The following is a 115,343-nucleotide window of genomic DNA, read 5'->3' as shown; positions in this document are numbered from 1 at the left end:
ACCTTAACTGTGCGAACCAATCGAAGATTAGCACCACCCTTCAGTTCAAAGGGCAATGATTTTGGTGGTTGACTATTTCCAACAAGATGGCATTTATTTGCCAGTGAAGGCGTCCAAACGCTTATCTGAGAAACAGCAGAACTATTTTTTTCAATTACATATTTCATGATTAATTCCCCAAAATAGCTGGAAGATTGCCGCCACCAGCAACATCTGCGATAGCGAGGCCAATGTATGTGGCTCCGCTGGCGTTGAAGTCAGCGTTGTTCATACGTAGCTTTAAGCTATCGGCATTAAAATCAATCTGATGTGAGGCTGTTAACTCTGTAGTTGAATCATCCGCGCGAAGCTTAACATCCATTGGCTGTATCGTGTCGCGCTCGGTGTCATAGATCCACCAAGAACCACTACTATCAATGCGTTTAAACATCACCCATCTTGCTTTGAAGCCAAGATCAATGTTGGGACCGTTCGTAGACGATCCAGTGCCTTTGTAGCTGAATATCTTTGAGAGACCATCAACAGAACGGAAAAGGATATGCAAGTGACGCTGACCATTCCCGTTATTTCTACTGTTAATAGGTTGGAAAACTTCGGAAGTCGGATCTGCTCCAAGTAAAGTCCCTGTCACTTGTCCACTGCCGGTGTGTAATTTTAGCCAGCTATCAGACCCAATCCAGCCTGTCGTCATGATACCACTATGAACAACCCAATCCTGTGTTGTTTCTAAGTTTTTAGAGATAATAAGTTCAGGAACATCCCCTAAACCATGCCCAACTGTGCTTGTTGTCTGGCCATCTCCCACATGTTCAACGAGTGACATATAACCAGAACTGTCAGCAATCACTTGTGATGGAATTGTGCCGTCGTTATTGGTGACTTCTGTACCATCAAGCCCAAACAGCCAATCAACATAGTTATTACCCGCTCGGTTACTCTCATTTGATGTACCAAGTGTATAACCATTATCCTCAAATAACTTGAGCGTTTCGATATAATCACCCTCGGCATCATGTACATCCGGCCTGAGATATTTTCCAGCCCCTCGAAGAACGTCATAGAGACTGTGGCTATAGGCACCGTTTCGGGATTTGGTCCAAACAGCAGTGGGCTTCACAGCCGGATAGACTTTAGTTTCGATATGATCGGCGTACCGAAGAACTACATCAAACTTGTCACGCCCGTGGTATTGAGGAGTTTCGCGGTTGGAGCTTTTGAGTTCCTTAAAGCCATTTGGGGGTGTGTAGGTAAAAGGCTTCTGGCCGAAGTTAAAGACAATGTATGCAGACGTACTATAGTGGTAACTAGAAGGCACACAATCGGATGCCAGACCAGTCACTGTCGGACTTGTGCCAGCCGCAGGATCTCCCCCGCCGATCCATGTTCCTTCTTTACCGATCCAAGCATTACCTGTTGCAGGATCAAAAGCGATCATCACAGTTTGACCCGCAGTGATGTTTGTACCGAGAGCCGATTTAACACCACCTTTGCGCTGAGTGGAAGCTGACATCCATCTAAATGAATCAGAAGACTCACCGGGAACAATACCGATAGGACCTAAACCTATACCACCATTGTTATCTGCCGCAGAAGCTTCAAAAACCGCTTCACAGTAAATTTTATGCGAAGAGGTAAAACTCGCGTAGCTCCCTCTATTGTTGGCGGAACCATTCGTAGTAGAGCGTAGACCACCTCTGGATATATCAACGCCTGTTCCATAGGTCGCTATAGCACTCAAGATCGCATAAGGATCACCAGGCGTATCTGTTAACTGATCATCAGAGGTAATCCCCGTCAGGCTCCACGACACAAGATTACCCACAGTGGATTTGCCAAGATCACTAGCATCCTCAAACAATAACTGAGTGCCGTTAGGACCGTATTCGAGTTCAGGCGGATTAGGTTCTTTAAGCGGGCCGTAACCAGCTTTAGGGTATTTATAATCGGTCTGCCCGAAGTTCACTGATGCGCCGGGATTCAAGCTGTGTAAGTCTATATAATATCGGACATCACCAGAAGTTATTGAATGAACTGTAGGTAATTCTACCCCGTTAATTGCAAGGATTGCCGTTCTAGCATCCATATCAATATACATTGAGAACATGTCATGTGTAACATTGGCACCCCATTCTGGTGGGTCAATCGTTGTGCTGGCATTGTTGAAGGATTTTAGAGACGATCCACTAAATGTTATGCCAGTAAAATTACCAAATGTATTTGTGGTGAACCCACCTCTTGGGCTTGTATTTTCAGCCGGGCCGATACCAACTACGGCATTAAATGCGTCGGCCCCTAATCCAAATTCAATCAGATATCTACCTGTACTTGGTAAGACGTCAGAATGGATGGTATCCCAAGATGATGTTGAGCGTTCAACATACTTGCCCTCATCTAGGATCTTGGTTGTATTACTCGCCGAATCGTTTCTATAAAGCGAGATATATCGCTCTTGCTTATCTTCAGTCGTGAACTTCTTGGTCGTCGTGATGACGTTATTACCGAATGGCACATTTTGTGTTCGGTAGTTGATCATTTCTTGTGGCGTCAGAACTTCGCCGTCGAGAAGAACGAAATCGGAAACATTGGCTTCGACTAGTCCAGCCCCACCGTTATAACCACCAAGCTCTGTTATTGAGCCATTGTAATTAAAGAAAGTCTGATAGTTCGCAGTCGGTAATGTATTAGTAGTAAAGCTGTCAATTTCCTCATCATTGACTACCATCTTCATTGTTCGTGCTACACTATCAAAAGCAAAACCAATGAACATCCATTCAGTATCGCGGAACTTACGTGATGTATGAAGCGAACCGGTTGCTGCTGTCCCACCCCAACGTAGTGTATCGTCAGAGTGAAAATAGAGCGTAGACGCTGATCCTGCCGATACCAGATACTCTATAACCCCATGACGCACCCGACGTACGTTCATCATGATTGTAAATTGACGGCGATTGCCTGTGACTGTCGGGGTATAGGTCAGCTTCTTTCCGGCTGATAATGCAAGGGAGTTAGTAAGATCGTTTTTCCAGCCATCAGCTCCTGAATAAAGCGCTCTCATTCCAGCACCTCCAACGCGACACGGGCGATACCGTTTACTGTGGACATATGCATGATGGTGATCACGCCGTCACCCACGCCGAATGATCCCTTCACATAATCAAAACTGGACATATCCACCACTCCGGCGGTCGGACCATTGGTTAACCAGACATCGACAGCATTATTGTTGGCTTTGTCTGCGGTAATAACCCCGCTTCCATTATTGGTCATCGATGTCAGAAAAGTCTTGGTGAGATCAATCACCGGGTTGTCCGTCGTATTGCCATATGAATTCACGGTGGTCGGATAGCTCACCCCCAAAACACGAGATAAATTGGCTAAAAGAACCTGATCAGTCCCTGTCAAAACGGAAAAATCATGTGTATGCGCCTGACCACTGTCATTGGCCAGATTGATCAAATCCTGGACTGTTGACATCAAGGTGCTAAAGCCAACTGATGACATCACCAGCTTGCCGTTTTCGTCGTAATAAGGAACTTCATTGGGCACAGGGGCTGGGAACTGTAATTCATCACCCGAATAGGCAACCGGTAGCTTAATCGCCCGCCCAATCTGTACATCCTGTTCCTGATTTTGAATGGTCAGCAAATCAACAGCAGTCTCTATGACATCGGCTGGCATCCCATCTGATACAGCAAGATCAGTCTGCTGTTCCAACGGTGTCGCCCCAAGGATTGTGATCGTATCCCCGTTAACAGGTGCAGAGGAAAGCGTGATGGAACCACCATTTTCCGATCCCGCCCCACTGATTTGCGTTGGCGTTACAACGGTCTCAACCCCGCTTGTCGTCGTCACAACAACCTTGAGGTGGCTGTCGGCAAGAAACTTGAAAGGCACAGCAAAGGTTACCGTAGAGCCATCCCCTGTGTAAGAGGCCCTCCGCGGTGTCGCAGAAATAGTCATGTCAGATTTTCCCAATAAAAAAACCTCCGCTAAAAAGCAGAGGTTGAGACCTGTTTATCCAAGAACGATTATAGATGATGGGTTGGAGGTGAACAATTCATCTGGAAGCTATTTAATCGCAAAGAAACCATCTCTTGGGTTCCACCGATAATCCTCTAACGAAAAGTTTGATGATTGTTTCAAATCGGAAAATTGAATTTTATACGATGGGAAAAGATTGTTTCGAGCTTCATCATCTGTTCTGTCATCCGCTACCAAAAATGTATCAACATCTTTCGGTACACCCATCGAAATAAGATCTTTCTCTAATTTATCAGCTATATGTGTTGCAGCATTCTGATCCGATATTGATCCATTACTATGTCCCCAGTTTCCCCAATAATTTTTCTTAAACTGCCTTCTTTTTTGAGGCCCCCAAATTCCCTTATCATTCTTCTCAAAACCATTACTGGTATAATACATCTCGGGAGGATGCTTCATAAATTCCTTTGAGCCATTTACTATGCTCTGCCCCCAGTTTTTCACCATCTTTTCTTGAGCATATTCGTTAGGATGCCTGATATCTCCTGTCAAAAGATACTCTCTCTTCAAAAGACCATTTAATTCAACCTCCAATTCCTCTCTTAAGTAAAGTGGTATCTCTGCGAAATAAGGTTTAAAGAAGTCCGTCAAGTACCCATTGCCAGCACTAAACTCATACCCAGATAGAAGTGCACCAAATGGGTTATTTTCAACCATTTCCTCATATTTTTTAGTACGTGTTTGAATAAGTTTTTCATTAGCAGGATCAGCTAAAAATTTAGCTCTTTCCACTGCATCCTTAGGCTCTACACCTGCACCTATCATCGTACTAATCATTCTGAGTCTGCTTTGCTCAAAATCAGCAATATCCAGCGACACTTCAATTTCAAGATTTTCAAGTTTCGTATTTAAATCAGCCGCTCTTAAAATACGATCAGGATCGCCTGAATTAATGTCATCTATTGTTCTTTTTTTAACAGAACTCGGGAGGATACCAAGATTATTAACTAGTGCTGAAATTTCTTTATTTTGCTCTGACGCGGGTGCTGCTTTAAATAAAGGAGCCTCTTCATAGCTATTATAGTACATATCAACAGCTTGTTGGTTTTCCGGAGATGATTTATCCAAACGAAGATTTGTCGCCAAAGCATCTCTGATAAAATTACTATAATGCATACCATTTATCAGATTGTTGTCTGTCTTTCTTCCCTCAAGTCCCTCTTGATGAGCAATATCATTTATTGGAACTTTATGATTACCCAACTCCTCATATTCATTTAAACTTTCACCTCCACTACCACCAAAAACATCACGCCCCTCCCCACCGCGAATAACATCACCCTCACGTTCTGGCTGAACCATCTCACCATTCGCCGCCATGTCATTGGCTATTCTCTCGACATCAGTAGGTGTTGCGGGCTCTTCTTGTGTTCCATTATGTTCATCAACCCGCTCATCCAAGTTTATTCTAAAGTCGATAAAACTTTCTTTATCCTCTTGCTCTAAAACGCTTTTACCAGTTGCCGCTTTCCATGCTTGAAAAGCTACCCTATCTCGCATTTTAAAGTTGGCAGCATCTCTTGCATCAAGTTCACCTTCCTGCATTGCCACTGCTTGACCAATTTGATGAGGAGACATAAATTTAAAATAATCGGATAAATCCCGATCACCGAAATTTTCAGGGTCTGCTAATTGTAATTTTTTGACTTCATAAACGGCTCTCTTGCCCAAAGAATGATCGGGCCGGTATAACCCCAACTGCCTGTCAGATAATTCATCTACATAACGAATGAATGTCTCTCTATCCTCGTCTGACAAGTCCAGAGAAAGATCATTAACATCAATATTTCCTTTGTTTTCGACAAGATAGTTCCAGCCTGAATAACGCTGCCCCTTTATTCTCTCTCTTTGTTCTTTAGCCTGAAGGCGTCGTTGATTTTTCCAGAGAAGATTTGCTTCCTTGCCGATTAATTGATCGGGATAATATTCCAACGTTCTAAGTAAATGTTCTTCGGACAGCCCAGCAGCTGAAATATCATCCAGAAGTTTCGTGGCTTCATTGCGGACAATGCCTTTTGAGGCGATGGATTGAAAATATCCCTTATCTTCGTTGTTCACATATTCATCAATGTTGATCTCTGCCCCTGTTGCCGGGTCAACACCATCCAACAGTGATTGTAATGCGTCATAATTCCCTTGTTTCGCGTGTCCCTGAAGCGCAAAAGACAGAAAACTTCTACGTGCTTCTCTACTTTTTTCAACCGCAACCTCACGCCCTATTCCCGGCGCCAGATCATTGATGTTGCTATCAATAACGATAATGGCGTCGGTCAGAGTATCCGGATTAGTAACAACGCCGGAACCGTACTTTTCGATGTGACGATCTACAGTCGCATGAATTCTTTCTTTGAGAATTTGTTGTTTAGAAGCCCTTAGAGACTGCTGATCAAAACGAGCTTTTTCGTCAAACCGCTGACTAAAGGCGGCGACCTCATCTTCATTTCTGAAGTTCTGCCGCGCTAACATGCCAGCCTTTTGTTCCTCATAGGCCGTTTTGATTTCTTCATCAATTTTTGCTGGCGAACTGTCTGTAAAGCCAAGCTGCTCCCTTATTCCCTGATAAAGACCAGAAGTAAATTCGGACATTTCTTCATAAAGATCGATATCACGCAGCTTTTCCTGCATAAATTCAGATGCGTCTCTCAGATCAGATTTCACGCCTTCGATGAAGCCTTCATCTTTTGCGCTCTCCACACTATCAACATCAGTAATAGCGAGCTTTTGTTTACGCGCATTTTCTGCTTGTTTTTCCTTTTCGTCTTTTTCATGAATAGCTTTTGAAAGCTTGGAAAGACCACCCGTAACAGCACTAATCTTTTCATCTGGCAATTCAAATCGAGCTGTGGCCGGGGCTCTACTATCAGGGATATTTGGCATATTTGTGAACCTTCTAAGCTTGAGCCCAAAGAGTTTCAGGCAAAAAAATAACCCCGGTAAAAATGCCGGAGCCTTAAAACATGTGAACAGTATAAAAACAGGATAAAATTTAGGCGTTATGCCCGGAATCTAGCGTAGAACGTTACATCCCTTTTGATCGCAACAATTCATTGTTTGAAAAATTATTCAAAAAACCATGCACGTTGCCTTCGGCTTCACTCTCTGGGCTAGCGATTTGAGATTTATTGAAACCTTGCTGCATACGTTCCGACAAAACTACTTCATTATCAATGGCGTCCTCAGGATCTATTAAAAGAACAGGATTGGATAATGAATTTTTACCATCATTGCTTTCTACAGATACGGCTATATCTGGATTGGAAACACCAGACAGGCGGTCATTAAGTATTGATTGTTCTATTTTATCACCAATTATCTTTTTGTGTGATGGAACCATTCGTAAACTGTTACTTTTTTGGTATGACTCAATCCAATTCTTTATTCTTTTATCAGCAAAACCCCAAACATCTTTCGCATAATCTACATTCTGATCTTTAAAATAACCAGTGCCAATACCTACAGTACGAATATGGTAATTTCCATCTTTCACGACGATAGTACGCTGTACCAATCCGGGATCAAGAAGATGTAAGTTTGTTGTGTAGTTTGTCACAACATCCGGATTAGCCGAAGAATGCTTTACAAACCCAGGTCCAGCAAAATTTCCATACTTTGGTCCTAGCGGAGTTGCAAAGGTCGCCAAAGCTGACGAAACTACTTCATGATCAACATCTTTGGTTGAAATACCAAGATCATATAAAAAGCCATATTCATGATAATCATCATCGCTCTTTTTAATATCGATGATATCATCCCGGGCTGTATCAAAAAAATTATCCTGATCAATCGTGACAGGGCCATATTCATCCGTGAAAAAAGTAGCCGTGCCATCCTTATTTAACTGCCATTTGTCTGACATTCTCTTTGTTTCCTCTTTGATAAAATCGTAGGTAAACAGCTGCACCAATCAACGCTTCAACCAAATCCCTGAAAAAACCTTTCGCCCAGATTTCATACCCGCAAGCGGTTCGAACATTATCAACAATAGCCACGCAATCCCTCGTGCTGTATCCAAAGGTTGATGTACCTTCACGCGGATACATAAAATCAAAAAGGTTATAAACATCATATGAAATAAAGCAGATAATAAATAACAGATACGTCCAAATAATCCGTTTGACTTTACAGAAATTCAGAACCAATCCCCCCAGGAGAACAGGTAAATTTGACGGGATTTGATAGAGGATTAAATAAAGCGAAAACTTTATAATCAACTCAAGAGCTCTCTCCAGAAGCATATTTGTCTTTTGAGGGTTCGCTCCATCTATAGAAGTAAAGTCATAATAAATCTTATCAATAAATTCATATGTAAAGGTCAGAAGAAAAAGAACCAGTATAGAAATGATAAAGGCTTTCAGTACCCGTTTGAATTCTATTTCCTTAAAACGTGACTGAACAGCCGTAATAAACATTCAATAATCTCATTTTTATCAAATTCAGATAGCCAATTAACTCAAAAACTTAACCTTCATTCAACCATAGAATTATCGATCAGGGATTTAAATTTTCTCTTCAGGAGGAAAATTTCTCTGGGACGATAAAAGACATTCATAATCAAACAGACCAAGCTTAGATAAAACCTCAAGATGTCGAATTCCCTGAAATTCATCCCTAGTCATAAATATCCTGAATTGGGACTTGGTTTTTATTCCATTAAAAATATTCTCGTAATCCAGATAATGATAAAAATGTTCTGAATCGACTTGGCACACACTATAAATCAAGAATACAAGATGGGAATATTCAGGGTCTTGGTCTTCATTTCGAATTAAATAGTAATTTGCCCCATAATCCAACAGCTTAAAAAGCATCTGTAAACTTGTTAAAACATCTTGCTCCAGGTTCCGAGCGTCGTCATTTTCCCCTTGTTCGGATGCATTCTCAATGGAATTCCAGTAGTTAACTGCTTCTCCCAGATTGAGCATTGCAACTTGTAGAGCACTTCCATTGTTAATATTTACATCAGCACCATAATCAAGAAGCAAATCAAGAATTTCACTGTTGATATCAACGTCAACGCTTAAGGACAGAGAAGAATAGTTATATTTACCAAGCGTATCTGGATTATATCCCCCTTTCAGGAGGCATTTCACAGTAGATAACGCTTCCTGCCTGACCGCACTATGAAGCGGTTCATTACGCTCGATACCCGGACAGTCTTTCCAGCTCTCTGCATAAACAGGTTTTATTGCGCCAAGATAAAACCACAAACATAGGGACGTAATAACGACGATTGACCATTTCAAAAAGAAAACGACAACTCGATGACATATAGAATCTAGATCCATCTTCTCTCCCCGCCAGACACCAAGTTCCAGAGCCTACACCCCTTAAGAATATTCTACCATATGTAGTAAAAAATAACTCTTAAGATAAATACGATCCCGCATTGAGAAAACCACCGATCATAGCGTTGTTTCCAGCACGTTTATAAGCTTTGGCTTTCTGATTTCCGGCGTAGAGAATATTATCCACTTCCTGCGCCCCCAGCTTTTCAGTCTCTTCAATTAACAGGGCCGGGCTACCTTCAATTTTCAAACCCGCAGCGGCAAAATTGGCACGCTGTTGCCCCGCCAAACGTTGTGTATTGCGTCGACTAATCGCGGCCTCCTGCGCCGCAAACCGTCTTGCCATTTTAGCCTGTTTTTTTGCCCGTTTGCGTTCGGCAAAGCCGTTAAAAAGTGCCCCGCCAGCACCGAGTAAACCAGCAGTAGCCCCCAACCCGCCGATACCTGCCAGAGCACCAATAGCAGGGGCTGCACCTTTCAGTACATTACCGACTTTTTTAAATATCTTTTTGAACCATCCCATAGCTTTTCCCTTTATTTAATTGTTTATAAAATTGAAACCAGCTATCGTTACATGTAACCGACCGGTATCTACTTACACCTTCATGAGACACGTTAACTTATGTTTTTCATCGAAAATTTTGATAATGGGCCAACACATCAAAATACTTATAAAATACTGTAGCAATTACCCTTGGACATATAGATTAGTTTCTTTTTCACTAAGTATACTTTTCGCATTATGCCTATTTCTTTATTTTATATTTTTAACACCCAATGATCTTATACGAGCCGGGAAAGATTTCCGGCCTCCCGAATTACAAATGTACAGTCAATTCCGGGATATCGCCGTATCATTGCTGCTTTTCTTATTCTTGTTTATATCCCTCAAAATTACTTTATTAGGACCGTTTTACCTTAAGAATAAAAAAATATTCGATAAGGTAATACTCCAGTACAAATTGTGGACGAGCAGTATTATAAGAAATTACAGCTTCTTGAAGTATTCATTTATTGCAATAATAATTATTTGGACCTTAACGAGTAGCGCTTTTACAATTTGGCTTTTATTTAAAACCTACCCACCAACTCTGGGCCAACTAATTTTTGAAATTTATGGGATGTCAACGGCAGAACACTTTACTACACACATCAACCTTCTTTTTTATAGCATTTTGTTTATTGGCTTTGTCTCAATTTTCAGCCCTTTATTTTTAATCACTTATTACCGTTTCAAAACAAAGGGAGAATGCTGAAGTTTACCTTCCTGATAAAGCTTCATAATTATATCAGCAGTTTTTAAATTCTTATTCTTTTTATTCATTGCAGCATCTCGACCAACTCGATTGTTATAAAGATCTTGCAACTCACTTTCTCTATTATCGTCATCCAGCCCTATATAACCTAAAGGGAAAGAAGTTCTTTCATGTCCATCAGTTATTTCTTTTGCCACATCAACTCCATATTTCTTGACTAAAAGATAACTTCCCAACGCATGCCGTACAGCATCTTGTGCATCATCAAATCCTTTATAGGGTTTTCCTTCTTTATCTCTTGGCAACAACTGACGAGCAGCTTCTTCAGCTTCATTGATAATGTCCCTTGGATCACCATAGCGAATATATTACCTATATCTCCAGCCCCATCTTCTGGGTTATAATTTAGGAACCTGTAATATTGTTCTGCATTAACAGGCTCTGTTGTTGGGAGAGGAAGCGTTCCATATCTTCCGTTGTACAGCTCGTTTCCTCTTATGGGTCTTTCTTTGCTATCTTTATTTACCCCAGTAATATCTTTATTAAACTTATTTTCAAGAAACCCCATAATGTTACCCCTCTGACTGTACTTCTGTGATCAGTGATCGAATTGTTGCCGGTAGTGGTTGCCTTGCTCTGATAAAAATTTGTGCCTTGTCGCTAAAGCCGTTTTCCGGATCAATTTCCAAGTACCCGGTATAGAGGTCTGGAGATTGACCAAAGGGTGTCGATCCATCTCGGAAGATATGTGTTTGAGTGTCTTCCAGACTATCTCCGGCTTCGATTGTTCCTGTGTTCATGACATCAACGCCCATGGAAACAACACGCTTTTTCTTGCCTCTGCCTGTCCCATTTTGCAAAGCAACAATCGGGGACAAGGGCTGTACGACCGACTGGTAAGGCAACCCGGTCGTAATCTTTAAACCTGTACGGTTATTTTTAAGCGATACCTTGCCATCATTTGCCACCGTTGATCTCGGAGATACCTTGCCATCGTGCAGAATATCCACCTCTTCACCGACCAGATGATCAAAGCCGTTAATCGTGTTTGCCGCTTCCCCCTCATAGGTTCCGCCGCAATCTACAAAAAAGGCATCTTTTTTATCCAGGCCATCGTCAAACCCGGCTTCCATAAACTCGATATGGCGCACGATTTCTCCGTTGACTTTACGTTTAACCGACAACCATAGAACTTCCCGCTTTGCCTCATAGGTCACCGCCACGGTTTCAACTTCGCCCCAATCATGGTCATCGGTTGTTCCACCCAGTTTATGACGGTGAAACGCAACAACTTCCTGTGATTTTTCATAGGTCACTCCGACCAGTTGACCATCGTCCCGTACCATCCAGATAATGGAATCAGGGTCGTTGACCATGTCCATATCCTTGATCCCGGTTCCAGTTATATGCTGGGATAAAAAGGTTTGGTCAGGCGCAATAAAGCTGTCACGCTCAAACGAGAACACAAACTCATGTAATCGTTTTCTGTTCCGGCTCAAAAACAGTGCGACCTCTCCCTTCTGGATTGGTGGAATAGCTGCTGACCCTTCCGTTGTATGACGGCGATTGATAACCGACGTCACGGTCAAGGCTTCATTGGCAGAAGATCCACTCAGGGTTCTGGTTGCTCCGGATGTCCCCATCATCAAAGCACGCCCTTCGACCATCCATTGAATATGGTTGACCTGTCCAGCCTTGATTGTAGCCTTGAACGCATCATCGGCATTGGTACCTAAAGCAAAATTTTTCTCGTTGGATGTTTTCGACGTCCAGATCGTTTGCGGCTGATCCGGTGGTGAAGCAAAGATGGATCGTTGCTGATAGAAAGAACAACGCCTGGGGTAATTCCCCGCCTTCCATTCTGCTGGCTTTGACGTAAAGACAATATCCGCCAATGCCCAATCAGCATGATCGTTGCGTTTCAATTCTTTGGGTGGATGATCCTTGTGCACGATCCACAGGCTGTTTTCGGTCTGGGTAAAAACCAGATCGAACAACTCTTCTTCCTTGTACGGCGTGGTAATTTCATAAGGGGCATCATCTTTTTCGATTTGCCCGAAATCACGGTAAAACCGCATGTAAAGATCGCCAATTTCCAGAATGTAGGCGTCTTCTGTCGAATATTCGAACGAAATAAGACGGCATTGTTTATCCGCGTGTTTCGCCTTTGCGACAAAGCGTGTTCCCGGACGACGCGTCATACCGCCATGGGGCAGGACAATCCAGTTTTCACACAGGGCCAAGCCTGTCTGGTAAAGCTGGGTATCTTCCCGTCCGTGCAATCGGGGCGTAATCTCACCGCGAACAAAGCTGGCCTGAAGGGTTCTTGGTGGCATCAGTTTCGCGCCTCCACCCAAGACGACGGAACAATATTACTCACACCGTCTTCCATCATGTCGCTTGCTTTGGCCAGTGCCAGATCATTCCTGTAAAGACCAAGTGCCATATTCAGTTTGGTTTGAGATCCAGTTAGAACCTCTGCCAATCTCACGGCCAGTTGAGCCGCCACAACACGACGCAAGTCCGGTGGCATATCCGAAGGTTCTACTTCGCTACTGATATAACGATAATAAAGCGGCGCATCCTGATGACACAGGATATACCGTCCCTCCAATTGATAGGTCACAGGTAAGCCATTGGCTTCACCTGTCGTTGTTATTGGCAAAACCTGAATATCATCAACCGGGCGGCGGTATCGTTTCCATTCGCCAAAGGCAGACGCTTCCGCAGATACAGCCAACTTGACCCGACGGATCGCGCATGACCAGGGATAGGCACGCAAGACGGTCTCTACCGCTCTGGGATAGGCAATCTTGCACTGACGTGCTTCTTTGCTGCTGTCTTCCAGGCTAACAATGGATTTATCACCCAGGATTTGCAAAGCATCCCGACAGATTTCAACCTTGCTGCTCATCTGTTTTCCTGACCTCTAGTTGTGGAATAATACAAAAGCGGAAGACCCGTTTCCCGATCTCCCGCTTTCTCAAACATCAAAGAAACTCAATCTTTGATAACCTTAAACTCTTTCCATCCAACTGGATGAAAAGTGTTCGGCCTCTCTCAAGTCAAAGGTATCCCCTTCTTCTCTGAGCTGAGCGCCGTAATAGCCCAAAGCAATAGCGCGTACGTTCAGCGATTCAGCTTTCGGTACAGTACTGTTAGCATCGGAAATTCCTCCACCAGAAACATTCTCAGCAGACACAGCTTTGGATGAACCACGCGGCCCCTTTGCTAAAGCTCCTTTTGCTGATTTGGCCCGCAGTGCCATTAACTCTGAACTCCGGCCACAATTCCCGCAGAAATTTTGCCATTGGTCGGATTTGAACCCGACACCGTATAGCGTAGACGCATATAACGTTCATCCAGACCTTTGGGCAAAATGTGGAACGATGTCTGTTTCCCAGCCACAAGATCAGCCCGGACAATAGATTGGGAAAGAACTTCTCGCGGCGAAGAAAAGCTCGTTGTGTTATCCACTTCAATCGCAATTTTCAATGAGGTCAGATTATTGAAATCTTCTGTCACCTGAACATTCAATGGTACCGCAGTGCCATCACCGGGATTACTTGGCAGCGCTACAGATGCACCAACAACTGTTCCAGTTGTACCAAGATCAAGGATATTGGTCGACGCAGCAGTACTGGTAATTGCCTGCTGATCAGAGAAGGTGAGTTGCTTACTATGAATCATATTAAAATCTCTCTCTAAATTCGGCCTTTAAATTTGGTCCCTAAATTTGATAAGGGTTAAGCAGACAGAACGCGTGCTTCGGTATTGAGCAACGCATCGGTTTCACGAATTGGAATACCGCGATAGGTCAGCACTTCCTGACCTTCCAGTTCACTGTCTTTTAGGCGAACAAAGTTGTCCCCGGCCCCGGCATTGGTGGCCAGTGCGTCCAGAGCTTCAAGTACATCACGGTTACAGTAAATAACCTGACGACCACCTGCGGCATCGCCACGTCGGATACGGCTTTGCAGTTTGTAATAGGCTTTACGCATGAAATCATAAAGCTTCACATTACCGGCCTGCATCTGGGATACATCAATGTTGGCAACACGGGATACATAACGCCAATCCTTCACCGCCAGACCAAGATGCCATGTGAACTTTTCTTCCTTCACGTAATATGGATTATTGTTTTCATCCAAAACGCGTTGGCGGCCCATATCATCACGTTGCAAGCCAGCTTTAGTGCCTTGCGGATAAAGCAGATGACAGTGACGATCGCCCCAGGTTACGAACCAAATAGATGTATTATCCGACCCCGTACCACCAGCGTCGATCACCTGTTCACCGGCACCACCGCCACCAATCGTATTGAACCGGGAAGAAAGCCCTTTGAACTTTTCAGGGGTTGATGCCGTGTCATGATAAAACAGACCCGAAGCAGCTTCCTGATTCATTGATTCCATGAACGCCATGGCCTCGTTAAGGCGCACACCTGCTTCATTTTTTGACAAACTCAGGACACGCTCATCAATCGTTGCCAGTGCTTCCAGATAACCTGTTGTATCCGTTACCTGCTGTTGCTTGGCTTTAGATTGCGTAATGCCCTGATACAATGCCCCCCAGGAAACAGATGGCAAGCCAGTACGAATAGTGTGTAGGTGTTCAGATCCCTTGTTACATTCCATCGCAATCGCATCATCCAGAATAGGATTTTGCTGTTTCAGAAGCTCAATAATAGTTGCCGTGGAACCATTCGGGTCAGTTTGTTTATAAATATCGATAAGATCGACAAAGGTATTTCCAAGTGTAGCCATAATCAGCCTTCCTTAGTAGATGATGGGTAGAGAATTTCCGCAGCAGATTTGTTGCGTCTGGTTGCACCGGCACCGCCGGGGCTGCTGTCCTCTACCAGGGAGAGGCCAGCTTTATGAAAGGCGCGAATGACAACGGGGTCATTTAAGACCCCGGCTTCAGACAACACCCCCTCAAGTTCAGAACCACCCAATGCCTTCAAGGCACGATTAGCGGTTCTGACATTCACATCCATTTTGGATCCCCACTCATCGCTTAGCGTTTGTGTGGTTTCCTCAATTTGTTGGCTTAAATACTGTTCTTGTTCACGCTCCATGTTTTCCATGGATTGTGTCTTGGCCTGCAAATCCATATCGGCTAGCGCCTGTGCCTGTTCCGGTGAAAGACCCAACGCATGCGAGAGTTCACTAATAGCACCCGTGTAAGCTTTCCAATCTTCATCACTATGCTGAGAACTCAGTTCTTCTGGAACCTGTAACTCATAACCATCCGGCGTTTCTGGCACACCCAACGCCGCATAAAAAGCATCGACCTCTTCTTCACTGGCGCCCTCTGACGGCAGTTTGATATAACCGTCCTGCCCAGTCGCTTGATCGTCTGCCTGATCATTTGCCACTTCCTGACCATTTGAAAGATCATCACCTTCGTGCAGCCTCTCGTTTACGAAAGGTTCAGATTGCTCGATTGGCGCTGTGTGCCTCCCCCGATCATCACCTGTATTTTTTACATAAAAAGACCCGCTATCTTGCGATGCGGGTTGGTTTGGAGAAGGCTGCGAATAACCGGAGCTTTCAATCCCCGAAAACTCGTGACCGCTTGAACCGGGATCATCACTCATACTGTGTATCTTCCTCTTGTTGTAAATACGCCGCCTTTGCCAACTCTGCTCTCAAGTCAGAGCTGACAGAAGCTTTCCGTAAAATATCAAAAGCGACAGCGCGTTTTCCGTCATTGAATACTGACGGTCCATCCGGGGGCGTTGTTTCAAAAGCCTGCGCCTGATCAAGGATATCTGCCAAAACCATCTGACCATCAGATGATGCAAAAAGCCGGCTATAGGCCTCGACAAGTTCATGTTGTTTTTTAAGCGAAAAGGGCCAGACTTTGAGCATGATCAAGCCTCACCTTCAGCTATCAGGTTCGGGTCAGTATTACCTCCCGGATCAATTCCGGCAGCCCCAAGTGCTTCCATAATAGGCAAGGCTTTCCCCGCCGTATCAACATCCTGAGCTTGCTGCGCTGCCATTAGCTGCTGTTGCTCGGCCTCAATTTTGGCCTGTCGGCTTGCCTGTACCTCCTCCACAGGACGCATCAGATCCGCAGGCATACCATTAATATCGGCACGCGCTCTAATAATACGGTCGTGATCAAAATTATCCATGATTGTTGGGTCAAACTGTGCCTGTTGTGCCGCTGTTTCCAGCGTCCGTTGAATACCCACATCTTCTGCCGCACGACGTAACTTTGCCATCGGACTGGTAAATTTCAGGGTCAGGCTTTTATCTGTTAACACATCTGGTCGTGGCGGAAGATCTATAATCCCGTCTTCCGACTGACGTTCAAGGATCGCATTTTCACGCATCACCATAGACGCCAACATTTCTTCCTGCTTGGCAAATGGTGGGCCGATCAATTCGTTCTTTTCCTGCGCCCGCAAAGCAGCTTCATAAGCTGTCATATCAGGCTTGTTCACCAATATCTGCCAAAGATCACCATAGAAATTGGCACTGATATCCTGCTGCTTTTTAGCAATCAGTTGTTCGCCGATATCTGGCCGTGCCCCAGTCACAATAGGCTGAATTTTCAAACGCCCGTCATCTGTTACAAGGTCCGGATTAATCGCATTGGCACTAAGGTTAAGACGACGTTTGAGCTTTTGCACAGTTGCGAAGGCCGGTGACACCGCCTGTTCTGCTGCCGCAATCGTTGTTTTGTTCATGACATTAAGCTGCTTAATATCCGGCAACGCCATCATACCCGGCCCCCAACCATAGGCTTCACCGTCACTTTCAACAAACGATGACGCATGAATTGGGAATTCATAATAACCGGATTGCCGCAACACATGATGATGCCCTTTAAGGACATGAACAGACGGCCAGGGAAGAGCCGTTTGCGTATCTCCATTCAAGGTCGTGTCTATGGCATGGATAATTTCAAATTTTTCTTCCAGTAAATCTGGTTTGTCTAATCTTATCGTCAAAAACTCTGGCAGAGATTCCAGACCGAATTCATCTATAATCTGTCGTAAGGTAAGCTTATAAACCCGGTAAAAGGTATCCACTTGCCCCCATGCCGTTGTCGCCAGAAAGCATTCAATAATCGGAATCATGCGATAACGGATTGGTGGCAAATCTTCGCCACCCGGCCCTCTGGATAGGACCTCTTCTGTCATCAACACTTGGTTGCCGTAACAACCCAATGATCGAAACATGCGCTGCGTATTTGAAACAAAGCCGGATTTAGCCATATAGCGAACTGAAAAAAGCTTTTTTGTACGCTGTTCTGCCCAAGCCTGAATTTCATCGCTTTCCCGCAAATCATCATCAACAGGCTCCAACCCATGCCAGATTGATCCTCGTGGTATAAGCAAGCTTTCGATTGCTGCAGAAAAACGTGCCAAATCCTGCAAAGGCCGAGAGCTGAACATCTTTGACATGTCACCCCGTTTGCCCTCAAGAATAGATCCAAAAGGGTCAAGACGTTCAGCCGTTTCCATCCAGATCTTGTCAAACTTGGATCGTTCGTTTGCCAACGCGGCCTGACGATTAATTACCTTCTCAGCAAGCTCCATAAGATCTCCAGTTCACTATATTGGGTCCTGACATAACAAAACCCCTCGTACCAAATACGAGGGGTTCAAGACTTCCCAGTTATGATTTTATCTCTATAAAGCGACCAATCCGCAAATAGACTATGTCTGCCAGAGGACCTATTTATCCAAGAACGAATATACCGTTATCTCTAAGTACAAACAAAGTATAACGAAGAATATTTGTTACCTGATTTTATTATATTCAGGGCGATATAGATTTAAAGTCGCCAAGCCATGAATACGCCGCACGGGCGATGGGTTTAAGCTGCTATAGGGTGACAATAAAGGTTTTGGATTATTCACACTGGGGTACAAAACCTCTTCGGGCGAACGCCATTTTCCATACAAGCCTTGCGGTCTTTCTATGTTAGCTCTCACTAAAGACTTAGAAGAAGACCCTTGCCCTTCTCTATTTGACACACGCACCAAACTTCCAGAATTTGGTCGTCTGTCTTCTCTGAAGCTCTCACCATATTTTGTAACGATACTCATTTATGATTACCTCTTACATTTACTTTATAAATCAGCCGCTTTCAAAAGCTCTACGCAGTTACAATTCCAGCTTCAAAAACGAACAGCCTTACTATTCACTTTCCCTTAACGAACACGATTATATTCAGGCTGTAATAAATTTAACGTCGCCAAGCCACGAACCCGACGAACAGGCGACGGAGTTAAACTGATATAGGGTGACAATAGAGGCTTAGGGTCATTAACACTGGGATATAAAACCTGCTCAGGCGAACGCCATCCACTATAGCCTCCAAGAGCCTGAAAACTTCCGAGTGAAACGCCAGAAGATCTTGAGGAGCTATTATTTTCCCTGTTAGACGAAAGACTGTTCCGTAAAAATCCAGCATCTCTGTCTTTCGTGGGTTCATAATTACTAGATGAAAAACTAGCTAATCCCATTTATCTAACCCTCCCAAAATTTGCACGTCTGGCTTTTAGTGTTGATAGTTTTGGCGCCCTGCGTACTCTGGATTTTACAGGTATTACAGATGAATTTGAATCGTCTTCTATATAGGGATAGAGAATGTGTTCGGGTCGCCTGTTAAACACGTCAGTGAAATCACTTCTTCCGCCATCGCGCTGCAAGGAAGAATTTTGTTTCCCCCTATATCCTCGTTGAATCGCATCAGATCTATGGGAAGTGCTCTTCAAAGATTCTTTTGCTTTTTTAAAATCCGGTGACGTTACATCAGGTCCGACATTAAAACCTGACCATCCATCTTTTCGTGTTCCAAGGATATCATCTATACCCCATCCAAATTCATCAGCGACACCGTTTAACATGCTACCGAAACCTAGACCCTGAGCCACTCTTGATAGCGGACTAACCATGCTACCAAATTTAGCAACACTAGACAGAGCACTCCCAACGGGTCTTTTCCCCGTACTTCCGCGTAAAAGTTCATAACCAATTCCAAGTGCTGGATTAGCCATTGTTAACCCCAAACCGATCGCAGCACCGGGAATACCAGAAAAAGGGTTGAATCCCCAACTAGCCTTAGTACTCAGATTTCGAGGAGAAAAACTCGGTTTCACTTCATTAAAGCCAAAAGCACTGCCGATAAAATTACCAATATTCTCACTAGTCGTATTGCCTTCATTCATATAATCAGAAAGTCTCTGTTGATAAGCCTTGTGTGAAACAGATCCCAAATAATCATGATATCCTCTTCTATCCATATTCTGAGCAGCACGACCTGAGGACGTTTGTCTCCCTCCCCACTTGCGTTCATGCTTTGGATGTGCACCAGAACCTTCTTCTTCTACAGGAATCCCCGCGCCAAAATTCGCAACTCCTGGGTACTGTGGATCCAAAGTAGATTTTCGACGAACTTTCCTCTGTCGAGCAAGAGCAGAAGCTCTTTGCCCTGCCATCGCATTTTGCCAATCTCTTACATTAGAACGATGTGCTTCAGGTGATTGTGACCGCTCTTTACCAGGCGCAGGATCATTCCATGGATCAGAGTGCCTCCACCCCCCTCCCCCTGGATTATCGCTCGGGCCATTTCCACCGACGACATCACGTTCTTGTTCATTAGTCCCACCGGGACGGTCTGAGCCATACCCCATTTAAATCTCCATAGGTCATTAATTTATAAATTGCCAACTCCTTTCCCTACACAAAAAAAGCCCCACATCAGTGGAGCTTTCTCAATACAAGGCGTATTTTCCCATAGGGATATTACCTGTTAAATAAGCGAAACAAAAAGTATCATAGAAATAAACACTCGGAACTATGCCGTTTATTCCAAAGATGGTTTTTTATGACCTCAATACCAGCACAGGTAAAAATCATTTGAACCAAAAGTATTAACATTCTACCGTTACGAGAAATTGAACCTTACTTATCATTTTCTCATATGGTTAGATCTTAAAAATGCGCATAATTCTTTCGTTGGCTTTCCTTATGGTTTTGGTAGGATGTCAAACGACCTCCAATGCTAACCAGGACAAAGCCGCAACACAGACAAAATCTGACGATAACTATTCGCACCATCATCCTCTTCATATGGCAAAGAGCATAACCAACATCTTCGAACTGAAGCACGCGCTGACATCCGGTGAGTTTAAACACTACGATCAAAAAACACTTGATACTCTTGCGTTGGATAGAAAGTTGGTCGATATCCCCGGCAAAGCCGTCATCTATCGCTATAATTATCAGGACATCACAGACCCAGCAGAACGGCAAAAAGTCGCCAAGCTATTTGATGACTTAAAATCAAAACCCGGCGCCCCTCATTCACATATTGTATTTTTTGAAAAACTGAAAGATCGCATTCTCAACATGACACCCGAAGAGTCTTCCAAAACTGCCACTTGCATGGCCGATTACACCTGGAAAGACTTCCCTGATAATCAGAAAGAGACTTTTAACAAACTCGCATTGGGGATTGATACAACTTCGGAAGAAATACTTGATCTCGCATACACCCTGGTTGCAACAAAGCCTTCTGGAAAAATACCCAAATCAGTAAAATGTACTCTTGTACCTATGGGATTATATAGTGAACTGAAAACTCGTTTTAGATTGTATTAATCCCTACCAATTCACTGCACCTGACAGGATTAACTCATGCGCTTTCTTGCCTCGATATTTTTCATCTCTAGCTTGTTAATAACCAATGCATCTTATGCGCAATCAGTTGATGCTAAGGAACTTGAACGTCAAATGAGAAATGGCGAGTTCACAAAATACCCGCCAGAAATTTTAAACGAGCTAAAGCAAGTCACAGGATTGTTCGATCAACCTGGCAAGTCAATTGGCTATATGGCATGCATGAAGCAGGCAGATACCAACTTGACAAAAGATAGTATCGTTAATGAATTCAACCAATACATTGAGCATCCTCAGATCACCCAAAAACAAAAAAGCTTCATGAGGAAGGCGGTAAATAGGCTTATTAATCTAAAACCAGTAGAACAATCCAAAATGTGTGCCTGTAACACCAAAGACACTTGGGATAACCTCATGACATCAGGGCATCACATAGCCTTCAACAAAATGGCCCAAGGTATTCCTTTGCAAGCAGAAGACCAAAAAGCTCTTCAAACCAAAAGTTCACGCTTTCGCCCTATATCCGAACATGATCCCCTAAAATGCATGTTTGAACCTCTTGGGTTGTATAACGAATATCGGGACATCCTTTAAATCAGCTAGAGGTACAGATGGCAACAAAGTCAAAAAGCAAAAATTAATTAGAAATAACATTCCTTAAAGTCACAACTTTTTCACAGCAAAATATTGACGGCGAGTAAAAATCCATTCAAAATAAACACAACCATAAGGACACATATTCACGGTATATTCCTATGAAAAATAGTTTATTGGGCGCACTTATCGGTACAACTATTGCTCTGTTATTAAGCTGGTTTAGTATCAGTTTTATTGGCGGCACTTATGGAATAACGACGATAATTTTACTACTCGTCTGCTCTAGCATAGGCTATGCGTTGGGAAATATGCGCAGCTGATTATCACTAAAGATAACGCAGAAAGCGCTCACTTTGGCCACCCCTTTTTCTTAGTTTTGTTCATGGATAATCTGGTTGCCGTTTTTAAGCTAAACCACAGTTTGTCATGAATATTAACTTAAGCACTAAACACCAAACACCAAAACGCCGCGCCCCTCAAAAGGTTTGCGGCGCTCGGTACAATCAATCAGTCACAATAAACCTAATGAAATTAGGAAATTTTACAATCACTTTTTGAGAAATGATCACGCCATCGTATATTGACTTAATATACGCGCCTGATCACTATTCTCCAAAACACAACTAGATCCAATTAAATGAAGCGTCAATGCAGATTAATAACTCACGAATATCTGGAACAGTCGAATGATTTTCAAGCAAAGGCTGTTAGACCTGTTTTTACTTATACTCTTTCCGCATCTTTGTCTGTCCGTTTGGGTCAGTGAGCGTATCTCCCCAACAATCAGTACAATAATAACAATCCTATATGCAGGTGGAGTTTGCTACTTTCTCTTTATCAACCAACCAGATATTTACTATCAACTCACCCAATTCTGGCTTTTGATTATCACCGTATATGCTGCGTTACCTTGCCTGTTCTTTCTAGCGAGAAGCTTTGATCAATTTTAAAATATTTTCGCATTCCATATTCACAAAAATATCTAATCCCACCACAAACAGGTTTAACCTGTTACAATAAAAGAAAATAAATTAAGCAGTATAGGAGTTATAAACATGACAGAGATCATAGAAGGAGGATGTTTTTGTAAAGAAATCAGATATAAAATAACAGGCCCTGCTGTTTTACAATTATTGTGTTTTTGCCAGGACTGTTTAGCAATATCAGGGACAGATGGTTACGCCGGATACATGGTAAAGGAAACGGACTTTCAACTTACCTCTGGAACCCCGACAGTGCATACAAAAACATCAAAGGAAAATCGCAAAGTACACCGCCATTTCTGCGGTACTTGCGGATCAAATTTATGGGGACAAACAGAATTTGGTTTGATCTCTGTCGCCGCTGGCTCCCTTGATGCCCCTAACCTGTTCAAACCAACAAAAAAAGTATTTACCTCTCAAGCACCGATTTGGGCACGTATACCGGATCACCTTGAAAAGATGTAGGCGTTAAAATGTGTATTTATGTCTCACAAACAATTTTATCCCTCAAACTTTAACGACTGCGATAATAAATCACGATGATGGAAACAAGGACCAGGATTCCGCCCAGCAGAGCACTAAACATAGGGTAGAGGCCATCCATTTCATCAAACCGAGCCCGGCCAGCATCCGTGTATATCCCCCACATCCCAAATACGACACCAACAAGACCTACAAGAAAAATAACGAACCCCATTCTGCCCTCCGACTATAAATTGCACAAAGATTTATACCCTTAGTCGTCAGCATAATGTAAAAGGTTCATATAAAGATAACCGTTTCGGCTAACTGCATATTTCTCCCACAAAAAAAGCCCCATGTGTGAAAACATGAGGCTGACGGAATGATCCGTGGGAAATAATATCTGCAATCGTTATGAAATGCAATGGGGGTGAGATTTTTATGTTTCGTATTTAAATAAAAACCTAGGATGATCTTGAACTGAGCTCAGATATTCAATATCTAAAGAAAAGCCGTACTTATAAATTTCTGTCACTCGAAATTTAATATCATCACTTAAAGATGTTACGTGAACAGAAGGTATTTCTTTGAATTGCTTTTCAAAGAAAACCAAAATCCGATTCTCCCCTACTTGTAGTCTAATTTCTTTATTTATAGAACTTGGTAGTTTTGGGATTTGGCACAAAAATTCATCGAATATCTTTGAAGTAATGTTCTTATAATGACTTGTACTATCAGATTTAATTTCCTGAATTCGTGAAAAAGCTTCAATTAATTCAGGTATATCCATGTGAGGAAGGTGTATGCTATTAGCATCAGGTGAAGAGTTTGATGTAATTTTAAGTACACCTGCACGTACTACATTTTGATTTTCGGTTTCGACTTCGACAACAATCCGCCCTTGTTCACTTAAAACTACGTCAAAAATAGGAAAATCAAAACTTACTCGAAATGCTTTAACATCTACATCTTTAGGTATTTCTGGCATTTCACTAACAGGGAGATCCAAGCTGATCTTATCAGTTTTGCCTGGTATGGAAATATTTACTCTTACTGGGAGTTCTGGAGCATCAACACTCGAACCATAGCTAAGCTGTACCCATAATGTATTCAACTTTATTGGAAGACTGCCAGCTATTAAATCATTTCCATAACCACCAATGTATGTCTTCTTCCCATTGACTTCCGTCCGACAATCATCAAAAAATTTACACGTAGCAAAACTAGTCATTTTTTACTCAATCAAAAGAAACAGTCGAATAGTTAGATTGGTTCGACTTGGCGAATCTTACGTCCCTATTATCTAATTCAACAGAATTAGATTTAGTATTCTGTTCATTAATATACTTCGTTCCAACCCTATTGCTCTGACTGGATCGATCAGTATATTTAATCTCCAAATCCTTTCCCGATAGCCAAGCTATATCCGAAAGCGACTTGAGAGTGACATTGCTTTCACCCTTAAATCTGCGCGAAAGAACAGACTTATTAACACCAAGCTTTTTTGCTAAGTCTGAAATAGTTACGCCCTGAGATTTGAAATCTTCAATAATATTTGCCCATTCAAAATGAACCTTATTCAGTGATTTGATATAAGCTCCATCTCTTGGGTCAATCTTATATTTATAAGAGTTCATGGATACCTACCTTTGAACGAACACTATCTGGTTGATGTAATTTTAGCCCCTCCCTCACCTTAATAACTTTCTTAAGATAAGGTTTAAGACTTTTGCCTTTTGCTTCCCTTTTTAAAACTCCAGAAACAGCAATGAAAACACCTGGAATAAGAAACCACCCAAATATCCTTACATCCGTTATTCTCATTTCATACACATCATCGCCTTGAGGGTTGAGATTTTGGAAATCACTGACAAACTTAGCATTTATGTTTCCTACAAATTCGTCAAAGAAAGCAATGACTTGATACTTAGGAGATATAATGCCTCGATCTTTTTTCAAAGTTGTAAGTTCTCTATGATACCAATCTTCAAATTCATTAATGAGAAATAGTTTACGGCAGGGACATGCATTCTCATCTGTTAAAACCTCCCACTCATAAAATCTATCTTTTAGTATCTTCAAATTGCATTGTGTTGCCATATATGTCAACAATTCGTAAATTATTCAAGAATATTTTTCACATACACCTATACAATCAACGTTAGAAAATATTTTCAATCAACACAATCATAATTGTCAGTGTTTTTACCAAAGAAACAATTCATAAGAAAAAAATTATCCCTTAACCCCTCCCAAACGTAGGCCTGCGCACATTCAGCACAGACAACTGCGGCGCTCTCCTGACCTTGGATTTGCCTTGGCTCACACCTACGCCTAGCTGCGGCTTGTCTTCTTCCTGCTGTGGGTAGAGTGTTTGCTGGGCGCGGTCGAAGAGTGGTTTTTCAGATAGAAATCCGCTCCCTGCTCTATTCCCCTGCCCAACACCAGCACCAGCTCGTTGGCGGTTGTCTCCATTGGCGTCTGCACGTTGATCTACTTTTTCGGCGGATGTTGTGTGTGAGATTGCGCCTCCGAACCTCGACACAGCTTTACCAGCAAGCCCCCCAAGAAAACCGCTTCCCGTCAACCCCTTCACGGCCTGCCCGGCTGCATAGCCAACCGGATTAATATCCTCCTCGTATGCAAGCTCTCCTGCATTATTGATTGTTAGTCCAGCTTTTGCGAAATTTTGCCCAAGCCGCCCACTAAAAAAATTACCAACTGAATTGCCAAAACTGCGTTCGGGGGCGATATTCTCAGCGGTAGCCTTTTTCTCTTCAATGCTTAAGCCTTGAAGTATATGGTCAGGGACTTTCCTTCCATAGTCTTGTCCGCGACCTGAATACTTACCTATACCATTTGCTCGATTATAACGATCTGCATATTCCCGACGGGCTTCAGGGGATTGTACACCATTAGGGTGACTAAAAGTTTCATCATCTTCCGGGGCTGGTGTGGGCTGAAAGCCTCTTCTTTTCTTAGCTTTTGTTTTAGCTTTACTAAACCCCGGTTTGTTCTTGGTTGAGAACCCGCCACCGCGCGCACTCCAGTCTCTTTTGTTGTTATTCCCACCACGAGGGCTATCTCTATCCGGGTTCGAGCTTCCTCCTCCCCGTCCGCTTGCTGCGTCTGCATTGCCCTTTCCACTTGGTCCTGCTGCCATTTCTAAACTCCTTATAGTTGACTCTTCCTGATTCCACTCTCATCATAAGAGCAGATAACGGGGGTTGTTATGTTTGTTCGAATTAGTGTTTTGTTGCTGTCCGCATCTCTAGCTTCCTGCCAAACAGACCCATTCGTAGATATGGGGGCGACATTTGCATTTGATCAAAGCCTAGATGCAATTGATGCATCAATTGATATCATGAGCGCTAAGGCGCCGATCCAAGTCTGCTCTAGAGACGGAAGACACTGCCAAGCAATCACCCAAGAGCAAGCTGATCGAGTAACCCTAGTCAAAGCATGTAATCTATCAGATGAGAGCGATTGCTGGCATTACGCCAAGCCAAAAGACCCAAACACATAACAAAAAAGGCCCTGCGTCTGCAGAGCCTTTGGGCGAACTAGCCCGCGAGAATGATAAGAGATATTGAGTTAGAACGCAATGGGATACATATAAATTAGGGGATAATCATTATGAAGTTTCTGCTACTAGTAATGCTTCTTTTCGTATTTGGATGCGGCCAGAATAAGAACGCTAGTCCCCAAATTTATGATTCAAAACTGTTAAGCATAGTCACCTCAGAACCCCCACCAAACATTGTAAAAGTGCTATACGGAACTAATCGGAAAAGAGACCCACAATCCAATCTTAATAACGCTGATTATCTGGACGAAAGATCTAATACCTTTGATAGAAAAAACTCAATTGAGCTTGGATACAAGAACGTCCTCATCCCTCCGTCACATAAAAAAACTAAAATAGAAAGGAGATCTGTTAGTTCTTTTTTCTATCCTGATGAGTGTTTTTTTCAAATAATCAATTCTGGCAATTTAGACTATTCAGAGTTTAAAGCAGCGGTAAGAAACTCTAAAGGTGATGCCCTTTTCATATACATTCATGGTTATAATAATACTTTTGAAGACGCCATTTTCAGAGCCGCCCAATTGACAACTGACTTAGAATCAAAAGACTTAACCTTAACTCCTGTAATTTTTTCTTGGCCATCAGGGAGTACTACAAAAGGTTTCGATCTTCCGTCAGACTACTTACGAGCTTGGACGAATAAAGAATGGGCTAAAAAAGATCTCGCAGACTTTTTACTTTTAGCTACCGAGAATAAAAAATCCAAAAATGTTTTCATTCTAGCTCATAGTTTGGGAGCTGGATTATTAGGAGAAGCACTTGAGCAAATAAGAATACAAGAACCTAAAAAAAGTAAGCTTTTTAATCAAATTATTTTAGTAGGTGCGGATATCGATACTCAAACTTTCAAAAATGTAATTTCACCTCAATTTCAAACACTATCTAGAAAAACCACAATTTACGCTTCAAATAATGATAACCCTCTAAAAACATCAAAAAGCGTTCATGTTGGGCATCCCAGGCTAGGGGATAGCAGTGATTTAGAAAAACTAACATCTATTAATAACTTAAGGGGTATTGATGCCATTGAAGTAAATGGTGTTAAATTCAATCTGTTTGGCCACTCATATTATGCAGAAATGGAAAGTACACTCATAGACATAACTAGTGTCATGAGAGGTATAGACATCGAGAAAAGGACAGCTTCGTTGAGTAACGATAAAGGATTTTGGTCGCTACCAAAAGCGATTGAATCTAGTCGTTTTGAATGGCAAAGACGTAAAGACGCTGCCTTACGCAGATGTCCTCAATAAAATAGTTATAAAAAAGGCCCCGAAGGGCCTTAGCTTTAGATAACCGTATGCGCACTCCCACCCAACGAAGGCGGCGGCACACTGCTCACCTCTTCTTTCTCAAACAACTCACCAAGCTTGGCGATACCCTTGGCAGTCACCCTCACCTACTCATTGATCTTGGTTGAGCTAGTGCAAAATAAATTATATAAATTTCCTTCTAACCCTTGCCCTCTTCCTTCTTTGTTTGGGGGAATCCATCTTGATGCGGAAAGCGTTTGATAAAATCCTTAATCTAGCTGTCGTTTATATCTTCGGAGTGGCAGGGTTTGGGGTATCTGGTGTACTTGCCGCAGAGTTCTGTCAAAATATATTAAACACAGAAGTTGCTATCTTAGATATTAAATACCCTTATTTAGACTTTTGGGGAGGGTTGATCTTAGTCGTTTACTATCAGTTCAGCGGCTTTGATCACGGAGATCTTAGAATGGGGAGACTTTTAAGTACAGAACCCACGATAGGAAAAAGTCACGCAAGAGACTTTATAGAAAACATTCCCCTAGTGCTTTTTACTTGTATATTTTGGTTCGTAGCAATAACAATCTATCTAATAGTGGACGCTTACTAATTAGTGTAATGAGCCCCCCATGAATAAATCCCTCCCCATAGCGTACTTACTCTGGCTGTTCACTGGTGTCTTCGGTGGGCATCGGTGGTATTTGGGGCGTATGAAGACAGCTATGATCTACGTAAGTTGCTGCGTTATTAATCTTGGTATCTTCGTTTATATGATGTCATCGGTTCCATTTGGGCAAGAGTTTGAGGACATATCCCCCGCTCTAGACATGCACTTAGCAGAGTTAGCAACTTATATAGGGTTTATTTTTCTCTTTCAGGGGCTATTCCTTCTCGTAGATCTCTTTTGGGTCTTCTTTGCTGTCAAAAAAAATCGTAAAAAAACTTTCTCTACACAACAACAGGTTGAGGCGTTCGATTAGGCGCAACCTTGACTCATTCATCTGTGAAGCTCAGAATTTTACATTCAATAAGGAAGAGAATCATGGAACAACGCATCACATTAGACGCAGTCAAAAAAGCAATAGATGAATGTGACAATTTAGGCGAGACAACATTCTTGAAAAATTATGGGTTCGGTAGATCTACTCGTTATCTGCTTGAGTATGATAAGAATGATTATGCCTCAAAAGCAATATATGGAGTTGCTTATGGTCATGTGAATTTAAAAAAAGGAAAACCAACCCCACTCAAGTGGAACGAATTTAAAGGTGGGAAAAAGCTAGTGGTCCCCGAACTTGAAAGACTTAATCTAAAAATAAAAAAAATCTACCCCCCCGGCTCATAATCCGAGATAGCAACCTCCATATCGCCGTAGTCATCCTCTGACCACTTCACGATATCCTCGGCAAAGGTCAGCGCCAATGCATCTGCTACATCTGGTGAGTGCAATCCCCTCTTCTTCATGTCTTCCTTACGCTCAAGCTGCAGCCTGTTCTTGGCATCAAAGCCGTACTCAATAGCTGTGAGGTCGGTTTCAAGCTCCCGATCATCAGTGGGGATATCACCACCCTTGAGCCAATCGCGCATCTCGCCCCACATTTCAGCGCGTTTGTTCATGTAGGTCTTCTGGTCCTGCGCTCTGGCTCCGGCGTTCACATCAATACAGTCATGACCCAATTGCTTCATACGATCGACAACGCCGCCACCAACGCCCACGCCGTCCACCAACACACCATCAGGACGATATTGGCGTATGACTTCAACCACATGTCCGACCAGTGTCATCGTATCCACGCGGTACTTTTTGATTTCCAGCACCTTACGTCCCTGACGCACCAAAATTACCGATTGATCATCACCGAAACGGGCAACATCAACACCAATGACGATAGCATCTTGTGGTTGAGCCGAAAGTTGGCGATTTAGAGCCTCTTCGACAATAAGATTGCTGATAAACTGGGTTGAGCCTGCTCTTGGGAATACACCCCGGACACGCACGCGAACAAAGTCACTATCCTCACCATAGTCCTCAACCCATTGCTGCATCAGGTTCTGGTTGGTTCCGGTCACCGTCCGGCTGTCAATCTGTCTGGTTTTCCAGCGATGGCGCAACCGATTGAAACACTCAAAAAAGCGTCCGGAGTTTCGTGTAGGATTGCCAAAGACAAAGCGCATGGGTTCACCGTCGGTCAGGCCTCCGTCTGAAACCTCCCAGATTTTATCAGGCACGGCTGATGCCTCATCGAAGAGATAAAAGGGCGTCGAATTCGCGGCGTGCAATCCGGCAAAGCTTTCAGAGTTTTCCTCACGACAGGTTTGTGCATCGCACCGCCAACTTTCAGGGTGACGTTTATGCACCAGCGCCATGTTCCCCTTACTGGCGCTATAGTTGAACCAATGCCCCGTTAAACAGCGCTTATGCCATTTCCCCAATTCGGCCCAAGTCTTGGTGCGCAGTTGATCACTTGTATTGGATGTCACAACCCCCTTGGCAAAAGGGCGTGTCGACATAATAAAGAGAATAAGCCAGGCCGACATCGCTGATTTCCCAATACCATGGCCAGATGCCGTTGCCATATCCATGGGGGCAACAGGGTGAAGGCCGTCAAACCCGCGTTCTTTGATTTGCACGCCCAGATCTTCCAGATAGGCCAACTGCCAGTCGCGCGGGCCTTTAAAATCGACCAATTCGCCCTGTCCCCAGTCAAAGGCCCACAGCACAAACCCCAGCGGATCGGCATAGAACTGCGCACAATCCTCGGCAAGATCCAGATCAACCCCGTGGGTCATCAGATACCTCTATAATCAGATGGAAAAAATAGTAAAAATAACACTGACTTATTTAATCTACTTATTATTCAGTCGCTTACGCCCCCGCATCAGGCGATCAACCAGTTCATTTTCAATCGACATTTCAACCTTTTCCTTAAAGGCCTGAACCGACACATGTCGCCCGATAATCTCCAACGCTTTTCCCGCCCCCGTGTGCTGGAACTTGTATTCACCATCAGCATCCGCAACCGGGTTGCGCTGCATACAGCGTTCAAATAACTCCACAGCCCCCTTCAGGACATAATCAGCATCGACCTGTAATCGTTGGGATCGCGCAGTTTTTGCCTGTTCAATGGCATCTTGCACCAAGGGATTTTTCAGTGTTCGGCTGGCACTCTGCTTAACTGATTTAGGACTATACCCTGCCCGAAGGGCGGCTTGCGTCGCATTCAAATCAACCAGATATTCTTCAACAAACCTTTTTTGCCGTTCGGTAAGCTGCTGCTTTAGATCCGGATCACTCATTTTTCCTCCCACCAGATGTAAAACAGAATGGGATAGGGCACATGCGCCCCTAAAACGGGAATCACACCCACTTTCCCACCCCTATTTTATACCCGACAGGTAAGCCGAACAATTCATCTAAAACCGACCAACGAAATCCATTTACAAGAAAATCCCAATCCAACCCTCAACAAACAAACTTTTTCAAAAGAGAGGCTTTATCCCGAACCCCTCTTTACGGTAAAAGCATACTAGAGTTGAGTGACGGTAAAGGGTTTCAGATTGTCCACCATTATTATTACGGAAAAAACTTCGCAAAAGCGCGATGTTCAAGCGGCAATCGGCAGTAAATACGGGCAAATCCTTCCCGCAGAAGGGCACCTGTTAAGCTTGCAGGAACCGCAACAGATTCAAAGCAGCTGGGGGCGCTGGTCATTTGATTTACTCAAGCCCGATGATTTTTATCCAACTTGCCCAGCACCAGATGCGTCACCATCCGCAAAAAACAAACTCGAAGCCATTGCCAAGGCGCTAAAAACCGCCAAGCGTGTCATCATCGCAACCGACTGTGACCGCGAAGGCCAGCTTATTGGCGAAGAGATTTTACGACACTATAAATTCGCCGGACAGGTTCAGCGCGCCATGTTCACCGCGCAAGATGAAAAAACCCTGAGGCAAGCTTTCGACAACCTGGAACCCAATGACAAATACCATAATCTGGGTCAAGCCGCTGTTGTCCGCCAGCAAGCGGATCAGGTTTATAATCTATCCCTGACCCGCGCAGCCACTGTTGCCCTCAAACAGCCCGGACAATACGGCGCAATTGGTATCGGCCGTGTTAAGACACCGACCATGGCAATTGTCTGCATGCGCGAGTTAGAAATCCTTGATTTCACCCCTCAGGATTATTACCACCTTGTCGCAACGGCAAAGGCCGAAAGTGGCGAACTGGACCTTCGTCATGCCCCCAAGGACCGTATTCTGACCCCGGAAAAGGCAGAACAACTCCGCATAGCTGTTGAAGGCTATGAAGGTCCGCTCAAAACAGAAAAGAAAATCAAGAAAACGAAACCGCCGCGTCTTCTTGATTTGCCTGAATTGCAAAAAATATGTGCCCGCCGTTGGGGGTGGAGCGCCGACAAAACACTAAACATTGCTCAGGAACTATACGACGGGGAAGGTAAGAAAATTCAGACCTATCCCCGTGCTGAATCCCGGTATCTGGCAGAAAACCAGATAGACGACATCCGTGAAATTATTCAGGGACTGACCAAGCTTCCACAATACCAGGGGATCGATCTGTCATCCCCAGAAGTTCGCAAGGGAAAATCCGGCCACTTTTCTGATGCAGGTTTGAAGGGCGTATCTCACCACGCGATTGTTCCCAACAAAAACACGATGGACCGTGTAGAAGTCATCTATGCACGCCTGACCCAGGACGAACAGCGTATGTTCGATCTCGTTGCCAGCTCCTATCTCGCGATCCTGATGCCAGATTACGTCTATGAATCAACCAGCGTTTCAATGGAAGTTCCTGTAACCCTTCGTGATGAAGAGGCTGGGAAAGATAAAGAAACCCTTCTGGATTTCAAAGTGACGGGTAACATCCCCAAAGAACAGGGGTGGAAAGCTGTCTATACTGATGTCATGGAAAAAAAGGAAGATCACGCAGGTGAACTTCCGCCCATTCAGGACGGAGACATGGCTGTTCTCTCTCCTGTCACAACAGATACCAAGAAAACCAAAGCACCGCCACGTTACAACGAAGGGACTTTGATTGATGCCATGCAGAATGCCTGGCGGTTTGTCGAAAACAAGGATTTAAAGGAGCGTCTGAAAGAAGCCAAAGGCATCGGAACACCAGCGACACGCGCCGCCGTGATCACAGGGCTAAAACTGCAAAACTTTCTGGCCCAGAGCGGAAAACACATTATCCCAACAGACGCAGGCCTTACCCTTTATAAGACACTGAAAACCGCAGCCCCTGAACTGGTTGATCCCGGCGTCACTGCCATGTGGGAAATGAATCTGGATGATGTACTCGAGGGGAAACAGACCGCTCGACAGGTTTGGGACGATATCGGCAATGACACAGAACGCCTTATCGGTATTCTCAAGACCAATGCAGCCACTGCACCTAAAATCAATACAGGCGTGGCAATGCCGAAAAATGCGGGTAAAGGCAAGCCAACGGACAAGATGAAAGAAACGGCAAAGTCCGTTGCCCAAAACAAGGGATTAAAGCTTCCCAAGGACTATACGTCCGATTTTAACGTCTGTCGTGAATTTCTGGACGAGCACCTCGGCGGGAAAGGACCAAGTCCAGAGAAAATTCTCGAAAACCTTGAAAAGCAACTCTCTGACGGCATGATCAAAGGGCTAGGAGCAAAGGCCGCAAAGCAACTGGTTGAAAGCTTTGGCCCCGATGCGCTAAAGGTGATTTTGGAAACACCCGAAAAGCTTGCAACAGAAACATCCCTGCCAAAGGGGAAGGTTAAGCTTCTGGAAGAATGGTCCGAAGAAAGAAAGATCCTCTCTGAAATTGCTACTTTCCTGCACAATCACAGTGTTGATCCTGCCCGGTCCTACCGTCTTTTCGACATTTTCGGAAAAGACACAATATCGAAACTCAAAGACAATCCCTATTGTATCGTCCGGAATACAAAATCTATTCCCTTTGATGTTCCTGATAGCATAGCCCACAAACTTGGACGGGAAGCGCATTGTCTGGAGCGGGCTGGTGCCGCGTTGTATTACGCGCTTTCTCAGGCTGATGATATTCGGGAAAAAAACAATCTTCTGGCACTGCTGAATAAACGTCTGGAAATCCCGACCGATATTCTTGAGCTGGCGATGACGAAAGAAATCGAAGCCAAACACATACATAGCTACAAAGAAAAAGATGCGACAGGAAGCTCTCAAGAATTCTTGATCCTGAAACAGGACTGGCAAGCTAATACAAAAATCAAAAAGCGTTTAAGCACATTGTGCGAAGGCATTGTGCCCTGGGGAGAAATTGATACGACAAAAGCAATAGACTGGGTCGTCAACCGCGATAAAATTGATCTAACGGAATATCAAAAAAGCGCTGTTGCCAAGTTGTTGAAAACCAAACTCACCGTCATGGAAGGCGTTCCCGGAACAGGCAAAGAGGACATTGTCAAAGCCTTTGCCAAGATCGTTACAGCGAAAAATATATCAACAACAATTGCTGTTCCTTCTTCTACTCAGGTAAAGGGAGCCAGTTCTACACTGGATACAGACACAGTTTCAGTAACCAAGCTGCTTGAATACAATACAAAGAATAGAAGCTACAAACGTAACACAAGAAAACCATTGGATTGTCAGCTTCTGATTATCGATCAGGCAGATCTCTTGGATCATTCAACTCTACTGGCTGTACTTGACTCCTTGTCAGAGACCACAGCCCTGCTCTTGATAAAAAGTCACTTATCCATCACTTCAACTCGGCAAGATAGCTTGCTCTCCGGGACTGGCAGACCTCTAACCAGACTTCTTGAGACAGTTGATCACAGTGAACTGGTCCTTGATCAGTTATCGACAAAATTTCAAGATAACAAACTTGCTCAGAACACATTAAAACTCAGCATTGGCGAAAACATCAGCTACACCTCTGATACGCAAAGCCCCGGCAGTTTCTATTTTATTCCTGCCGAGAATGAGCAGGATACACAACGGAAACTGGTCGAAGTTATCAAGAACCGTTTACCCAAGAGCTTTAAATACAATCCCATAAAAGATATTCAGGTCATAAGCATGGCCAAACAAATGATTGGGCCACAAAACCTGACGTTTCAGCTTCAAAATCTGCTGAACGATCAACAGCATAGTCTCAACTTACAGAGGTTTGGTGTTCGATATAAAGTTGGCGATAAAGTTATTTTGCAAGAAAGTGATTGCGAAAAGGATCTAACCACAAGTGATATTGGTTTTATTAAGGATATCACCCGTGATGATATTCCTCAAACCAGTGACGAAAAGGGATATCTGGATGAGGGGCGGATAACGATCGAATTCGCTGGCAAGAATCATGACTTTGCGTTTGGAGAACTCGATGTCATAAGCCTCGCCTACGCGCTTCCTGTCAGCAAAAACCCAAATCAGCAATCCCCGGCAACAATCCTGATACTTCCGATGCAGGCCCCTGTTTCCCATACACAAGTAATGCTAGATACTGCATTCAGAAGCACTTTACTTCAGGGTTTATCAACGGCTTCAGAACGAGTTATTTTGATCGGACAATCGGGTTAAAACCTCAATCGCACCCACTATGTACGGGATAAAATTTAACCGCGCACTCTTTCAGAAGGAAAGATCAGCATGACCTCAGTTCCTTGTCCGGGTTCTGATTTTATTTCAATTGTTCCATTGTGAATTTCCATCATCCGTTTGGCCAATGGTAATCCAAGACCGGTCCCTTTTGTGTTATCGTCATAAGCACTTCTGACCATACCAAACGGGGTCAACGCAGTTTCAACCCCCTCTTCATCCATACCAATACCAGTGTCAACTATAACAAGGTGATAATCACCATTTTTCTCAAAGTTATCCCGGATACAGATCGTGCCACCTTTGGGGGTGAATTTCACGGCATTAACCAGCAAATTCATAATAATTTGCCTGACCAGCCTCTCGTCGGCAAAAAGCACCAATCGTTGGTGTTGAACATCATTACAAAGCTTGACGTTCTCTTCCTCTGCCTGCAGTTTGACCATCAACACAGCTTCGTTCAGGGCCGTTTCAAAAATAAACTCTCCCTCATTTACCTTGAAAGACCCAGCCTCAATCGCAGAAACGTCCAAAATGTCATTAATTATGTCCAATAGATGGGCACCGGACCTCTTAATATCCTGACAATACTCAATATATTTGTCATTTCCCAGTGGACCAAAAGCCTGCATTTTCATAATCTCGGAAAAACCGATTATTGCATTTAAAGGAGTCCGCAACTCATGGCTCATGGACGCCAGAAAATTATCTTTGGATTGACTGGCTGCTTCTGCTTGGCGTCTCAGGTTACTAAGTGTCTCAACCTGTTTTGAAACGGCTTTGAATATCAACCAGATCACCACAAGGAAAATCAAACCGCCCCATAAACTGATCATCGAAACGGTAATCCAAGTCCGGGATAAATTTTCATTGGATTTCACAACAGAGAGCTCATGTATATTGCGTGTTATGTTGACAAAAGATACCCAGTCCTGATCCAACGTAACGAGAATGCTATCTAACTCATCTTGGAGCTCTTTGTTCCGAACCTGTAAGCCCAAGTAATCCTGCATAACAGAATAAAGGCTGACATCAACATCTTTTTTTGGTGTGATTTTGCCAATATACTCTGCTCCAAGGAGCTTTGCTTTTAGTCCTAACAATTCATTATCTAAGTCATTATTTACATTAGTACCAAGGTTAATAGAACGCACAGCTCTTTCAAGACGTTCAAAACTTGGCCTTAGACGATTGTCTTTTATATCCGACAAACGGTCGTAATCTTTCTCTCCGGACAGAACCTCTACCAACCGCTGTAAATCCGCCAGCTCAGTTAAAAGGTTGCCAACATTTCTGCTTAATAAATCCTTGTGCTCGCTAATAATCTTATCAACAGCCTGTTTTGAGATTCCGCTCTTTTCCCGTTCTTCATATTCTTTCAGCGAAAGTACCATATCCAACCGTAGTTTCCCGATAACGGCATTAATGAGTACCTGGATCTTTGTTAGGTGTCCGCGAACATCATTAAGAGTTACATCACGGCTAATATTTTCAAAAATCCGATCGTTCCGTCCACGCCAGTCCGCTGATTTAAACAGAACTCCCAGAAGCTGTTTTGATTGTTCTTTAAGAGAATTTTTAAGTTGTTGGAGTTGCGTATTATTATTCACAGACAATCCATTGATAGCACCTTCTAACCCTCTTATAGCCTTGATACCTTCAATAGGTTTTGTCCGTTCAGAAGTTTCCAGCAAACGTTCTATTTCGAATATACCAGTTCTAATTTTCTCATTAATATTCAAAACATCTTCGTTAAAAATCTTTTCCCGCTCTATTAATGACCCCTTTTGTTCTTGTTGATTAACAACGCCCCATCCCAGGAAAAGATTAACCACAAGCGGAATAACAATGCTCAGGCCAATCAATGCCCACAGCATTCGTTTTATTCTTTTTACATGACTATCTTCGGTCATTAATACGCCTCAGGGAACCAATAATGATGGGATGTTTTTCCAATCAAAGGGAACGAATTCACCCTGCCTTAAAATGGTTGACCAAACCTTATGGCTTGCCTGATGGTTTTTCCGATCATAAAAAAGCTTGTGCCCCAACCCAATTTCAAATTCCCTCAAATTTTCAAGCGCATCAATAATACTTTCCCGACCAGGTTGACCGTCAACATCATGCATCGCCTTGATCAATATCTCCATGGCAATGTATCCCTCTAAACTACCAAAAGATGTTTTTCGACCACTGCCGTAGTTTTTCATATCATCGTGATAAGCACGCACAATTGGGACGGACAGATCTTCGGGATAAGGTACAACCTGAGTAACAATTACCCTTTTCATTTCACTGCCGAGCTCTTTGGCCAGTGGGGCACTCCCCACAAACGACACATTCAGGAAAAGGCTATTCAACCCTGCACTGCGGGCGAGTTTCATGAATTTGGCTGACGGGGCATAAGCTCCAACAATGATAATCGCTTTTGGTAGGGGATCAGCCAACAAAATATCCGCCAGCGCACTCTCAACAACCAGTGTGTTCCTTTCGTATCGGCTATGGACAATATCCGTTTCCAATTTTAAACCATGCTTTTTCAAAGCAGTGATACCACCGATATATCCAGCATCACCATAGCTGTCTCGTTGCGTAAAAAAAGCAATTTCATCTGGTTTCAATCCGCCTTCCTTAATCAAGGCATTTACCATCGCAGACGTTTCTTCTGCATAGCTTGCACGATAGTTGATAACATAGCGATCCGGGGGATTTTTTCTTAAAACACCAGCCCCAGTGTAGGGAGCAAAGAGAAGCGTTTTTTCTTCATTCACAATCGGAATAGCTGATATAGCTGTCGGGGTGCCTACATTTCCAATAACAGCCAAAACGTCTTCCTGATTAATAAGGTCTCGCATGTTCGGAATTGTGCGCTCTGGCTCATACCCATCATCCCAGGCAATCAATCTGATTTTGCGCCCCGCAATTCCTCCTGCGATATTTTCGCGTTCCAGGCGAATTTGTATACCAAGACGCATATTTTTACCAAGTTCAGCAGCGGGGCCAGATAAGGCGGTCGACATACCAAAAATCAGTTCGTTTTTCGCCTGTAATTTGATGTCATTAGACGTTTCTTGAGAGATCGTTGGCTTCGTTGTAAGAGCAATTAAACAACAAAATCCAATGAAGAATAGCTTTTTTGGTAAAGTTTCCTTGAAAGCACTTAAACCTTTAAGGGACATTAATAACGCCTTGTATTAATTAAAATAATTACCCATACCACCCTAAACAGAAAACCATCTTATCTTATCGCTATTTATAGGATGTTAATGAAACAACACCAAATCAATCATCATGGGTTGCGCATTAATGAATTAGAAATCCCTAGATTGTAATATTTGAGGCTACTATACTCATACCATCGCGACATTGCGAGGGACCAGCCATCCCAAAGGATAATCGGGGTACCTTAATGGACACAGGTGGCAAGAAAATAAGTCCAAAGAAAGTTCGTCTGCATCACGTACTTTTTGTAGGGTTTACTCTTATCTCAATCATACCTGTCTTCTTCCTAGCAGTATGGGTGCAAAAAACTGCCATCGAAAATGAATACTCGGCAACAGAAGACAAACATTTACTATTAGCAAAAAACCTGACGGGCGCATTAGATCGTTACGCTCAGGATGCCGAGCAAATTTTCCGGGTTTCCGCCCAATACCTTCAGACAAAAGAGTCCGTCGAACAAATTAGTGATCTAATGAAGATCGTTAATTTCAACCATATTTGCATAACTTATAAAACAGGGCGTGTATTCAGTATCAATACAGACAAGCAAGGGAAAACCACTATCAAAAACAATGGTCATCTTTCCCAAGAAATGCTGGCCAAGCTATCACTTGACATTGAACGTGCCAGGCTCTTACCTGATCATGTTTTCTTTTCCCCCGCCTTTCACAATTCCCAAGGAAAACCAACAATTTATCTAATAAAATCTGACCTCAACGGTTCTTTGGTTATCGGTGGACTTGATACTGATTATATTGTTGATATTGGAAAGAAAATCTCTTTCGGCGATCTTGGTCATGCTGCGATTGTGGATCATAAAGGACAGGTTCTTTCTCATCCCAATTCTCTATGGCAAAACGAAATAAAAGATATTTCCAATATCAAACCCGTTTCCCTTATGATGGCAGCCCAAACAGGTGTCACAACCTTTTATTCACCAGCAATGCAAGCAGATATGATCGCGGGCTTCACGTCTTTGCCCAAAATTGGTTGGGGTGTCATGATCCCTCAACCTTTATCAGAGCTGGAAGAACGCGCCAATGGCGTAAGGACAGCAGTTATTATTATTACATTTCTCGGTGTTTTGGCTGCGGCCATCGTTAGTTGGCTTTTAGCACGTTACCTCTCTCGACCAATGCAAGCAGTTGTTCATGTTGCAGGGGATGTTGCCTCTGGCAAGTTAAACGCAAGAGTACCTTCATTTCACACATTCGTTCTCAGAGAAGCCAATGATCTCGTCCACTCTTTTAATTCAATGGTCAACGAACTGGAGAAAATTGAACGCCGCCTAAGAACAAGCGAGGAAAGATTTAAGGAATTTGCCTCAACCGCATCTGATTGGCTTTGGGAAACTGATGACAAAGGCCAAATTGTTTGGGAATCAGCGAGAAAGAAACTGGGTTACCGGGGTCGAAAATTCACTGACATACAGGGAATGACCCGGCAAGAGCTGGCTGGCGATACCATGACATCTGAAGATTGGTATCTATATCAACAAGCGATTGATGATCGCGAAGAGATCAAAGATTTTCATTACAAATACCGAGGAGAAAATGGTAAAATTTATCACGCTCTGATTAATGGTATCCCTCTTTATGACGACTCAGGCAGGTACAAAGGCCATAGAGGATCAGCATCAGATATTACCAAACGCAAGAAAGCAGAACACGAATTAAAAAAAGCGCGCGACGAGGCAGAACGCGCCAATAAATCAAAATCCGATTTCCTAGCAAATATGAGCCATGACCTCAGAACTCCACTTACTGCCATCATTGGTTTTAGCGACATCATGCTTAACAGAACGTTTGGGAAACTAGGACATCCTAGGTATGAAGAATATGTCCGCGACATCCATAATAGCGGAACCCTGTTGATCAGCCTGATTAATGATATTCTTGACCTTTCAAAGATAGAAGCAGGCAAATATGAACTCGCTGAAGAGCCTTTAGAAATAAAAGAACTCATCGCGATATCATTTAAGCAGTTGGAGCTAATGGCCGAAAGTTCCCAACAGGATCTCAAGATGGAGGTACCACCCGAACTCCCCAATTTGAACGGCGATAAACGGGCAATAATACAAATCTTGAACAACCTTATATCCAATGCAATCAAATACTCGCCTGAAGAAGGAACTATTCTTGTACAGGCAACAACAGAGAAAGATAACGGCCTTGTTATTACAGTCGAGGATACAGGAATGGGAATGTCTGAGCAGGATCTGGAATGTGCGATGCAAGCTTTCGAACAAACAAGCCGTTTGCATCCCCGAAAGCATGAAGGAACAGGACTGGGTCTCTTCTTGTGTCATAGTTTTATGAAGCTTTTTGGCGGCAATCTCAAAGTTGACAGCACAATAGATGTCGGAACAAAGGTCACCCTATTATTTCCTCCGTCCAGAACAATACATTCTTCGAAGAAAAAGGCCCCTACATAAACGGACAAGCAATAAACTAGATAATACTTCTAACTGGAACCGATTGTTTTATAATAATTAATTGCACAGGAAGTTCAATATGGAAGAGCAGCTCAATATATTGCTCCTAGAAGACGAGCAGGAACAAAACCTTCTGGTTAAAAGTTGCCTGAAACAGGCTTTCCATGACAATCACCGTTATGACAAAGTCACCAGCCTTATTACAGGTGTTGAAAAGATAAAATTGGAAAATTACGATCTTGTTCTGTTGGATTACAAATCAACGGGTAAGGACGGTATAGAGTTTGTTAATCATGTGATTAATGAGCTCAAAATTATGGTTCCTATAATTTTTCTTTCTGACGAAAACAATCGCGAAGCCGATCTAAAGGCTATGGAATCAGGTGCTCAAGACTTTCTTTTAAAACAAGAACTAACGCCCTATTCCATCGAAATGGCTATCCGATATTCTCTCAAGCATAAAAAAGCCGAAGAGCATATTCAGTATCTAGCCTATCACGATGCTCTTACTGGCTTACCAAATAAAAATCTATTAATTGATCGACTTGAACGTACCTTGATCAGGTTCTCAAGACATCAACGCCACAGTGCTTTACTTTTTCTCGATTTGGACAGTTTTAAGATTATCAATGACTCCTTGGGACACTCTGTCGGTGATAATTTACTTATAGAAGTATCGAAACGCCTCAGCAGTATCTTAAAAGAGACTGCATCTGTGGCACGCCCCGGCGGCGATGAATTTATTATTCTTCTGCCGGAAATTTCGAAAAAGAAAGAAGATGCTGCTTTAAAAGCACAGCAGATCGCTGACGAAATCATTCATACACTAAGCCTACCATTTAAATTGGGGGACCACCTGTTACATATCGGTCTTTCTATTGGGGCTTCTCTGTTTTCAGGGAAAAATACCACCTGCGCAGATACCGTATTAAAACATGCCGACACAGCAATGTATGAAGCAAAAGCAGCTGGACGTAATACTATAAAGTTTTTCCAGGACGAAATGGAAAAGACAGTAAAATATAAGTTGGCTTTAGAAAATGACCTGCGCCAAGCTATACCAAAAAAACAGTTTGAACTTTATTACCAACCTCAAGTTTGTGTTAATTCAGGGAATGTCTTGGGGGCAGAAGCGCTTGTCAGATGGATACATCCAGAAAAAGGCCTAATCTCGCCACTTGATTTTATTCCGTCAGCAGAACAAAGCGGATTGATCCACCCCCTCGGTGCTCTTATCTTTAGGACTGCTTGCGAACAACTCCATAGTTTCCCGAAAATTCCCCGAATTTCTGTCAATATAAGTGCCAAGCAATTCCATGCACCAAATTTTGTAGAAACCATAGAACAGATCATCAAAGATACCAACATCAGCCCAGACAGACTTGAACTGGAACTGACCGAAAGCGCCATGTTGGCCGATATAGAAGAAACAGCATCCAAGATGAATGAACTAAAAAGCATGGGCTTTACGTTTGCTTTAGATGATTTTGGCACAGGCTATTCATCGCTAACTTATTTAAAGCAGCTTCCCTTTGATGTTCTGAAAATTGATCGCTCTTTTATTGCCAATATTATGGAAGATCCTGAACATGCCGGTATTGCAACCGCAGTTATTTCTCTTGGCAAAGCACTGGATCTTCATGTCGTTGGCGAAGGTGTTGAAACAGAAGACCACCTACATTTTCTAAAGCGCCAAGGAGCCCATTCTGCTCAGGGTTATTATATTAGCCGTCCCGTCCCTGCTGATCAGTTTATTGCATGGCACACCCAACGAATGACCGGGTAAAATATTAGGGTAAAATATTAAGGTAAAACATAACGATAGTATGTAACTAAACTTTCATCACGCCGATAATTGCATCATCGATTATATGATGCTATGACTGCACTCTTCAAAGCCTCTTTCCTCAAAATCATATTAGCTCAAAAATAATATTAGCCTCAAAATGATATTAGCCCCAAAATGATATTAGAAAGCAGTCAATGATTATCCCCAATCTCTTGGTAACTGACATAGAAAAATCCCTTAGCTTTTACAGAGACATCTTGGGAATGGAGCTTGTTGTTCTTGTTTCGCCTCAAAAAGATGTTTCTTTTGAAGGAAATGGTGCAGGTGCAGCTTTTGCGACACTGGAATGGAAAAACCAAAATAATAAAAACAACGAAGCCCAATCAGGCGGACAAATAATGCTTCAAACAGCGCAAAGTCTAGCCGATGAACTACCGATCTATAGTTCTGAAAACTCTCCAACCCCATCTGGAACAATCTATTTCCGTGGCTTATCGCCTGAAATTATCCTCAACAAAGTCCCTCAAAATATTATTGTAAAAGGCCCTTTGCAACAATGGTATGGCATGAATGAACTCTACCTTCGAGATCCAGACGGCTACATAATTTGCGTAGGCATCCCTATTGGAAACGCCCCTCAATAAGGCAAAACTCAACAAGTTTAAGATCAACAAAAAAAACATCCAGTGTGCAGATATTTCATATGACTAAACCTGTTCTTTTTATTCTAAAGATGCCGTTTGAAGATAAAGATCTTCCTTCAAAAAATAAAAGCGGCTGGTTTTGCACCCACTGTGCAATGATCGAAGGAGCACTTTCGATAAACCCTCATTGGCTTGATCATATTGAAGTTAGGCGCATTGATCATCCAAAACCAAGGATTGAAGTGATTGAGTATCTCGGCAAAGAAAATCAGTGGCTTCCGGTACTCATTATCGGTGATAAAAAAAGCCTGACCGACCCGAAAGAGATCACCGCATATCTGGCAAAACACTTTGGTGGGGCTGCTCCCCATCCTTAATTTAAATATTAATGATCAATATTGACGCCTTCTTTTCCTCGTGGCATAAATTTCTTGGCTTTATTTAAGCCTCCATGTTCGCGGAAAGGGCTGCGCCCAAAATTAAGTTTATGATCTATATAAACGATTTCCTAACCTGATTGGCGGACGCAGGTTGTTATTCAGAGGATAATCGTATGAATACCAAACCAGAATCAGATCTGGCGTCCCCGACGTTCCCCCGAACAATGTTCCATGGTTCTCTTAATTACGAGCAACAAAAAAAGCGCGCAAAAGAACTTTTAAAAGCATCCAAGAATCAAAATCAGACTGCTCGGGAAAAGGTCCAGGTAAAACTGAAACGTTTTCATCCCCGGTTTGCAAAAAAAGCCATAAATTCAAACGCGATAACACTTGCTGATTGTCAGTTGTGTATAGCCCGCGAAGCAGGTTTTCCATCATGGCTTCAATTAAAAGCGCATTGTGATCAGCTAAAGATAAAGCAAAACCAGATTAATTCAGGACATATTCCGGAACTTGATGACGTCAGTACTCTACATATACGCTGTGGATCTGATATCAAACACGGTTTAAAGATTGCCGGATTTAAGGGTGAGTTTCACGAATTCAGTGATCCTTTCTGCCAAGGCCCTATCCCTAAAGGCAACAGTCGCGAGCTTCTAAAGATAAGAGCCGATTTCATCTCTGATGCTTATGGCATTCCCTCGAAAGAAATTATCGCAAATCAAAAAATCGCCTATGAGAAACTGGATAAACTTTGGGATTATGAGCGGGTCGTTTTATGGTTCGAGCATGATAGCTACGATCAGCTTATTCTTGCCTTTTTGCTGAACCACCTTTCTTCACTTGTCTCTCGCCCCAAACTAGAGATTATTTGTGTAAATAGTGTACCGGGTGTGCCTGATTTTGTCGGACTTGGGCAACTCGCCCCTGAAATGTTAATATGGCTGTGGGAAAATCAGCGATCATCAATAACTGACGAACAACTCATGATGGGTGAAAGAATATGGGGTGCTTTAAAACAGGAAACGTCTCTGGATCTTGAAAAAATTATAGAAACCAGAACACCAGAACTTCCCCTCATGACCAATGCCTTAAAACGGCACTTAAAAGAGCTCCCCTCACATAAAAACGGTCTTGGCCTGACGCAGGAATTGACCCTTCGTATTCTGGCCGACAAAGGCCCCTTAAAAGGTAAAGAACTATTTGCAATCCTAATGCGGGAATACGAACCTCTCCCTTACCTAGGCGATTTGATGTACTGGTATGAGTTGAGCCAGCTCAAGAAATCAAAAATAGCCCTACTTCACACCGAAACAACACAAATACCTCAACCTTGGCCGGAACGATTGATTGGTATTACAGAAATTGGTCTAGATCTATTATCAGGAAAACTGAACTATCAGGACTTCATGCCCTCCACAAAATGGGTTGGAGGCATAAAAATCACGCCAAACTCCACTAAAAAGGCATAACATTTTACCTCTCTAATTAAAGCTGAAACCTCTGGCTATATTAGCCCCTTGTTAACAGATATCATTGTAAAAGAGGAATAACTATAGGTTTGATTGTCGCGAGAAGAGAGACCTTCTCTGAACCAATCTTTCTTATTAATCAATAAAAGTTACGATGAGGTTTCAGCTTTGCCACTTTCTGCTCGCATTACCAAAGGAAGTCACCAGTTTATCAAACTGGTCGTTGCCATATACGTTCTGCTTGCTTTTGCACTTAGCTTTAGCGTTATCACACAGGCCACAGCCCAATCATTAAAAAGAATTATTGTATTAGAAACCATGGCTGTTCCGGTTCTTCAAGATGCGACAAAGTGGTTCCGCCAGGGAATGAGTGACCTGGGTTATACCGAAGGGTCGAATGTTGAATATGTCATTCTCAATGCCGAAGGCAACATCGACAAAGCACACAGCTTGCTGGAAGCCGAGCTAAATAACCAAAAGCCCGACATGGTAATGTCTGTCGCAACACTGGCAACAAGGGCTACTCATAGCCTTCTCAAAGACAAAAAAATTCCCCAAGTATTTATTTTTGTCTCTTATCCTGATCAAGAAGGTTTTGTTAGTGCTGTTGGTCAAAAAACCGGTACCAATATGACCGGGAAAACACATATTGTCCCGCCAGCTGCCAAACTCGAAGTCGTCAAACAGGCATTAAAACCATTAACAGATAAATCTCCGCTGAGAATAGGGATCGTCAATTCCACCTATCCATCGGCTTTAAGTGAAACAGCTCAACTAATGGAAATTAACAAGCAAGTTAATGAATTGAGCTTTATTGATTTAAATTTTGAATACCAACCTGGTTCTGAAAACAGTGATGCCTTACGTGAGAGCGCATTAAAAATAATTGAAGGAAACCGCTCTGACTACGATGCTCTCTGGTTTGTTACAGGCCCCTTAGGGAATGATTCAGAGCTTTTTCAAATCTTGAACGAAAAAAATATCCCGGTGATCTTTGCCAACAACACAGCGGCAGTGAAATCCGGGGCCATGATCTCTATGGTATCCAATGCAGAAGTAAACGGCATTGCAGCAGCCGAAATGGTCAACCAAATCTTTAAAGGCACAAAAGCAGGCGATATTCCGGTTACACGCCCCAACAGTTATTTAGTCAGCATCAATGTGACAACAGCCACAGAATTGGGAACCGTTATTCCTTCTTCACTTTTAAAGCTCGCTGGCAAAAACATTTACCGATAGATACCTTGCATGAGATTATATCAAAAATATTTTTTAACCATGTTGCCAATCATTTTGATTTGTATTGGCTCTCTTGGTTTCTGGTCTTTCACCCACTCAAGAAATGCACTCTATGAAAGTGAAGAAGAAAATATGAACCTGCTTCTAAACGAAGCAGTGCATCATATCATTTCATCACGTCATGAATTGTTGGAACAAGCAGGCCTCACCGATATACCGGCATTCGTTCAATCCTATAAAGATGAAGTTTTCAAAGAACTGGACGATTTGGCTGCTGTCACAAACCGCCGGTATTTTATTATTTCCCAAGATGGAACCCCGATCTATTGCAGCGAGAGCAAAGATCCCAGTGTTCTTAAAGAATGGAGCGTGCTTGCCCTATCGCTCAAAGGACAAACCTTTGGATCTTTTCAAGTAAAAGATAATATCAATACGCTATATGCATCTTCCTCGTTTAATAAACCAAATTGGAACTGGGTCATTTTTGTGTCCCGCCCGGAAGCCGATGTTACACAACAGGTCTCGATCATTCAGCTTGTAACAATTGGCGTATCTCTTATTTCTATTCTTTTAATGGGTGGGTTACTCACTCTTATTACCCGCCGCCTTCTTATTCAACCCATTAATCACTTAAAAGAAGCTGCATCACAAATTTCCAAACAAGAACCGATTGATCATATTGATATCACATCCAATGATGAACTCGGTGATTTAGCTCGCGATATGGAGGGTATGTCCGAAGCAATTAAAAATAAAATCGAAGAAGTACAGGTTGCAAACAAAGCAAAATCAATGTTTTTGGCTCATATGAGCCATGAATTAAGATCACCTCTGAACTCTATTCTTGGTTATGCAGATCTTGCCCTTGGCAACAAAGATATTCAGGCCCTGCCCAAAGAAACACAGAACTACATCAAAACTATTTCCAGTTCAGGCAATCACTTAATGGATTTGATTGGTGATATTCTTGATTTCTCGAAAATCGAAGCCGGTGAACTTGTACTCGAAAAAAGTACCATGAGCTTAGCCGAGCTTATCGAAGAAACCAGTAGCATGATGGTTCTGGCCGCAAGGGAAAAAAATAACACCCTTGATGTCGTGCTCCCGGAAAATATTCACAGATGGGTCCTTGGCGATAGTGTCAGGTTGCGGCAAATCCTGATGAACTTCCTCTCAAATGCGGTGAAATTTACGACAAATGGCACCATCAAGCTAAGTATTACTCTAAAATCAGAAGATGAATTCACCCAAAAACTACGCTTTGAAGTGTCTGACGAAGGTATCGGTATTCCTGAATCTAAACAGACCTCTCTCTTCAATGCTTTTTCCCAAGCCGATGTATCAACAACCCGAAATTATGGCGGTACAGGTTTAGGTCTTGCGATTAATAAACAGCTTGTACTGGCTATGGATGGTCAAATCGGCGTTGATAGTGAAGTGGAAAAAGGTAGTACTTTCTGGTTCGAAGTTACACTGGACAAAGCTAAAGCACTCTACCAACCACAAGAAGAGATACCTGAACATGATTTGACAGATCTCAAGCTGCTGCTTGTAGAGGATATTAAAGTTAACCAGATCATGGCAAAAGCCCTACTTGAGAAAAGTGGACAAGCTGTGGATACAGCCGATAACGGCTTTGAAGCCATCGAAAAAGTAACAACCAATAATTATGATATCATCCTGATGGATATCCACATGCCAGAAATGGATGGCGTTGAAGCAACCAAGAAAATACGCTCTCTGACGGATACGACAAAATCGTCTATTCCCATCATTGCACTAACAGCTGATATCGAAGCCAGCAACCTAAAGGAATACATTGCGTGCGGTATGAACGCGACATGTTCAAAGCCCTTGAACATGGATGACCTGTTAAAAACCCTCAAACGCCTTGTTCATGAAAGATCAGCCAACGCAGCTTAGGAAACCTAAAACCCCAGAAACAACAAACCTCGTTGGTAAAAGCTTTAATCATGTGTTGAGTATAAACGAGAATGCTCTCTTTTCTGATATACATTCCCAGAAATAGAGAGCACTCAGAACATCTAAAAATACAACATTCCAATTACCTATAAAATCGCGGCGCTAATCCACATTCATCGCTCTTTTATTAGGACAAAGCTTTTCGAAGAGAAGCAAAATGTTCATCCCACCCCGCATCCAGCGACATGATCAAGTCCATAGCAGCTGCTTCCCCAGCTATGCCTTCAACTCCTTCGTGTTGGAGCGTTAACCTTGTCCCACAAAGAACTTCTTCCAATACCCAGGTGACTGTTGTCTGTGAATCGTTCAGTATAAAAGACCAAACCATTTTTTCAGGACCGTGCATTTCCAAAACACTGCCCCAACATACCTTTACCTTTTCACCATTGTCTCTGGTTAACATCAGTTCATAATCTTCACCCGCAGCCAAATCTGCTTTAGGCGGATGGAACCAAAGACCAATTTTGTCTCGCTCAGTTAGGAAAGACCAAACAGTTTCCCGGGTTGCGTTAAAGAAAACTGTTTTCGTGATTGTTGATGTTGTCATGATCTATATCTTTCCCTTAATTGATTTTCGCTTTGCTGCTTCAGCATCTTCCACAGCAGTTTTCAAAGCGCCCAGACGTTGATCCCAGAATTGGTTGAAATAACCGATCCAATCAGAAACGGCCGATAACCCCTGCGCTTCAAGTCGATTAATACGCTCGCGCCCTTGAACGTGAACCGAAATCAGTTGTCCCTCTTCCAGAATATTCAAATGTTTCTTTACCGCAGCCCGAGTTATCTCAAACCTATCGGTCACCTCACCGATGGTCATTTCCTGTCGGCTAAGATGCATCAAAATCTCACGCCGTGTCGGATCAGCAAGTGCCCTGAATGTTTCCTGTATATGCATTGTCGCACCTAACATAATACCTTATGGTATCATTTAATATAATACCTTTTAGTATCATGTCAAGAAAATTTATATGTGAAGTGAGATTAACTCGCTCTACCTCAGCCCGTAAAATTCAACAGGTTGGGTTTGCCCTCTGACAGTCGTCTCTCCGTGCAAGCATAAGTTTGGGGCAGTCAATTTTGTATGGGTATGTCCAGATACAAGAAGAGGTTGCCTCTTTTCTTTTGCCAAGGCTTCCAAACGGGCGGCAAGGTTCACTGCATCGCCATAAACAGTATAACTTTGTCGGCCACCACCGCCGACATTACCTGCAACAACAGATCCGGTATTAATGCCGATGCGAATAGACAATTTCTCCCCTGCAAAACCATCTTGTTCTACACGTTTCAACATTGCTTGCGCGGCATTTAAAGCATGTTCCGCATGCTTGGGATCTTCTAATGGTACATTAAAAATCGCAAGAATAGCATCCCCGTGGAAGGTCGCAACAATACCGTTATTTTCCATAATGATATCTGTCATTTCGTCAAAATAACGATTGAGAACATCAACTGTTTTTGCAGGTCCTAAACGCTCTGTCAGGCTGGTAAAGCCCACGACATCAGCAAAAAGAATAGTCGCCTCTCTTTCTAGCGGTGCCAAAAGCCCTTGATCGTTAATCATTGCTTCGACAATAGGTTCAGGTACAAACCGTCCGAATATCCCTGTGATAGATTGCCGATCTCGTTCTGCTGCCAATTTGTCTCTTAAGGTGTTTTGCGCTCTTTTCATCACGATTGCGATTAGCACCGATACGACCACCAGTATAATCGCTTCCTGAATACGGCTTCCCGTCGCACCAAATGCGGGGTCTAGAATAACACTTATCGCATCTTCTGCGGTCGGATTGGCGGGAACATCCCCCCAATCGAGAACACCACCATCCTGTTGCACGACCCAGGCATAGGCACTAAGCCATCCCGCAGCACCAATACCGCCAGCCCACAAAACAAGCCGTGGCGAAAAGCTAAAGGCCACAACGGCAACAATAATGAAATAGTAGGTTAGCAGTGGACTACGAAAAATCATTACCTGAGGTAAATCTGCGGTCTGGTAAAGCGGCTGTGTTGCAATTAAAATCGAGAGTATTGAAACATCAATGGCAACAAAGAGATACTTCACCCAGAACTTATCCCACCGTGTTCCAATTATCCAATGATGAACAAGCCCCAGAGAAATAAGAACCATAATAAGAATGCTAAATTTCAATGAAACACCCGGTAAGGCCAACCGAGACAAAACAAGCCAAATACCCAAAATCAACAAAGAAACTGACCGCCCGACAATAGCCAGCTTTAATCCGGCACTTTGAGCGTGATTAAACGTCTGATCCAAATCCGATACCAGATCGGGGGTATAACGGCTGCCTTTTGACACTCTTGATTTCCCTAATTCAAATCTGTTTAGTTACCCAGGAACAGTACATCCTCTTTTCACTATCTAGTCTAAGGCTAATTTTCCAGACAAAGGTAAGCATTTTATTTTCTATTTAAACTCAAAACCTACGAGCCATGCTTTTTCGTTGTCCATTTCCACAATAATCCCTAACTATTGAGAATATTAATACACACAACCAAACTGGCCCTTATGACTTCGCGTTTAAACATACCCTTTGATAACAGCTTTTCTGAACTGCCCGATCAATTTTACACACGGCAAGAACCTGTCCCCGTTAAGGCACCGAAGCTGATTAAAGTGAACAAAGACCTAGCAACACTGATGGGTATTGACCCTGCTGAGTTAGAAACAGATGCTGGTGTTCAGATGCTCGCGGGAAACAGCGTACCCGATGGTGCTTCTCCGCTGGCGATGGTGTATGCCGGGCATCAATTCGGCGGATGGTCACCGCGTCTGGGTGATGGGCGCGCTATTTTGTTGGGGGAAACCGTCGGGACTGATGGTATCCGCAGAGACATCCAACTAAAGGGATCAGGACGTACACCCTATTCCCGGGGTGGCGACGGACGCGCCTGGCTTGGTCCGGTTTTACGTGAATATATCGTCAGTGAAGCCATGGCAGCCTTGAACATTCCGGCGACACGTGCACTGGCCGCCGTTGAAACGGGCAACAAAGTCCTCCGCGAAGAAGGCCCTTTGCCCGGCGCCATTATCACACGGGTTGCCCAAAGCCATATCAGAGTCGGTACCTTTCAATATCACTATTCCCGTGGCGACAAAGACGCCCTGCGCACATTGGCAAACTATGTCATTGATCGTCATTATCCCGAAGCAAAACAAGCTCAAACCCCCTATCGCGCGCTTATTGAAATGGTGATGGACAGGCAAGCCAGATTGATTGCCAAATGGATGCAAGTTGGCTTTATTCACGGCGTCATGAACACGGATAATATGTCCATCGCGGGCGAAACCATCGACTTTGGCCCCTGTGCCTTTATGGATACTTATCATCCCGGCACTGTCTTTAGCTCAATTGATCACGCTGGCCGTTATGCTTGGGCCAAACAGCCCGGTATGGCACACTGGAATCTTTCACAATTTGCCCAATCCCTGCTCCCCATTTTGCACGAAGACGCACAAGTTGCCGTTGGCATTGGCCAGGAAACAATAGATGAATTTCAGGATATTTTTAGCGACTATTACTTCGAGGGTTTTGGCAAGAAATTCGGTCTTCTGACCTTACAAAATGGTGATCCAGATTTTATTGGCGACAGTCTCAAGCTCATGTCAGACAACGAAGTTGATTTCACTCTCTTCTTCCGTCATCTCACGGGCTTCGCCCGATCTAATTTAGGACTAGATGTAAACGACGAAAATCATAAAGAAAAGTTACTAGATCTATTCAAAGACCCGCAAGCCCTGACCAACTGGCTCCCGCAATGGCAAGCTCGACAAGATCAGGAAAAAACACCACCCAAAGAACGCCTCGAGATCATGCGCACATCAAACCCGATCTTCATCCCCCGAAACCATCAGGTCGAAGCCATGATCCAAGCTGCTGTTAGAGGAGACTATGCCCTCTTTGAACAGCTCCACAGTATCCTGTCAGCCCCCTTCGATGAACAACCTGAAAATGTTCTCTACGAACAGCCCCCCAAACCAGAAGAAATTGTCCATGCCACTTTTTGTGGGACATAAGCGCTTTTAATGATGTTCACCATCAACTGGATATATTTCCATTTCTAATCTTCCACGTTCCAAAACTTTCTTCACAACCATTTCCATATAAAACTTAATTCTATCAATCTCAGGAACTTTACCAAACCGTTCGGCAGTCATGGTGTCAGTCTCTAAATCAATAACCTCATACTCCATATAAAAATAATCTTCCCAAATTGTTACAGTTCCCATCCGATCTTTCGTTTCGAATTGTACAAGTGTCATCAAGCAGGGACAGTAACTAGGCTGAGATAATTGGAATTCAATATCAAGATACTCATCGATGATTTCCAGTTCATGGTTATACCGAGAGGAAATTATAATTTTACATCTGGGATATTTTTTCCTGAGGCTTTGGATCCAATCAACCACTCCCTCTCGAAACTTCAACATTTTAATTTTAGTCATCTATACGAAGTAACGAAGTTACTCACCAATAAAGCTCCAGGTATCCGCACCATCGAATTTGCGGACTTTAATACCTTCGATATCGCTACGGTCGAACAAACGTGCATTTACCGCCATTCGGGGTTCTGGGTATTTATCCGTCCCAATCCAGTGGGTGACACAGCCGCAGTTTTCACAGTGATGGAAGGCAATTGTTTCATCGCTATGTTTATAGGCTTTTGTTTCTCCGTTAGAATATTCAACCTTGATTTGATCCGGTGTTGAATAGGTCCAGAGCGCCCCGTAACGATGGCAGATCGAACAGTTACAGCTCAAAAGAAATTCCGGTTTTTCCTTGATCTTCAGGCGAACTGACTTGCAATGGCACGTTGCTTCCACTTGCTTTATCCCTGTTTTGATATGGTTATTCTGTATTTAGATAATTTGTTTGGTGCATTTTTATGCTTTGTTACAAGAAAGGTACTCAATTTTCGCAAGCAATTCACCCTGAAAATTAATATCCGCATTGCTCCAGAAGACCAGGGTAATTGCTTAACCTCTGTGTGCTTTACTTTCTCGGCTACACAACGTACAAGGACGCCAGCTTTTAAGTATTTATGGTGGACCTTTCTGATAGAGATAGAGGTTCCCATACATGTTACACCTGCCGCGCCTGTTCGTTAGCTATCCTTTTGATGGCCCTTGCCGCGCAGCCAGAAAATTGCCCAGAATATCCATATGGGATATTACGGCTTATTAATCAGAAAGATAAAAGATGTCCAACTCGGATAAGCCCGTCAACGACACTCCAGAAGAAGCCCCAAAAGAAAATAATCCAGTAGAAACCAATTCCTCGGAAACCATTTCCGAAGAAAACGATCCTGACGTTACAGCACAGGACCAGCAGTCCGAAACCCCGAATACGGATACGAATGCCGATAATAACGGTGATGTCACTGAGACTGAAACCAGTTCAAAGACAGAAACAAATACTGACACTGGTACTACTGACGAAGCCCCCGAACAGGCAGATCCTTTTGAAGGTGTTGCAGCACCACTCGCAAAAGCGCTCGCAAAAAAAGGCTATGCCAAACTAACACCTGTTCAAAAAGCCGTTCTAGATCCAGAGCTGGCGGATGCGGATGCCTTGGTTTCTGCGCAAACTGGTTCCGGTAAAACTGTTGCTTTCGGTATTGCGCTGGCTCCAACGTTGTTGGAAGGGCAAGACCATTTCAAACGCGCCGATGCCCCCTTTGCTCTTATCATTACTCCGACCCGCGAACTTGCATTGCAGGTAATGCGCGAGCTTGAGTGGCTCTATGGCGATACAGGTGCCCGAACAGCAACCTGTGTTGGCGGTATGGATATGCGCAATGAACGGCGTGCGCTGGAACGCGGTGCCCATATTGTTGTTGGCACACCCGGACGTCTTCGCGACCATATTGAACGCGGCTCCCTGAACATCAGTGCGCTGCGAGCTGTGGTTCTCGATGAAGCCGATGAAATGCTTGATCTTGGTTTCCGGGATGATCTGGAATACATGCTGGATACCACACCGAAAGAACGTCGTACTCTGATGTTCTCTGCCACTGTCCCACGCTCTATCGCCATGCTCGCCAAGCGTTATCAGCGAAATGCAGTGCGCATCAGCACCAAAGCCGAAGAAAAACAGCACAGCGATATCGAATATCGCGCCCTGACCGTTGCCCCTAACGACAAGGAAAATGCGATCATTAATCTGGTTCGTTATTATGAGCCGAAAAATGCGATTGTTTTCTGTGCGACCCGTGCAACGGTAAACCACATGACCAGTCGTTTTTCCAATCGCGGCTTTTCAGTGGTTGCCCTGTCCGGCGAGTTGAGCCAGAACCTTCGTAGCCATGCTATACAGGCGCTGCGTGATGGCCGGGCGCAAGTCTGTATTGCCACAGATGTTGCCGCGCGCGGTATCGACTTACCCGATCTGGAACTTGTAGTTCATGCCGACATTCCCAAAAGCCGTGAACCGCTGTTACACAGATCCGGCAGAACGGGTCGTGCGGGACGCAAGGGGGTTTCTGCTCTTATTGTACCTTTTAACTGGCGCAAGCGAACAGAACGTCTGTTGGAAAGTGCCAAGGTCCAAGCAACTTGGGCCAAGCCACCATCTGTTGAAGAGATTTTGCAGCGGGATCGCGAACGCTTCCTTGCCAATCCGACCCTGACCGAACCTGTTAAAGAAGAAGAACAGGCTTTCATCAAAGAGCTTATTGAAAAACATGGTGCTGAACAGATTGCGGCGGCCCTGATCCGAACACAAAGTGCCGGACGCCCTGCACCTGAAGAATTAATTGACCGTCCGGAAAGGCCATCACGAGAAAGAGATCGGGGCGGCAGAGATCGTGACAGAGATCGCGGACGTGATCGTGATGAAGATTACGAATACGGTAACGGTGGCAGACGCAACAACGCCCCCGGATCTCGTAAAGAACGGGTAGATTTCGAAGATGGCGTCTGGATTTCCATGACTGTCGGGCGCAAGCACACTGCCGATCCCAAATGGCTATTACCTATGGTTTGTCGCGCGGGCTGTATCACCAAAAAGGAAATTGGTGCCATCCGTATTCACATGGCTGAAACCCATGTAGAACTTACACCGAAAGGTGCCGAAAAATTCTTTGAGACCATTGGTGGCAGCAACCGGATTGAAAAAACCATTACCGTCAAACGCCTGGAAGGCGTTCCGGATCTGCCTGAAGATACCCTCGACGATAAAGACGGCCCAGGATACCACCGCCAGCCCAGAGAAAGCAAAAGAGGCGAAAGTAAAAAGCATAAACAAAAGCCGTTTCGGGATAATTTCAACCGAAGCGACCGCAGTAAAGAATACAGCCGCCGTGCAGCCGAAGGTAACGATTTCAAAGATCGTGATGATAAATCTGGCGACAGAAAACCCGAAGACCAGAAATTTGGGGATAAACCTTACGGCAAAAAGAAATTTGGTGACCGTAAGGCTGGTGAACGGGATTACGCAAAGAAAGATCACAATCCCAAAGCTAAAACCAAGTTCAAAGGCAAATTTGGCACCGATGGCAAGTTCCAAGGCCCTCAGGATGATAGCGGGAAAAAACCTTGGTTTGACGACAGCTCTGATAGCAAGCGTAGCGAAGGTGATAGCACCAAACGTGGCAAGAGTGACAAAAAGCCATTTGGCAAAAAACCTTTCCGCGATAACGCCAAAGGTCCAAAGTCAAGTGCAAAGCCCTTCAAGGGTAAATCAGGAAAACCAACAAGCGATAAAGCAGGTGCATCCACACTAAAACGGAAAAAAGCACCTAAAAAGGACTGATTATCTAAAGTCAGTCCCCCCACCTTTATCTGCTTAAATAATACAGGAGCTACAATTTTTATTGTGGCTCCTTTTCATTTTAATGTTTTCTCTCCATATTAAAACACAACCTATCATTAATAGACCATCTAAAAACAATACATTTAAGGGCACCCTTATTGACAAAGGAATTTAAGACGTGAGCATTCAAACTGGCCGCACAGCCATTCTCGTACCCATGGCAGAATCTGATTACCCGATCTGGCGCGACCACGGTATTAAAACCTACGCCGCAGACAAAGCACAATCAGGCTACAGCCCTGAAAATGCTTTGAAGCTATCAGAAGAGTCATACACAACAGGCTTACCAAAGGGATTAAACACGCCGGACAATTACATTTTCACAATTATGAATTCGTCGGAACAACCCGTTGGAACTCTTTGGTTTGCGGTAAAAGAGCATTACGGAAAAAAGACTGCATTTATCTATGACATTGAAATTAATTTGGCTGAACGTGGCAAAGGCTTAGGTAAAGCCACCATGCTCGCCCTGGAAGAAGAAGTGAAAAAACTCGGCATTAACAAAATTGGCCTACATGTTTTTGCCTTTAACAAAACCGCGCACGCGCTCTATGCCTCGCTTGGCTATAAAACCACCGATATCAACATGGAAAAAGCTATCTAGCAGGAGGAAAACCATTTAGTTGAAAGCTCATTATTTATCTCAATGGTTTTATCTCGAGAGATTCATCCAAGTAAATCTTCAAGTACTTCAAAAATTTTGGGGTTCTGTGATTGAGCCGCATTAAAACGGACATAATTATCCGCGGACTGTGTTATACTAAAAACGCTGCCAGGGGCCAGAATGATATCACGGGCCAAAGCACGTTGGGCCAGGTCAGCAGCATTCACCCCTTTGGGTAGTTCACACCAGAGAAACATGCCCCCACGCGGTTCAATCCAGGGTTTGATACCAAGTTTTGTCAAACGTGCAGCTGTCGTGCCCATTGTATCGGCTAACTTTGTTTTAAGCGCGTCAAGATGTTTGCGATAGCTGCCGTCTTTTAGAACCGACAGCACAAGCTCGGCAGAAAAATGTCCTGCCCCAAACGACGTGGCGATGCGCAGATCAACCAAACCATCTATCCAATCTGGTCGGGCAATAATATAACCACAACGTACAGAAGCCGAGAGCGTTTTAGAGAAACTACCGATATGAACAACTCGCTCTAACCCGTCAAAAGCTGCATAACGCGGGGCGTGTTCATGCTCCAGATCCGCAAAGATATCATCTTCGATAATTGTTAGATTGTGTTGTTCAGCAAGCTTTAGAACCCGGTGAGCAACAACAGGTGACAATGTTGCCCCGGTGGGGTTATGCAGACCAGAGTTGGTAATATAAAGCTTTGGTTTGTGCGCAATCAACGCTTGCTCGAACGCCGCAACATCAGGTCCGTTCGGGGTAAAGGGAACAGAGATAACGTTGACACGGTGCGCTCTTAAAAGCGCATGAAAGTTAAAATAACAGGGATCATCAACAATGACGCAATGCCCCGGTTCCAACAAAAAGCGACACAGTTGGTCAATTGCCTGAGTACCAGATCCCGTGAGGATTATTTGATCCGGGCTGGCGTCGATACCATACCCCCCTGCCCGTCTGGCCAGAAAGTGCCGTAGTTCTGACAACCCCAACGGCGACCCATATTCAGTCAAGATTGCATCATTTGCCCGTGACAAAGATCTCAGCGCCTTGCGAATAGCCACCTCTGGCATCCACGACGGTGGCATCCAGCCACAGCCCGGTTTCAAAAAATCTCCTCCGGCCTCAAGTGACTGACGCGATACCCACAAGGGATCAACTTCACGGTCGAGTTTTGGACCGATTTCCGCCAGTGACAAAGGTGCCAACTGTCCCGCCACATAAAACCCGGATCCCGGACGCGATATAATCGTCCCCTCGGCTGACAATCGATCATAGGCTTCAACAACGGTCGATTTGGAAACCTGCATATCTTCAGCAAAACGCCGGATAGAGGGTAACCTGGATCCGGGCGCAAGCGTACGTCCCGCGATCCGTTGCCTGATCGCCTCCATTGTCTGTTCAACCAGGGTCGTTTCTTCTGCCAACATCGTATCTGTACCTATTCTGTAACCAGTACAGTTTAATTAAACTGTACCTAACCGTATCTGGTACAGTTTTCTTTAGCAACCTACATAAGTATTGAGACCGGGTAACACCTTTATCACCTTCAATTCCATTTCGGCCCGGAATTCCGTACGGGCCAATAAATGACAGAAAGTTAGAATTATGAAGAACATAAACAAAGGCTGGATATACGGCTTTATCGGCATGACAATTTTCAGCGCTTCCCTGCCTGCAACACGTGCCGCAGTTGGTTCTTTCGATCCTGTCTTTCTGACATTGGCCCGGGGGTGCATTGCCGGGTTACTCGGCCTCACGCTTCTCTTTCTATTCAAAGAAAAACGCCCACAGACAAAAGACCTGCTTTCCCTCTTAATCGTGGCTCTTGGTGTTGTTATTGGTTTTCCACTTCTCACCGCCTATGCTCTGGAACATGTTACAGCCGCGCACTCGACAGTTTTTATTGGCTTGCTCCCCCTTGCCACAGCAATTTTTGGTGTTCTTCGGGGAAATGAAAAACCGCAGGCAGTATTCTGGTTATTTTCATTATTGGGATCGGCCTTGGTCGCTGGATACGCTCTTATTGAAAGCGCAGGATCATTCAGTCTCTGGGATCTGTTGATGTTTGCCGCAATTGTGCTCTGTGGACTTGGCTATGCCGAAGGCGCAAAACTATCTCGTCGATTGGGTGGGTGGCAGGTTATATCCTGGGCGCTTGTCCTCTCGCTCCCGCTAATGCTTCCAATTACTTTCTATACAATGCCTGACAATTTTGCAGATGTAACAACACCATCCTGGATAGGTTTGGCTTATGTTTCTCTCTTTAGCATGCTGATCGGCTTTATCTTCTGGTACCGGGGTTTGGCCGAAGGCGGTATCGCCTCTGTCGGTCAACTGCAACTGCTTCAGCCCTTTTTCAGCCTGATACTCGCTACCCTTCTTTTAAACGAAGCAGTGAATGCAACCATGATGACCGTAACTTTTGCTGTTGTTCTCTGCGTCGCCGGGGCGAAACGTTTTGGGCAGGGTAATACTCTGGCAAGCCAGATATCTAATAATCAGGTATCGACTGATCCGACAGCGTCCAATCTGGCAAATATCAATACAACAAAGTAGGATCCCAAATGTCTGCTTTTCAAGATATCCTCCCCCACCTCTCGACTATTACGGTTTCCTACATCGCTTACCTCGTCGCTACGATCAGCCCCGGGCCTGCTAATCTTGCTATTATGTCAACGTCCATGAGTGAAGGCCGTAAACCTGGTCTGCTTTTGGCTTCTGGTGTAATCATCGGGTCTTTGACATGGGGAATATTAACAGCAGTCGGCCTTTCCAGCCTTCTGTCTTCTTATGCATGGTTGATGACAGCGCTGCGCATTGTTGGTGGCTTGTATTTGTTATGGCTTGCTTATAAATCGCTCAAGTCCGCATTCGGATCCCAGGCACCAAAGGCTATGAAAACAGGTAACAATCGCAGTCACCTCCAATACTTCCTGCTTGGTCTCTGCATTCACCTGACAAACCCCAAATCCATTTTTGCCTGGATATCCATTATTGCCATTGGCATCAAACCGGATGCACCTGCCAGTGTATCTTTTATCATTGTTGGCGGGTGTATTCTGTTAGGTGTTCTTGTGTTTGGTGGCTATGCGCTGGCTTTTTCTACTCAAAAGATGATCTCGCTATATAAATCATTCAGACGCTGGATTGAAGGCACAGCCGCCTTGATTTTTGGTTTTGCCAGCTTCAAGCTACTGACTCTGCGATAGAACTCCAGAAGATAAAGTTATTAGGCAAACTTCATCTGAAAAACATATATAACGACTTGAAACAACAATCACTCCATGAGAAGAGAAATGATCCTTTATTTCTTATGGAGTGATCAATAATGCCCTGGGTGTATCTGGTTCTGGCGGGTATTTTCGAATGTGGATGGGCCATCGGCCTCAAATACGCTGATGGCTGGTCCAAACTTGTTCCCTCACTTTTGACCATTGCTGCAATGGCGCTAAGTTTCTGGCTGTTATCTGCTGCAATGAAAAGCATCCCCGTGGGGACAGCTTACGCCGTCTGGACAGGTATAGGAACGGTTGGGGTTGCCATTTTAGGAATGGTGCTCTTTGGTGAGAGCCACGATATTATGCGCATTATATGTTTGCTTCTTATCGTATCAGGCATTGTTGGGTTAAAAGTCTTTTCACCAACATAAAATTTATTTCCCAGTATAAAATCCGCTTCAATGTAGATGGTGAAATTAGACACCCATAAACACGCATAAATTGAAAACAAATATAAAATTAAACCAAAAATTTATCTTTACCTTATACAAAAAGGCAAACGTGAGCATACTTTTCTGCCAAAGTGATACTAAACGCACCAAATTTGTCAAAAATTAAACTTATATTAACATTGTTGCATACAATAGTATGCGTAAATCAAATGTAAAAATAAGATAAGGTTTGATAAATGACCAGCGATACTATCAAAAATCAAGAGACAAAAGTCTCATTACCCCTCAGTTCTTCGCCCGGTAATTTTTTCACAAACATGAAAGTCGGAAGGAAGATAGGGCTGGGTTCGGCTCTCACCCTCTTCCTTCTCGCGGTTGTTGGTTTTATTTCTTACTATGGCACGTCTCAAGCCGAAAAAAACTTTTCTGAATATCGTTCATATGCCCTGCAAACCAATCAGATGGGGCGTATTCAAGCCAACCTCTTAACCGCAAGACTTTTTGCGAAAGATTATATTAAAACGAACAAAGATTCATCTGCTGAGAAGGTTTCAGAACGTATTCAGACAACAGTAGATTTAATCGAAAGTTCTAGTGATCTATTCACTCGCCCAGAAGCTGTAAAGCTGATGAAACAAGCCGAAGAAGACATGCTTACCTATCAAAGTTCATTTCAACAAGTAAGAGAATACGTGAACGATCGGAATGAACATGTTGAGAAAATGAACACCATTGGACCTCTTTCGGAAAAAAGCCTGACACGTATCATGGAAAGTGCTTATGAGGACGGCGATGCTTCTGCCAGTCATATGGCTGGTGTAACGTTAAGACACTTATTGTTAGCTCGGCTTTATGCAACCCGTTATCTCGTCGATAATACAGATGCGAGTGCAGAACGTTCTATATCTGAATTAACAAGCTTCAATACTACAGCTGATAAAATGCTTCAGGAGTTAGAAAATCCTGCCCGCCAAAAGTTAGCTCAAGAAGTAAAGGATCTCGCCAGTCAGTATCTTGTCACGTTTAAAGAGACCGTTGAGATTATCAACAATAGAAACGCCATAATTACAGGAACCCTTGATGTTATTGGCCCTGCCCTTGCTGATGAAACAGAACAGCTAAAATTACAAAACAAAGCGCTTCAGGATGAACTAGGTCCTAGAGCAGTGAAATCTATGGGTGAAACAGTGATGATTACTGCGATCATTTCTATCGGTGCTATCATCATCGGCATAGTTCTGTCATTTTTCACAGGACGCATGATCGCTGGCCCAGTTAACAACATGACTTCTGCTATGAACAATCTTGCTGACGGAGATCTAGAAACTGACATTCCAGCAATTGGGCAAAAAGACGAGATCGGTAATATGGCAGAAGCTGTTCAGGTCTTTAAAGATAATGCAATTGCAGTGAAAAAAATGCAGGCCGAAAAAATTGCGCAAGAACAGCGTTTAGAAGAAGAAAATAAACGCCGAACACAAGAAATGGCAGATAAGTTCGAAAGCAGTGTCGGATCTATTATCAGTACCGTATCTTCTGCCGCCACAGAGCTACAACATACGGCTCAATCAATGTCTTCAACAGCAGACGAAACAAATACGCAGTCAAATGCAGTTCGCTCTGCTTCAAAAGATGCCTCAGCAAATGTCCAGACTGTTGCGTCAGCGACAGAAGAACTCTCTGCGTCTATCGGAGAAATTAATCGTCAGATTGAGGAATCCACAACAATTGCACAAAAAGCAGTTAAAGATGCAGATACCGCAAATGAAAATGTGAAGGGACTGTCAAACGCAGCACAAAAAATTGGCGAAGTTGTTGGGTTGATTTCTGACATCGCAGAACAGACCAACCTGCTAGCGCTAAACGCTACAATAGAAGCCGCAAGAGCAGGAGAAGCAGGAAAAGGTTTTGCTGTTGTGGCTTCCGAGGTCAAATCCCTTGCAAATCAGACAGCAAAAGCAACCGAGGACATTTCAATCCAAGTTACTCAAATGCAAAATGCAACAGATGGTACTGTGAATTCTATCGAAGGAATTACTGAAATCATCAAAAGCATAAGTACAAACACGACATCTATTTCTGCGGCAATAGATCAACAAACAAGTGCGACACAAGAAATATCAAAAAATGTGCAGGAAGCAGCAGTCGGAACTCAACAAGTTTCAACCAATATAACGACGGTTCAACAAGCAGCTGAACAAACCGGAGCATCTTCAAACGAAGTATTAGAAGCCGCAGGAGAACTTTCGAAACAATCAGAAACACTTAGAGCCGAAGTTGATCACTTCATCCAAGGGCTAAGAGCTTCGTAAGCAAAAGAGTCAACAGGCCAAATTATTAGTCCGAATTTGGCCTGTTAATTTTCAATATGCATTTCAAATAATTTTAGGGGCTGTACAGATAACTATCCCCTATTTTTATTCTGCTTTTTATTCTGCGGTATCAACTTCCCCACCAGCATCAACCCAGTCTTTGATCGCACCAAGATTGCGAACATTCTCATAGCCCATGTCCATGAGGACTTTACCGCTAAGCGCTGATCGCCCACCTGACGCACAGTAAAGAACAACCATTTTGTCACGTGTCAGTTCTTTCTGGTGCATTGGCGTCGTGGGATCCGCCTTGAACTCTAACATACCACGGGAAATATTAATTGCTCCAGGGATCATGCCTGTTGCTTCAAGTTCCTGCGCATCCCTTACGTCAATAACAACCACGTTGCTCTGACCCAATACTTCCATTAACCCGGCGGGACTGATTGTTGGCACCTCTGCCTTGGCTTGTGCCACAATCTCCACTACGGACTTAATCATAACTGAATTCTCCTTTAATCCTCTCAGCTTCGAGAAACATTCACCTAACTTACACAATGATCAAAAACAGTGACGTGAAAAACTTATGTCAGATTTTAAATTCAGAAAACTAAATTTTCGTTATGTTCCCAAATAGAAACCACAATCATCAATATAACTCTCCCCTTATCCTCTCAATCAAGGTATTTGCACGATTAAACACACCATATCAAAACACTAATATTTAGGATAAATTAATCATATTAAATGAATATTTTATAATTAAGTTTGGTAACTGGGCTTAAAAAAAGAATTAGATTGAAATTGAATGGTGCAAAAAAAGAAATCTTGCACATTATTTTTTTATAAAACAGTGCTGATTACTGTCTCAGCGCTAACATACATCTCTATTTCTTTTTCAGCCGATTTCACAATTATCAATGGACAGACAGAAACAACAACACAATTACTTTCCACTGATGGCGATGTTGGCATCGTCGAACAAGGTGGAGCTATTTCAACAGTTGGGAATACAAATTACGCCATTCGTTCAGATGCGAACAACGCGATAATTTCAAGTTCGGGTACGCTCACGACTACCGGCGACAATTCGTTTGGTATTTTTTCTCGTGGAACCAATGCGAATGTTACAAATGCAGGCTCAATTTCAACACAGGGTGCTGCAACATATGGCATCGTAACGAATAACCTGAACACAACGATATCCAATTCGGGATCCATTTCTACAACAGGTAATATTGCAGACGGCATTCTCTCTGTTGGCAATAATACAGTTATTAATAATTCCGGTAGCATCACAACAACTAACGGCAATTCAAGCGGCATTAATACCACAGGAACAAATGCCGTCATTAATAATACCGGCACCATCACAACAACAAATGGTAGCGCTCATGGTATTTTTTCACAGGGAACCGGAGCCACGATTACAAACGCAGGAACTATCGACGTTACTGGCGCCGGATCTGACGCCATATCAATATCCGGTAATAATACCACCGTTGTCCTGACAACGGGCTCGAACATAAACGGAGATATTGATTTCAGAGCCAGCACAGGTGGTAAAGTAAAGCTGCAGAATGTTGTGGTACCTCCTTCAACCGGGGGCGGAATCGCCGTAAAAAAAGTACCTATTGCTGTTCCCAATATCGTAGGAACACATACCCTGGAAACAGCACAATCAATTGCTAGTGGAGACATTGGTAACAGTGTTTTAGTTGAAAACAACGATACAATCGCAATCATTTCGCCAGATATCTTTGCCCGTGCCGATCTCGCAATTACTCAGGTCGCTATAAATTCAGATAATTTAGTTCATAATCATTTATTCCAAACCCATATGAACAAGGATGAAGGCACGCCAATAGGTTTACAAATAGCAGATGCAGAGATCCTATTAAGTGACTTCCCAGAGCTAGCAGAAGCATTTGAGAGATCTAATGAACCAACAACCGCCTGGGTAGAAGGTTTCGGATCATATCAAGAGCGCCCCCGCCACAACGATGCAAGTTTCAGTCAAACTAGAAGCGGAGGAGTGCTTGGAGGCATAGATTTGCCCACGACAGAACGCGGATATACCTTTGGCGTGTTTGGTGGGGGCTTTATCGCTCAACTTGAACTTGGCGAGAAAAAATTCAGGGATATAAAAAGCAATGGTGTAATTGCAGGAGGTTACGCGAGTACGAAAGTCAATGATTTAAACATTGATATACAACTAACTACCGGCATCTCCTTCAATGAAAGCGAACGTAAAGTTTCTTCAGACGTAGCCTCTGCAGACTATAACAGCTACTTTATCAGTCCCTCTCTTACCGTCAGTAAAACAACATTTCATGAATGGGGGGTCCTCGTTCCCTCGCTGACATTTCGCTATAACGGCCAATATACCGAAAGTTATAAAGAAACCGGATCTATCGCCGATCACAATGTCGAAGATCAGTACAGCAACATATTAGGCGGCAGAGCCATGCTTAAGGCAGAGCTAAATGACATTCAAACAAGAAACGGTATTTTAAAATCAGCTGTTAGAGCAGGTATTGATGGTCGAAGTACAATCGGAGACAGATCAACTGACTTAACTGTGTTAGGTAATGATATCACAATTAATCAAAAGGGTTCGGATCAAGTAATTGATGGTATTGCAGGTCTAAATTTTTCATATACCCTTGATAATGGTGCAGAATTTTATATTGATAGCGAAATTAAACTCGGCTTGAATAACGACAATACCACAGACAATTTTGGTACATCTCTTCGCACAGGATTACGTTGGAACTTTTGAGTTGGAATTTTTAATTTCGCAAACTCTCCAGAATAAACACAGATAACTCAAGACTGTACTTTTAATTATAAATTAATCATAAAGATGCAAAATTTCGACTATTGCTGGGGTAGAAGGCAGTAGTTCCCCCACTTTTTCATAAGCATGTGTGTTGTCTTTTAACCTGTTTAGAAGAGGTCGGTTCATGTCTCTGTCAAAATTTTCTTTCCGCAATTTAAAGCTGGCATACCAAGTTAATCTAACAGGCATTATTGCCTTAATGGGGTTTATTATTGTCGGCGGCATCCTATTCACCAGCTCAAAAACCGTACTCTCCTCGCAAGAAACACAAACACGCTCTGCAAAGGCCATGGAGCTCGTTTCCAGTGTTAAATACGAGTTTCTCAACGCTCGTCGTCGCGAAAAAGATTTTTTGATCAGACTGAACGAAAAATATATTGGGCAGCATGCCGAGGTAATTACCAAAGCATCCAGTGAATTAACCCAGCTAAGAAATCTGTTAACTGAACCAGACGTTTTAACCGCCATCGATATGACGCAAGACGGAATAAAAAAATATCAAACTCAATTTGACCTCGTTACGAACGAATGGATCAAAATGGGTCTGAGCGAAGAAGAAGGGTTACGCGGAAAACTTAGAAGTTCAGTTCATAATGTAGAAAGTAAGCTTAAAGAGTTCAAAAATGATCGCTTGCTTGTCACCATGTTAATGATGCGACGCCATGAAAAAGATTTTCTCTTACGTTTACAAGACAAATACATTGGCCGCATGGATACGCGCCTGGAAGAATTCAGTGCCGATTTGGCTAAATCCGACATACCAACAGCCTCGAAGAAAGAAGTTTCAACATTATTAGCTTCTTATCTCAGCGACTTTAAAGCACTCGCGGCCACAAGACTGCAAACAGAAAATAACATAAAGCTTCTCAGCGCAATATTTGCTGATATGGCTCCCCACTTTGATCTGGTTTTTGAAAACACTCAGAAAAATTTTCATGAAGCCGCAACGAAAGGAACAACAGCGGTTAACGACAGTCAAAATTTGACGTTAATGATGATTATAATTGTTACGCTAATCGTATTAACGATTGGCTTACTGATTGGCAAAGGCATAACAATTCCACTGAAAAGTCTGACCCAGAGTATGACCGGTTTAGCAGGCGGGAATAAAGAAACCGATGTGCCCGTCACAGATAGAAGTAACGAGTTAGGTGAGATGGCGCGGGCTGTTTTGGTTTTCAAAGAGAACATGATTAAGGCTGAAGAACTCGCCATAGCTCAGGCTGCGGAACAAGCTGAGAAACTTAAACGGTCTAACAGTATCAACCAGTTAACCGAAGATTTTGAAGCGCAAATCAAAAAAATCCTTGGCTCAGTTGATGGGGCTGTGGGGCAAATGGAAGATACTGCCAGTTCTATGAACAACTCGGCAGATCAGGTCAGTAAACAATCAACTGCTGTTGCCAATGCCGCAAACGAAGCCTCTGCCAACGTTCAAACTGTCGCATCAGCTTCAGAGCAATTAGCAGCATCCATTAAAGAGATTGGCTTACAAGTTAGTAAATCAACCCAAGTAGCTTCCGATGCCGTGAAACAGGCAGATAATACCAACTCTGTCATTCAGGGATTAGATCAATCTGCTCAGAAGATTGGCGAAGTTCTTGCCCTGATCCATGATATTGCAGAACAAACAAACCTTCTCGCCCTGAATGCAACAATCGAAGCGGCACGCGCAGGTGAAGCCGGTAAAGGTTTTGCTGTTGTGGCCTCAGAAGTAAAGAGCCTCGCCAGCCAGACCTCTAGCGCGACAGAAGAAATTGGAAACCAAATTACTGGCATACAAAATGCCACAGGCAATGCTGTTCAAGCCATTGGTTCCATAGGTCAAACCATAGGCACAATGGATGAAATAGCCTCGGCAATTGCTGCTGCTGTTGAACAACAGATGGCTGCAACACAGGAAATTGCCCGCAATGTCGAACGAGCGGCAAACGGTACTGACTCTGTGACCCAGAATATTAATAGCGTCAGCACAACAGCCAAAGAAAGTGAAGTCGCGGCCATTCAAGTCAAACAGGCATCCGTTGAACTTTCAGGGGAATCAGGAAAACTCAATTCCTACGTATCGAGCTTTATCCAACAAGTGAAGGTTGCGTAAGATCCTCAAATTAACAATGGCCACACATCGGTAAAGTGTGGCCATTGCGTTAACTACAAAATAAAGAAAGAGCCACCATTAATGAAAAGCAGTGTTTAGATTGGCAAACTCCCCAATCTTTCTCTCTTTAAGCGTCAGGGTTTCGCATTCCTGATCAAGATCACGGTATTCCTGACTAAAGATTTTCTTGAACTCATGAAAATCTTCTTCGGTAACCCAATAGTCAACAGTCAGATAACGTTGAGGATCTGTTTGGTCCTGAACCAGTTCTGTTCTGATATAGCCAGCCCCCATGGTAAAGAGCTGCACCCAATCACCTTCGGAGCCGTAAAAGTCTTCAAAATGGCTATTCGCGCCTTCTTTGACGATAAATTCCCATATGTAACAATATGATTGCTCGGGCATCACAAGCCCCCTTTAACCAAGATAATAGCCTATACCCTAAAAATACTCAGGTAAGATTTTTGCCAGGTTATCCCGAATACGATTTCTCAGCGGTTGATCAAAGCTTTCGCGATTAAAGACTTCACCCGTCACCCGTTCAAACAGGTTTATATATTTTTCACTGAAAATTTCTAAGGTTTCATCTGGAATTTCGGGAATATCATCTCTATAGGGGTCGCAACGCTGACTTACCCATAAACGCAAAAATTCTTTATCCAGACTTTCAGGTTCAAGGCCTTTGCCCATCTGTTCCTGATAGCTTTCAGCGATCCAATAACGACTTGAATCCGGTGTATGAATTTCATCAGCCAATGTAATTCGACCGTCTTGATCAACCCCAAATTCATACTTTGTATCAACCAGAATAAGTCCGTTTTTCGCTGCAATTTCACGACCGCGGGCAAAAAGAGCCAGGGACAAGCGCGCCAGTTCTTCCCAAACACCTTTGGATAAAACACCCTGATCAACAATTTGAGCCGCCGTAATCGGGGCATCATGGTCACCTTGGGCAGCCTTTGTTGTCGGCGTGATAATTGTCTCAGGAAGCTTCTGGTTTTTTTTCAAACCTTCCGGGAAATCGTGACCGTAAAGATTGCGTTCGCCCCGCTGGTACATGGGCCAGATTGATGTTTCAGTTGACCCAGTCATGTAATCACGAACCACCATTTCAATCGGCAGCATTTCAAGGTTGCGACCAATAACAACATTTGGGTCCGGAAAGTTGATAACATGGTTCGGGCAAATGTCTTCCGTTTGTTCAAACCAGAAACGGGCTGTCTGGTTCAGAACTTGTCCTTTGTGGGGGACTGCTGCTAATATACGGTCAAACGCAGACTGCCGATCTGTCGCAATCATGATCCGACGGCCATCAGGAAGATCATACGCATCCCGAACCTTGCCTTGATAATGCTTTGGAAGTTCGGGGTAAGTAGCATCAGTAAGCCTATTTATTAGCGCTTGCTGAAAGTCCTGATTTTTGTCGCCCATCGCGATGGTTCCCTAAAGAATAAATCTTGCGCAGGGTGTCCCGTTCTTACATCAGTCACCCGTGAATGATCTGGCTTAAATATCACCCCTCTTGCCTGTTCACAAGATCTTGTATCACCCAAGGATAAACAGACGTAACAAACAGAATTTCCAATTCCCTTTGTTTGTGTCATTATTAGGTCATAGCAGTAATGGCTCCTGCGCTTCACGAATAGGATATTGATGTTAGAGTTTGCTTACCCGGAACACAAACAACTCTATGATTACTGGGACAAAAAACGCGGTGACCGCTTTGCCCCTGGCAGAAAAGATATTGATCCTATCGATTTTCCCCTTCTTCTCCCTAATCTCTGCCTTTACAAAGTTCACAGCGATCCTCTGCGATACGAAGCGACTTTAATGGGCACAAAAGTAGTAGAGATTTGGGGCGTAGATTACACAGGAAAATTTGTAGAAGATATTATACTCGGCCCTGTATATGACCAGGTAACAGCCCAATTCAAATATGTTGTTACCCACAAAGAACCGACTTTACACGATCTGGATGCCAGTTGGCTGGACAGAGATTACATTAAATATTCCCGCCTGATGCTTCCCCTGTCAGATAACGGTACGGATGTAACGCGCCTTTTGGTTTGTGTTCTTCTCAAGACAAAAGACCATCTTGCTTAACTAATTTACTTCGATTGATTGCCAAGATAATCAATTAACACTCGATAAGATCCAAGGATATGTTCTCTCGTTCGTTTTGCTGCCAGCGCACCATCTCTTTGTAAACAAGCTTCCAAAATGCCATGATGTTCACGAATGGCGATTTCCATCCCGTTGGTCAGGACCAACTGCGCCCGAAGATAGGAATCAACCCGATCAATAGCCTCACCTACAAGTTTGAGATGATAAGGACGTTCTGCATCTCTATATAAGGTTTCGTGAAATAATCGGTTCCACTCTCCCCATTTAGATGCCTCAGCTTCTGTAGAAAAGCTGTCACAGTATTCCTTTGCCTCTTCCAGCGTTTCGTCACTCATATTAGCTACGGATTTTTCAATAACAATCGGCTCAAGATTGGCTCGAATTTCGTATATCTCTTCCATTTCTGCATGAGACAAAGGTGAAACGACATAACCTTTGTATCGCAGGGACTGAACCAAGCCCTGTGCTTCCAGTCTTTTCAGTGCTTCTCTGACGGGAATACGGGACACATTAAACAGCTCTGCAATATGGGCTTGTCGCATCGACTCCCCGGCCTGAATCTGCCCACTAATAATAGAATCCCGTAGCGCATCAAAGATCACATCTGAAGAAGAAGCCGTTTTTGCCAGGTTCGTTGCAAAAATTTTCAATATTTTTCTCCTCAGGTAAATCTTTCATAATTCTAAAAAAATTCTTTTGTAACAAAGGCATCACTTTATTTTCATATTTGTTGCTCAAGCAAATCTATTAAAGCAGAAGCAATAATGCAAAAATTTATATTGAATATTGTATACAATCTGAATTATACAATAATTAGGCTACCAAGAACCAGATAAAAAATAAGACGACTGGCCTGAACGTTATCCCGGAAAATTAATCGGAACGTTTACCAACAAGGTACAAAGCGAATTCAACAGTTGGAGGAAAAAATGATAAAAGGTTTTATGAAAACACTTGCGCTCGGCGGATGCCTGGCTGCATTTGTTGCTCAACCAGCAGCACAAGCTGATAAGCTGGATGATGTTATTGACGAAGGTGTTCTACGTTGCGGCGTTGTTCTTGACTTTCCCCCCATCGGTTATCGCGATGCTAACAACGAGCCTGCTGGCTTTGATGTCGAGTATTGTAAAGATCTCGCCGCTGCTCTGGAAGTTGAACACGAAATTCTACCGGTCACATGGGCAGAGCGCCTGCCTGTGATTGTGACCAACTCTGCTGATGTTGTATTTGGTGGTACATCTGATTCCCTCGCCCGTGCCAAGACTGTTGGTTTTTCCATTCCCTACGCAATTTACTATGCTCAGGCTGTTGTAGGTAAGGAAACTGGTATTAAGACCTTTGAAGACATGAAAGGCAAACGTGTCGCTGCTGCTGTCGGGACTGTTCCGGAACAGGAATTCCTCAAGATTGCAAAGGAATGGGGTACAGAAAACCTCTATCAAGGATACCAAAGTGAAAACGAAGTTTTCCTGGCTGTTGCTCAAGGCAAAGCGGATGTTGGTATCACAACGAATACGGCAGTTAAGCCAATCGTTGAAAAATACGATACAATAGTTGCTGGCCCCCGTATGCCATGGACAACAGATTACACATCAGTTGTTGGTCCGCGTAAAGATGTGACCTGGTTGAACTATCTGAACCTTTTTGTAACCCATCAGGTACGTTCTGGCCGTTATCAAGAACTCTGGGACGCCTATGTTGGTGGAGAAGCACCTGAATTACGTATTCCCGGCGTTCTGTACTAGGGCGCAATTGTATCAGGCAAATGGTACCTCTTAAGGATGTTTGGCAATCATGATGATCTGTGATTATTCATCAAACATTCTTCTTCTCGGCAAAGCACTATTTTGTGTGTTTGATCAGTGCCTTGTCGAGGTTAGTTGGAGTAATACTTGTGGACTATAATTTTCACTGGCGTCCGGTATTAAGAAAAATTCCAGAGTTATTGGAAGCAGGTCTCTTAACATTGGAAGTAGCTGTATTGTCCATGTTGCTTGGCATTGCAATCGGGCTGGGGCTTGCGTTACTTCGTATGAAGGGGCCAACACCTCTGCGCCAGATCGCAACAACCTGGGTTGAGATCGCCAGAAATACACCAGCCCTTTTCCAGCTCTTTTTCTTTGGCTTTGGTTTGGGTGCTTTTGGTCTTCATCTTTCCCCCTATCTGATTGTGTTGGCGGGACTAACCTTTAACAATGCGGGGTACCTGGCTGAAAACTTCCGTGGTGGCTTTCTCGCGGTTCCGGAAACCCAGGTCCGTGCGGCAAGATCTCTGGGCATGACGGCGATACAGACTTACGTCCGTATTATAATCCCGCAGGTTTTGAAAATTGTTTATCACCCCATGACAAACCAAATGGTTTGGGCTGTGCTTATGAGCTCGCTGGGGATGCTGGTCGGTTTTCGTGAACTATCTGGTGAAACCCAGTTCTTTGCGTCAAAAACCTACCGCATTTTTGAATACTTCGCTGTGACTGCTGTCATTTATTACATCATCGTCAAAATCATTCTTCTGGCATCAAATCTTGTCGCCAGACGTTTGTTCAGATATTGAGAGAGGAAAACTAGATGAGTACTTCTGCTTCCTTTTTCAGCGACTTCCAGATCACGGATTTACTTTTTCTGGGTGAAGCAGCAGGCCGCACACTCGGAATTTCTGCTGTCTCGATTACAATAGGTACTGTTTTAGGCTGTGTATTCGGATGGGCGCTTCAAGAGTCCAAATGGCTCGCACAAGTAACTATCGGAACCATTCTTGATGTCTTTAGATCTGTTCCTTTAATTATCCAGCTGATCCTGTTTTATAACTTCTTTCCGATCATCGGTTGGAAAATGGGCCCCTTCGCTGCCGGTGCGTTTGTTCTCAGCATCTACACGGCGGCTCTAGTTGCCAACGTTGTTCGCGGCGGTATCGACGCCGTTGGTGATCCCATGCGCCGCGCAGCCAGATCACTTGGCATGTCGTACTGGCATGATCTACGTTACGTTGTCTGGCCAATCGGCCTGCGGGCCGTGTTCCCTTCATGGGTCGGCGTTGCGCTCAGTGTAATCAAGGATAGTGCTCTGGTTTCTGTCTTGGGTTATCTGGAGCTACTGAGAGCATCCCAGATCCTGATTACCAGAACACAAGAACCCTTTATAATTCTGGCATGTGCCGGGGCATTCTACTTTGCCCTGTCTTACCCCCTATCCAAATACTCCAAAAAGCTCGAAGAAGGTTGGGCCTCATGATAGAGATCAAACAACTCCATAAATATTTCGGGGCTCTCCACGTGCTACAGGGGATCGACCTGAATGTCAGTAAAGGCGAAGTTCTGAGCATTATTGGTTCTTCCGGATCAGGTAAATCAACTCTGCTTTACTGCATCAATGGACTGGAAGAAATTCAACAAGGCCAGGTTGTCGTTGACGGTACCCCTGTTCATGACAGGAAAACCGACATCAATAAACTGCGCCAGCGTTTAGGGATGGTCTTTCAGCAATGGAATTCCTTTCCCCACCTCACCGCTTTGGAAAATGTTGCTCTGGCACCTAAAATCGTCAAAAAGGTATCCAGAGATCAAGCAAAATCCATCGCAGAAAAGCAACTCAAACACGTCGGGCTCGGCGACAAACTGGATGTCTATCCGTCAGCATTGTCTGGGGGACAGCAACAACGTCTGGCTATCGCACGAGCATTGGCTATGGAACCCGAATACATGTTGTTTGACGAAGCAACCTCTGCTCTGGATCCCGAATTGGTCGGCGAAGTTCTTGATACCATGAGACTTCTGGCAGAAGAAGGCATGACTATGATCTGTGTGACTCATGAAATGGGCTTTGCCCGTGATGTTTCAGATCGTGTTGCCTATTTCCACCAGGGTGTCATGGAAGAAGTTGGCCCGCCCGAACAGATCTTTGGTGCGCCACAATCTGTTCATACCCAAAAGTTTTTAGCAAACGTCCGATAGGAATCACTGTTCTTCCGGATAAAATATACTACCCTTAACCATTTTTGAAATCAGTACAGGAATAAGACCATGTGGAAAGGCGTTATCCCAGCCGTCACGACAAAATTTGATGAGAACGATAATCTCGACCATGCAGAAATGAAACGCTGCTTTGATTATCAAATGGATGCAGGTTGTGACGGTCTGATCGTCGCAGGCTCTCTTGGTGAAGGCTCTATGCTTTCCAAAGAAGAGAAAATTGCTGTTCTGAAAACAGCAAAAGAGTCCACTGGCGACAAACCGGCAATCATGACCATCAACGAAGCCGCTACCCGTGACGCCTGTGCAATGGCCCAGGCATCTCAAGAAGCTGGCGCTGATGGTATCATGTTGGTTCCAAGTCCGATTTACCACACAGATCCGCGCGAAACTGTCGCCAGCATGCGCCAGGTTGCCGAAGCAAGTGATCTTCCGATCATGATTTATTCAAACCGTGTTGCTTACCGTGTTGATGTGACACCAGAAATCATGGAAGAACTCGCAGACGAAAAACGTTTTGTTGCGATCAAAGAAAGCTCTGACGATATTCGTCGCACTACTGAAATCATCAACAAGTTCGGTGACCGTTTTGATGTTTTCACAGGCGTAGATAACCTTGGATATGAAGCTCTGAGCGTCGGTGCTATCGGATGGGTTGCCGGTCTTGTGGTTGCCTTCCCGAAAGAAACTGTTGCTATCTATCGTCTAATGCAAGCTGGTCGTAATCAGGAAGCGCTTGAAATCTATCGCTGGTTCCGTCCTCTACTGGATCTTGATGTATCTACTTACCTCGTTCAGAATATCAAGCTGGCTGAACAGATTGAACTCGGTTCAAACGATCGCTGTCGTATGCCACGTATGCCATTGATTGGCGCACAGCGTGAAAAAGCCGAAAAAATTATCCGCGACGCAATCGCTTGCCGTCCAGAACTACCCACTCTCTAGTTTTCCCTATCACTGAGAGTTACTCGGCTGGACGAGCTTCTGCTGCCTCGTCCAGCTTTTTTCCTCCCTGTTCCACGCGATGAAACGCCCGGGTAGCAAACGATTTAATTAACAAACCACCCGATGGGTGGATACACTTTATTAAGGTACATTATAACCGCTCATACCTAACCAGATAATAAGACAGGTCGAACAATGGATAATTACTTCCCTTCTATTCTCAACGATGCCATTGGCCCTGTTATGCGCGGAGCATCCAGCTCTCATGTCGCTGCCGCCTATCGAATTGGGCGGTTGGGACGAGATTATATGAACGGAGAGTTCACTAGAGTTTTGATTGAATACGATCCCAACGGATCACTGGAACCAACCCATGACAGCCAAGGTTCTGACATGGGATTGTTTACAGGATTACTGGGTTGGGAGATTACAGATGATCGTATGGTAGATGCGCAACAGCATCTTGAGGCGAAAGGCACAGATGTTGAAATAGCCATAACCGACTATGGCGCAACACACCCCAATACTTATAAACTTACTCTGACCAATGATAGTGAAAGTTGCTGCATCATTGCGATCTCGATTGGTGGCGGCATTATTGAAATCATCGCCATTGATGACATCAAATTATCTCTCTACGGGGATTACCATGAAACCTTTATCTGGACCGAAGATACAAGCCTTCACCAACAATTAAATAACTTATCTTTTGTCGATACAGTTGAAGAACATCAGGGATTACAGGGGAAAGTCCTACGGATTAAAGGACAACAGGCACTGTCCGAGCAAAATTTGCCTGCCAAGTATCAGATAAAAGCTATTAAAAACCTGGCACCCATCCTTCCGGTTGGCAGCTCAACCCAAATGAAACTTCCCTTCACCACCAGTGAAGAAATGATTTCCGACAACAAAGATAAAAACCTCTCGCTTTGGGAACTCGCCTTAAAGTACGAAAGTGCACGCGGTAATATATCGGAAACTGAAGTCTTCGAAAAAATGCGCGACATTGTACGTATTCTTGAAAAGTCCATTGCAGATGGCATTGAGGGTACCCAGTACATGGATCGGATTTATCCGGCACAAGCCCCCGCCTTTAAGCAAAAAATAGCTGGGAATTCTTTTCTCAATATGGGGCTTTACAACGATGCAATTCTCTCGGTAACCGCCCTGATGGATGTAAAGAGTTCCATGGGCGTTATTGTTGCCGCCCCGACGGCGGGTTCATGCGGGACTCTACCCGGCACCTGCCTTGGCGTCGCAACAGCCCTTAACATGGACGAAGATCAAAAAGTAAAGGCAATGCTGGCAGCAGGTCTGATTGGTGTTTTCATTGCCCGCATGGCGACCTTTTCTGCTGAAATCGGGGGGTGCCAGGCTGAAACTGGGTCAGGTTCCGGTATGGCCGCCGCCGGGCTGGTCACTTTACTCGGCGGGTCATTTGATCAATGTCTTTCCGCAGCATCAATGGCTTTGCAAAACACCTTTGGCCTTATTTGTGATCCCGTCGCAAATCGCGTTGAAGCGCCCTGTCTGGGGAAAAATGTTATGATGGCTGGCAATGCATTATCAGCGGCAAATATGGCAATGGCCGGCTTTGACCATCTTATCCCCTTGGATGAAGTTATCATTGCCATGCACAAGGTTGGACAATCCCTCCCCTGCGAACTTCGCTGTACCGGGAAAGGTGGCTTGGCCATGACCCCCACAGCCAAGGCCCTGGAACGTAAACTAGAGAGGAACGTAAACTAGAGGGGTAAGAGAGTTAGAGTAAAATCAAACTAGCCGAGCGAACCAATTCAAGGATAGAAAACAGATTATCCAGAGGAGAGGTTAAAACGGGAGATCGGCGACCTTGCTATGTGATGTTTTTTTATGCCAATTTTTATCATCAAAACTCTGAATTTCTATCCGATACCCGTGCGGACTTTCAAACAGAGAGCTATAAACAGAGAACCGTTCTGAATGACTTGGTTTCTTGATATAATTAACTCCCTTTGACGTTAGGAAATCATGCCAACCATCAACATCGCTGGAAACGATGGTGATCATAACACCCGCTTGAGAACGAGATACCGAACCGGGACGATCCGGCAAGCAGCAAACACCCAAATAGCTCAACCCTGTTAGTCGATAGATATGACAAGCGCCCTGATCAACAACAAACTCTAACTCCATCGTTTCGCGAAAAAATTTAGATGCCAGTTCAAGATCATCACAATAGGTGAAAACAATGGATTGATTAATCTCGGGACGTTGCGAATTGTCTCGGTTTGGTTCCTCGTTCACGTAAATTACCTATATTTCAAAAAGAGCCCGACAAGCATTCAGCAGAAAATACCCTAGTACGCCTTGATGATAAGATACATCAGCCGATTTGATTTCTCACCTTAACGTCCCAATGCCGCCCCCTAAATTCTTGATCAGGATTGTCAGAACCGGAAAGGCGCGATAACGCACCAAGAATAAATTTGACCTCCCCCGCGTCATCAACCATGGGTAAATGTATCGCCTCAATCAACATTGTCTGTTGGGATGTAGAAAGAATCTCTTCCTGAGAAACATAGGCGATACGTTTAATTGCCGCCTCTTCATAACTGGCAAGAATAGCCACCGCACTTTCCCCAAAAGTGCTTTCATCAACATACTTATCTGTAAAATGCTGTCCCAACGAATAATTGATGTAAGTCCCTTGTAAACGGACCAAAGCCGCAAAAGGATTGTATTCAAGCTCCATAAGGAAGACGTGTGGCAGGAATTCCAGTGGAATCTCCATAGGCGCAAGCGCTGATTTAAGCGGCAATCCCTTACACCTTGGAAGCGATTGCCAATACTCATACACCCCTTTCACAGGTGCAGTCAGATTATTCAAATCAGTGGCCAAATCACTGGATTGTTCCACGCTTTACTATCCCGTAGCAACTTTATCTAAACCTAAAATATGGCTCAATATTCTTAAATATATGATAAGCTAGAAATTATAATTTAACGATACGAATTCAACTGAAGAACTTAATCTTGCCTTTGAAGACGCGCAGAACAATTGAAATTGACTTAAGAAGCAAAACCTCTTTCAAGAGCATTATCTTATCGGGCAATCAGGGCTTACTGAGAAGATTAGATCAGGCAATATTACTTATCGCTTTAAGATCCCAACGACGCCCTCTGAATTCATGGTCATGATTTGTCGAACCAGAAATTCGCGACAAAGCCCCAAGAAAATAATTCACCTGCCCCTCTTCATCCACCATAGGCAGGTGAATGGCTTCAATTACCATCGTTTGACCTGATATTCCATGGACTTCTTCATGAGAGACATAGGCAATACGCTTGATTGCTGATTCTTCATACCCCGCCAAAATAGTTGGCGCGCTTTCTCCAAAGGTACTTTCATCAATATATTTGTTTGTAAAATATTCCCCAAGTGAGTGATTGATATAAGTACCCTGCAAGCGAATTAAAGCAGCAAAAGGATTATATTCTAACTGGACAAGAAAAACATAAGGTAGATATTCCAATGGCATATCTACCGGATCGAGAGAAGATTTTAAGGGTAATCCCTGAAATTTTGGCAATGCTTCCCAATATTCATATATAGCCCTGACCGGCGCTGCCAAACTATCGAGATCAGCGTATTGTCCCACTCTTTAAACCCCCTATTTAATCCGCAAGAAACAGAATAACCTTGGGGCAATATACGTAAATATAAGATATTCGAAAAGTTATATTTCAACTATAAAAAGTATTTCTTTGTCTCAAACAAAAGACTGGGACTTCGATATGAACACTCGTTTAAATAATATTCTGTAAAATCGTTTTGCGAATGCCATCTCTTCGTTGCTCATCGACGGAAAAACTTTGTTTTTCCGCACCAGTAAGCGTTTCATTACCCTGTTCATTACCAAGATTCAAATTTGCCTGAAGCTGGCTCTTCTCACCATTTTCCAGATCAGTCTCACTTGCTGGTGTAAAATTTTCTGACACAGAGTTTTTGACATTCTCGTCAATAAGCTTAGCTATTTTCTCTTCAATTTTTTTGCGATCTTCCGGCGTCATGTTTTTGAGATCGTCTTCGGTCAGACCAAGAGACCTCAAAACTTGAGCCCGCATCCGCTCGCCAGGAGTCTGTCCGATAATATCCTTAAATGCTGCAACTGATTTGTCATGCTCGCTTTGATCATCAGCTAAAGGCGTGAGGTATTGACTGACATCAGCATCCGGCACATTAGAGGCAATTTGTTGCGCATAAAAAAGTGTTTGCGAAGTCTGCGCACCAGCCAGTGTAATGGCTCCGGCTGTTTCAGTTACCGGGTCATTCTTACCTGTCGTAATATCTTTATAGGAAGAAGTTGCACTTTTTGCCGCGGCCTCATTTGACGCATAGGCAGTTTTTGCCAGGTTGTAATCTCTTGCAGCCTGAACTTTTGTCAATTTCAACTGCTCTTCAACCCGACTAACCCTTTGGTTCGCCTCAATTACAGCATTTGTCCTACTTAGCAACATGGCCCTTATCCATTTGTATGAATAGAAAGTACATGTAACTAAACAAGCAATTTGTATGCCATAATGAATGTTTTAGAGAAGCGTCTTTATATCTTCTAACAACATTTATTATTGTTGATAAACATAAGAAACATTTTCATGCCCTGATAATTTCTCACGTAATTACTTGATTTTATTCTTGCAACTGCGGTCCTAAGACCTACATTGACACTCAGAAACTAAGATAAAATTACCTACTGAACACGGAATTTCATTTTATGAAAAGATCAAAATCGCTAAAAATTGCACTCATGGGTGCAAGCGTTCTGGCTTTGAGTGCCTGTGAAGAACCCCAAGATGTTGCCATTTTTGAAAATGCGGACCAGTGCTCTCAACAGGATGGTTTTGATCGTGCCTCTTGCGAAGAAAACATGCAACTTGCTAAGGAAGAGCATATTCGGGTTTCGCCGAAATATACATCTGTAGAAGATTGTGAAGCTGATTTTGGGTCAACACAATGTGAAATTGCTCCGGTACAAACATCAAGTGGTGGATCTGTTTTCATGCCCTTAATGATGGGCTATATGATGGGTAACATGCTAAGTGGTGGTTCGCGTGTTGCAACGCAGCCTCTTTATAGATCTGCAGACGACCCCAAGAATTTCAGAACCGGTGATAATCAAAAGGTTGCGGGAAAAACAGGCGTATCAAAGGTTCCTGCGAATGTAGCAAAAGCACCGACGACAAAGACGAGCACGGTTAGACGTGGCGGCTTTGGCGCCAGCGCCCCACGTACGACATCATCTCGACGAAGTTTCGGCGGCTAGATATACAGACCGTATTTTACATTATAATCGTCCTCTTTAAGTTGGGTACAAACTTATGCAACGTATTTCGCTGGAACAACGTGATGATTGGAAAACACAGGCTGAAAATTTAGGTTTCAACTTTCACACAATTGATGATGCGCCCTATTGGGATGAGAGCGCATGCTATCGTTTTAGCCTAGAGCAAATAGAAAACGATATCGAAGATCCCAGTGAAGAGATTGAAAACCTCTGCTTTGAAGTTGTGCAAAGAGCGATCAATTCAGAAGAAATACTCACGAAACTCGCAATCCCTACCGATTTTTGGGACTATATTCGCGCGAGCTGGTTTAATCAGGAAAAGAACCTGTACGGACGACTTGATTTTTCCTATGACGGACAAAGCCCTGCCAAACTTTTGGAATATAACGCAGACACACCGACATCACTCTACGAAAGTTCGGTTTTTCAATGGCTTTGGCTTGAACAAGCCATGGAACTTGACCTTATCCCCAAAGGTTGCGACCAGTACAACTCTATTCATGAACAGCTTGTAGAAGCTTTTCAGAACATGCACCGCAATAAAGATATTGATGGAAAATTACACCTCGCCGCATGCCAGGATACGCCAGAAGATGAAGGTACTGTTCGTTATTTAGAAGAATGCGCCACCCAGGCAGGATTGGACACCAGATTCTTGTTTATGGAAGAAATCGGTGTAGATGCGAACGGCCACTTCACCGACCTTGACGACATGGGCATCAGAACACTGTTCAAGCTATATCCATGGGAATGGATCATGACAGACGATTTTGGCAAAGCTGTTCCGCAAAGTGGAGTGACTTTTATCGAGCCAGCCTGGAAATCTATTCTATCTAACAAGGGCCTTCTCCCTCTTTTGTGGGAAATGTTCGAAGGACATCCAAATCTTTTACCCTCCTATTTCGCGAATGATCCAAGCGCTGCAAACCTCGAAGGCGATTATGTAAAAAAGCCGCTATTTTCTAGAGAGGGCAGTAATATCGAAATGATACGCCAAGGAGAGCAACCCTTAAAAGTTGCAGGCCCTTACGGCGAAGAAGGTCATGTTGTCCAGGCTTTGCATCCTTTACCTGTGTTTGAAGGAAATCACACGGTTATCGGATCCTGGCTTGTGGCTAGTAAACCATGTGGCATGGGAATTCGCGAAGATAACTCCCCCATTACCAAAGATAGTTCCCGATTTCTGCCGCACGTCATTTATTAATCTATGTAATTAATAAACCTTCCAGACCTATCCTCAGCCCAAACGCCCGTAAAACGTCATACGTGCAGCTTCTGAAAGGGCAACGCCAGATTCCGAGTTATAAGCCAGAACCACCAACATACGGGTTCGTTCACCTTCAACCGGGGCAACCCTGTGAATAGCATTACGCCCCCGGAAAAGAACGAGAGCACCCGCGCCCATAGAAAGTCGGCTAACTGGTATCTCACCATCAAGAACTTTGCCAACACCTGCAAAATTCATGTCCCCCTGATCGGCATCGCGTAAATCACCTACATATTCAAAAGCACCCCCCGCTTCAGGTTCTTGGATCATCAGGGTCGTTGCAAAGGACGAATTATCAAAATGCCACCCCAATTCCTGACCCGTTCGCGCATAATGCAGGTTGATGGATGATAAAGGGTCGGCATATTGATACAGAGCTTTTTCATTTAAAACAGTACAGAGAAACTCCTGAAACTCAGCGTCATGATAAAGCGTTTGCAGAGGAGAGTTCTGCGGAATTTGATCATCAGTAATACATCCCTTAGAGGAAATTACCTGGCGATTTCGAGGATGGTTATCATCAAAGTCAGGATCTTGAGGGCTTAAGTAAACAGTATGTTTTTGTGCGCAGAAATAGGCTTGATCCTCATGCCTTTCACCTTCTGCTTTTACCTGCGCAACAGCCTCGGGCAACAAAAACCCTTCAAGAACCAAGGCCCCATCTTGATCAAGCTTTTCCTGACAGGATTTCATAAAGCCCTCATCCGATATCGGGTGCTTTTTTAAATCGATAATATTTACCAAGCTCATCATCTGTTCCCTTACATTGCGTTATCTCGCCACTCTATCTCACTTTATTAATTCAAAAAACATTGTATTATCTTACAATAAAGAAAGAAAAATATGGTTAGATATACAATCAAACAATGTCATTATTTTGCTGTCGTTGCTGAACAGGGCGGCATTGCACAGGCTGCCCGTGTCTTAAATATCTCTCAACCGGCAATAGCCCAGGCAATTGATAAACTTGAAGATATAACCCGGCTTCAACTCTTCGACAGACAACATGCAAAGGGTATGTCCCTGACCATCGCCGGGCGGAGTTTTCTTTTGGAAGTTCGTGATTTACTTAACCATGCTGAAGCTGTTCACAGAAGTACCGAAAATATTGCCTCAAATTTACAAGGCGCAATAAGACTTGGATGTTTCCAATCTATCGCTCCATTCCATATTGCCCGATTAGTCAGTAGCTATCGCAAACAAGTGCCACGAATTCGGATTGACGCAGAGGAACATCTACAGGAAAAACTTATTTCAAAATTATTGGATGAAGAACTTGATCTGGCTATTCTCTATAACCTTGATCTAGATCCTTCTGAATTATCCTGGCATATTTTAACGAGACCCAGCCCCTATATTCTCTTGCCAGAAAATCATTCACTGTCAGGACATCAATCGCTAAGTTTGCAAAATCTGGCCGACGAGCCATACGTCTTATTCGACGCTCCGGGCAGTAGAGAATATTTTTACACCATTTTCGCGGCACACAATATTACCCCACAGATTGCCTTTCGATCAACGTCACTGGAATCAGTACGCAGTGCTGTTGGTCATGGTTTGGGCTTTTCTCTCCTTACAATGCGCCCGCAAACAACACAGACCTATGACGGACATATTGTCGTCCCTATAAAAATCAAAGAGCGTATTGATCCAACCGAAATCGTAATAGCCTACAAACCAAGAATAGTCTTACCTGGCATCCTTTTAAACTTCATCGATTACTGTCAAAAAGATTTCACAGCTTCCGAATTATCATGATTAATCGCTTTTCACTTACAAACGGGAACTCAAAAGCTTGATACCCGCAAAAGCAAAAAAACTTCCTAATGCAAATTGAATGGAACGACGCGCTTTAGCGTATAGATGCACCATCACTGGTGTTGAGAAAGATACAGCATAAGTTAAATGAATAATCACAGACAACAGAGATGTACCGGCAACAATTGTCACCCCAACCCAAACCGGAGCACCTTCTGTTAAACCAATTGAAATAATGGCAATCCACGCTAATACTGCTTTCGGATTTGTCATTTGAATAGCCAAACCACGTAAAAAGTAACCTACAGGGCTTCGATCTCCCCCGGCCAAGGTCTTCGTAACTAGATCAGTTTTCTGGCGGGCAGCCTTGAATGATTTATACGCCAGCCATAACAGATATAGTCCACCACCAACCTTGATAATGGTCAAAGCTATTGCATAGGTTGATAACAACGCAGATAACCCGAGCACGGTAAGCATTGCCCAACAGAACGACCCCAAAGAAACGCCGAGTGCCAACGCCATGCCCGATTTACGTCCAACTTCCATCGATGTGCCAATAACGGCCAATACATTTGGGCCAGGGCTTGCGATTGAAATAAGAAAAGCTGCATAAGCAAGAAGAATACCGGGTAAATATATTGCAATGCTATCCATAATACTCCCTTTCAGGCACTTCCATTCCTAAAGGTAAAGAAATACCTACAAATTATAAAAGAAGAGTATAGCAGAATTTTCCCAAAAAATGCTTCGCTTCTGAACGAACTATATATTTTAATATAAAGCGACACAAACCAATCACTGTATCACTGGTTTTTCAACAATTCTTTCGGCCGGGAAAATCACTGTTGCCACAGTCCCCTTGCCCAGTTCACTTTCCAGTTTGAATTCTCCACCGTGATTAGCGACCAAGGCTTTAACTATTGAAAGTCCAAGTCCCGTGCCATCATGATTACGTGTCATACTACCGGCAACCTGTCCAAAAGCTTCCTGAACACGTGCTATATGCTCTTGTGAAATTCCGATCCCCGTGTCCGCAACACGAACACTAAAGCCCTTGGGGTCACATTCCAAGCAGACAAAAACCTTCCCGCCAGGATCGGTAAACTTAATGGCATTGGTCAAAAGGTTAAGCAAAATTTGCTTGAACTGTCGGCTATCCAGCAATGCGTATAAGTCAGTTGTATTATTCTCGGTAATAATATTTATCTTACCTGATTCCGCACGATCGTTGACAAGAAAAAGAACTGTTTCGATTGTCTTCTCTACAAGGATAACCTCTTCATCCAGTTCCAGTTCGCCAGCCTCAATACGGGAAATATCCAAGATATCATTAATCAACTGCAGCAAAAATTTACCAGATTTTTGTATATCGGCCACATACTCTGCATTCTTCTGACTCCCTAACGAGCCAAAAATCTCGTGATTAAGCGTTTCTGAAAAACCAATAATCGAATTAAGAGGGGTTCTTAGTTCATGGCTCATATTAGCCAGAAATTCCGATTTGGCTCGACTGGCCATTTCGGCACGGTCTTTTTCCAACATCAATTCCTTAGTACGTTCTGCTACACGTGTTTCCAGATTTTTATTTACATCCCGAAGCGCTTGTGAAGAAAGGTCCCGTTCAATATTGACCGTTACCGCCGAACGTAATGTCAAAAAAACAATTATCAACAACCCCAGAGCGACCCCCCCCAAAACCAGTGTAGTGAGCAGAATAAGACGATCAATTTCAGCGATCCGATCCGTCACGTCATAATAAATTTCAAAGGCACCCCGAAAATGCCCTGGATCATCAAGCCTCATAAGCGGTACATATGTTTCAACTACATTCCGTGTAACAACTTCACCTTCCAAGCTGAGCTTATCTTTGCGTACCAGTTTGGTATAAACCCCTCCCTTTGCGACAATATTATGAAAATAATCATTTTCATTTAATTTTCCGATATCGTTTTCATCGGTCGAATAAACGATTGTGCCATCAGGGGCGAATAATTTGAACTTGACAAGCCCCAGTCCACGAGCAAAAGACAGAGCATCTTCTTGCATATCTTCTGATAGAGAAGAAACAAAAATATCATCATCATTCTGTATAATAAGATCATCAGCTAAATGATGACCAGCACGCACAGCTTCTTCTTCAGTGTGCTGAATAACGAAGCTGGAAAAGAGAGGCAGGACAATAAAATAGTCCGCCAAAGGAAAGGTAACTGCGATTAAGAGAGATACAATAAATATCCCGCGTAAATACCCCGTCCTGAAGACAGTTTTAATTTGAGATCGTAAGTTTCTATACTTCTTTTTGTTACCAGACTGACTTTCGAGAGTCTCCGCACTTTTTTCTGCCAACAAGCTGTTCTCCGATTTTTACTCTTGCCCCCTCGAGAAAACTCAGAACACACTTCCTAAAACATATAGGTAAGGACTTTAAAAATTATGAAGAAACTTACTGATCTTCATTTTAATGTAAAATCATCCTAATCCCTTGTATGTCAGAAGTGCTTTTTCCCTTGATGACTTTAGACAGGTAATCACTTTGGGATAGTCACGCCCCAGCTCAATTCCTGCAGAATGAAGAACTTCCACAGAGGCTTCCCAGGGCGCAAAAATATAGCGTGCCGGTAACTTCGCAAGTTCGGGAACATACGTACAAATGTAATCGGCACCCTCGTCAAATCGCTTACTTTGCGTAACCGGATTGAAAATGCGGAAATAGGGTGCCGCATCCGCGCCAGATCCGGCCACCCACTGCCAACTGGCACTGTTACTGGCCAAATCGGCATCAACCAGTGTATCCCAAAACCACTTCGCCCCTTCTCGCCAATGAACACCAAGGTTCTTGGTCAAGAAGGATGCCACAATCATTCGAACACGATTATGCATGTACCCTGTTTGCCAAAGTTCTCGCATGCCCGCGTCAACAATTGGAACCCCGGTCATGCCCTGTTGCCACGCTTTCAGTTCCTTTTCAGAGCCAAACCAGCTAAAACCGTCAAACTTGGACTGAAAATTTTCATCGGAAAGCTTAGGAAAATGATAAAGCAAATAGTATGAAAACTCCCGCCAGGCCAACTCTGAACAAAAATGATCCCGATTTTCGCTATTGTCCTGTTTCAGAATTAAATCTAATACAAAGTTTGGCGATACTTCACCAAAGTGCAAATGCGGAGACAGTCTGGAAACACTTTTTTCCGACGGATAATCACGCCCTTTTTTATATCGGGCTAAGCCGTTTTCAATAAAGACTTCCAAAGCAATATGGGCTACCTTCTCCCCCATTGCCCAATTTGCACACACCCTTTCCACCCATACCTTTTCTCTGGGCAGCAAACTTAAGCCTTGCAGGCTTAAAGACTTGTCATCTTTTAAAGCCGTTATGTTTTTCGGTACAGGAACCGGTTTGGCAGGCAATGTACTGGCCCGACACGCACGATAATAGGGGGTAAAAACTTTATAGGGCGCACTGTCCTTCTTTAAAACTTCCCACGGTTCCCACAACAATGATCCATTGAAACTTTTAACGTCGATATTTGTATCCGTCAGGGTTTGTTTTATGCTTGTGTCACGTTTTATCCGCCAAGGCTCGTAACACCTGTTCCAATAAACACAATCTGCACCAAGACGTGCCGCCAATTCAGGGAGTATCTTTTCAGCATTGCCTCTGTATAAAGAAAGTTTTCCTTCTAACGAGCGATCCAGTTTTTCCAGAGAACCATTCAACCAAACTCGACTGGCATTCCCCATTTCCCAAGGGCCAGCACTTTCATCATCCAGGATATAAACAGGATAAAAACGTCCGGATTGAACCGCAGCACATAATGCCGGATTGTCTTCCAGCCTGAGATCTTGGCGAAACCACAAAATCGATACTTTTTCAGGCAAAATTAATTATCCACTCTATACACAAGAAAGAAATTCAAATCATTTTTTGGTACTATCTTAGAGACAATACACAGTTATTTTTACTGCCACAAACACATGTATTAATTCAAAAACCATAGAAATATTCATATTTTCCTGGTAAAAACCCAAAACCATGTTCACTATATGTTCCAAAACAACAAAACAAAGATAAATAAGATGGCCAAAGCATTTGCTCTTTCAGACAAACATCAAGAATTTATCCGGCAACAACCTCTATTCTTTGTCGCCACAGCGGGAAAAGACAGTCGAGTTAACCTGTCGCCAAAAGGCTTGGATAGTCTGCGTATCGTAAACCCAAACCGTATTATCTGGTTAAATGTCAGTGGCAGCGGGAATGAAACAGCAGCTCATTTGCTTGACGTTAATCGTATGACGCTCATGTTTTGCGCCTTTGAAGGTAACGCTTTGATTTTACGCGTATATGGTCAGGCCAAAGTCATACATCCCCGAGATAACGAGTGGGGCGAAGCGTTATCTAATTTCCCAGAGGCAGCAGGCAGTCGACAAATATTCGACATGGCAATAGATCTTGTTCAAACCTCTTGCGGAACTGGTGTTCCCGAAATGTCATTTGTTAAAAGCCGGGCAGAAGAAGAATTATTGCCCTTCTACGAAGATATGGGGCCAGAAGGTGTAAAGAAATATTGGGCACGTAAAAATATCAAAAGTATCGACGGCCACCCCACCGGAATTTTTAGTGAGATATAAACAAAAGTTCGTTGCCTTAATTTCGCCTCCTTAATTTCGCTGCCTTAATAAGGAATAACCTGTCCGTCCCAAGCAACTATCTGACCGCTATTATCCGATGTCATATCTTTGATAACGGACACCATCCTCTCTGCTGAATAGTACAGATACCAAACCGGCCTCTGGCCCCCGTTTAGTGACAAGTTTGACCTTGCCAGATAACGATTAAGGTCTGGAAGTTTCTTTATAATTGCCTCAATTGCTCACCAATTATATTTTAGAGAGACCTCAGCAACCCCCCCTAATCTGAGTAGTTGCAAATAATGAGTAATGCTTTTGCCTGCGAGCAAAGGCTTTTAAAGCTGCTTCGATGTCACAAATAGATATTTTGGGGGGCTTTTGAGCGCTTTATCCATAGGCTTTCCGGAACCTTGCACCCTTGGTGAGATTCCATCCTATTGCCGCCAGTGTAAATTGGGCATGGGTTCGAGCAAGACCCATAAAGCGGGAGCGGCCCATTCCCCAGAGCCGCTTCATTGATCCAAAGATTGCTTCAACACGTCCCCTTGTAACGCCAATCTCGACATTGCGAGCACGCTCTGTTGCTGAGAGTGTACGGCCTCTATACCCTTTTCGCTGAACCTGGTCAGTGATACCTCGCTCTGTCATCCACTCCCGAACCTTTTGTGAGGAATAGGCACTGTCCGCATAAAGCGCGGCCTCGCTACCATAAAGCAGATCGGTCAAGGAATTGATCTCGTGCCTGTTACCCGGCGTCAGGGCCGTGGCAAAGATAAATCCATCCTCGTCACAGTTCACAAATGCCTGATAGCCCCATTTGGCCTGAACTTTACCTTTTGTATTAACCTTCACATGGGAACCAGCCTCAGGGTCAGGTTTTCGTAATCCGCTTTGTGCAGCCTCAACCAACGTCGCATCAACAATGGCGACACGGCCCTCTTGAAGGATCACGTTTGATTGGCTGAGTTGCTCATTGATCTGTGTAAGCACCGCGTCCAGATGCCCTGTCTTTTCCAGGGCAATCCGGAAGCGTCCGAGGGTCGAAGCCTGAGGAACACCCTGATCCATCTCGAGGCGGCAGAACTTGCGAAACATCAAATCCCGGGCCAGTTGAGCCTCAAGCTTAACATCAGACAGATTGTGCCAAATTCCCAGAAGCAAGGCCCGAAACAACGTCATCGCAGCATAGCCCGGACGACCAGTCCGACCCTCGCCTTGTGGTAACAATGGCTCAAGAGCAGTCCAGTCGATCAATCCTTCGATACCCTCAAGCGCGCTCAGCGCGGGGTGATCCAAAAGCTCATGTGTCGCGAAAAGCGCGGGTTGGGTTTTGAAGCTTTGTTTCATAACCCAAAAAATACTAAATTAATCAAAATAGGAAAAGGTCAGAGTTTTGCTGAGGTCTCTCTTAGTAAAAGATAAAATTTTCCGCTGGTAACAACATGAAATCTCAGTACGAATTATATATTTGTGATATTACAGGTGAGCATGAACCTGTCGCGCTATTTATTTCAGATACCCCCTTTCCCAATCTGCAAGTTGGTCAACGCTTCGACGACCATGGATGGGATAGATTAAGGGGCATCGGAAAAATTGCCTCAGAACAAAATCCCCAACGCTACACAGTGCATTCTAATTAAAACGACACTCCTAAACCAAAAAGATATAAATATTTTCCAGACTTGGATAAACCTCTCACCTTTTCAGGGGCAAAGGTCACCAGCTTTCGGAGACACCATCCCCACAATGACGTCAGAAGAAGCAAAACAAGAGAAAAAGATTTTATAAAATCATTTGGATAGAATCATTGGGAAGGTTTTTTGAAGTTTTATACATCAGGGCTAATCTATAAATTTAGTAGAGCCATAAAATTACAAAGCCTTCCGTATGTAATATTTTTTGTTTGGGTTGAATAAGGGCATTTACTTTTTCCCCTTTCTGGCTGTAGTATCCCCAGCACAAAATAAGAAGCCCAGAAACGACGGTATATCTAATCCTCGGATTGCACGGCTCACACAATAGAACACAAAGCACCAATTAAAATAGCAGATATCAACAAGCCCTTGAAATTATAAATATTTCCGGGGTTGAATGCCATACAGACAAGTCAAAGATCCAGATAAACCCGGGGGATAGGTTATCGTGAGTCCTGATGACGGTAGCACTCAACATAATGCTTTGCATGACCGAGCAGAGAACGAGACATCGCATGATACGCTATATCAAATGGCAATACGCCCGATAAATACGCGCCCTCGGATAAGCCTTATTGCCTCAACAGCAACCACCTGTTCCATTATCCTCTGCTATGGCACCCTGATCCTTATCAACTTGTTCGGTAAAATGGGGTTCGAAATCACTGTCAACGAAACCCTCTGGGCGGGTGCCATAAGCATCGCGTCTCTTTTTGCCATTATTGGCTTGTCTGTTAACCTTTTTCGCCATAAGCACTTTTTCCCAGTAATCATTGGTAGCCTTGGCTGTGGGTTTGTGAACTACATCATGCATTTTGAGTACAGTATAGCCATAGAACTCACAGGCTTTGCTTGCCTTTGTCTGGCCGCAATGCTGGATTGGCGTGCCTTGAAAAACAACTAAATTTGAAAAAACAACCCAAGACATCAGAGACCAGATAGAAGTCTGTTACCCTATGCTAAACCACGAAACTGACGCCAAGTTAAAACAGTGAATAAAGAGACACCTTCTGTGCAAGCACCTAATCAGGATACCTCTGATCCAGATAGATCCATGTCCAGACGCAAGGATGACGATCCTGCTTATAATGATGCCTGCCGCTTTATAATCAAGCTTGGCACGGCAATACATGGCTATGGTCCCTCGGCAGCCCGTCTTGAAGCTTATCTCAACGGTGTCACCGAAGCTTTGGGGTATCAGGGTGTTTTCCGCTCTACACCCTCAGAAATAACCTTTGCCTTTTCCAAAGCGGATCAATTGTGGCAGCGAACACATATCGCACCAGTCCCTGTTGGCGGCTATAACATGGCAAAGCTCGCCTACGTAGGTGATCTTGTCGAAAAGTTGGTCTCTGGGGATTATAATCTTTCAGAAGCCTATGACAGGCTGGATGAAATCGAAAACATGTCAAACCCTTGGGGCGTCAAGACTTATGCCCTGAGCTTTGTTCTGGTCGGCTTTGGCTTTGCCGGACTTATACAGGGAAACTTGTGGGACGTTGCAATATCCGGTCTTCTTAGTCTTGCCGTTTATATTATTCTCATAATCGCCGATAAAACCGGGGGTCGATTTGCAGATGCCCTGCCCTTCGTTTCTGCTTATTTTGCCGGATTGAGTGCTGCCCTGATAAAACTGTTTTTACCAGAACTCAATCACACCGTTGTCACTCTTTCAGCAATTGTCATTCTCATTCCCGGCTTTATGGTCTCTGCTGGTATTATCGAAATTGTCGAAAATCATGTGGTCGCTGGTTCAGCCCGATTGATGGGCGGGCTGGTTTACCTGATCAAACAGTTCACAGGTGCCTGGCTTGGCATTGCTACAGTTGGGCTTCTTTGGTCTTCCGAAAATGGCGCGATTGGATCACATACCACAGGTAATGAAATCTGGCTTTATATTGCCATGCTTTTCCTGGGGCTTTGCTTTGCGTATCAAACACTACTTAGAGACTTCATTTGGGTTGTTATTAGCTGTGCCTTGTCCTTTGGGGCTGTGAACCTTAGCAGTGTTCTTTTAAATGCAAATCTCGGCACTCTTTTTGGGGCAATCGCAGCAGGACTTTTTGCCAACCTCTGGGCCAGAACAACCGGACGCCCCACATCAATCGTTCTCATTCCCTCAATCACGGTTCTGGTCAGTGGATCAATCGGTTTTCGAGGCCTTGTTGTTGCCGCTTCGGGCCAAACAGATCAGGGAATAGATCAATTCATGCAGATGTTCGTTGTTGCCCTGGCAATTGCCGCAGGTCTTTTGGTGGCAAACACAGTTCTACGCCCCAAAGTAACGCTGTAATTTAATAAATAAAAAGGGTGCTCAAAAGCACCCTTTCACATGAATCTATCTGGGAAAGCCGTCTAAACCAGGCGACAGGGCGAGACTATTACACAGCCAGATTTGGTATAATCTGTTTTTTACGGGATACAATTCCGGGCAACACAACGCTGTCACCAGAAACGTTCACGCCAAAAGATTTTTCCGCAACCTGTTTCACCAGATCATTCGCGATTAGCAACGTGGCTTCTTCTTTTAGAATATTCACCACGAAAAGAAGAACCTGATCAATACCGTCTTCGGCGGCAACAGTTGCCATAGATGCCATCAAACTGTCTTTGCGGGTAAAGATTATTTCCGGGCTGGTTGTTTCCAGAACTGAAACGCGAAACTTCGTCTCACCGATCTCATATTTCTTACTATCCAGACGAAGTAGCTCGACATCAGAGAAGTGAGAAACATCCGATTTTGCCGCGAACATTTCCCCGGCATAGGTCGGTATATCCAGCCCCAAATCACCTGCAAGCTCTGCCGCAAGTTTACGATCCACATCGGTGGTCGTCGGGCTCCTGAATTCGAGCGTGTCAGACAAGATACACGACAGCATCAAGCCTTTAATTCCCTCTGGTGCCTTGGCAACATCGTCGTCCCCCATCATTCCCATCATAATTGTCGCGGTAGATGCCAGGGGCTTGATGGTAATATTAATCGGCTGTTTTGTTTTAATACCGCCAACCAACAAGTGATGATCAATGATCTCTATAATGTTGGCATCATTGACATTCACAGGCAATTCAGCGGGATTGTTGGTATCAACAATTACCACATCCTGACCGGCATCCAGATCACCCAGAAGTTCAGGAACTTCAAAACCCCAGCGTTTGGCAACAAACTGTGCTTCTGTATTCGGTACGCCAAGAACAAAAGCCTCAGCGTTCTGTCCTTTGATTTCCTTTAGATACCAGGCCCAGATCAGGGCCGAGCAAGTTGCATCTGTGTCAGGTGCCAAATGGCCAAAAATTTTGATCATGTTCAAACAGTCATCATTTTATCAGTAAAAAGATCGGATTCACTTGCTGTTATAATAAAGCACAAGGCGTCTGTCACGACCCTTTCATGTTTGCTGTAAATGGCCTTCAGTACCTCTTAATTACAATCATTGAATAGATACAAACTTTGTCCAAGATACGCATCGTCACAAAGACAAACACTTTAACACTAACCTACTGTTATTAAATCATAATGAGAAAAATAATTGTCGGCAGTCATAGTGATGAATTTCATCAACTCATGTAGAAAAAAACTCATCTCTGGCGAGAAAACTTATATATATTTACAGCCATTTTTCCGCTAATCCTAAAAAAAGCATTCAAGATTTGGGTTAAAACCTAAGCTTTATAGCCTAGCCATAATCCAAAATATCGCCGGGTTTACAGTCCAGAACTTCGCATATTTTTTGCAATGTATTAAACCGTATTCCTTTTACTTTCCCCGACTTTAGAAGCGACAGATTTTGCACGGTAATTCCTACCCTTGCTGCCAGTTCATTCGATCGCATTTTCCGTTTTGCCAACATAACATCCAACGTCACGATAATTTCCTTCGGGACTTCTCTTGGGATTTTACTCGGAATTGCTTTTTGTATGTCACCCGTTTTTTCAACCTCATCATCCATCTTCTTAAACAATCTTTTCGTAATCTTCGGCAATCTCACCTGCGCGCATCATAACAGATGCCATCAATGTCAAAAGAGCACCAACCAGTAAAAGAACAAACGCAATCGGCGCAGTAGATGCGTCCACATCCAATGTAATCATGCGCTGTCCAACCGGGTTATTATAGGTAAGCGCCAAGCTCATCAATGCCTGAACTACTGGAATAAGAAGTGTAAAGACAACAAGGGATAATCCAAAACGTTTGAGTGATTTGCTAAACGAAGGCAAATGCCATTCCCCCCTGTTGATTTGTGAAAATATACGCCCAACAGCCATTAGGCCAACAGACAGTATCATCAGATGGATCGTTGAAATAAGCCCCCCAAACAATCGATTATTCATCGTGACATTGAATTCCGTTTCCACCATGCCGGAATAGGCTCGTGCAGGAAATTCAACGAGTTCCGGGCTCATCCACAATCCAATATTAGATACCAGGAACAGTATCGCTAACAGTCGAGAAAAAGGGGCCAATAATTGCGCTAAATACATCAACATTTTAATATTCCTAATTTATTTTATTTTTAAAATAATTATTGTTTTACGATAATTTTGTCAAACAAAACATGCATCGATTCGATTATCATTCATTCAGTCATAGACTGAATTTCTTTCCCCCAATCGCATCGACTTTACCTTTCATTCGCTGCCTCCCCAGAGGTTTGGGAAAAGAGTGTTTGATCTCAACAAAAGATAAAGGCATGATCGCTACAAAACCTAATCAAATTAGGTGGGGTGCTTGACAAAATAGCAGGGAGAACAATCGTGAGCCGCCTATTTAAACGGTTTTTATTGTCTTTAACATTGGTAGTCGCAATGGTGTGTCCGGCACTTGCAGACAATTTGGAAGACGCTAAAACAGCGGTAAAAAAACGCGATTATAATACCGCCTATAGTTTATATATTCCCCTTGCAGAGCAAGGCAACCAAGAAGCGCAGTACGCTTTGGGACAAATGTACAGCAAAGGTCTTGGCACAGAACAAAATGTTACCACGGCTGCAAGTTGGTATGAAAAGGCAGCGGATCAGGGGCACTTGCTCTCACAGGTTCAGGTTGGGCGTATCTATTTCCTGATTACCAACGAACTGGTCAAGGCACACAAATGGTTAAACGTCATTACGCTGCGGAAGATTGAAGGCGCAAAGAAACTACAACTCTTTGCCAAACAAATGCGCAATGACATTGCCAAGGAAATGACGCCGGAAGAGATAGAACAAGCCGAAAAAGAAGCTCAGGACTGGATTACAAAAAACGAAAACCTAGCAAAGACACAATAAAGCAGCACAAGTTTAAAAATACAGTCCAAAAGGAAAGTCAAAAAGGACTTTATGGAAATAGAGACAGACACGATAGCGATTAAATTTTACGCATGTTCCAAGCCTCTCAACTCCTTATCCATAGTCCTCCAAAGGCCCCAGAGAATTAACCGCGCGCAGGCTCCAGATAAAAAGCTGCCTTGTGGCTGCGATCGCTATAATAGCGCGTGGTAAATTCGGCTTTTCTAAATCCGAGATCATCTTGCTCGGCTAATTGTGCCAGATCGACCTGATCACTTGCCCAGGCAAAGGCATGAAGTCCACCAACGTAGGTTGGGATTGCCGCGTGATAGAACCCGCTATAACGAAAGAGTGACAGCATTCGGTTGCGCATATGTTTCAGGATAGAAGGCTGATAAGAAGGGCACCCTGCTTGGGCAACCATAATGCCGCCTTCAGCCAAACGTGACTTACAACTTTGATAGAAATTATCCGTAAAGAGGCTCGTGGAATTATCATCGGGGTCTGTAGAATCAATAATAATAACGTCATAGTATTGTTCACCAGACACAAGATATTCTGCACCATCCCCGATAATTAAATTCAACCGGGGATCATCATACGCGCCGTTTAAAAGCGTTGATAAATGTTCCCGACATACCTTTACCAAAGCGCCATCAAGCTCGACCATTGTCACTTGCTCAACACTTTGATGTTTTAGAACTTCCCGTAGGACAGTGCCATCGCCAGCCCCGATAATTAAAATTGTTTTAGGGTTTGGATGAGAAAGCAGCGGTACATGCGTAATACTTTCGCTATAAATTTCTTCATCATGCTCGGTAATCTGAACAGCATCATCCAGAACAAGCACCCGCCCTAGCAGATCATTTGCAAAAATCTCAATCCGCTGAAAGTCAGTTTTGCCTTCGAACAATACCTGATCCCGGCGGAGCGATTGGCGTATTTCAGGATGAATACCTTCTTCGAACCAAGACATTTTAATCTAACTTTCAATAACTTAATAAGCTCTTTTAGTCATAAGACTTTAAGCAGTATAAGTCCATTATTTTCAACTAAAGAATGTTACACGTCCGAAAATCACAACAGAGAATTGATTATTTCATTTGCCGCCTTCTGTCCTGTTTCATAAGCACCCGGAGCCATACTCGCCCACTTACCATGCAACGCTTCACCTGCAAAAAACAGGCGATCGTCAACCGGCTGTCGGGCAACTTCTCGAAGATGATTTTTCCCAATATTTGAATAGGCATACCCCCCGCGCGCATAGGGATCAGCCAGCCACTTTGTCTTATGCCCTTTGCGGAATAGCTTTCTAATATCTTCACCAAAAACAGATGCAAGTGATGACAAGGCAAAATCCTGTGCTGCGTCGCCACTTTCAGCAGTGAGATCGCGGGCAAGCCCTCCGCCAACGAACATTGTACTCATTGGCTCACCAAAAGGGCACAAAAGGTGGCTGTGCCAGCTATCAGTCTGCTTCATATCTTTAGGTGTTTCCAGATATGCTTCATTCGTATTGGCATCGGGGACAAGCGACTTAAAAACGGGATCAAACTGAAGGGTTATTTTATCCAATAACCCCATCGGTAACTCGTGAAACGCGGCCATTTTTTCTTGTGGTAAGGCAGGCAAAAACGTCAAGGTTTCATCGGCAATAATCTCGGTCGGTACTGTCACAAGAACGGAGCGGCAGGTTATTATCCCCTGACTGGACTGAACCTTGATATCTTTTCCCTGCCAATCGATGCTTTCAACAATGGTTTCCAGCTTTACAGGCACAGGCCCCAGCGCTTTGAAAATTCCAGCTGCCAGTCCCTGAGGGACCATCCACTCGGTTCCTGTTTCATACTGCGTTTGGTAATCAATGACCGACAAACGGTTCGAATGAACCCCCGCCTCGAATGATCCCTTTCGCAATTGGGCAAGCTGATCCCAACGATCCCTTGGCGGTCGTAAATGATGTATAGAGGTATCACCGTTCTTTACCGCATCGTAGCCCCATAGATCGTCATAGAGAGCATCTTCGGCCTTCTCAATCTCAATGACTTCCTGTTCCGTTGCCCGTTGCGCGCCCTGATTGCCATCTCGCGATCTATGGACAAAGTAAATCGGCTCTCTTTTGCCAAAATCAAAAATATCAAAACCCGCCTTATCTCTCACCAGAGAGGATAAGGGGTTTTCATCCGCTGAATGGAGCCAGGTACAGCCGTGATCATAGGGAACACCAAAGGTTTCCTGTTCAGTATAAGCTCTCCCCCCAATACGATCCCGCGCTTCGAGAACGAGCACGGATACCCCCTGTTTGATCAGGGTTCTGGCGGCAGCAATACCTGCTATTCCCGCACCAACGACAACGACGTCTGGATTTGCCACATTCGGATCTATAGACAAAGACCTAGTATTCATAGCTTTAACCCCAGCTTTTGCCCAAGTTGTTTTCGGCCAAAATCTGTCAATTTGATAATTCGGCGATGTTTGGTTCGTTCGATCCATTTCAAGCTGAAAGCCAAATCCTTTATCGCTGCCCCCAATGCCCCGGCTACATGAGGTTTTCGCTCACTCCAGTCCAGACATTGAGGTGCAAACTGACGTCGCGCTTTTCGTAAAGATCTTAGATCAATACCCAGTTCGGCAAAAAATCTTTCGCCCGTTATTGTTACATCGTAATGACGGTCTTTTACGACAAGATATCCTTGTTCAACCATTGCAGTAGTGATTGAGACACCAAGTTCTCCGGCCATATGGTCGTAACACAACCGGGCACATCTTATTTGTTTCTGTTCGGATGATACTTGCCGGATTGGGGCGGGCTTGTGCCGGACCAAATGTACCAAAGGCTCCAATGCTTCGGCAACTTCGTCACCGGCGAGTTTATAATAGCGATGCCGTCCATGTTTTTCACAAATCAGCAAGCCACCAGAAACAAGCTTTCCCAAATGCTCACTTGCCGTCGCAGCAGAAACGCCCGCAGCTTGCGACAACTCTGTTGCCGTCAAGGCCCTCCCGTCAAAAAGAAGCGCCAACATCGCCGACCGTGCCGGCGATCCGATAAGGGCCCCAATAGAGGCCATAGAAGGTTCTGCATCCATATTTCGGTTTTATCCAAAACATATCGACAACGCAAGTGATATGGTGTTTAAATCCGGAACCTTCGCTCAGAAAAGCATTCATCCATGACAACGAAAAACACCTCAAAAACAGCAACGTTAAAGTCTCAGCTTCCTGCATGCCAAAACCCCATGAAAGCGAGCCACACAAAAGAAAAAATCGAGGAAATCATTACTCATAATAAACGTGGTGTTTTCCTTGTCATTATGTCAGCAGTTCTTTTCAGCATGGCAGGCATTTTCACCAAGAGCATTCAGGTCGAAACCTGGTCAATCATTGCATGGCGGGGTATTTTTGCTGCTCTTTTTCTCTTCGTCTGGATTATATACAAAAGAAACTTCACCCGTAGCTTTGTCAAGATGGGCGCGAGTGGCATCTCGGTCGCGATAATCGGCGCACTTGGATCCGTTGCTTTTCTCTCTGCCTTTAAATTGACATCTGTCGCCAATGTTTCCCTAATATATGCAGCTGCCCCCTTGCTTGCAGCAATCATTGCATGGATCTGGCTCAAGGAAAAAATAACCAGACCAGTTGCGTGGGGGTGTTTCGGCGCGATTTCAGGTGTTTTGATTGTCGTGAGCGGATCTATTGGCAGCTTAAATATTGAAGGTGATCTGCTCGCACTTGCCATGACCTTCTCTCTCGCTTTGATAATGGTGATTTATCGGCGTTATCCAAATACCCCCTCTGCCGGGCCGACTGCCTTATCATCGCTTTTATTGGTTCCGGTATGTTTTTACGCAGGAAATCCTTTGAGTATTGATTTGTCTGAAATCATACCACTCGCCCTTTTTGGACTACTCTTCTCGATTGCCGCTATTTCCTTAACCGAAGGGGCAAAGTTGATCCCGTCAGGCCGGGCCGCCCTGCTCAGTTCACTGGAAACACCGATAGCACCATTGCTAGCATGGTTAATTCTTGCCGAACTTCCAACATTACAAGCAATTATTGGGGGCATTGTGATCATGGTTGCAGTGATTTATAGCCAAAAAACACGACGTCAATAATCGACTTGGATGTGATCTCGGCCTACCTTACTTTTAACCAAAAGGAAAAGGCTCTAGGACATTAAATCATTCGCAACTTTGTTCGACAATGCACGGTCTCCATAAGTGAACGTGCCGCGCTCTTTAATCTCGGTCGCGGCCTCCATTAGCCCCCCCAAAGCAGCCCGGGCCATTGACCCACCGACAGATACTCTTTTCACGCCAGCTTCGGCCAATTCATCAACACTAAAAGTTACGCCGACCAGTCCCATAACAACATTCACTGGTTTTGACACAGCATCACAAACCGCTTTAATCGCGTTTAGATCGGGAAGCCCCGGCGCATAGAGAACATCTGCTCCGGCACGTTCAAAGGCCTGTAATCGACGAATTGTATCATCCAGATCCAGCCGTCCGCGGATAAAATTTTCACTGCGTGCGGTCAGTAAGAATGGCTGCCCTTGGCACGCCTCGCTTGCTGCATGAATGCGCTCAACAGCCAACTCGAAATCATAGATCGGGTTTTCAGGGTCACCCGTTGCATCTTCTATAGACCCGCCAACCAGTCCGGCCTCAATTGCCCATTGAATAGTTTCCACGCAATTCTCCGGCGCAGCACCAAAACCGTCTTCGAGATCGGCAGACACAGGCAAATCACTCGCATCAACAATCTCGCGGCAGTTGGCGAGTGTTTCTTCACGGGTAAGGGCGGCAAGCCCATCCTGTCGCCCCAAAGAAAAAGCAATCCCGGCTGACGTGGTTGCCAGCGCTTCAAACCCCAGAGACGTGAGGATTTTTGCGGTCCCCGCATTCCAGGGATTGGGAATAACAAAAGCTCCGGCTCTTTCGTGAAGTTCTTTAAATGTCCTATATTTTTCTTGCTGCGTGGGTGACATATCTAAATCCCCTCAAGTGGTATGATTTGGCAATAGAATATAGCAAAATACAAAAGAAAGCTGAGACTGTTAGTCTAAATGCCCTTTGAGGAGAAAACATTAGGCAATAACGACAGATAATGATGCAAAATCTATAAGCTTACGGTTCGGTCCAGCGCCTTCCCCCATGCCAGAATTTTGAAATTCCGATGTTCCGGCACGAAGTAGGGATCGTTTAACACCAGGGTTAAGACCTGATCATAATCTTCTGCTTCAACAACCCACAACCCACCGACAAACGGCGCTTCTGGCACAGAACATAAACCACCCCCAATCAAAATATTTTCCGAGTTGCTTTTCAGATATTCGATATGTTCTGCCCCCTTGGCTCTACGCACAGGAAGCATAGCAGGTGTATCTTCAAAATAAACAATCCAACGTGACATAGTAATATTTCCATATCTTTTGAGGGGATAACACAGAATAAAACGATGGAGATCAGAAACTAGAACCAGTTATGCAAATAGACCTGTGCCACATATAACGTAATCAAATTTTCTATGAATTTGCAAAACTTACCGTAATGACCACTCGTAGCTCAAAACAGAACAAATTGGCACAGGAAGTATAATACCTGTCGCCCGGAAAACTCACATTCCTCCCCTGCTTTACTATTCCTTTAGGTTGATAACTTATACTCACGCAACAAATCATCCGTGCAGGGAGATCACCATGTTAGGCGTTATTGGCGCAATGAGTGAAGAGGTACAACTTTTGTTGGGGCAACTCAGCGACGTGAACGAGAGTATGCACGCCGGGATAACCGTCAGGACGGGGAATTACAAAGGGACAGATATCGCTCTGGCCCAATCCGGTATTGGCAAGGTCAATGCAACAATCTGTACTCAAATGATGATTGATCTCTTTAAACCGCATAAGCTGGTTTTTAGCGGCGTCGCTGGCGGCTTACTCCCCAACATGCAAGCGGGGGACATTATCATTGCCAGTCATGTGGTGGAATACGATATGGATCTAACCGCTTTCGGGCGCCGTCATGGGGAAACACCAGGTCGGGAACGTCTTATTGAATGTGATCCCGACCTTGTCGGTAAAGCCACCGCCGCCTTTGACAATGCTTTTGAAGACGTTGAAGGTGCCCCGAACCTAATGCTTGGCACCATAGCCTCGGGCGATACCTTTGTTCAGGATCGCGATAAACTCCGTTGGCTCCAACGTGAATTTGCAGCACTTGCGACCGAAATGGAAGGTGCAGCCTTTGGGCAAACATGCCGCCTCAACGGCCTTCCCTTTGTGGTTATTCGAGCGTTGTCTGACTCATCCTCTGACAGTGCCAGCGAAGATTTTGAAGCCAATCTCCATCGCGCCTGTCGTAATTCCTTTGAGCTTATGGACCTCATGATCCCCAGCGCTCTGAGTGGTTGGGATAAAACAGATCGCCGGAACCGAGAGTAATCACTGTACTCAAATTATATTTATTCCCGAACTCTATAGAGGTTTTGTTTACTTGTTTTTCCTAACATGGTGGCTGCTTACTTCAGGTTTAGGCCTTTAAGCCCCAAAGAGATAAAGGTTCTGCATTTTTGTTATCTCTTAACGGTTCTATCTTTAGGATGTTCTTCTTCGGGTGTCGCATGCAGTTTTCAGATCTTCGTATTCTCATCAGTGGTCCGCTTGTTCGTCGGGCGCTAATTGTTGCATTAACCGCTGGAACCATTCTGACTTTCATTAATCAGTGGGGGGCAATCTTCGGGGATGAGCCACTCAATACTTCCAAAGTTTTGTTAACCTATCTGGTCCCCTATTCTGTTTCCAGCATTTCAAGTTTGTTTGCAACTCTCGGTCATCAGAAAGAACGTCTGGCCTTGATGGACGAACTGAACATTGTAAAGAGCAAGGCCATCGAAGCTTCTTCACAGCGACAAGAAACGATAGAAAGTACCGTTCCAAAAGCGGAACAGCAAAACGGTGTTCAGCATCAACATCCGGATTTAACGGGCCCCTTAAGTATTGCCATATCAAATGGAAGCGACATCAAAGGGAATGCTGAAAAGGTCAATACAACATCCAGAGAACGTACAGAATTTATAGGAACCCTGATAACAAAGGCCGAAACCTTCGCCGGTAATGTAGATGGTCTTATCCAGCAGATGGCACAAAGAGAGCAAGATCTGGATAGCATGGGCAAAACGGTTTGCGATATGAGCAAGACCTTCTCTACAATTCATCATGAAATGTCTAACGGTCAGAAAAATAGTTCGCAACTTGCTGATAATATTTTGAAATTCAGTTCCAGCTTTGCTGAAATTAATTCTATTGCTGATGATATAGCAGCCGTTGCCAGACAAACAAACTTATTAGCCTTAAACGCTACGATTGAAGCAGCACGTGCAGGGGATGCTGGTAAAGGTTTTGCTGTTGTTGCAAACGAAGTAAAAGATCTTGCTACAAACGTTTCCAAATCAGTCACACAGGTCAACAGTTTGCTCGAAAAGCTCAACCTGGGGATCAAGGACCTAACAACGGGCATTCAATCCCTTGAAACCACGATGACCAGCACCGAAGAAGCGACCAAGCGTGACGAGGAAAAATCGAGCGCGACCAGCGTAGAAATGTCAACACTCGTGGATCAGATGCGCCAACAACTCGGCCTGTTTAACGAAGAGCTACAAAAATTTCACGGCCTGACAGATGATATTCGTGAGATCAAAAGCAACACCAAAGCCGCCATTACAGGATCTGCACGAAACATTGAGCTGGCCTCGGGTCTTCTGAATGAACTCGCATCAATTGAAACTTCCCTAAAGAATTAAAGAGCCAATCAACAAAAACCTTAACAATAAGAAATCTAAATTAAATGGAGGGATGAATAGCTTCTAACAATTCATCCCTCAACAATTTAAAGCCATGCTTTAATACGTCATTTAACAACGTAACTTACCGACAGTAGTTATTACTCGGGCAGCATCTCACCCACTTGTTTTTCCAAAGCTTTTGGATCGTTCAAGAAACCAGCATGAAAATCAACTGACATCGGGTCGGGATAAACATCTTCCACGCCGTTTTCAACCGCCTCTAAGACCTTCTTGGCAACTTCATTTGGGGCTGTTTTATCCAAAGCAATCCCTGCGGTCATGTCCGTATCAATCGGGCCAGGATAAACGCCGACGACATGCGTGCCTTGCATAGCAAGTTCAGCACGAACCCCTTGGGTCAGAGAGTGAACAGCGGCCTTTGATGCGGAATAAGACCCCAGGACAGGGAAATTCAGATACCCAGCGACAGAAGAGATATTCACAATAGCACCACCATCATTTGCCTTTAAGACAGGTGCAAAGGCGCGGATCATATTCATAGGGGCAAAGTAATTTGTCTCCATTTCATCTCGAGCATCATCCAGAGAAGATGCCGTCATGAAACTGGTAAAACGAGCAATTCCTGCATTATTAATTAACAAAGAAACATCTTTGAATTCATTCGCGATAGCTTTGATTGTATCAGGTTGGTTCACATCCAACTCTACAGGAATAACCTTTCCTTCATATTCTTTCACAAGGCCTGCCAACCTGTCTGTATCACGAGCTGTAGCATAAACTTTTGAAGCACCAGCGGCGATTATCTCTTCAACAAAGGCATGACCAATCCCGCGGTTTGCCCCCGTAACAAGTGCGACTTTCCCCTTAACTTTACTCATGATCCTGTTCCTATAAATAATTGATGAGTTCAAAAATAACATTAAATTACCGATTGGTATTAAAGTAATCACAACAACACACTTGTCAACATTAAAATACCAATCGGTACTTTAATGTTGACATATAGATCAAAAAAACGAACAAAGAGAGCTGGTCGTACTGCATAAGAGCTTGAAACTTGAAAATTTCGTCTTAAATGCTAAAGTGCGCCCGTGTATTATATTTTAGAGTGAACCTATGGGGCGTGGTCGACCACGAAAAACGGATCCGGAAGAAGTTCTGGATACGGCAATGAAAGTCTTTTGGAACAAAGGCTTCGAAGGCACATCGATGAGTGATCTTGTCTGCGCAACTGGTATGGCAAAACCGGGGCTATACGCCTGTTTTGGTGACAAAGAATCTCTCTATAAAAAATCCCTGACCCGTTATTTTAATAACCTGGGCACGCCCTTACTTGATGATCTGAAAAACTCAACCGACGCCTTACCCGTTGTCGTGCGACGTTTTTTAGAATCAGTTGCCTATTCAATGTTGGATAAAAACTGTCCAAGTGGTTGCTTTGTCGTCAATAGCCTTGTCGAAGGATCTTCAACACACCCTGAGCTAGAGACTATCAGTAAAGAGTACGATCAAAAACGCAGAGATATTTTTATTGAAAGATTTGAAAAAGCACAAAAAAATGGAGAAATCCCCCTCAATATTGATGCCAAAGCATACGGAGAGTTTTTCTCTGCCCAATCCCTTGCACTTGGTGTCTTGGGAAGAGCCGATGCTTGCAAGAACAAGCTATTCAGCTTCATCGACGTAGCAATGACGGTTTTGCCAAAACCTTAAACAAGAAACACTGTCCGAAATATTCAATACCAAAAGAAAATACTCCCTTAATCTGGCCTTTCACTTATAGAAAACATCAGACCAAAGGAGAAACCAAGTGCAACTCGCCTATACCATTCTTTATGTCCAGAATGTCCCCTCAACATTGGAATTTTATCAAAAGGCTTTTGATCTTAAACAGAAAATGCTTCATGAAAGCGGAGACTATGGTGAACTCGATACAGGGCAAACAACATTATCTTTTTCGTCTATTTCCCTAATGAAAGAACTGGGTAAGAAGCCATCTTCGCCACAAAGGGATCATCCCAGTTTTGAAATCGCTTTTACCACAGACGATGTATCGCAAGCATTTGATCGTGCACTAAAATCAGGGGCAATCCCTATTCAGAAACCAGCAGAAATGCCATGGGGACAGGTAACTGCTTATGTAACTGACCTTAACGGATTTCTTATAGAAATCTGTACGCCCATAAAAAATTAGTTGTTACAAGCACTTATCTAAATCAAAACAACCTACTTCGATAACGACAAGGACCCTGACTGAAAATTGCAATTCACAATAGCTATAATAAGTATCTCTTTTATTGCAGATACTTATTATAGATACGTTGATATGTTCCATCTGCACGCATATCCGACAAAGCCACGTTAAATGCGGGTAAAATACCGGCATGAGAAGAATCTTTTCGAATTAAAAATCTGAATTCAACTTCCTCAAAAGGGTAGGTGCCTTCTTCGAGTATTTGGCTGTGTTCTTGCCTAAGCTTCCCTTCTTTGATCAGGCGATTAATATTATATTTCAAGATAAAATCATGCTCGATCATCGCATCAAAAGAGGTATCTCTTTGAACTAACATAATTAATGCCTGCGTAAATTGAGGAGCATAAGTCACCTTCAAATTTTTTAAGTTTTCTTCAGCCCAACCGTTTCCCAAATATGACAAGAGCCTAAATTCTCTAAGATCATTCGCCGTTCGCGCTTTCAACAGAATATTTTTATTTGGATTTTTTCTATTTGCGAACAATCTCCAAGTAAAGGTAAAGACAGGATCACTAGCAGACAAGTAGGATAATCTTTCGGGTGTTGCTATTGTCAACATAGCGTCCCCCTTCTTGCTCTTAATCAACGATTGCGTCCGTTTCCATGGGTACAACCGAATAGTTAGCGGCTGATCAAGTCGCTTAAAAACTTCAGAAATAACATCTATAAACAAGCCCTTAGGATGATTGTTTGACCCGTTATATATAAAGGGTTCATAATCGACATCATCCAACCAAACAAAGTTTTCAGATGCCTGACTTTTCCCAATGGCTGCCCCCATAATGAACAGAAAAACAAATACTCGGAAACTTAATCGATTAAACATTAATGTTCCTGCTCAAGCGTCTAAAAGCCTTTTAGGGTCGCAAAAATTCTACCCTACTAAATTCTAAGCATTCATTAATGTCCTTTTGGTTTATTATTGATATCTATGCACACTCAAATTTAACAATTATCAATACTTACCCCTTACTGTCTCCGATAATAATCTTGAGAGTTTTCGAAAAATTGGGCGATGCAAGAAAGGACAGAAAGAGCAGTCGGGGTATTATGCCTTTGGCTCTCGATATCATGGTGAAAAAGCCTCATTTTTTTCAATATCTGGTGTTCGTTATATTTGCGCAGTGGATACTTGTCTCTGAAGCATTTTCTGAGCAGAAGAAAATTACAATACATGCTGTACACTACCCTCCCTACTCTATTGAAAAATCACAAGGGAAAGATTTAAGAGGCTTTGATGTTGAAGTTGTCATCGAAGCTTTTCGTCGCGTCAGCATTAACGCCAAGGTCGAGTTTATGCCTTGGTCTAGAATCTTGCTGAGAACAGAGCAGGGAAAGACGGCCGCAGCTCTGTCTTGCGCCAAAGATCCAAGCCGCGACCATTACATTTTTTACTCAAAGCCAATCAGCCATATGACAAATAGCTATATCGCGAAACAGGATTATCAGGGGGAAATACCACGAACTTTACGCGATGGTATCGGAAAAAAAATTGTTGTCGTGAGCGGATACGTCAACGAACTAGAGTTGAAAAAAGCAGAAGTGCCTTATCACCCAGTTCTAAACGATCATGCAGCACTAAATATATTGTTGAAACGGAATATTGATTTTTTCTATTCAGGCAGAGAATTTATTAAGTACATCACTGCAGGAAAATCTACAGGATCAGAACTGAGATACTTCGACATGCCCGACAGGGTCCCCCTACATCTGTGCTTTAGTAAAAATTGGCCCGCATCAAAATTTATATTAGCCAAATTCAACAAAGGACTGGCTGTAATTAAATCAGACGGCACGTATGATAAAATTCACGCGAAGTATCAGTAAGATACAAAAGAATTTTGTTTATTCATACCCGGGCTGAAAAACGCCCCGTTCCAAAGAGATTTTTTTGAAAGAACAAGGACTTAACGAAAACCAATGTCTGAATTCTCGTGTCATGTGGGCTTGATCGGAAAAACCATAATCCAAGGCGAATTCGGCAAGAGAATTTGCCAATGCGATATCTCGCCCTGCCCTTCGCACCCGGGCCAATCGATGCCAAAAGATCGGGGACTTTCCGGTTTTTTTGCCGACATAACGTTGTAAGGTTCTTGCACTCACCCCAAGGGTCAAAGCCGCATCATTTACTGTTAGCACATCCGAAGCTAAACACCGCAGAGCTTCATCAACATTAGCATCATAAGAGGCATAGTAATTGATAATATCCACAATATCCCGGTCAGGAAAACGACCTTTTACAGCATGAATCAAACCATCGATTTGAACATCAGCACCTGCGCGTAATCGATACCCAGTGAAACGATCCCCTCTTTTCACAGATATAACCTGACTGGTTTCAGCCAGGTCAGACATAAACCATATTGGTTCTTGACCAAGGCGAGATTTTAAAATGAGATCACAACACCCATCAGGAATGATAAAAGCTTGATCATTCTTCTCTGCAACCGAATGCCAAATTTCTAAAACGCTGTTGTACATGGCGCCTGATAATTACAAAAAAATAAAAATCTGTAGATGAGATTGACCTAACCATATCAAGATCTTCTGATGAATTCATCCTCTATTTACGATGTCATATACACAAGCGACTCGTATATTTGATATTGAATATTGTATACAATAATTGCTATGATCATTTACCAAGCGGTTGGAAACAACAAAACTGGCCTACAAGGCTTCGGCCTTATACGCTTTTGACAAGGTCGATTAAGAAAATAAAAACAACCGCTTAACAAATCAAGCTAGGTCGTGCCACGGTACCTTTGGCTATCCTTCGATAGATAATTATCAGGAACACGACCTCATCAAGCCCCGAAAAAAGGGGTATGTAATAGTGGAGGACTTCATGTTTAAGAAACTTATCGCCCCAGCTCTTATTGCGGGCTCAATCTGTACCGGAAGCATTGTAAATGCGGCTGAAATAACATGGCGCATGCCAGCGGCGATTTCCGAAGGTTCATTTTTCTACCAGAATTTTATGGAACGCTTTGCCGCAAATGTAGAAGTCACAACTGGTGGTAAATTGGAAGTACAGCCCTTTGGCGCTGGTGTAATTGTTCCAGCCTTTAAAGTGTATGAAGCGGTACAGGATGGCTTGGTAGATGCAGGGCACTCTACCCCGTCATATCTTGTCAATCAGGATCCAACCAACGCCATTTTTGCCAGCTTCCCCGGCGGCATGTCAGGCGAAGCAACCCTGCATTGGGTATATAATGGCGGTGGCGAAAAGATGCTACAGGACTTCCGCCGCGAAAAAATGGGTCTTCATTCCATTGTTGTCGGTATCGGCACATCCGAGTTCATGGCCCATTCAAACAAGGAAATCAGAACAACAGCTGACCTTAAAGGCCTAAAATACAGAACCTCCGGTGCATGGGCAGCTGTGGTAAAAGAAACCTACGGCGGTGTTCCAACCGTTGTTCCCGGTGGTGAGATCTATACCCTTCTACAAAGAAAAGGTGTCGATGCGATAGAATGGTCAACCCCCGGTGCGAACCTGAGCGAAGGTTTTCACGAAGTTGCCCCCTATATCATTATGCCGGGCGTGCATCAGCCTTCTTTCCTTTGGGAAGTCTTCGTAAAAACAGAAACATGGGATGCTCTACCTGATGATCTTAAAGCTCAAATCGAAGCTGCTGCAAAGCTTACGACCTATGAAAGTTATGCTCATTTCGGTAACTCCGACATCAAGGCAATGGCTGAATACAAAAAAACCAAGGTCGAGATGATTACCCTCGATAACGCCGTTGTCGAAGAAATGCGCGAAGCAGGTCGTAGTTGGGCACGGAAGAAAGCCAAAGAACTTGCCGATGCCGGCGATACATCCATGCAGAAAATCATGGACTCATACTTTGCGTACCAAAAAGCATGGGCTGAAAACTCTGAATATCTTGTTAGAGATATCGTGAAGTAGGGAAAAATTCTTTTTCACAATCGATTAAATGAGCCAACTTTATGTTGGCTCATTTAAAGATCCTGTTCGGTAGGCCAGTTACAAAGCTTGGCAGCCATAAAGTTTGTTTCCATATCAAACAAATCAAAATACATCCGGGGTAAACCATGACCTCTTTTCTGTCCGTTATCGACAGAGTTTCCAACTTCTTTGGCGGTATCGCCAAGCTGGTAATACTCTGTCTGGTTCTATCAATGATCTATGAGGTCATTGCACGCTATGTCTTTGATGCCCCTACTCTTTGGGCCTTTGATATTTCCTATATGCTCAACGGGACAATCTTTTTACTTGGCGCAGCCTTTACCCTGCAAGCTGATGCGCATGTTCGTATTGATTTTCTTTCCAGCCGCCTCAGCCATAAGACTCAGCAATTCCTCAACGGCTTCTTCTACAGTTTCCTGTTAGGACCTTGTTTCAGTATTTTCACATACATCGCAGGTAAGAAGGCATACAAAGCCTTTATTACTAACGAGGTCGAAAATGTAAGCCCCTGGGCACCCTTGGTTTGGCCCTTTTACGGCGTCATCGCATTAGGTCTTGGTATTTTCGCCCTTCAGTTTTTTTGCGAAGGCATGAAGTATCTCAAGCGTGAAAAAATACCGGGCGAACATGCCGGGGAAATTGACAATATCGAGATTGACACCATTGAAATAAATAATACGGGAGAGAAGTCATGAACTTTCTTCCTATTATAATGTTTCCGGCCCTCTTCGCCCTTGTCTTTATGGGCCTTCCCGTTGCTTTCGCCCTGGTTCTGATATCTGTACTGTTTGGATATATCATCCTGGGCGATATGATTTTCCTGCAACTCTATGGACCTATTCTATCAACCAGTTCCAATTTTATTCTTGCCGCAATCCCGCTCTTCATCTTTATGGGGGCTATTCTTGAGCGATCAGGGATTGCTCTCCGCCTGTTCAAAGCACTACAGCTTTGGGTTGGTCGCCTGCCCGGTGGCATCGGTATAGCAACAATTCTGATGTGCGCAGTCTTTGCTGCCGCATCCGGTGTTGTCGGGGCTGTCGAAATTGTTGTTGGCCTGATGGCGATCCCCGCCATGCAACGCTACAACTATAACGGCGAGCTAATAGCCGGAACGATTTGCGCCGGAGGATCACTGGGTACCATCATTCCGCCCTCTATCGTTGTTGTCGTTTATGCGTCAATTGCACAGCTATCTGTGGGGCAACTCTTTGCCGCTTCGCTTATTCCCGGCCTGCTTATGGTCGCCTTCTTTTTAGGATACCTATTAATCAGGGCGATTTTAAAGCCACAGGACTCCCCCCCTATTCCCGCTGTAGATCTCGATATTTCGCTTTCTGAAAAATTGACGATTACCCTTAAAGCTCTCATCCCTCCATTGGTATTGATCTTTGCGGTACTGGGATCGCTTCTTGCCGGAGCAGCTTCACCAACCGAAGCCGCCGCTGTTGGTGCTGTTGGTGCTTTATTACTCGCAGCCTCGTTCAAAGAGCTTAGTTTCGAAACCCTCAAAGCATCACTGGCCGTTACAGTACGCGTTACATCTATGATCATGTTGATCGTGGTTGGTGGTACCATGTTCACGGGGATCTTTGCGCTCGCGGGTGGCGGTCAGTTGATCAGGGATCTCGTGGACTTTATCGGATTTGGCAACACCGGGCTGATCGTCTTCCTGTTGCTGATTGTATTTATCGCCGGGTTTGTGCTCGATTGGATATCAATCGTCCTGATCTGTATTCCAATCTTTGCCCCCATTGTGAAATCAGCAGGTATAGACCCCATCTGGTTTGCCGTCATGGTGATGGTTGTTATCCAGACATCCTATCTGACCCCGCCGATGGCCCCGTCGATCTTTTACCTGCGTTCAATAGCCCCGCCTAGCTTAACCTATCAGCACATGTACAGAGGCGTTATTCCCTTTGTCATTCTACAGTTGCTGGTTTTACTCGTCGTGGCTCTTCTTCCCGAAACAGCAACTTACCTACCGTCATTATTGGTAGGATTATAGGTTGAGCAATATTCATTAAGAACTTTTATTACCTCAGGGCTGTTATTGATTTAATAGCCCTGAGTTTCAAAGCCTTGGGAACACGAAAGTCATCCACCCCCTTTACCTAGCGTGGGGTAGAAGGTGCAGATTCAACAAGTGCATCAGGGGGCAAAGCGGCAGCAGATGAACTGTCAACCTGCTCACCATCGGGGCCAACGACTTCCACTTTTCTACGGGCAAACTCAATGCCCTCTTCAGCGAAGACCGCCCTTAACCTGTGATAAATATCGCGCCTGAGAACGAACTGAGCCCTTGGCTTACATTTGAATTTCACCCGCATGATCAAGGCTGAATCATCATCGATACTGAAAATACCCTGGCTTTTCAGGGGCTCGATAAACTTGGGACCGTGTTCAGGATGTTCCATAAATTCTGCCCCGACACGCTTAACCACTTTCTTCAAATGCTGAGGATCTGTGTGTGGTTCTAGCCTGAATGGCATCTTATAAATTACCCAATCCCGATTATGGTTAGTGATCTTTTTTAATTCACCAAAAGGAATGGTGATGACGGATCCTCTGTGGTGCCGGAGCTGAAGGGAACGAATGGAAATTGATTCCACTTCACCACGGGTTTCTTTATCCAACTCAATATACTCACCAACCCTGAAAGCATCATCAATGAGAAAGAAAATGCCCGAGAAAATATCCTTTACCAGAGTCTGAGCCCCAAAACCAACTGCGATACCGACAACACCGGCAGACGCAATCAGCGGAGCGATATCAACCCCGATGGCCGATAACACGGTCATGATGACGATAATGCCCAAGAACCCGAGCAAGGTGTTTCGAAATAAAGGAGTCAATGTATCCAGCCGCGATGCCGAGGGCGCATCAGCTGGATCAACATCTTCAGACGCATCACTGATACGTTTTTCGGTATAGAGTGCGGCCCCGATCATTTTCCATATCAGTAGCCCTATCAAAAGCGTTATGAGAATATCAAACCCTGTACTGGCCCATAAAGAGGCGTCTTCTCCCTTTGCCAAAGACAAAAGATCAAGCCCCCAGAGGTCAATCACCAAAATAGCAGCAACAAAAGAAGCAAGGACCCGCCAGGTTCCGCGAAAAACATCCCGAAATCTTTCCGCTCGATCACTCTCTTTTCTTAGAAGAGTCCCAACCACTTCACGGCCTAATCGATCAAAAATTGGTAGCGCAAAAAAGATAATAAAAGTCCCTACGGGTCCTTCTAGTTGATGCTGACCTCGCTCTAACCAATGAGCCAACCAGAAAACCCAGGCAAAGAAAATATAAACGGCAAGAAAGATTGGTGCAGCCGCAGAAAGAACCCGAACAACGCCAGAAATTTCCCGAGTGTCCCTTATGTCTTGGGTTCCTGATAGAATTGATAAGCTCACCCCTTTGACTTTTTCAAAATTGCGAACCAAAGCAAACAAAAGTAATCCGGCAACCGCTGTGCCAGCAATCGCCACCGTAATGAGCGCAGGCGGAAAGCCCCAACCCAATGTCGGGAAGAAACCAGCCCCGACCCATCCAGCTGCACCAATACAAACGGCACGCTGCAAAAGAGAGAAGGTCTTTTGTGATGCTTCATCTTCCAAAGGCGCTATCCGGATCTGTGGGACATCCGGCGCAAAGGCTCGTCTGGCTACGACGACAAAGAGCCAACTATAGGAAATGCCTGTGTAATAGATCCACACCATCCCGTTCAAAGGGCCAAGAGGACCTTCAATAAATGAGGCGAATAGGCGCGTTGCAATCAGAAAACCAACAATGGGCAGAACTTCGAAAAAGCCCAGGGTAAGCGTTCTCAGGACTCTTTCCCAGTATCCGTAGTGACGAGGCATGCGTAAAACCCCCCGCCATTTTTTAAGCAATAATTTGACGATCATCGCAACCAAGAAGCCGACAAAAACCAAAGCAGCCCCAGCCATAAGCATACCACCAATGCCATATTCAGCTTGCGCCAAACGTTCATCGACCTTGGGTCCTCTAGCACCCAGATTGGCAATTGCATCTATCCATCGGGTAACACGACTTTCAATACGATTGACCATGTCGGTCAGTCGCATCTCAATACCCGCAAGAATACTGACACCTTCGATTTCTTCAGCTTCTTTTGCCTCTGCTTGTCGAAGAAGCTCTTCGCGGAAGAGTTCTCTGAGTTGTTCGTCACTGGTTTGGGCCAGCAAGCTATCAATCAGTTCAGGGCTTAAGTCCTCTGGAATTTCCGGACTTTCAGATGCAGAATTGTCATCACCAGAAAAAATCGTCTGGGCATAAACAGGTTCAGGATTTGAAACGAAAAGAATAGAAAGGAAAAATGAAAGAGTCAGACAAAAAGCGAGAGTTTTAATAATGCGTACGTTCATCAGGACCACTTCATTTCTGCCAAAGGGACTTACAAATAAGATTGTGTTTGATCACTGAGTAACTCAAATCAAATGATCAACATTCTGTAATAGCTATATTTCTTGAACAAAACTCTAATGCCCCGCCTCTTTTATTGCAAACTTCTGCATTCTGGCAAGATAGCTCAACTTCCTGCTCTTCCCTATATTTCCTTTATGTTAGTCGTTTTCTTCACAAAGCTGTGATGACGTCCCTGATTTTGAAAATCTTTGTTGATTATAAAATTATCTATTCCAAATAAATTTAGAACCGATTGGTATCAATTTAAATATGACAGTAAATTCGAATATTTCTAAAGGATAAATAAAGTATGAGCTTTGACCTTCACACAAAAGAAACAGCCCCTGAAAGCAGCCACCCTCTGTTAGATAATTCGTTAAAATCATTTGGCATGATCCCGAATTTACATGCAGTCTTGGCTGAATCTCCTGCTGCGTTGGAAGCCTATCAAAACCTTCACACGCTTTTCCAGAAAACAAGCTTTGATGCTGAAGAACTGACTGTGGTTTGGCAAACAATCAATATTGAACACGAATGCCACTATTGCATCCCCGCACATACTGCTATCGCCCATATGATGAAGGTTGATGCATCTATCATTGATGCTTTACGTAACAAAACAGATCTACCAACCGAAAAGTTGCAAGTTCTCCGAAGCACGACATTGGCGTTAGTAAGAAACCGCGGACGCCTTGCCCCATCAGAAGTTCAGACTTTCAAAGAAGTTGGCTATAAAAACCAACAGCTTCTCGAAATTGTACTCGGTCTAGCTCAAAAGATAATGAGTAATTACACCAATCACCTTGCCGATACGCCCGTGGATGAACCTTTCAAGAAATTCGCTTAGTATTCTCTATGTAAAAGGCCTGAAAAAATTAACGTTCAGGCCTTTTTATACCTCATTTAATGAGTAGGTATTCTCTCATAAGGAGCTGTTATCTCTGCTCGCTGGCACTGAAAAACATACACCAACAACTTATATTCAACGTCTCAGGTTTTCCGCGTAAAAGCCAACGCAATTCCAGTGACAATCAGTAAAACACCCGTAATTTTATTTCTAATGGCTGCACGACGAGCCCCCAGAAGATAGGGCCGTAATCTGCCTGCCAGAAAAGCGTAAGTCATATCCAGAAAAGCCGCAACAGCAAGGAAGGTGACACTTAAAACAAAAAGCTGTCCCGGAGCCGATAAAGTCGGGTCCATAAACTGGGGAAAGAAAGCCGCGTAAAAAATAATGGTTTTAGGGTTAGTGATTGCGACAACGACACCCTGTAGGAACAGCGATTTTCCGGGTTTTGTCGCCTCTTGATCTTCCAATCCTTGCCCTTTGCTACGCCAGGATTTTATCCCGAGATAAACCAGATATACCGCCCCGGCCAACCGAAGGACATCGAACCAGTTCGATAACGCGCTCAACACCCATGCCATGCCCAAGCCACCGATGAGAAAGAGAACCATATTCCCCAAGACGGTTCCCATTACATTTGCAACACCAGCCCGTGTTCCCTGACTGAGACTGTTGGCAATAACGAGGGTTACAATCGGCCCCGGAATAATTGCGAGAACAGCCGTTGCCAACACAAAGGCCAACCACAGGTTAAAGTTTATTGCGATATCAACCATGTCTTCACTCTTTCTCTCTTAAATCATCATACCCAAGCAAAGAACCCAAAAAGAATAGAAGTCAAGTATCTCACGGATAAAATTGCCATGCCTCATATTATCACGCCACA

General features: G+C 43.8%; 111 protein-coding genes (1 of these 111 only partly in view). 49 read left to right on the top strand and 62 right to left on the bottom strand.

Annotated features, from left to right (window positions below):
- The 21 genes from WH96_RS06390 to WH96_RS06300 all read right to left on the bottom strand — a co-directional run.
- A protein-coding gene (locus tag WH96_RS06390; RefSeq protein ID WP_047763237.1) for a hypothetical protein crosses the window boundary here: on the bottom strand, nt 1-167 show its beginning. Its footprint begins 388 nt before the window's first position; the window shows 167 of its 555 coding nt (coding positions 1-167); it begins with the start codon at nt 165-167; the stop codon falls past the left edge of the window.
- 2 nt (nt 168-169) lie between these two features.
- Entirely contained in the window at nt 170-3,055 is a 2,886-nt protein-coding gene (locus WH96_RS06385; protein WP_047763236.1) for a DUF7483 domain-containing protein, read from the bottom strand.
- Nucleotides 3,052-3,960, bottom strand: coding sequence for a phage tail fiber domain-containing protein (locus tag WH96_RS06380; RefSeq protein ID WP_047763235.1), 909 nt, complete (start codon nt 3,958-3,960; stop codon nt 3,052-3,054). Before WH96_RS06380 ends, WH96_RS06385 begins: the two co-directional genes overlap by 4 nt.
- A gap of 108 nt (nt 3,961-4,068) precedes the next feature.
- Entirely contained in the window at nt 4,069-6,918 is a 2,850-nt protein-coding gene (locus tag WH96_RS06375; RefSeq protein WP_047763234.1) for a hypothetical protein, read from the bottom strand.
- 142 nt (nt 6,919-7,060) lie between these two features.
- Nucleotides 7,061-7,897, bottom strand: coding sequence for a hypothetical protein (locus WH96_RS06370; protein ID WP_047763233.1), 837 nt, complete (start codon nt 7,895-7,897; stop codon nt 7,061-7,063).
- A complete protein-coding gene (locus WH96_RS06365) occupies nt 7,872-8,450 on the bottom strand; it encodes a hypothetical protein (RefSeq protein ID WP_047763232.1) in 579 nt (192 codons plus the stop codon). The genes WH96_RS06370 and WH96_RS06365 overlap by 26 nt, the downstream gene beginning before the upstream one ends.
- Before the next feature lie 87 nt (nt 8,451-8,537).
- Nucleotides 8,538-9,326, bottom strand: coding sequence for an ankyrin repeat domain-containing protein (locus tag WH96_RS06360; protein ID WP_047763231.1), 789 nt, complete (start codon nt 9,324-9,326; stop codon nt 8,538-8,540).
- A gap of 79 nt (nt 9,327-9,405) precedes the next feature.
- Nucleotides 9,406-9,849: a hypothetical protein gene (locus WH96_RS06355; protein ID WP_047763230.1), complete on the bottom strand. Its 444-nt coding sequence runs from the start codon at nt 9,847-9,849 to the stop codon at nt 9,406-9,408.
- 702 nt (nt 9,850-10,551) lie between these two features.
- Nucleotides 10,552-10,818, bottom strand: coding sequence for a DUF6973 domain-containing protein (locus tag WH96_RS06350; protein ID WP_407060095.1), 267 nt, complete (start codon nt 10,816-10,818; stop codon nt 10,552-10,554).
- Nucleotides 10,800-11,150, bottom strand: a complete 351-nt coding sequence (locus WH96_RS06345) for a hypothetical protein (protein WP_047763228.1) — start codon at nt 11,148-11,150, stop codon at nt 10,800-10,802. The genes WH96_RS06350 and WH96_RS06345 overlap by 19 nt, the downstream gene beginning before the upstream one ends.
- Nucleotides 11,151-11,154: 4 nt before the next feature.
- On the bottom strand, nt 11,155-12,918 hold the full coding sequence (locus WH96_RS06340) for a hypothetical protein (protein WP_047763227.1): 1,764 nt from the start codon (nt 12,916-12,918) through the stop codon (nt 11,155-11,157).
- Nucleotides 12,918-13,496, bottom strand: coding sequence for a hypothetical protein (locus WH96_RS06335; RefSeq protein WP_047763226.1), 579 nt, complete (start codon nt 13,494-13,496; stop codon nt 12,918-12,920). The genes WH96_RS06340 and WH96_RS06335 overlap by 1 nt, the downstream gene beginning before the upstream one ends.
- Nucleotides 13,497-13,598: 102 nt before the next feature.
- Complete coding sequence (locus WH96_RS06330; protein WP_047763225.1) at nt 13,599-13,850, bottom strand: hypothetical protein; 252 nt, start codon at nt 13,848-13,850, stop codon at nt 13,599-13,601.
- Entirely contained in the window at nt 13,850-14,272 is a 423-nt protein-coding gene (locus tag WH96_RS06325; RefSeq protein ID WP_047763224.1) for a Bbp16 family capsid cement protein, read from the bottom strand. The genes WH96_RS06330 and WH96_RS06325 overlap by 1 nt, the downstream gene beginning before the upstream one ends.
- A gap of 56 nt (nt 14,273-14,328) precedes the next feature.
- Complete coding sequence (locus WH96_RS06320; RefSeq protein WP_047763223.1) at nt 14,329-15,348, bottom strand: major capsid protein; 1,020 nt, start codon at nt 15,346-15,348, stop codon at nt 14,329-14,331.
- A gap of 2 nt (nt 15,349-15,350) precedes the next feature.
- Entirely contained in the window at nt 15,351-16,184 is an 834-nt protein-coding gene (locus WH96_RS06315) for a hypothetical protein (protein ID WP_047763222.1), read from the bottom strand.
- Nucleotides 16,177-16,458 (bottom strand): Bbp19 family protein, encoded by a 282-nt coding sequence (locus tag WH96_RS06310; protein ID WP_047763221.1) that lies wholly within the window; start codon nt 16,456-16,458, stop codon nt 16,177-16,179. The genes WH96_RS06315 and WH96_RS06310 overlap by 8 nt, the downstream gene beginning before the upstream one ends.
- 2 nt (nt 16,459-16,460) lie before the next feature.
- The gene (locus WH96_RS06305; RefSeq protein WP_047763220.1) at nt 16,461-18,140 is read right to left on the bottom strand and encodes a portal protein; all 1,680 of its coding nucleotides are present in this window, start codon (nt 18,138-18,140) and stop codon (nt 16,461-16,463) included.
- A 204-nt stretch (nt 18,141-18,344) separates the two neighbouring features.
- Complete coding sequence (locus WH96_RS21930) at nt 18,345-18,653, bottom strand: hypothetical protein (RefSeq protein WP_156176719.1); 309 nt, start codon at nt 18,651-18,653, stop codon at nt 18,345-18,347.
- A 105-nt stretch (nt 18,654-18,758) separates the two neighbouring features.
- Nucleotides 18,759-19,073 carry a hypothetical protein gene (locus WH96_RS21925; protein ID WP_156176718.1) on the bottom strand — a complete coding sequence of 105 codons (315 nt, stop codon included), beginning with the start codon at nt 19,071-19,073 and terminating at the stop codon, nt 18,759-18,761.
- Nucleotides 19,074-20,243: an MATE family efflux transporter gene (locus WH96_RS06300; RefSeq protein WP_047763219.1), complete on the bottom strand. Its 1,170-nt coding sequence runs from the start codon at nt 20,241-20,243 to the stop codon at nt 19,074-19,076.
- A gap of 307 nt (nt 20,244-20,550) precedes the next feature.
- Between WH96_RS06300 and WH96_RS06295 the strand changes: the two genes are divergently transcribed.
- The 3 genes from WH96_RS06295 to WH96_RS06280 all read left to right on the top strand — a co-directional run bounded on the left by WH96_RS06295 (nt 20,551) and on the right by WH96_RS06280 (nt 23,276).
- Entirely contained in the window at nt 20,551-21,213 is a 663-nt protein-coding gene (locus tag WH96_RS06295; RefSeq protein ID WP_156176717.1) for a hypothetical protein, read from the top strand.
- Nucleotides 21,214-21,249: 36 nt separating this feature from the next.
- Complete coding sequence (locus WH96_RS06290; protein ID WP_047763217.1) at nt 21,250-21,825, top strand: hypothetical protein; 576 nt, start codon at nt 21,250-21,252, stop codon at nt 21,823-21,825.
- A 1,058-nt stretch (nt 21,826-22,883) separates the two neighbouring features.
- Nucleotides 22,884-23,276, top strand: a complete 393-nt coding sequence (locus WH96_RS06280) for a GFA family protein (RefSeq protein ID WP_047763215.1) — start codon at nt 22,884-22,886, stop codon at nt 23,274-23,276.
- Between the two features lie 49 nt (nt 23,277-23,325).
- Here WH96_RS06280 and WH96_RS06275 read toward each other — a convergent pair whose 3' ends face one another.
- The 5 genes from WH96_RS06275 to WH96_RS06255 form a co-directional block, all read right to left on the bottom strand.
- A complete protein-coding gene (locus WH96_RS06275; protein WP_047763214.1) occupies nt 23,326-23,508 on the bottom strand; it encodes a hypothetical protein in 183 nt (60 codons plus the stop codon).
- Between the two features lie 204 nt (nt 23,509-23,712).
- Nucleotides 23,713-24,504, bottom strand: coding sequence for a hypothetical protein (locus tag WH96_RS06270; protein WP_047763213.1), 792 nt, complete (start codon nt 24,502-24,504; stop codon nt 23,713-23,715).
- Between the two features lie 7 nt (nt 24,505-24,511).
- On the bottom strand, nt 24,512-24,910 hold the full coding sequence (locus tag WH96_RS06265; RefSeq protein WP_047763212.1) for a helix-turn-helix domain-containing protein: 399 nt from the start codon (nt 24,908-24,910) through the stop codon (nt 24,512-24,514).
- Nucleotides 24,897-25,355 (bottom strand): hypothetical protein, encoded by a 459-nt coding sequence (locus tag WH96_RS06260; RefSeq protein ID WP_156176716.1) that lies wholly within the window; start codon nt 25,353-25,355, stop codon nt 24,897-24,899. The genes WH96_RS06265 and WH96_RS06260 overlap by 14 nt, the downstream gene beginning before the upstream one ends.
- 160 nt (nt 25,356-25,515) lie before the next feature.
- Nucleotides 25,516-26,436 (bottom strand): hypothetical protein, encoded by a 921-nt coding sequence (locus tag WH96_RS06255; RefSeq protein WP_047763210.1) that lies wholly within the window; start codon nt 26,434-26,436, stop codon nt 25,516-25,518.
- A 69-nt stretch (nt 26,437-26,505) separates the two neighbouring features.
- On the opposite strand from WH96_RS06255, the gene WH96_RS06250 reads away from it, so the two are divergent.
- The 5 genes from WH96_RS06250 to WH96_RS06230 all read left to right on the top strand — a co-directional run bounded on the left by WH96_RS06250 (nt 26,506) and on the right by WH96_RS06230 (nt 29,454).
- The gene (locus WH96_RS06250; RefSeq protein WP_047763209.1) at nt 26,506-26,799 is read left to right on the top strand and encodes a hypothetical protein; all 294 of its coding nucleotides are present in this window, start codon (nt 26,506-26,508) and stop codon (nt 26,797-26,799) included.
- A 110-nt stretch (nt 26,800-26,909) separates the two neighbouring features.
- Nucleotides 26,910-28,112, top strand: a complete 1,203-nt coding sequence (locus WH96_RS06245; protein ID WP_047763208.1) for an alpha/beta hydrolase — start codon at nt 26,910-26,912, stop codon at nt 28,110-28,112.
- 244 nt (nt 28,113-28,356) lie between these two features.
- A complete protein-coding gene (locus WH96_RS06240) occupies nt 28,357-28,719 on the top strand; it encodes a hypothetical protein (RefSeq protein ID WP_047763207.1) in 363 nt (120 codons plus the stop codon).
- A gap of 19 nt (nt 28,720-28,738) precedes the next feature.
- The gene (locus tag WH96_RS06235) at nt 28,739-29,089 is read left to right on the top strand and encodes an NINE protein (RefSeq protein ID WP_047763206.1); all 351 of its coding nucleotides are present in this window, start codon (nt 28,739-28,741) and stop codon (nt 29,087-29,089) included.
- Nucleotides 29,090-29,151: 62 nt separating this feature from the next.
- Nucleotides 29,152-29,454, top strand: a complete 303-nt coding sequence (locus WH96_RS06230) for a hypothetical protein (protein WP_053005738.1) — start codon at nt 29,152-29,154, stop codon at nt 29,452-29,454.
- Here the strand turns inward: WH96_RS06230 and WH96_RS06225 are convergent.
- On the bottom strand, nt 29,436-30,899 hold the full coding sequence (locus WH96_RS06225) for a hypothetical protein (protein WP_047763205.1): 1,464 nt from the start codon (nt 30,897-30,899) through the stop codon (nt 29,436-29,438). The two genes, WH96_RS06230 and WH96_RS06225, sit on opposite strands and share 19 nt — an antisense overlap.
- Before the next feature lie 57 nt (nt 30,900-30,956).
- The gene (locus tag WH96_RS06220) at nt 30,957-31,406 is read right to left on the bottom strand and encodes a terminase small subunit (protein WP_047763204.1); all 450 of its coding nucleotides are present in this window, start codon (nt 31,404-31,406) and stop codon (nt 30,957-30,959) included.
- A gap of 261 nt (nt 31,407-31,667) precedes the next feature.
- Here WH96_RS06220 and WH96_RS21235 point away from each other — a divergent pair, with 261 nt between their 5' ends.
- The gene (locus WH96_RS21235; RefSeq protein ID WP_053005737.1) at nt 31,668-35,657 is read left to right on the top strand and encodes a DNA topoisomerase; all 3,990 of its coding nucleotides are present in this window, start codon (nt 31,668-31,670) and stop codon (nt 35,655-35,657) included.
- Nucleotides 35,658-35,692: 35 nt separating this feature from the next.
- On the opposite strand, the gene WH96_RS21230 is transcribed toward WH96_RS21235, so the two are convergent.
- Complete coding sequence (locus WH96_RS21230) at nt 35,693-37,588, bottom strand: ATP-binding protein (RefSeq protein WP_053005736.1); 1,896 nt, start codon at nt 37,586-37,588, stop codon at nt 35,693-35,695.
- 9 nt (nt 37,589-37,597) lie between these two features.
- On the bottom strand, nt 37,598-38,854 hold the full coding sequence (locus tag WH96_RS06205; RefSeq protein ID WP_204248138.1) for an ABC transporter substrate-binding protein: 1,257 nt from the start codon (nt 38,852-38,854) through the stop codon (nt 37,598-37,600).
- Between the two features lie 230 nt (nt 38,855-39,084).
- Here WH96_RS06205 and WH96_RS21225 point away from each other — a divergent pair, with 230 nt between their 5' ends.
- The 7 genes from WH96_RS21225 (at nt 39,085) to WH96_RS21220 (ending at nt 48,778) form a co-directional block, all read left to right on the top strand.
- Complete coding sequence (locus WH96_RS21225) at nt 39,085-41,331, top strand: sensor histidine kinase (RefSeq protein ID WP_053005735.1); 2,247 nt, start codon at nt 39,085-39,087, stop codon at nt 41,329-41,331.
- A gap of 79 nt (nt 41,332-41,410) precedes the next feature.
- Nucleotides 41,411-43,117 (top strand): EAL domain-containing response regulator, encoded by a 1,707-nt coding sequence (locus WH96_RS06195; RefSeq protein ID WP_047763203.1) that lies wholly within the window; start codon nt 41,411-41,413, stop codon nt 43,115-43,117.
- Between the two features lie 197 nt (nt 43,118-43,314).
- Nucleotides 43,315-43,764, top strand: a complete 450-nt coding sequence (locus tag WH96_RS06190; protein ID WP_047763202.1) for a VOC family protein — start codon at nt 43,315-43,317, stop codon at nt 43,762-43,764.
- 59 nt (nt 43,765-43,823) lie between these two features.
- Complete coding sequence (locus tag WH96_RS06185; protein WP_047763201.1) at nt 43,824-44,141, top strand: DUF3088 family protein; 318 nt, start codon at nt 43,824-43,826, stop codon at nt 44,139-44,141.
- A 176-nt stretch (nt 44,142-44,317) separates the two neighbouring features.
- The gene (locus WH96_RS06180; protein WP_053005734.1) at nt 44,318-45,616 is read left to right on the top strand and encodes a DUF1835 domain-containing protein; all 1,299 of its coding nucleotides are present in this window, start codon (nt 44,318-44,320) and stop codon (nt 45,614-45,616) included.
- Nucleotides 45,617-45,784: 168 nt separating this feature from the next.
- Nucleotides 45,785-46,855 carry an ABC transporter substrate-binding protein gene (locus WH96_RS06175; RefSeq protein ID WP_156176715.1) on the top strand — a complete coding sequence of 357 codons (1,071 nt, stop codon included), beginning with the start codon at nt 45,785-45,787 and terminating at the stop codon, nt 46,853-46,855.
- Between the two features lie 9 nt (nt 46,856-46,864).
- A complete protein-coding gene (locus WH96_RS21220; protein ID WP_053005733.1) occupies nt 46,865-48,778 on the top strand; it encodes an ATP-binding protein in 1,914 nt (637 codons plus the stop codon).
- A 187-nt stretch (nt 48,779-48,965) separates the two neighbouring features.
- On the opposite strand, the gene WH96_RS06165 is transcribed toward WH96_RS21220, so the two are convergent.
- The 3 genes from WH96_RS06165 to WH96_RS21215 form a co-directional block, all read right to left on the bottom strand.
- Entirely contained in the window at nt 48,966-49,385 is a 420-nt protein-coding gene (locus tag WH96_RS06165; protein ID WP_047763199.1) for an SRPBCC family protein, read from the bottom strand.
- 3 nt (nt 49,386-49,388) lie between these two features.
- On the bottom strand, nt 49,389-49,733 hold the full coding sequence (locus WH96_RS06160; RefSeq protein ID WP_047763198.1) for an ArsR/SmtB family transcription factor: 345 nt from the start codon (nt 49,731-49,733) through the stop codon (nt 49,389-49,391).
- 96 nt (nt 49,734-49,829) lie between these two features.
- Entirely contained in the window at nt 49,830-51,152 is a 1,323-nt protein-coding gene (locus tag WH96_RS21215; RefSeq protein WP_053005732.1) for an adenylate/guanylate cyclase domain-containing protein, read from the bottom strand.
- Nucleotides 51,153-51,362: 210 nt separating this feature from the next.
- Between WH96_RS21215 and WH96_RS06150 the strand changes: the two genes are divergently transcribed.
- The gene (locus WH96_RS06150) at nt 51,363-52,871 is read left to right on the top strand and encodes a protein adenylyltransferase SelO (protein ID WP_047763197.1); all 1,509 of its coding nucleotides are present in this window, start codon (nt 51,363-51,365) and stop codon (nt 52,869-52,871) included.
- A 6-nt stretch (nt 52,872-52,877) separates the two neighbouring features.
- On the opposite strand, the gene WH96_RS21920 is transcribed toward WH96_RS06150, so the two are convergent.
- Nucleotides 52,878-53,084 (bottom strand): hypothetical protein, encoded by a 207-nt coding sequence (locus WH96_RS21920; RefSeq protein ID WP_156176714.1) that lies wholly within the window; start codon nt 53,082-53,084, stop codon nt 52,878-52,880.
- A 234-nt stretch (nt 53,085-53,318) separates the two neighbouring features.
- Nucleotides 53,319-53,678: a GFA family protein gene (locus WH96_RS06140; RefSeq protein ID WP_047763195.1), complete on the bottom strand. Its 360-nt coding sequence runs from the start codon at nt 53,676-53,678 to the stop codon at nt 53,319-53,321.
- A gap of 376 nt (nt 53,679-54,054) precedes the next feature.
- Between WH96_RS06140 and WH96_RS06135 the strand changes: the two genes are divergently transcribed.
- Nucleotides 54,055-56,607 carry a DEAD/DEAH box helicase gene (locus WH96_RS06135; protein WP_082130360.1) on the top strand — a complete coding sequence of 851 codons (2,553 nt, stop codon included), beginning with the start codon at nt 54,055-54,057 and terminating at the stop codon, nt 56,605-56,607.
- Between the two features lie 178 nt (nt 56,608-56,785).
- Complete coding sequence (locus WH96_RS06130; protein WP_082130359.1) at nt 56,786-57,271, top strand: GNAT family N-acetyltransferase; 486 nt, start codon at nt 56,786-56,788, stop codon at nt 57,269-57,271.
- Between the two features lie 62 nt (nt 57,272-57,333).
- Here the strand turns inward: WH96_RS06130 and WH96_RS06125 are convergent, their stop codons facing one another.
- Nucleotides 57,334-58,716: an aminotransferase-like domain-containing protein gene (locus tag WH96_RS06125; RefSeq protein ID WP_047763194.1), complete on the bottom strand. Its 1,383-nt coding sequence runs from the start codon at nt 58,714-58,716 to the stop codon at nt 57,334-57,336.
- Nucleotides 58,717-58,894: 178 nt separating this feature from the next.
- Between WH96_RS06125 and WH96_RS06120 the strand changes: the two genes are divergently transcribed.
- The 4 genes from WH96_RS06120 (at nt 58,895) to WH96_RS06105 (ending at nt 63,271) form a co-directional block, all read left to right on the top strand.
- A complete protein-coding gene (locus WH96_RS06120; protein ID WP_082130358.1) occupies nt 58,895-59,845 on the top strand; it encodes a DMT family transporter in 951 nt (316 codons plus the stop codon).
- Between the two features lie 8 nt (nt 59,846-59,853).
- Nucleotides 59,854-60,498, top strand: a complete 645-nt coding sequence (locus WH96_RS06115) for a LysE family translocator (protein ID WP_047763193.1) — start codon at nt 59,854-59,856, stop codon at nt 60,496-60,498.
- A gap of 119 nt (nt 60,499-60,617) precedes the next feature.
- Nucleotides 60,618-60,938: a quaternary ammonium compound efflux SMR transporter SugE gene (sugE, locus tag WH96_RS06110; protein ID WP_047763192.1), complete on the top strand. Its 321-nt coding sequence runs from the start codon at nt 60,618-60,620 to the stop codon at nt 60,936-60,938.
- Between the two features lie 257 nt (nt 60,939-61,195).
- A complete protein-coding gene (locus WH96_RS06105; RefSeq protein WP_053005731.1) occupies nt 61,196-63,271 on the top strand; it encodes a HAMP domain-containing methyl-accepting chemotaxis protein in 2,076 nt (691 codons plus the stop codon).
- Nucleotides 63,272-63,388: 117 nt separating this feature from the next.
- On the opposite strand, the gene WH96_RS06100 is transcribed toward WH96_RS06105, so the two are convergent.
- On the bottom strand, nt 63,389-63,772 hold the full coding sequence (locus tag WH96_RS06100) for a rhodanese-like domain-containing protein (protein ID WP_047763191.1): 384 nt from the start codon (nt 63,770-63,772) through the stop codon (nt 63,389-63,391).
- Nucleotides 63,773-64,079: 307 nt separating this feature from the next.
- Here WH96_RS06100 and WH96_RS06095 point away from each other — a divergent pair, with 307 nt between their 5' ends.
- Complete coding sequence (locus WH96_RS06095) at nt 64,080-66,053, top strand: autotransporter outer membrane beta-barrel domain-containing protein (protein ID WP_047763190.1); 1,974 nt, start codon at nt 64,080-64,082, stop codon at nt 66,051-66,053.
- 184 nt (nt 66,054-66,237) lie between these two features.
- Nucleotides 66,238-68,211, top strand: coding sequence for a methyl-accepting chemotaxis protein (locus WH96_RS22320; RefSeq protein WP_047763189.1), 1,974 nt, complete (start codon nt 66,238-66,240; stop codon nt 68,209-68,211).
- A gap of 78 nt (nt 68,212-68,289) precedes the next feature.
- Here the strand turns inward: WH96_RS22320 and WH96_RS06085 are convergent, their stop codons facing one another.
- Together WH96_RS06085 and WH96_RS06080 are read right to left on the bottom strand one after the other, a co-directional pair.
- Complete coding sequence (locus tag WH96_RS06085; protein WP_047763188.1) at nt 68,290-68,616, bottom strand: antibiotic biosynthesis monooxygenase family protein; 327 nt, start codon at nt 68,614-68,616, stop codon at nt 68,290-68,292.
- A gap of 36 nt (nt 68,617-68,652) precedes the next feature.
- Nucleotides 68,653-69,642 carry a phosphoribosylaminoimidazolesuccinocarboxamide synthase gene (locus WH96_RS06080; RefSeq protein ID WP_047763187.1) on the bottom strand — a complete coding sequence of 330 codons (990 nt, stop codon included), beginning with the start codon at nt 69,640-69,642 and terminating at the stop codon, nt 68,653-68,655.
- Between the two features lie 222 nt (nt 69,643-69,864).
- Here WH96_RS06080 and WH96_RS21210 point away from each other — a divergent pair, with 222 nt between their 5' ends.
- Entirely contained in the window at nt 69,865-70,314 is a 450-nt protein-coding gene (locus WH96_RS21210; RefSeq protein WP_053005730.1) for a PAS domain-containing protein, read from the top strand.
- A gap of 5 nt (nt 70,315-70,319) precedes the next feature.
- Here WH96_RS21210 and WH96_RS06070 read toward each other — a convergent pair whose 3' ends face one another.
- Nucleotides 70,320-70,985, bottom strand: a complete 666-nt coding sequence (locus WH96_RS06070; RefSeq protein ID WP_047763186.1) for a GntR family transcriptional regulator — start codon at nt 70,983-70,985, stop codon at nt 70,320-70,322.
- Between the two features lie 279 nt (nt 70,986-71,264).
- Here WH96_RS06070 and WH96_RS06065 point away from each other — a divergent pair, with 279 nt between their 5' ends.
- From WH96_RS06065 to WH96_RS06040, 6 genes are all read left to right on the top strand, one after another.
- Complete coding sequence (locus WH96_RS06065) at nt 71,265-72,080, top strand: transporter substrate-binding domain-containing protein (protein WP_218045013.1); 816 nt, start codon at nt 71,265-71,267, stop codon at nt 72,078-72,080.
- 149 nt (nt 72,081-72,229) lie between these two features.
- A complete protein-coding gene (locus WH96_RS06060) occupies nt 72,230-72,889 on the top strand; it encodes an amino acid ABC transporter permease (RefSeq protein WP_047763185.1) in 660 nt (219 codons plus the stop codon).
- Between the two features lie 14 nt (nt 72,890-72,903).
- On the top strand, nt 72,904-73,566 hold the full coding sequence (locus tag WH96_RS06055) for an amino acid ABC transporter permease (RefSeq protein WP_053005729.1): 663 nt from the start codon (nt 72,904-72,906) through the stop codon (nt 73,564-73,566).
- A complete protein-coding gene (locus WH96_RS06050) occupies nt 73,563-74,285 on the top strand; it encodes an amino acid ABC transporter ATP-binding protein (protein ID WP_047763184.1) in 723 nt (240 codons plus the stop codon). Before WH96_RS06055 ends, WH96_RS06050 begins: the two co-directional genes overlap by 4 nt.
- Nucleotides 74,286-74,354: 69 nt before the next feature.
- The gene (locus WH96_RS06045; RefSeq protein WP_047763183.1) at nt 74,355-75,248 is read left to right on the top strand and encodes a dihydrodipicolinate synthase family protein; all 894 of its coding nucleotides are present in this window, start codon (nt 74,355-74,357) and stop codon (nt 75,246-75,248) included.
- 195 nt (nt 75,249-75,443) lie between these two features.
- A complete protein-coding gene (locus tag WH96_RS06040) occupies nt 75,444-76,997 on the top strand; it encodes an L-serine ammonia-lyase, iron-sulfur-dependent, subunit alpha (protein WP_047763182.1) in 1,554 nt (517 codons plus the stop codon).
- Between the two features lie 81 nt (nt 76,998-77,078).
- Here WH96_RS06040 and WH96_RS06035 read toward each other — a convergent pair whose 3' ends face one another.
- The 4 genes from WH96_RS06035 to WH96_RS06020 all read right to left on the bottom strand — a co-directional run bounded on the left by WH96_RS06035 (nt 77,079) and on the right by WH96_RS06020 (nt 79,748).
- The gene (locus WH96_RS06035; protein ID WP_047763181.1) at nt 77,079-77,534 is read right to left on the bottom strand and encodes a VOC family protein; all 456 of its coding nucleotides are present in this window, start codon (nt 77,532-77,534) and stop codon (nt 77,079-77,081) included.
- Nucleotides 77,535-77,613: 79 nt separating this feature from the next.
- Complete coding sequence (locus WH96_RS06030; RefSeq protein ID WP_047763180.1) at nt 77,614-78,147, bottom strand: PAS domain-containing protein; 534 nt, start codon at nt 78,145-78,147, stop codon at nt 77,614-77,616.
- 220 nt (nt 78,148-78,367) lie between these two features.
- Nucleotides 78,368-78,889 carry a PAS domain-containing protein gene (locus WH96_RS06025; protein WP_047763179.1) on the bottom strand — a complete coding sequence of 174 codons (522 nt, stop codon included), beginning with the start codon at nt 78,887-78,889 and terminating at the stop codon, nt 78,368-78,370.
- Nucleotides 78,890-79,037: 148 nt separating this feature from the next.
- Nucleotides 79,038-79,748: a hypothetical protein gene (locus WH96_RS06020; RefSeq protein ID WP_047763178.1), complete on the bottom strand. Its 711-nt coding sequence runs from the start codon at nt 79,746-79,748 to the stop codon at nt 79,038-79,040.
- Nucleotides 79,749-80,005: 257 nt separating this feature from the next.
- Here WH96_RS06020 and WH96_RS06015 point away from each other — a divergent pair, with 257 nt between their 5' ends.
- Nucleotides 80,006-80,554: a DUF1190 domain-containing protein gene (locus WH96_RS06015; protein WP_047763177.1), complete on the top strand. Its 549-nt coding sequence runs from the start codon at nt 80,006-80,008 to the stop codon at nt 80,552-80,554.
- A gap of 55 nt (nt 80,555-80,609) precedes the next feature.
- Nucleotides 80,610-81,779, top strand: a complete 1,170-nt coding sequence (locus WH96_RS06010; RefSeq protein WP_047763176.1) for a glutathionylspermidine synthase family protein — start codon at nt 80,610-80,612, stop codon at nt 81,777-81,779.
- Between the two features lie 33 nt (nt 81,780-81,812).
- Here the strand turns inward: WH96_RS06010 and WH96_RS06005 are convergent, their stop codons facing one another.
- Nucleotides 81,813-82,592 (bottom strand): HalD/BesD family halogenase, encoded by a 780-nt coding sequence (locus WH96_RS06005; RefSeq protein WP_218045012.1) that lies wholly within the window; start codon nt 82,590-82,592, stop codon nt 81,813-81,815.
- A 93-nt stretch (nt 82,593-82,685) separates the two neighbouring features.
- Between WH96_RS06005 and WH96_RS06000 the strand changes: the two genes are divergently transcribed.
- A complete protein-coding gene (locus tag WH96_RS06000; protein ID WP_047763174.1) occupies nt 82,686-83,600 on the top strand; it encodes a LysR family transcriptional regulator in 915 nt (304 codons plus the stop codon).
- A gap of 15 nt (nt 83,601-83,615) precedes the next feature.
- Here WH96_RS06000 and WH96_RS05995 read toward each other — a convergent pair whose 3' ends face one another.
- The 3 genes from WH96_RS05995 to WH96_RS05985 all read right to left on the bottom strand — a co-directional run bounded on the left by WH96_RS05995 (nt 83,616) and on the right by WH96_RS05985 (nt 87,482).
- Complete coding sequence (locus WH96_RS05995; RefSeq protein WP_047763173.1) at nt 83,616-84,257, bottom strand: LysE family translocator; 642 nt, start codon at nt 84,255-84,257, stop codon at nt 83,616-83,618.
- Between the two features lie 141 nt (nt 84,258-84,398).
- Nucleotides 84,399-85,949 carry a sensor histidine kinase gene (locus WH96_RS21205; protein WP_156176713.1) on the bottom strand — a complete coding sequence of 517 codons (1,551 nt, stop codon included), beginning with the start codon at nt 85,947-85,949 and terminating at the stop codon, nt 84,399-84,401.
- A gap of 123 nt (nt 85,950-86,072) precedes the next feature.
- Nucleotides 86,073-87,482, bottom strand: a complete 1,410-nt coding sequence (locus tag WH96_RS05985) for a cryptochrome/photolyase family protein (RefSeq protein ID WP_047763172.1) — start codon at nt 87,480-87,482, stop codon at nt 86,073-86,075.
- Between the two features lie 198 nt (nt 87,483-87,680).
- Between WH96_RS05985 and WH96_RS05980 the strand changes: the two genes are divergently transcribed.
- Entirely contained in the window at nt 87,681-88,232 is a 552-nt protein-coding gene (locus tag WH96_RS05980; protein ID WP_047763348.1) for a pyridoxamine 5'-phosphate oxidase family protein, read from the top strand.
- Between the two features lie 387 nt (nt 88,233-88,619).
- Here the strand turns inward: WH96_RS05980 and WH96_RS05975 are convergent, their stop codons facing one another.
- A complete protein-coding gene (locus WH96_RS05975; protein WP_047763171.1) occupies nt 88,620-89,579 on the bottom strand; it encodes an IS5 family transposase in 960 nt (319 codons plus the stop codon).
- A 795-nt stretch (nt 89,580-90,374) separates the two neighbouring features.
- Between WH96_RS05975 and WH96_RS21915 the strand changes: the two genes are divergently transcribed.
- Both WH96_RS21915 and WH96_RS05960 read left to right on the top strand, forming a co-directional pair.
- Nucleotides 90,375-90,830 carry a hypothetical protein gene (locus tag WH96_RS21915; protein WP_156176712.1) on the top strand — a complete coding sequence of 152 codons (456 nt, stop codon included), beginning with the start codon at nt 90,375-90,377 and terminating at the stop codon, nt 90,828-90,830.
- Nucleotides 90,831-90,938: 108 nt separating this feature from the next.
- Complete coding sequence (locus WH96_RS05960; protein ID WP_047763168.1) at nt 90,939-92,219, top strand: threonine/serine exporter family protein; 1,281 nt, start codon at nt 90,939-90,941, stop codon at nt 92,217-92,219.
- 88 nt (nt 92,220-92,307) lie between these two features.
- Here the strand turns inward: WH96_RS05960 and WH96_RS05955 are convergent, their stop codons facing one another.
- The 3 genes from WH96_RS05955 to WH96_RS05945 all read right to left on the bottom strand — a co-directional run bounded on the left by WH96_RS05955 (nt 92,308) and on the right by WH96_RS05945 (nt 94,327).
- Nucleotides 92,308-93,228, bottom strand: a complete 921-nt coding sequence (locus WH96_RS05955; protein ID WP_047763167.1) for a manganese-dependent inorganic pyrophosphatase — start codon at nt 93,226-93,228, stop codon at nt 92,308-92,310.
- A gap of 372 nt (nt 93,229-93,600) precedes the next feature.
- On the bottom strand, nt 93,601-93,873 hold the full coding sequence (locus WH96_RS22795; protein ID WP_082130364.1) for a helix-turn-helix domain-containing protein: 273 nt from the start codon (nt 93,871-93,873) through the stop codon (nt 93,601-93,603).
- Nucleotides 93,874-93,877: 4 nt separating this feature from the next.
- Nucleotides 93,878-94,327 carry a hypothetical protein gene (locus tag WH96_RS05945; protein ID WP_156176711.1) on the bottom strand — a complete coding sequence of 150 codons (450 nt, stop codon included), beginning with the start codon at nt 94,325-94,327 and terminating at the stop codon, nt 93,878-93,880.
- Between the two features lie 351 nt (nt 94,328-94,678).
- On the opposite strand from WH96_RS05945, the gene WH96_RS21200 reads away from it, so the two are divergent.
- On the top strand, nt 94,679-95,191 hold the full coding sequence (locus WH96_RS21200) for a tetratricopeptide repeat protein (RefSeq protein WP_053005727.1): 513 nt from the start codon (nt 94,679-94,681) through the stop codon (nt 95,189-95,191).
- Between the two features lie 145 nt (nt 95,192-95,336).
- Here WH96_RS21200 and speE read toward each other — a convergent pair whose 3' ends face one another.
- The 3 genes from speE to WH96_RS05930 form a co-directional block, all read right to left on the bottom strand.
- Nucleotides 95,337-96,167 carry a polyamine aminopropyltransferase gene (gene speE / locus WH96_RS05940; RefSeq protein ID WP_047763164.1) on the bottom strand — a complete coding sequence of 277 codons (831 nt, stop codon included), beginning with the start codon at nt 96,165-96,167 and terminating at the stop codon, nt 95,337-95,339.
- 101 nt (nt 96,168-96,268) lie between these two features.
- Nucleotides 96,269-97,597: a flavin monoamine oxidase family protein gene (locus WH96_RS05935; RefSeq protein ID WP_047763163.1), complete on the bottom strand. Its 1,329-nt coding sequence runs from the start codon at nt 97,595-97,597 to the stop codon at nt 96,269-96,271.
- Nucleotides 97,594-98,280, bottom strand: a complete 687-nt coding sequence (locus WH96_RS05930) for an ArsR/SmtB family transcription factor (RefSeq protein WP_047763162.1) — start codon at nt 98,278-98,280, stop codon at nt 97,594-97,596. Before WH96_RS05930 ends, WH96_RS05935 begins: the two co-directional genes overlap by 4 nt.
- An 84-nt stretch (nt 98,281-98,364) precedes the next feature.
- On the opposite strand from WH96_RS05930, the gene WH96_RS05925 reads away from it, so the two are divergent.
- A complete protein-coding gene (locus WH96_RS05925; RefSeq protein ID WP_047763161.1) occupies nt 98,365-99,306 on the top strand; it encodes a DMT family transporter in 942 nt (313 codons plus the stop codon).
- Between the two features lie 53 nt (nt 99,307-99,359).
- Here WH96_RS05925 and WH96_RS05920 read toward each other — a convergent pair whose 3' ends face one another.
- Together WH96_RS05920 and WH96_RS05915 are read right to left on the bottom strand one after the other, a co-directional pair.
- Entirely contained in the window at nt 99,360-100,181 is an 822-nt protein-coding gene (locus tag WH96_RS05920; RefSeq protein WP_047763160.1) for an isocitrate lyase/PEP mutase family protein, read from the bottom strand.
- A gap of 131 nt (nt 100,182-100,312) precedes the next feature.
- Nucleotides 100,313-100,606, bottom strand: a complete 294-nt coding sequence (locus tag WH96_RS05915; RefSeq protein ID WP_047763159.1) for a YciI family protein — start codon at nt 100,604-100,606, stop codon at nt 100,313-100,315.
- Nucleotides 100,607-100,892: 286 nt separating this feature from the next.
- Here WH96_RS05915 and WH96_RS05910 point away from each other — a divergent pair, with 286 nt between their 5' ends.
- Together WH96_RS05910 and WH96_RS22410 are read left to right on the top strand one after the other, a co-directional pair.
- Nucleotides 100,893-101,633 carry a 5'-methylthioadenosine/adenosylhomocysteine nucleosidase gene (locus WH96_RS05910; protein ID WP_047763158.1) on the top strand — a complete coding sequence of 247 codons (741 nt, stop codon included), beginning with the start codon at nt 100,893-100,895 and terminating at the stop codon, nt 101,631-101,633.
- Between the two features lie 179 nt (nt 101,634-101,812).
- A complete protein-coding gene (locus WH96_RS22410) occupies nt 101,813-102,991 on the top strand; it encodes a methyl-accepting chemotaxis protein (RefSeq protein WP_047763157.1) in 1,179 nt (392 codons plus the stop codon).
- Nucleotides 102,992-103,131: 140 nt separating this feature from the next.
- Here WH96_RS22410 and WH96_RS05900 read toward each other — a convergent pair whose 3' ends face one another.
- Complete coding sequence (locus WH96_RS05900; protein WP_047763156.1) at nt 103,132-103,872, bottom strand: SDR family oxidoreductase; 741 nt, start codon at nt 103,870-103,872, stop codon at nt 103,132-103,134.
- Nucleotides 103,873-104,110: 238 nt separating this feature from the next.
- Between WH96_RS05900 and WH96_RS05895 the strand changes: the two genes are divergently transcribed.
- Complete coding sequence (locus WH96_RS05895; protein ID WP_047763155.1) at nt 104,111-104,707, top strand: TetR/AcrR family transcriptional regulator; 597 nt, start codon at nt 104,111-104,113, stop codon at nt 104,705-104,707.
- A 97-nt stretch (nt 104,708-104,804) separates the two neighbouring features.
- The gene (locus WH96_RS05890; protein WP_047763154.1) at nt 104,805-105,188 is read left to right on the top strand and encodes a VOC family protein; all 384 of its coding nucleotides are present in this window, start codon (nt 104,805-104,807) and stop codon (nt 105,186-105,188) included.
- A 100-nt stretch (nt 105,189-105,288) separates the two neighbouring features.
- Here WH96_RS05890 and WH96_RS05885 read toward each other — a convergent pair whose 3' ends face one another.
- The gene (locus WH96_RS05885; protein ID WP_047763153.1) at nt 105,289-106,074 is read right to left on the bottom strand and encodes a substrate-binding periplasmic protein; all 786 of its coding nucleotides are present in this window, start codon (nt 106,072-106,074) and stop codon (nt 105,289-105,291) included.
- 77 nt (nt 106,075-106,151) lie between these two features.
- Here WH96_RS05885 and WH96_RS05880 point away from each other — a divergent pair, with 77 nt between their 5' ends.
- Nucleotides 106,152-107,075: a substrate-binding periplasmic protein gene (locus tag WH96_RS05880; protein ID WP_047763152.1), complete on the top strand. Its 924-nt coding sequence runs from the start codon at nt 106,152-106,154 to the stop codon at nt 107,073-107,075.
- Between the two features lie 18 nt (nt 107,076-107,093).
- Here the strand turns inward: WH96_RS05880 and WH96_RS21195 are convergent, their stop codons facing one another.
- Entirely contained in the window at nt 107,094-107,603 is a 510-nt protein-coding gene (locus WH96_RS21195) for a helix-turn-helix domain-containing protein (RefSeq protein WP_162200125.1), read from the bottom strand.
- 493 nt (nt 107,604-108,096) lie between these two features.
- On the opposite strand from WH96_RS21195, the gene dctP reads away from it, so the two are divergent.
- The 3 genes from dctP (at nt 108,097) to WH96_RS05860 (ending at nt 111,193) form a co-directional block, all read left to right on the top strand.
- Nucleotides 108,097-109,164, top strand: coding sequence for a TRAP transporter substrate-binding protein DctP (gene dctP, locus WH96_RS05870; protein WP_047763151.1), 1,068 nt, complete (start codon nt 108,097-108,099; stop codon nt 109,162-109,164).
- Nucleotides 109,165-109,310: 146 nt separating this feature from the next.
- Nucleotides 109,311-109,880 (top strand): TRAP transporter small permease subunit, encoded by a 570-nt coding sequence (locus WH96_RS05865; RefSeq protein WP_047763150.1) that lies wholly within the window; start codon nt 109,311-109,313, stop codon nt 109,878-109,880.
- Nucleotides 109,877-111,193, top strand: a complete 1,317-nt coding sequence (locus WH96_RS05860) for a TRAP transporter large permease (protein ID WP_047763149.1) — start codon at nt 109,877-109,879, stop codon at nt 111,191-111,193. Before WH96_RS05865 ends, WH96_RS05860 begins: the two co-directional genes overlap by 4 nt.
- 106 nt (nt 111,194-111,299) lie before the next feature.
- Here the strand turns inward: WH96_RS05860 and WH96_RS21190 are convergent, their stop codons facing one another.
- Entirely contained in the window at nt 111,300-113,570 is a 2,271-nt protein-coding gene (locus WH96_RS21190) for a mechanosensitive ion channel family protein (protein ID WP_053005725.1), read from the bottom strand.
- A 350-nt stretch (nt 113,571-113,920) separates the two neighbouring features.
- Here WH96_RS21190 and WH96_RS05850 point away from each other — a divergent pair, with 350 nt between their 5' ends.
- Nucleotides 113,921-114,457: a carboxymuconolactone decarboxylase family protein gene (locus tag WH96_RS05850; protein ID WP_047763148.1), complete on the top strand. Its 537-nt coding sequence runs from the start codon at nt 113,921-113,923 to the stop codon at nt 114,455-114,457.
- A gap of 143 nt (nt 114,458-114,600) precedes the next feature.
- Here the strand turns inward: WH96_RS05850 and WH96_RS05845 are convergent, their stop codons facing one another.
- On the bottom strand, nt 114,601-115,233 hold the full coding sequence (locus tag WH96_RS05845; protein WP_053005724.1) for a LysE family translocator: 633 nt from the start codon (nt 115,231-115,233) through the stop codon (nt 114,601-114,603).
- Nucleotides 115,234-115,343: the final 110 nt, after the last annotated feature.

Origin of the sequence: Kiloniella spongiae, from assembly GCF_001026905.1 — a bacterium.
Classification (GTDB): Bacteria; Pseudomonadota; Alphaproteobacteria; order Kiloniellales; family Kiloniellaceae; genus Kiloniella; species Kiloniella spongiae.
Note: the sequence above shows the minus strand (reverse complement) of the source record. Positions and strands in the feature narration are given on the sequence as shown.

What these genes read in the sequence shown, in the direction of transcription:
- WH96_RS06385 (WP_047763236.1), bottom strand. Translation starts at nt 3,055, where the DNA reads ATGAGAGCGCTTTATTCAGGAGCTGATGGCTGGAAAAACGATCTTACT.
- WH96_RS06380 (WP_047763235.1), bottom strand. Translation starts at nt 3,960, where the DNA reads ATGACTATTTCTGCGACACCGCGGAGGGCCTCTTACACAGGGGATGGC.
- WH96_RS06375 (WP_047763234.1), bottom strand. Translation starts at nt 6,918, where the DNA reads ATGCCAAATATCCCTGATAGTAGAGCCCCGGCCACAGCTCGATTTGAA.
- WH96_RS06370 (WP_047763233.1), bottom strand. Translation starts at nt 7,897, where the DNA reads ATGTCAGACAAATGGCAGTTAAATAAGGATGGCACGGCTACTTTTTTC.
- WH96_RS06365 (WP_047763232.1), bottom strand. Translation starts at nt 8,450, where the DNA reads ATGTTTATTACGGCTGTTCAGTCACGTTTTAAGGAAATAGAATTCAAA.
- WH96_RS06360 (WP_047763231.1), bottom strand. Translation starts at nt 9,326, where the DNA reads ATGGATCTAGATTCTATATGTCATCGAGTTGTCGTTTTCTTTTTGAAA.
- WH96_RS06355 (WP_047763230.1), bottom strand. Translation starts at nt 9,849, where the DNA reads ATGGGATGGTTCAAAAAGATATTTAAAAAAGTCGGTAATGTACTGAAA.
- WH96_RS06345 (WP_047763228.1), bottom strand. Translation starts at nt 11,150, where the DNA reads ATGGGGTTTCTTGAAAATAAGTTTAATAAAGATATTACTGGGGTAAAT.
- WH96_RS06340 (WP_047763227.1), bottom strand. Translation starts at nt 12,918, where the DNA reads ATGCCACCAAGAACCCTTCAGGCCAGCTTTGTTCGCGGTGAGATTACG.
- WH96_RS06335 (WP_047763226.1), bottom strand. Translation starts at nt 13,496, where the DNA reads ATGAGCAGCAAGGTTGAAATCTGTCGGGATGCTTTGCAAATCCTGGGT.
- WH96_RS06330 (WP_047763225.1), bottom strand. Translation starts at nt 13,850, where the DNA reads ATGGCACTGCGGGCCAAATCAGCAAAAGGAGCTTTAGCAAAGGGGCCG.
- WH96_RS06325 (WP_047763224.1), bottom strand. Translation starts at nt 14,272, where the DNA reads ATGATTCATAGTAAGCAACTCACCTTCTCTGATCAGCAGGCAATTACC.
- WH96_RS06320 (WP_047763223.1), bottom strand. Translation starts at nt 15,348, where the DNA reads ATGGCTACACTTGGAAATACCTTTGTCGATCTTATCGATATTTATAAA.
- WH96_RS06315 (WP_047763222.1), bottom strand. Translation starts at nt 16,184, where the DNA reads ATGAGTGATGATCCCGGTTCAAGCGGTCACGAGTTTTCGGGGATTGAA.
- WH96_RS06310 (WP_047763221.1), bottom strand. Translation starts at nt 16,458, where the DNA reads ATGCTCAAAGTCTGGCCCTTTTCGCTTAAAAAACAACATGAACTTGTC.
- WH96_RS06305 (WP_047763220.1), bottom strand. Translation starts at nt 18,140, where the DNA reads ATGGAGCTTGCTGAGAAGGTAATTAATCGTCAGGCCGCGTTGGCAAAC.
- WH96_RS21930 (WP_156176719.1), bottom strand. Translation starts at nt 18,653, where the DNA reads ATGAGTATCGTTACAAAATATGGTGAGAGCTTCAGAGAAGACAGACGA.
- WH96_RS21925 (WP_156176718.1), bottom strand. Translation starts at nt 19,073, where the DNA reads ATGGGATTAGCTAGTTTTTCATCTAGTAATTATGAACCCACGAAAGAC.
- WH96_RS06300 (WP_047763219.1), bottom strand. Translation starts at nt 20,243, where the DNA reads ATGGGGTATGGCTCAGACCGTCCCGGTGGGACTAATGAACAAGAACGT.
- WH96_RS06295 (WP_156176717.1), top strand. Translation starts at nt 20,551, where the DNA reads ATGCGCATAATTCTTTCGTTGGCTTTCCTTATGGTTTTGGTAGGATGT.
- WH96_RS06290 (WP_047763217.1), top strand. Translation starts at nt 21,250, where the DNA reads ATGCGCTTTCTTGCCTCGATATTTTTCATCTCTAGCTTGTTAATAACC.
- WH96_RS06280 (WP_047763215.1), top strand. Translation starts at nt 22,884, where the DNA reads ATGACAGAGATCATAGAAGGAGGATGTTTTTGTAAAGAAATCAGATAT.
- WH96_RS06275 (WP_047763214.1), bottom strand. Translation starts at nt 23,508, where the DNA reads ATGGGGTTCGTTATTTTTCTTGTAGGTCTTGTTGGTGTCGTATTTGGG.
- WH96_RS06270 (WP_047763213.1), bottom strand. Translation starts at nt 24,504, where the DNA reads ATGACTAGTTTTGCTACGTGTAAATTTTTTGATGATTGTCGGACGGAA.
- WH96_RS06265 (WP_047763212.1), bottom strand. Translation starts at nt 24,910, where the DNA reads ATGAACTCTTATAAATATAAGATTGACCCAAGAGATGGAGCTTATATC.
- WH96_RS06255 (WP_047763210.1), bottom strand. Translation starts at nt 26,436, where the DNA reads ATGGCAGCAGGACCAAGTGGAAAGGGCAATGCAGACGCAGCAAGCGGA.
- WH96_RS06250 (WP_047763209.1), top strand. Translation starts at nt 26,506, where the DNA reads ATGTTTGTTCGAATTAGTGTTTTGTTGCTGTCCGCATCTCTAGCTTCC.
- WH96_RS06245 (WP_047763208.1), top strand. Translation starts at nt 26,910, where the DNA reads ATGAAGTTTCTGCTACTAGTAATGCTTCTTTTCGTATTTGGATGCGGC.
- WH96_RS06240 (WP_047763207.1), top strand. Translation starts at nt 28,357, where the DNA reads ATGCGGAAAGCGTTTGATAAAATCCTTAATCTAGCTGTCGTTTATATC.
- WH96_RS06235 (WP_047763206.1), top strand. Translation starts at nt 28,739, where the DNA reads ATGAATAAATCCCTCCCCATAGCGTACTTACTCTGGCTGTTCACTGGT.
- WH96_RS06230 (WP_053005738.1), top strand. Translation starts at nt 29,152, where the DNA reads ATGGAACAACGCATCACATTAGACGCAGTCAAAAAAGCAATAGATGAA.
- WH96_RS06225 (WP_047763205.1), bottom strand. Translation starts at nt 30,899, where the DNA reads ATGACCCACGGGGTTGATCTGGATCTTGCCGAGGATTGTGCGCAGTTC.
- WH96_RS06220 (WP_047763204.1), bottom strand. Translation starts at nt 31,406, where the DNA reads ATGAGTGATCCGGATCTAAAGCAGCAGCTTACCGAACGGCAAAAAAGG.
- WH96_RS21230 (WP_053005736.1), bottom strand. Translation starts at nt 37,588, where the DNA reads ATGACCGAAGATAGTCATGTAAAAAGAATAAAACGAATGCTGTGGGCA.
- WH96_RS06205 (WP_204248138.1), bottom strand. Translation starts at nt 38,854, where the DNA reads ATGTCCCTTAAAGGTTTAAGTGCTTTCAAGGAAACTTTACCAAAAAAG.
- WH96_RS21225 (WP_053005735.1), top strand. Translation starts at nt 39,085, where the DNA reads ATGGACACAGGTGGCAAGAAAATAAGTCCAAAGAAAGTTCGTCTGCAT.
- WH96_RS06195 (WP_047763203.1), top strand. Translation starts at nt 41,411, where the DNA reads ATGGAAGAGCAGCTCAATATATTGCTCCTAGAAGACGAGCAGGAACAA.
- WH96_RS06190 (WP_047763202.1), top strand. Translation starts at nt 43,315, where the DNA reads ATGATTATCCCCAATCTCTTGGTAACTGACATAGAAAAATCCCTTAGC.
- WH96_RS06185 (WP_047763201.1), top strand. Translation starts at nt 43,824, where the DNA reads ATGACTAAACCTGTTCTTTTTATTCTAAAGATGCCGTTTGAAGATAAA.
- WH96_RS06180 (WP_053005734.1), top strand. Translation starts at nt 44,318, where the DNA reads ATGAATACCAAACCAGAATCAGATCTGGCGTCCCCGACGTTCCCCCGA.
- WH96_RS21220 (WP_053005733.1), top strand. Translation starts at nt 46,865, where the DNA reads ATGAGATTATATCAAAAATATTTTTTAACCATGTTGCCAATCATTTTG.
- WH96_RS06165 (WP_047763199.1), bottom strand. Translation starts at nt 49,385, where the DNA reads ATGACAACATCAACAATCACGAAAACAGTTTTCTTTAACGCAACCCGG.
- WH96_RS06160 (WP_047763198.1), bottom strand. Translation starts at nt 49,733, where the DNA reads ATGCATATACAGGAAACATTCAGGGCACTTGCTGATCCGACACGGCGT.
- WH96_RS06150 (WP_047763197.1), top strand. Translation starts at nt 51,363, where the DNA reads ATGACTTCGCGTTTAAACATACCCTTTGATAACAGCTTTTCTGAACTG.
- WH96_RS21920 (WP_156176714.1), bottom strand. Translation starts at nt 53,084, where the DNA reads ATGGGAACTGTAACAATTTGGGAAGATTATTTTTATATGGAGTATGAG.
- WH96_RS06135 (WP_082130360.1), top strand. Translation starts at nt 54,055, where the DNA reads ATGTCCAACTCGGATAAGCCCGTCAACGACACTCCAGAAGAAGCCCCA.
- WH96_RS06125 (WP_047763194.1), bottom strand. Translation starts at nt 58,716, where the DNA reads ATGTTGGCAGAAGAAACGACCCTGGTTGAACAGACAATGGAGGCGATC.
- WH96_RS06120 (WP_082130358.1), top strand. Translation starts at nt 58,895, where the DNA reads ATGAAGAACATAAACAAAGGCTGGATATACGGCTTTATCGGCATGACA.
- WH96_RS06115 (WP_047763193.1), top strand. Translation starts at nt 59,854, where the DNA reads ATGTCTGCTTTTCAAGATATCCTCCCCCACCTCTCGACTATTACGGTT.
- sugE (WP_047763192.1), top strand. Translation starts at nt 60,618, where the DNA reads ATGCCCTGGGTGTATCTGGTTCTGGCGGGTATTTTCGAATGTGGATGG.
- WH96_RS06105 (WP_053005731.1), top strand. Translation starts at nt 61,196, where the DNA reads ATGACCAGCGATACTATCAAAAATCAAGAGACAAAAGTCTCATTACCC.
- WH96_RS06100 (WP_047763191.1), bottom strand. Translation starts at nt 63,772, where the DNA reads ATGATTAAGTCCGTAGTGGAGATTGTGGCACAAGCCAAGGCAGAGGTG.
- WH96_RS06095 (WP_047763190.1), top strand. Translation starts at nt 64,080, where the DNA reads ATGGTGCAAAAAAAGAAATCTTGCACATTATTTTTTTATAAAACAGTG.
- WH96_RS22320 (WP_047763189.1), top strand. Translation starts at nt 66,238, where the DNA reads ATGTCTCTGTCAAAATTTTCTTTCCGCAATTTAAAGCTGGCATACCAA.
- WH96_RS06085 (WP_047763188.1), bottom strand. Translation starts at nt 68,616, where the DNA reads ATGCCCGAGCAATCATATTGTTACATATGGGAATTTATCGTCAAAGAA.
- WH96_RS06080 (WP_047763187.1), bottom strand. Translation starts at nt 69,642, where the DNA reads ATGGGCGACAAAAATCAGGACTTTCAGCAAGCGCTAATAAATAGGCTT.
- WH96_RS21210 (WP_053005730.1), top strand. Translation starts at nt 69,865, where the DNA reads ATGTTAGAGTTTGCTTACCCGGAACACAAACAACTCTATGATTACTGG.
- WH96_RS06065 (WP_218045013.1), top strand. Translation starts at nt 71,265, where the DNA reads ATGATAAAAGGTTTTATGAAAACACTTGCGCTCGGCGGATGCCTGGCT.
- WH96_RS06055 (WP_053005729.1), top strand. Translation starts at nt 72,904, where the DNA reads ATGAGTACTTCTGCTTCCTTTTTCAGCGACTTCCAGATCACGGATTTA.
- WH96_RS06050 (WP_047763184.1), top strand. Translation starts at nt 73,563, where the DNA reads ATGATAGAGATCAAACAACTCCATAAATATTTCGGGGCTCTCCACGTG.
- WH96_RS06045 (WP_047763183.1), top strand. Translation starts at nt 74,355, where the DNA reads ATGTGGAAAGGCGTTATCCCAGCCGTCACGACAAAATTTGATGAGAAC.
- WH96_RS06040 (WP_047763182.1), top strand. Translation starts at nt 75,444, where the DNA reads ATGGATAATTACTTCCCTTCTATTCTCAACGATGCCATTGGCCCTGTT.
- WH96_RS06020 (WP_047763178.1), bottom strand. Translation starts at nt 79,748, where the DNA reads ATGTTGCTAAGTAGGACAAATGCTGTAATTGAGGCGAACCAAAGGGTT.
- WH96_RS06015 (WP_047763177.1), top strand. Translation starts at nt 80,006, where the DNA reads ATGAAAAGATCAAAATCGCTAAAAATTGCACTCATGGGTGCAAGCGTT.
- WH96_RS06010 (WP_047763176.1), top strand. Translation starts at nt 80,610, where the DNA reads ATGCAACGTATTTCGCTGGAACAACGTGATGATTGGAAAACACAGGCT.
- WH96_RS06005 (WP_218045012.1), bottom strand. Translation starts at nt 82,592, where the DNA reads ATGAGCTTGGTAAATATTATCGATTTAAAAAAGCACCCGATATCGGAT.
- WH96_RS06000 (WP_047763174.1), top strand. Translation starts at nt 82,686, where the DNA reads ATGGTTAGATATACAATCAAACAATGTCATTATTTTGCTGTCGTTGCT.
- WH96_RS05995 (WP_047763173.1), bottom strand. Translation starts at nt 84,257, where the DNA reads ATGGATAGCATTGCAATATATTTACCCGGTATTCTTCTTGCTTATGCA.
- WH96_RS05980 (WP_047763348.1), top strand. Translation starts at nt 87,681, where the DNA reads ATGGCCAAAGCATTTGCTCTTTCAGACAAACATCAAGAATTTATCCGG.
- WH96_RS05975 (WP_047763171.1), bottom strand. Translation starts at nt 89,579, where the DNA reads ATGAAACAAAGCTTCAAAACCCAACCCGCGCTTTTCGCGACACATGAG.
- WH96_RS05955 (WP_047763167.1), bottom strand. Translation starts at nt 93,228, where the DNA reads ATGATCAAAATTTTTGGCCATTTGGCACCTGACACAGATGCAACTTGC.
- WH96_RS22795 (WP_082130364.1), bottom strand. Translation starts at nt 93,873, where the DNA reads ATGGATGATGAGGTTGAAAAAACGGGTGACATACAAAAAGCAATTCCG.
- WH96_RS05945 (WP_156176711.1), bottom strand. Translation starts at nt 94,327, where the DNA reads ATGAGCCCGGAACTCGTTGAATTTCCTGCACGAGCCTATTCCGGCATG.
- speE (WP_047763164.1), bottom strand. Translation starts at nt 96,167, where the DNA reads ATGTCTTGGTTCGAAGAAGGTATTCATCCTGAAATACGCCAATCGCTC.
- WH96_RS05935 (WP_047763163.1), bottom strand. Translation starts at nt 97,597, where the DNA reads ATGAATACTAGGTCTTTGTCTATAGATCCGAATGTGGCAAATCCAGAC.
- WH96_RS05930 (WP_047763162.1), bottom strand. Translation starts at nt 98,280, where the DNA reads ATGGATGCAGAACCTTCTATGGCCTCTATTGGGGCCCTTATCGGATCG.
- WH96_RS05925 (WP_047763161.1), top strand. Translation starts at nt 98,365, where the DNA reads ATGACAACGAAAAACACCTCAAAAACAGCAACGTTAAAGTCTCAGCTT.
- WH96_RS05920 (WP_047763160.1), bottom strand. Translation starts at nt 100,181, where the DNA reads ATGTCACCCACGCAGCAAGAAAAATATAGGACATTTAAAGAACTTCAC.
- WH96_RS05915 (WP_047763159.1), bottom strand. Translation starts at nt 100,606, where the DNA reads ATGTCACGTTGGATTGTTTATTTTGAAGATACACCTGCTATGCTTCCT.
- WH96_RS05910 (WP_047763158.1), top strand. Translation starts at nt 100,893, where the DNA reads ATGTTAGGCGTTATTGGCGCAATGAGTGAAGAGGTACAACTTTTGTTG.
- WH96_RS22410 (WP_047763157.1), top strand. Translation starts at nt 101,813, where the DNA reads ATGCAGTTTTCAGATCTTCGTATTCTCATCAGTGGTCCGCTTGTTCGT.
- WH96_RS05900 (WP_047763156.1), bottom strand. Translation starts at nt 103,872, where the DNA reads ATGAGTAAAGTTAAGGGGAAAGTCGCACTTGTTACGGGGGCAAACCGC.
- WH96_RS05895 (WP_047763155.1), top strand. Translation starts at nt 104,111, where the DNA reads ATGGGGCGTGGTCGACCACGAAAAACGGATCCGGAAGAAGTTCTGGAT.
- WH96_RS05885 (WP_047763153.1), bottom strand. Translation starts at nt 106,074, where the DNA reads ATGTTTAATCGATTAAGTTTCCGAGTATTTGTTTTTCTGTTCATTATG.
- WH96_RS05880 (WP_047763152.1), top strand. Translation starts at nt 106,152, where the DNA reads ATGTCCTTTTGGTTTATTATTGATATCTATGCACACTCAAATTTAACA.
- WH96_RS21195 (WP_162200125.1), bottom strand. Translation starts at nt 107,603, where the DNA reads ATGTCTGACCTGGCTGAAACCAGTCAGGTTATATCTGTGAAAAGAGGG.
- dctP (WP_047763151.1), top strand. Translation starts at nt 108,097, where the DNA reads ATGTTTAAGAAACTTATCGCCCCAGCTCTTATTGCGGGCTCAATCTGT.
- WH96_RS05865 (WP_047763150.1), top strand. Translation starts at nt 109,311, where the DNA reads ATGACCTCTTTTCTGTCCGTTATCGACAGAGTTTCCAACTTCTTTGGC.
- WH96_RS05860 (WP_047763149.1), top strand. Translation starts at nt 109,877, where the DNA reads ATGAACTTTCTTCCTATTATAATGTTTCCGGCCCTCTTCGCCCTTGTC.
- WH96_RS21190 (WP_053005725.1), bottom strand. Translation starts at nt 113,570, where the DNA reads ATGAACGTACGCATTATTAAAACTCTCGCTTTTTGTCTGACTCTTTCA.
- WH96_RS05850 (WP_047763148.1), top strand. Translation starts at nt 113,921, where the DNA reads ATGAGCTTTGACCTTCACACAAAAGAAACAGCCCCTGAAAGCAGCCAC.
- WH96_RS05845 (WP_053005724.1), bottom strand. Translation starts at nt 115,233, where the DNA reads ATGGTTGATATCGCAATAAACTTTAACCTGTGGTTGGCCTTTGTGTTG.